General features: G+C 40.9%; 127 protein-coding genes and 1 pseudogene. 69 read left to right on the top strand and 59 right to left on the bottom strand.

Annotated elements, in window-relative coordinates:
• The first annotated feature begins 22 nt into the window (after nt 1-22).
• Nucleotides 23-877 carry a DMT family transporter gene (locus tag FTV18_RS04795; protein ID WP_180017687.1) on the top strand — a complete coding sequence of 285 codons (855 nt, stop codon included), beginning with the start codon at nt 23-25 and terminating at the stop codon, nt 875-877.
• On the opposite strand, the gene FTV18_RS04790 is transcribed toward FTV18_RS04795, so the two are convergent.
• Together FTV18_RS04790 and nfsB are read right to left on the bottom strand one after the other, a co-directional pair.
• The gene (locus FTV18_RS04790; protein WP_004786112.1) at nt 840-1,067 is read right to left on the bottom strand and encodes a hypothetical protein; all 228 of its coding nucleotides are present in this window, start codon (nt 1,065-1,067) and stop codon (nt 840-842) included. The genes FTV18_RS04795 and FTV18_RS04790 overlap by 38 nt on opposite strands.
• Before the next feature lie 107 nt (nt 1,068-1,174).
• Entirely contained in the window at nt 1,175-1,828 is a 654-nt protein-coding gene (gene nfsB, locus FTV18_RS04785; RefSeq protein WP_180017689.1) for an oxygen-insensitive NAD(P)H nitroreductase, read from the bottom strand.
• A gap of 245 nt (nt 1,829-2,073) precedes the next feature.
• Between nfsB and hpaI the strand changes: the two genes are divergently transcribed.
• Nucleotides 2,074-2,868 (top strand): 4-hydroxy-2-oxoheptanedioate aldolase, encoded by a 795-nt coding sequence (hpaI, locus tag FTV18_RS04780; protein ID WP_180017691.1) that lies wholly within the window; start codon nt 2,074-2,076, stop codon nt 2,866-2,868.
• A gap of 652 nt (nt 2,869-3,520) precedes the next feature.
• Entirely contained in the window at nt 3,521-3,739 is a 219-nt protein-coding gene (locus FTV18_RS04775; RefSeq protein WP_004786100.1) for a hypothetical protein, read from the top strand.
• A 37-nt stretch (nt 3,740-3,776) separates the two neighbouring features.
• Here the strand turns inward: FTV18_RS04775 and FTV18_RS04770 are convergent, their stop codons facing one another.
• Both FTV18_RS04770 and FTV18_RS04765 read right to left on the bottom strand, forming a co-directional pair.
• Complete coding sequence (locus tag FTV18_RS04770; protein ID WP_180017693.1) at nt 3,777-4,502, bottom strand: UDP-2,3-diacylglucosamine diphosphatase; 726 nt, start codon at nt 4,500-4,502, stop codon at nt 3,777-3,779.
• 180 nt (nt 4,503-4,682) lie between these two features.
• Entirely contained in the window at nt 4,683-5,192 is a 510-nt protein-coding gene (locus tag FTV18_RS04765) for a peptidylprolyl isomerase (RefSeq protein ID WP_004786097.1), read from the bottom strand.
• Between the two features lie 429 nt (nt 5,193-5,621).
• Here FTV18_RS04765 and FTV18_RS04760 point away from each other — a divergent pair, with 429 nt between their 5' ends.
• Both FTV18_RS04760 and FTV18_RS04755 read left to right on the top strand, forming a co-directional pair.
• Complete coding sequence (locus FTV18_RS04760; protein ID WP_180017695.1) at nt 5,622-7,349, top strand: glutamine--tRNA ligase/YqeY domain fusion protein; 1,728 nt, start codon at nt 5,622-5,624, stop codon at nt 7,347-7,349.
• A gap of 66 nt (nt 7,350-7,415) precedes the next feature.
• Nucleotides 7,416-8,327, top strand: a complete 912-nt coding sequence (locus FTV18_RS04755) for a bestrophin family protein (RefSeq protein ID WP_180017697.1) — start codon at nt 7,416-7,418, stop codon at nt 8,325-8,327.
• Nucleotides 8,328-8,444: 117 nt separating this feature from the next.
• On the opposite strand, the gene FTV18_RS04750 is transcribed toward FTV18_RS04755, so the two are convergent.
• From FTV18_RS04750 to putA, 4 genes are all read right to left on the bottom strand, one after another.
• Nucleotides 8,445-9,008 (bottom strand): lecithin retinol acyltransferase family protein, encoded by a 564-nt coding sequence (locus FTV18_RS04750; protein WP_125278319.1) that lies wholly within the window; start codon nt 9,006-9,008, stop codon nt 8,445-8,447.
• A gap of 382 nt (nt 9,009-9,390) precedes the next feature.
• A complete protein-coding gene (locus FTV18_RS04745; RefSeq protein WP_004786091.1) occupies nt 9,391-9,615 on the bottom strand; it encodes a hypothetical protein in 225 nt (74 codons plus the stop codon).
• Nucleotides 9,616-9,856: 241 nt separating this feature from the next.
• A complete protein-coding gene (trmA, locus tag FTV18_RS04740; protein ID WP_180017699.1) occupies nt 9,857-10,939 on the bottom strand; it encodes a tRNA (uridine(54)-C5)-methyltransferase TrmA in 1,083 nt (360 codons plus the stop codon).
• 178 nt (nt 10,940-11,117) lie between these two features.
• On the bottom strand, nt 11,118-14,873 hold the full coding sequence (putA, locus tag FTV18_RS04735; protein ID WP_180017702.1) for a trifunctional transcriptional regulator/proline dehydrogenase/L-glutamate gamma-semialdehyde dehydrogenase: 3,756 nt from the start codon (nt 14,871-14,873) through the stop codon (nt 11,118-11,120).
• A gap of 118 nt (nt 14,874-14,991) precedes the next feature.
• Here putA and FTV18_RS04730 point away from each other — a divergent pair, with 118 nt between their 5' ends.
• Entirely contained in the window at nt 14,992-15,489 is a 498-nt protein-coding gene (locus FTV18_RS04730) for an Lrp/AsnC ligand binding domain-containing protein (protein WP_004786082.1), read from the top strand.
• Nucleotides 15,490-15,543: 54 nt separating this feature from the next.
• Here the strand turns inward: FTV18_RS04730 and putP are convergent, their stop codons facing one another.
• Nucleotides 15,544-17,058, bottom strand: a complete 1,515-nt coding sequence (putP, locus tag FTV18_RS04725; RefSeq protein WP_180017704.1) for a sodium/proline symporter PutP — start codon at nt 17,056-17,058, stop codon at nt 15,544-15,546.
• Between the two features lie 413 nt (nt 17,059-17,471).
• On the opposite strand from putP, the gene aspA reads away from it, so the two are divergent.
• From aspA to FTV18_RS04700, 5 genes are all read left to right on the top strand, one after another.
• On the top strand, nt 17,472-18,920 hold the full coding sequence (gene aspA, locus FTV18_RS04720) for an aspartate ammonia-lyase (protein WP_180017706.1): 1,449 nt from the start codon (nt 17,472-17,474) through the stop codon (nt 18,918-18,920).
• Between the two features lie 124 nt (nt 18,921-19,044).
• Nucleotides 19,045-19,404, top strand: coding sequence for a hypothetical protein (locus FTV18_RS04715; RefSeq protein WP_180017708.1), 360 nt, complete (start codon nt 19,045-19,047; stop codon nt 19,402-19,404).
• A gap of 124 nt (nt 19,405-19,528) precedes the next feature.
• On the top strand, nt 19,529-22,990 hold the full coding sequence (mfd, locus tag FTV18_RS04710; RefSeq protein WP_180017710.1) for a transcription-repair coupling factor: 3,462 nt from the start codon (nt 19,529-19,531) through the stop codon (nt 22,988-22,990).
• A gap of 226 nt (nt 22,991-23,216) precedes the next feature.
• Nucleotides 23,217-23,651 carry an HIT domain-containing protein gene (locus FTV18_RS04705; protein WP_004786072.1) on the top strand — a complete coding sequence of 145 codons (435 nt, stop codon included), beginning with the start codon at nt 23,217-23,219 and terminating at the stop codon, nt 23,649-23,651.
• A gap of 57 nt (nt 23,652-23,708) precedes the next feature.
• Nucleotides 23,709-25,199 carry an adenylate/guanylate cyclase domain-containing protein gene (locus FTV18_RS04700; RefSeq protein WP_180017713.1) on the top strand — a complete coding sequence of 497 codons (1,491 nt, stop codon included), beginning with the start codon at nt 23,709-23,711 and terminating at the stop codon, nt 25,197-25,199.
• A 74-nt stretch (nt 25,200-25,273) separates the two neighbouring features.
• Here FTV18_RS04700 and fdx read toward each other — a convergent pair whose 3' ends face one another.
• The 8 genes from fdx to FTV18_RS04660 form a co-directional block, all read right to left on the bottom strand.
• Nucleotides 25,274-25,612: an ISC system 2Fe-2S type ferredoxin gene (gene fdx, locus FTV18_RS04695; RefSeq protein WP_004786069.1), complete on the bottom strand. Its 339-nt coding sequence runs from the start codon at nt 25,610-25,612 to the stop codon at nt 25,274-25,276.
• Between the two features lie 15 nt (nt 25,613-25,627).
• Nucleotides 25,628-27,487, bottom strand: coding sequence for a Fe-S protein assembly chaperone HscA (gene hscA, locus FTV18_RS04690; protein ID WP_005235361.1), 1,860 nt, complete (start codon nt 27,485-27,487; stop codon nt 25,628-25,630).
• Between the two features lie 39 nt (nt 27,488-27,526).
• Entirely contained in the window at nt 27,527-28,042 is a 516-nt protein-coding gene (gene hscB / locus FTV18_RS04685; RefSeq protein ID WP_104426170.1) for a Fe-S protein assembly co-chaperone HscB, read from the bottom strand.
• Nucleotides 28,043-28,173: 131 nt separating this feature from the next.
• Entirely contained in the window at nt 28,174-28,494 is a 321-nt protein-coding gene (gene iscA / locus FTV18_RS04680) for an iron-sulfur cluster assembly protein IscA (RefSeq protein ID WP_004786063.1), read from the bottom strand.
• A gap of 36 nt (nt 28,495-28,530) precedes the next feature.
• On the bottom strand, nt 28,531-28,917 hold the full coding sequence (gene iscU / locus FTV18_RS04675) for a Fe-S cluster assembly scaffold IscU (RefSeq protein WP_004786061.1): 387 nt from the start codon (nt 28,915-28,917) through the stop codon (nt 28,531-28,533).
• 104 nt (nt 28,918-29,021) lie between these two features.
• On the bottom strand, nt 29,022-30,239 hold the full coding sequence (locus tag FTV18_RS04670; RefSeq protein ID WP_166136649.1) for an IscS subfamily cysteine desulfurase: 1,218 nt from the start codon (nt 30,237-30,239) through the stop codon (nt 29,022-29,024).
• Between the two features lies 1 nt (nt 30,240).
• Complete coding sequence (locus FTV18_RS04665) at nt 30,241-30,714, bottom strand: Rrf2 family transcriptional regulator (RefSeq protein ID WP_004786058.1); 474 nt, start codon at nt 30,712-30,714, stop codon at nt 30,241-30,243.
• A gap of 111 nt (nt 30,715-30,825) precedes the next feature.
• The gene (locus FTV18_RS04660; protein WP_104426168.1) at nt 30,826-31,476 is read right to left on the bottom strand and encodes a hypothetical protein; all 651 of its coding nucleotides are present in this window, start codon (nt 31,474-31,476) and stop codon (nt 30,826-30,828) included.
• A 205-nt stretch (nt 31,477-31,681) separates the two neighbouring features.
• On the opposite strand from FTV18_RS04660, the gene FTV18_RS04655 reads away from it, so the two are divergent.
• From FTV18_RS04655 to FTV18_RS04645, 3 genes are all read left to right on the top strand, one after another.
• Nucleotides 31,682-32,161, top strand: a complete 480-nt coding sequence (locus FTV18_RS04655) for a phasin family protein (protein ID WP_034170344.1) — start codon at nt 31,682-31,684, stop codon at nt 32,159-32,161.
• Between the two features lie 157 nt (nt 32,162-32,318).
• Complete coding sequence (locus FTV18_RS04650; protein WP_004786051.1) at nt 32,319-32,591, top strand: HU family DNA-binding protein; 273 nt, start codon at nt 32,319-32,321, stop codon at nt 32,589-32,591.
• 130 nt (nt 32,592-32,721) lie between these two features.
• Nucleotides 32,722-34,587: a SurA N-terminal domain-containing protein gene (locus tag FTV18_RS04645; protein ID WP_180017715.1), complete on the top strand. Its 1,866-nt coding sequence runs from the start codon at nt 32,722-32,724 to the stop codon at nt 34,585-34,587.
• Between the two features lie 110 nt (nt 34,588-34,697).
• Here FTV18_RS04645 and FTV18_RS04640 read toward each other — a convergent pair whose 3' ends face one another.
• Nucleotides 34,698-35,570, bottom strand: a complete 873-nt coding sequence (locus tag FTV18_RS04640; RefSeq protein WP_180017717.1) for a DUF2797 domain-containing protein — start codon at nt 35,568-35,570, stop codon at nt 34,698-34,700.
• 35 nt (nt 35,571-35,605) lie between these two features.
• Between FTV18_RS04640 and FTV18_RS04635 the strand changes: the two genes are divergently transcribed.
• Both FTV18_RS04635 and FTV18_RS04630 read left to right on the top strand, forming a co-directional pair.
• Nucleotides 35,606-36,076, top strand: coding sequence for a DUF6231 family protein (locus FTV18_RS04635; RefSeq protein ID WP_004786043.1), 471 nt, complete (start codon nt 35,606-35,608; stop codon nt 36,074-36,076).
• 113 nt (nt 36,077-36,189) lie between these two features.
• Nucleotides 36,190-36,864: a YidB family protein gene (locus FTV18_RS04630; RefSeq protein WP_180017720.1), complete on the top strand. Its 675-nt coding sequence runs from the start codon at nt 36,190-36,192 to the stop codon at nt 36,862-36,864.
• 63 nt (nt 36,865-36,927) lie between these two features.
• On the opposite strand, the gene FTV18_RS04625 is transcribed toward FTV18_RS04630, so the two are convergent.
• The 3 genes from FTV18_RS04625 to FTV18_RS04615 are packed head-to-tail and all read right to left on the bottom strand — an operon-like array spanning nt 36,928 to nt 38,896.
• A complete protein-coding gene (locus FTV18_RS04625) occupies nt 36,928-37,548 on the bottom strand; it encodes an OB-fold-containig protein (protein ID WP_005235372.1) in 621 nt (206 codons plus the stop codon).
• A 20-nt stretch (nt 37,549-37,568) separates the two neighbouring features.
• Complete coding sequence (locus tag FTV18_RS04620; protein ID WP_373684488.1) at nt 37,569-37,877, bottom strand: Rieske (2Fe-2S) protein; 309 nt, start codon at nt 37,875-37,877, stop codon at nt 37,569-37,571.
• Between the two features lie 14 nt (nt 37,878-37,891).
• Nucleotides 37,892-38,896, bottom strand: a complete 1,005-nt coding sequence (locus FTV18_RS04615) for an adenosine kinase (RefSeq protein WP_180017722.1) — start codon at nt 38,894-38,896, stop codon at nt 37,892-37,894.
• Nucleotides 38,897-39,157: 261 nt separating this feature from the next.
• Between FTV18_RS04615 and FTV18_RS04610 the strand changes: the two genes are divergently transcribed.
• The 3 genes from FTV18_RS04610 to FTV18_RS04600 all read left to right on the top strand — a co-directional run bounded on the left by FTV18_RS04610 (nt 39,158) and on the right by FTV18_RS04600 (nt 43,859).
• A complete protein-coding gene (locus FTV18_RS04610; protein ID WP_034170350.1) occupies nt 39,158-39,607 on the top strand; it encodes a GNAT family N-acetyltransferase in 450 nt (149 codons plus the stop codon).
• Between the two features lie 147 nt (nt 39,608-39,754).
• Nucleotides 39,755-42,694, top strand: a complete 2,940-nt coding sequence (locus tag FTV18_RS04605) for an insulinase family protein (protein ID WP_180017724.1) — start codon at nt 39,755-39,757, stop codon at nt 42,692-42,694.
• A 22-nt stretch (nt 42,695-42,716) separates the two neighbouring features.
• Complete coding sequence (locus FTV18_RS04600; RefSeq protein WP_180017727.1) at nt 42,717-43,859, top strand: phospholipase A; 1,143 nt, start codon at nt 42,717-42,719, stop codon at nt 43,857-43,859.
• A 64-nt stretch (nt 43,860-43,923) separates the two neighbouring features.
• Here the strand turns inward: FTV18_RS04600 and FTV18_RS04595 are convergent, their stop codons facing one another.
• The 3 genes from FTV18_RS04595 to ilvA all read right to left on the bottom strand — a co-directional run bounded on the left by FTV18_RS04595 (nt 43,924) and on the right by ilvA (nt 47,619).
• Nucleotides 43,924-45,264, bottom strand: coding sequence for a TrkH family potassium uptake protein (locus tag FTV18_RS04595; protein ID WP_004786026.1), 1,341 nt, complete (start codon nt 45,262-45,264; stop codon nt 43,924-43,926).
• A complete protein-coding gene (locus tag FTV18_RS04590) occupies nt 45,261-45,917 on the bottom strand; it encodes a TrkA family potassium uptake protein (protein ID WP_180017729.1) in 657 nt (218 codons plus the stop codon). Before FTV18_RS04590 ends, FTV18_RS04595 begins: the two co-directional genes overlap by 4 nt.
• A gap of 163 nt (nt 45,918-46,080) precedes the next feature.
• Nucleotides 46,081-47,619: a threonine ammonia-lyase, biosynthetic gene (gene ilvA, locus FTV18_RS04585; protein ID WP_180017731.1), complete on the bottom strand. Its 1,539-nt coding sequence runs from the start codon at nt 47,617-47,619 to the stop codon at nt 46,081-46,083.
• A gap of 104 nt (nt 47,620-47,723) precedes the next feature.
• On the opposite strand from ilvA, the gene rpiA reads away from it, so the two are divergent.
• The 7 genes from rpiA to FTV18_RS04550 all read left to right on the top strand — a co-directional run bounded on the left by rpiA (nt 47,724) and on the right by FTV18_RS04550 (nt 54,476).
• Complete coding sequence (rpiA, locus tag FTV18_RS04580; RefSeq protein ID WP_159122734.1) at nt 47,724-48,395, top strand: ribose-5-phosphate isomerase RpiA; 672 nt, start codon at nt 47,724-47,726, stop codon at nt 48,393-48,395.
• A gap of 144 nt (nt 48,396-48,539) precedes the next feature.
• On the top strand, nt 48,540-49,220 hold the full coding sequence (locus tag FTV18_RS04575; RefSeq protein ID WP_180017733.1) for a M48 family metallopeptidase: 681 nt from the start codon (nt 48,540-48,542) through the stop codon (nt 49,218-49,220).
• 198 nt (nt 49,221-49,418) lie between these two features.
• On the top strand, nt 49,419-50,474 hold the full coding sequence (gene argC / locus FTV18_RS04570; RefSeq protein ID WP_180017741.1) for an N-acetyl-gamma-glutamyl-phosphate reductase: 1,056 nt from the start codon (nt 49,419-49,421) through the stop codon (nt 50,472-50,474).
• Nucleotides 50,475-50,550: 76 nt separating this feature from the next.
• Nucleotides 50,551-51,297, top strand: a complete 747-nt coding sequence (locus FTV18_RS04565) for a DUF6776 family protein (RefSeq protein ID WP_179992340.1) — start codon at nt 50,551-50,553, stop codon at nt 51,295-51,297.
• Nucleotides 51,298-51,315: 18 nt separating this feature from the next.
• Nucleotides 51,316-51,729 carry an ATP-dependent Clp protease adapter ClpS gene (clpS, locus tag FTV18_RS04560; protein WP_034170359.1) on the top strand — a complete coding sequence of 138 codons (414 nt, stop codon included), beginning with the start codon at nt 51,316-51,318 and terminating at the stop codon, nt 51,727-51,729.
• Between the two features lie 9 nt (nt 51,730-51,738).
• Nucleotides 51,739-54,015 carry an ATP-dependent Clp protease ATP-binding subunit ClpA gene (clpA, locus tag FTV18_RS04555; protein ID WP_034702512.1) on the top strand — a complete coding sequence of 759 codons (2,277 nt, stop codon included), beginning with the start codon at nt 51,739-51,741 and terminating at the stop codon, nt 54,013-54,015.
• A 107-nt stretch (nt 54,016-54,122) separates the two neighbouring features.
• On the top strand, nt 54,123-54,476 hold the full coding sequence (locus tag FTV18_RS04550) for a YnfA family protein (RefSeq protein WP_180015523.1): 354 nt from the start codon (nt 54,123-54,125) through the stop codon (nt 54,474-54,476).
• 66 nt (nt 54,477-54,542) lie between these two features.
• Here FTV18_RS04550 and FTV18_RS04545 read toward each other — a convergent pair whose 3' ends face one another.
• From FTV18_RS04545 to FTV18_RS04535, 3 genes are all read right to left on the bottom strand, one after another.
• Nucleotides 54,543-55,016: a hypothetical protein gene (locus tag FTV18_RS04545; RefSeq protein WP_179992341.1), complete on the bottom strand. Its 474-nt coding sequence runs from the start codon at nt 55,014-55,016 to the stop codon at nt 54,543-54,545.
• A gap of 103 nt (nt 55,017-55,119) precedes the next feature.
• Nucleotides 55,120-56,040 (bottom strand): ornithine carbamoyltransferase, encoded by a 921-nt coding sequence (gene argF, locus FTV18_RS04540; RefSeq protein ID WP_004786004.1) that lies wholly within the window; start codon nt 56,038-56,040, stop codon nt 55,120-55,122.
• A gap of 114 nt (nt 56,041-56,154) precedes the next feature.
• On the bottom strand, nt 56,155-56,802 hold the full coding sequence (locus FTV18_RS04535; RefSeq protein ID WP_004646788.1) for a TetR/AcrR family transcriptional regulator: 648 nt from the start codon (nt 56,800-56,802) through the stop codon (nt 56,155-56,157).
• Nucleotides 56,803-57,033: 231 nt separating this feature from the next.
• Here FTV18_RS04535 and prpB point away from each other — a divergent pair, with 231 nt between their 5' ends.
• Both prpB and prpC read left to right on the top strand, forming a co-directional pair.
• The gene (gene prpB, locus FTV18_RS04530) at nt 57,034-57,918 is read left to right on the top strand and encodes a methylisocitrate lyase (RefSeq protein ID WP_180017735.1); all 885 of its coding nucleotides are present in this window, start codon (nt 57,034-57,036) and stop codon (nt 57,916-57,918) included.
• A 4-nt stretch (nt 57,919-57,922) separates the two neighbouring features.
• Nucleotides 57,923-59,062, top strand: coding sequence for a 2-methylcitrate synthase (gene prpC, locus FTV18_RS04525; protein ID WP_005235399.1), 1,140 nt, complete (start codon nt 57,923-57,925; stop codon nt 59,060-59,062).
• Between the two features lie 77 nt (nt 59,063-59,139).
• On the opposite strand, the gene FTV18_RS04520 is transcribed toward prpC, so the two are convergent.
• Nucleotides 59,140-59,754, bottom strand: a complete 615-nt coding sequence (locus FTV18_RS04520; protein WP_180017743.1) for an aminotransferase — start codon at nt 59,752-59,754, stop codon at nt 59,140-59,142.
• A gap of 108 nt (nt 59,755-59,862) precedes the next feature.
• A complete protein-coding gene (locus tag FTV18_RS04515) occupies nt 59,863-60,336 on the bottom strand; it encodes a CinA family protein (protein WP_034702490.1) in 474 nt (157 codons plus the stop codon).
• 254 nt (nt 60,337-60,590) lie between these two features.
• Between FTV18_RS04515 and FTV18_RS04510 the strand changes: the two genes are divergently transcribed.
• Together FTV18_RS04510 and FTV18_RS04505 are read left to right on the top strand one after the other, a co-directional pair.
• A complete protein-coding gene (locus FTV18_RS04510; RefSeq protein ID WP_180017737.1) occupies nt 60,591-60,821 on the top strand; it encodes a hypothetical protein in 231 nt (76 codons plus the stop codon).
• 625 nt (nt 60,822-61,446) lie between these two features.
• Nucleotides 61,447-61,689 (top strand): hypothetical protein, encoded by a 243-nt coding sequence (locus FTV18_RS04505; protein ID WP_034705379.1) that lies wholly within the window; start codon nt 61,447-61,449, stop codon nt 61,687-61,689.
• Nucleotides 61,690-61,782: 93 nt separating this feature from the next.
• Here FTV18_RS04505 and FTV18_RS04500 read toward each other — a convergent pair whose 3' ends face one another.
• Nucleotides 61,783-62,124 carry a hypothetical protein gene (locus FTV18_RS04500; RefSeq protein ID WP_175967532.1) on the bottom strand — a complete coding sequence of 114 codons (342 nt, stop codon included), beginning with the start codon at nt 62,122-62,124 and terminating at the stop codon, nt 61,783-61,785.
• Nucleotides 62,125-62,706: 582 nt separating this feature from the next.
• Here FTV18_RS04500 and FTV18_RS04495 point away from each other — a divergent pair.
• From FTV18_RS04495 to FTV18_RS04480, 4 genes are all read left to right on the top strand, one after another.
• A complete protein-coding gene (locus FTV18_RS04495; protein ID WP_179992345.1) occupies nt 62,707-62,853 on the top strand; it encodes a hypothetical protein in 147 nt (48 codons plus the stop codon).
• A 440-nt stretch (nt 62,854-63,293) separates the two neighbouring features.
• Complete coding sequence (locus FTV18_RS04490; protein ID WP_180017974.1) at nt 63,294-63,584, top strand: type II toxin-antitoxin system HigB family toxin; 291 nt, start codon at nt 63,294-63,296, stop codon at nt 63,582-63,584.
• Between the two features lies 1 nt (nt 63,585).
• Nucleotides 63,586-63,987: a type II toxin-antitoxin system HigA family antitoxin gene (locus FTV18_RS04485; RefSeq protein WP_004785978.1), complete on the top strand. Its 402-nt coding sequence runs from the start codon at nt 63,586-63,588 to the stop codon at nt 63,985-63,987.
• Nucleotides 63,988-64,201: 214 nt separating this feature from the next.
• The gene (locus tag FTV18_RS04480; protein ID WP_175967534.1) at nt 64,202-64,354 is read left to right on the top strand and encodes a hypothetical protein; all 153 of its coding nucleotides are present in this window, start codon (nt 64,202-64,204) and stop codon (nt 64,352-64,354) included.
• 97 nt (nt 64,355-64,451) lie between these two features.
• Here FTV18_RS04480 and FTV18_RS04475 read toward each other — a convergent pair whose 3' ends face one another.
• The 3 genes from FTV18_RS04475 to FTV18_RS04465 form a co-directional block, all read right to left on the bottom strand.
• Nucleotides 64,452-65,750, bottom strand: a complete 1,299-nt coding sequence (locus FTV18_RS04475; RefSeq protein ID WP_180017976.1) for a Y-family DNA polymerase — start codon at nt 65,748-65,750, stop codon at nt 64,452-64,454.
• Entirely contained in the window at nt 65,747-66,304 is a 558-nt protein-coding gene (locus tag FTV18_RS04470) for a LexA family transcriptional regulator (RefSeq protein ID WP_180017978.1), read from the bottom strand. The genes FTV18_RS04475 and FTV18_RS04470 overlap by 4 nt, the downstream gene beginning before the upstream one ends.
• Before the next feature lie 119 nt (nt 66,305-66,423).
• Nucleotides 66,424-67,059, bottom strand: coding sequence for an SOS response-associated peptidase (locus tag FTV18_RS04465; protein ID WP_180017981.1), 636 nt, complete (start codon nt 67,057-67,059; stop codon nt 66,424-66,426).
• 1,480 nt (nt 67,060-68,539) lie between these two features.
• Between FTV18_RS04465 and FTV18_RS04460 the strand changes: the two genes are divergently transcribed.
• Nucleotides 68,540-69,706, top strand: a complete 1,167-nt coding sequence (locus FTV18_RS04460; RefSeq protein ID WP_180018070.1) for an MFS transporter — start codon at nt 68,540-68,542, stop codon at nt 69,704-69,706.
• A 15-nt stretch (nt 69,707-69,721) separates the two neighbouring features.
• On the opposite strand, the gene FTV18_RS04455 is transcribed toward FTV18_RS04460, so the two are convergent.
• Nucleotides 69,722-71,212, bottom strand: coding sequence for an amidase (locus FTV18_RS04455; RefSeq protein ID WP_180017983.1), 1,491 nt, complete (start codon nt 71,210-71,212; stop codon nt 69,722-69,724).
• A gap of 49 nt (nt 71,213-71,261) precedes the next feature.
• Nucleotides 71,262-72,692, bottom strand: a complete 1,431-nt coding sequence (locus FTV18_RS04450; protein ID WP_180017985.1) for a diguanylate cyclase — start codon at nt 72,690-72,692, stop codon at nt 71,262-71,264.
• Nucleotides 72,693-73,017: 325 nt separating this feature from the next.
• On the opposite strand from FTV18_RS04450, the gene FTV18_RS04445 reads away from it, so the two are divergent.
• On the top strand, nt 73,018-73,464 hold the full coding sequence (locus FTV18_RS04445; protein WP_180018071.1) for a hypothetical protein: 447 nt from the start codon (nt 73,018-73,020) through the stop codon (nt 73,462-73,464).
• Nucleotides 73,465-73,525: 61 nt separating this feature from the next.
• Here FTV18_RS04445 and accC read toward each other — a convergent pair whose 3' ends face one another.
• The 3 genes from accC to aroQ are packed head-to-tail and all read right to left on the bottom strand — an operon-like array spanning nt 73,526 to nt 75,803.
• Nucleotides 73,526-74,896: an acetyl-CoA carboxylase biotin carboxylase subunit gene (accC, locus tag FTV18_RS04440; protein ID WP_175967543.1), complete on the bottom strand. Its 1,371-nt coding sequence runs from the start codon at nt 74,894-74,896 to the stop codon at nt 73,526-73,528.
• An 18-nt stretch (nt 74,897-74,914) separates the two neighbouring features.
• Nucleotides 74,915-75,331, bottom strand: a complete 417-nt coding sequence (gene accB / locus FTV18_RS04435) for an acetyl-CoA carboxylase biotin carboxyl carrier protein (RefSeq protein WP_004785952.1) — start codon at nt 75,329-75,331, stop codon at nt 74,915-74,917.
• Between the two features lie 16 nt (nt 75,332-75,347).
• Entirely contained in the window at nt 75,348-75,803 is a 456-nt protein-coding gene (gene aroQ, locus FTV18_RS04430) for a type II 3-dehydroquinate dehydratase (RefSeq protein ID WP_004785950.1), read from the bottom strand.
• Between the two features lie 1,033 nt (nt 75,804-76,836).
• On the opposite strand from aroQ, the gene ybaK reads away from it, so the two are divergent.
• From ybaK to FTV18_RS04415, 3 genes are all read left to right on the top strand, one after another.
• Complete coding sequence (gene ybaK, locus FTV18_RS04425; protein ID WP_180017987.1) at nt 76,837-77,304, top strand: Cys-tRNA(Pro) deacylase; 468 nt, start codon at nt 76,837-76,839, stop codon at nt 77,302-77,304.
• Nucleotides 77,305-77,513: 209 nt separating this feature from the next.
• Entirely contained in the window at nt 77,514-78,767 is a 1,254-nt protein-coding gene (locus FTV18_RS04420) for a YncE family protein (RefSeq protein ID WP_034705621.1), read from the top strand.
• Between the two features lie 64 nt (nt 78,768-78,831).
• Nucleotides 78,832-79,314: a hypothetical protein gene (locus FTV18_RS04415; protein WP_180017989.1), complete on the top strand. Its 483-nt coding sequence runs from the start codon at nt 78,832-78,834 to the stop codon at nt 79,312-79,314.
• Nucleotides 79,315-79,423: 109 nt separating this feature from the next.
• Here the strand turns inward: FTV18_RS04415 and FTV18_RS04410 are convergent, their stop codons facing one another.
• Genes FTV18_RS04410 through tusD form a run of 4 tightly spaced genes read right to left on the bottom strand, consistent with a single transcriptional unit; the run spans nt 79,424 to nt 80,815 of the window.
• Nucleotides 79,424-79,735, bottom strand: a complete 312-nt coding sequence (locus FTV18_RS04410) for a TusE/DsrC/DsvC family sulfur relay protein (RefSeq protein WP_005235445.1) — start codon at nt 79,733-79,735, stop codon at nt 79,424-79,426.
• A gap of 14 nt (nt 79,736-79,749) precedes the next feature.
• Nucleotides 79,750-80,034, bottom strand: coding sequence for a hypothetical protein (locus FTV18_RS04405; RefSeq protein WP_180017991.1), 285 nt, complete (start codon nt 80,032-80,034; stop codon nt 79,750-79,752).
• Between the two features lie 17 nt (nt 80,035-80,051).
• On the bottom strand, nt 80,052-80,402 hold the full coding sequence (locus FTV18_RS04400) for a hypothetical protein (protein ID WP_005235449.1): 351 nt from the start codon (nt 80,400-80,402) through the stop codon (nt 80,052-80,054).
• Between the two features lie 44 nt (nt 80,403-80,446).
• Nucleotides 80,447-80,815, bottom strand: a complete 369-nt coding sequence (gene tusD / locus FTV18_RS04395) for a sulfurtransferase complex subunit TusD (protein ID WP_004785936.1) — start codon at nt 80,813-80,815, stop codon at nt 80,447-80,449.
• Between the two features lie 280 nt (nt 80,816-81,095).
• Between tusD and FTV18_RS04390 the strand changes: the two genes are divergently transcribed.
• Nucleotides 81,096-82,115 carry a site-specific integrase gene (locus tag FTV18_RS04390; protein ID WP_180017993.1) on the top strand — a complete coding sequence of 340 codons (1,020 nt, stop codon included), beginning with the start codon at nt 81,096-81,098 and terminating at the stop codon, nt 82,113-82,115.
• Here FTV18_RS04390 and FTV18_RS04385 read toward each other — a convergent pair.
• The 12 genes from FTV18_RS04385 to FTV18_RS04330 all read right to left on the bottom strand — a co-directional run bounded on the left by FTV18_RS04385 (nt 82,112) and on the right by FTV18_RS04330 (nt 88,451).
• Complete coding sequence (locus FTV18_RS04385; RefSeq protein WP_034171181.1) at nt 82,112-82,390, bottom strand: hypothetical protein; 279 nt, start codon at nt 82,388-82,390, stop codon at nt 82,112-82,114. The two genes, FTV18_RS04390 and FTV18_RS04385, sit on opposite strands and share 4 nt — an antisense overlap.
• A complete protein-coding gene (locus FTV18_RS04380) occupies nt 82,390-82,542 on the bottom strand; it encodes a hypothetical protein (RefSeq protein ID WP_179992479.1) in 153 nt (50 codons plus the stop codon). Before FTV18_RS04380 ends, FTV18_RS04385 begins: the two co-directional genes overlap by 1 nt.
• Nucleotides 82,535-82,699, bottom strand: coding sequence for a hypothetical protein (locus FTV18_RS04375; protein ID WP_180003601.1), 165 nt, complete (start codon nt 82,697-82,699; stop codon nt 82,535-82,537). The genes FTV18_RS04380 and FTV18_RS04375 overlap by 8 nt, the downstream gene beginning before the upstream one ends.
• Nucleotides 82,699-82,983: a hypothetical protein gene (locus FTV18_RS04370; RefSeq protein ID WP_257218572.1), complete on the bottom strand. Its 285-nt coding sequence runs from the start codon at nt 82,981-82,983 to the stop codon at nt 82,699-82,701. Before FTV18_RS04370 ends, FTV18_RS04375 begins: the two co-directional genes overlap by 1 nt.
• Nucleotides 82,980-83,660, bottom strand: a complete 681-nt coding sequence (locus FTV18_RS04365; RefSeq protein WP_180017995.1) for a putative quorum-sensing-regulated virulence factor — start codon at nt 83,658-83,660, stop codon at nt 82,980-82,982. Before FTV18_RS04365 ends, FTV18_RS04370 begins: the two co-directional genes overlap by 4 nt.
• Nucleotides 83,657-84,778, bottom strand: coding sequence for an ATP-binding protein (locus tag FTV18_RS04360; protein ID WP_180017997.1), 1,122 nt, complete (start codon nt 84,776-84,778; stop codon nt 83,657-83,659). Before FTV18_RS04360 ends, FTV18_RS04365 begins: the two co-directional genes overlap by 4 nt.
• Before the next feature lies 1 nt (nt 84,779).
• Entirely contained in the window at nt 84,780-85,316 is a 537-nt protein-coding gene (locus FTV18_RS04355) for a hypothetical protein (protein ID WP_180018000.1), read from the bottom strand.
• Nucleotides 85,313-85,780 carry a hypothetical protein gene (locus FTV18_RS04350; RefSeq protein ID WP_257229520.1) on the bottom strand — a complete coding sequence of 156 codons (468 nt, stop codon included), beginning with the start codon at nt 85,778-85,780 and terminating at the stop codon, nt 85,313-85,315. The genes FTV18_RS04355 and FTV18_RS04350 overlap by 4 nt, the downstream gene beginning before the upstream one ends.
• A gap of 314 nt (nt 85,781-86,094) precedes the next feature.
• Nucleotides 86,095-86,334: a hypothetical protein gene (locus FTV18_RS04345; protein ID WP_180018002.1), complete on the bottom strand. Its 240-nt coding sequence runs from the start codon at nt 86,332-86,334 to the stop codon at nt 86,095-86,097.
• Between the two features lie 46 nt (nt 86,335-86,380).
• Nucleotides 86,381-87,328, bottom strand: a complete 948-nt coding sequence (locus FTV18_RS04340; protein ID WP_180018003.1) for a sensor domain-containing diguanylate cyclase — start codon at nt 87,326-87,328, stop codon at nt 86,381-86,383.
• 225 nt (nt 87,329-87,553) lie between these two features.
• Complete coding sequence (locus FTV18_RS04335; RefSeq protein WP_005262268.1) at nt 87,554-87,907, bottom strand: hypothetical protein; 354 nt, start codon at nt 87,905-87,907, stop codon at nt 87,554-87,556.
• A gap of 208 nt (nt 87,908-88,115) precedes the next feature.
• Nucleotides 88,116-88,451: a hypothetical protein gene (locus tag FTV18_RS04330; protein WP_180018005.1), complete on the bottom strand. Its 336-nt coding sequence runs from the start codon at nt 88,449-88,451 to the stop codon at nt 88,116-88,118.
• 233 nt (nt 88,452-88,684) lie between these two features.
• Here FTV18_RS04330 and FTV18_RS04325 point away from each other — a divergent pair, with 233 nt between their 5' ends.
• Nucleotides 88,685-89,545: a sce7726 family protein gene (locus FTV18_RS04325; protein WP_180018007.1), complete on the top strand. Its 861-nt coding sequence runs from the start codon at nt 88,685-88,687 to the stop codon at nt 89,543-89,545.
• On the opposite strand, the gene FTV18_RS04320 is transcribed toward FTV18_RS04325, so the two are convergent.
• The 4 genes from FTV18_RS04320 to FTV18_RS04305 form a co-directional block, all read right to left on the bottom strand.
• Nucleotides 89,510-90,454 carry a sce7725 family protein gene (locus tag FTV18_RS04320; RefSeq protein ID WP_180018009.1) on the bottom strand — a complete coding sequence of 315 codons (945 nt, stop codon included), beginning with the start codon at nt 90,452-90,454 and terminating at the stop codon, nt 89,510-89,512. The two genes, FTV18_RS04325 and FTV18_RS04320, sit on opposite strands and share 36 nt — an antisense overlap.
• A 199-nt stretch (nt 90,455-90,653) precedes the next feature.
• A complete protein-coding gene (locus tag FTV18_RS04315; RefSeq protein WP_180018011.1) occupies nt 90,654-91,094 on the bottom strand; it encodes a hypothetical protein in 441 nt (146 codons plus the stop codon).
• Complete coding sequence (locus FTV18_RS04310) at nt 91,066-91,947, bottom strand: DUF6731 family protein (RefSeq protein ID WP_180018013.1); 882 nt, start codon at nt 91,945-91,947, stop codon at nt 91,066-91,068. The genes FTV18_RS04315 and FTV18_RS04310 overlap by 29 nt, the downstream gene beginning before the upstream one ends.
• 143 nt (nt 91,948-92,090) lie before the next feature.
• Nucleotides 92,091-92,792, bottom strand: coding sequence for a LexA family transcriptional regulator (locus FTV18_RS04305; RefSeq protein WP_180018015.1), 702 nt, complete (start codon nt 92,790-92,792; stop codon nt 92,091-92,093).
• A gap of 92 nt (nt 92,793-92,884) precedes the next feature.
• Between FTV18_RS04305 and FTV18_RS04300 the strand changes: the two genes are divergently transcribed.
• The 26 genes from FTV18_RS04300 (at nt 92,885) to FTV18_RS04175 (ending at nt 112,095) form a co-directional block, all read left to right on the top strand.
• The gene (locus FTV18_RS04300) at nt 92,885-93,073 is read left to right on the top strand and encodes a hypothetical protein (RefSeq protein WP_180018017.1); all 189 of its coding nucleotides are present in this window, start codon (nt 92,885-92,887) and stop codon (nt 93,071-93,073) included.
• A gap of 57 nt (nt 93,074-93,130) precedes the next feature.
• Nucleotides 93,131-93,622, top strand: coding sequence for a phage regulatory CII family protein (locus FTV18_RS04295; protein ID WP_180018018.1), 492 nt, complete (start codon nt 93,131-93,133; stop codon nt 93,620-93,622).
• 49 nt (nt 93,623-93,671) lie between these two features.
• A complete protein-coding gene (locus tag FTV18_RS04290) occupies nt 93,672-94,571 on the top strand; it encodes a replication protein (RefSeq protein ID WP_180018020.1) in 900 nt (299 codons plus the stop codon).
• Nucleotides 94,568-95,311, top strand: coding sequence for an ATP-binding protein (locus FTV18_RS04285; protein ID WP_180018023.1), 744 nt, complete (start codon nt 94,568-94,570; stop codon nt 95,309-95,311). The genes FTV18_RS04290 and FTV18_RS04285 overlap by 4 nt, the downstream gene beginning before the upstream one ends.
• Nucleotides 95,312-95,561: 250 nt before the next feature.
• Nucleotides 95,562-95,972, top strand: coding sequence for a DUF559 domain-containing protein (locus FTV18_RS04280; protein ID WP_180018025.1), 411 nt, complete (start codon nt 95,562-95,564; stop codon nt 95,970-95,972).
• Nucleotides 95,969-96,409, top strand: coding sequence for a hypothetical protein (locus FTV18_RS04275; protein WP_180018027.1), 441 nt, complete (start codon nt 95,969-95,971; stop codon nt 96,407-96,409). The genes FTV18_RS04280 and FTV18_RS04275 overlap by 4 nt, the downstream gene beginning before the upstream one ends.
• A gap of 165 nt (nt 96,410-96,574) precedes the next feature.
• The gene (locus tag FTV18_RS04270; protein ID WP_180018029.1) at nt 96,575-96,811 is read left to right on the top strand and encodes a hypothetical protein; all 237 of its coding nucleotides are present in this window, start codon (nt 96,575-96,577) and stop codon (nt 96,809-96,811) included.
• A gap of 1,518 nt (nt 96,812-98,329) precedes the next feature.
• Nucleotides 98,330-98,758: a hypothetical protein gene (locus FTV18_RS04265; protein WP_180018031.1), complete on the top strand. Its 429-nt coding sequence runs from the start codon at nt 98,330-98,332 to the stop codon at nt 98,756-98,758.
• Nucleotides 98,758-99,213 carry a hypothetical protein gene (locus tag FTV18_RS04260; RefSeq protein WP_180018033.1) on the top strand — a complete coding sequence of 152 codons (456 nt, stop codon included), beginning with the start codon at nt 98,758-98,760 and terminating at the stop codon, nt 99,211-99,213. Before FTV18_RS04265 ends, FTV18_RS04260 begins: the two co-directional genes overlap by 1 nt.
• Before the next feature lie 246 nt (nt 99,214-99,459).
• The gene (locus tag FTV18_RS04255; protein WP_180018035.1) at nt 99,460-99,897 is read left to right on the top strand and encodes a hypothetical protein; all 438 of its coding nucleotides are present in this window, start codon (nt 99,460-99,462) and stop codon (nt 99,895-99,897) included.
• Nucleotides 99,857-100,498, top strand: a complete 642-nt coding sequence (locus FTV18_RS04250) for a putative metallopeptidase (protein ID WP_180018037.1) — start codon at nt 99,857-99,859, stop codon at nt 100,496-100,498. The genes FTV18_RS04255 and FTV18_RS04250 overlap by 41 nt, the downstream gene beginning before the upstream one ends.
• Nucleotides 100,499-100,544: 46 nt before the next feature.
• Nucleotides 100,545-101,009 carry a DUF2280 domain-containing protein gene (locus FTV18_RS04245; protein ID WP_180018039.1) on the top strand — a complete coding sequence of 155 codons (465 nt, stop codon included), beginning with the start codon at nt 100,545-100,547 and terminating at the stop codon, nt 101,007-101,009.
• Complete coding sequence (gene terL, locus FTV18_RS04240) at nt 101,010-102,545, top strand: phage terminase large subunit (protein WP_180018041.1); 1,536 nt, start codon at nt 101,010-101,012, stop codon at nt 102,543-102,545.
• A 9-nt stretch (nt 102,546-102,554) separates the two neighbouring features.
• A complete protein-coding gene (locus FTV18_RS04235) occupies nt 102,555-104,039 on the top strand; it encodes a DUF935 family protein (RefSeq protein ID WP_180018043.1) in 1,485 nt (494 codons plus the stop codon).
• A gap of 3 nt (nt 104,040-104,042) precedes the next feature.
• Nucleotides 104,043-105,248, top strand: coding sequence for a phage minor head protein (locus FTV18_RS04230; RefSeq protein WP_180018045.1), 1,206 nt, complete (start codon nt 104,043-104,045; stop codon nt 105,246-105,248).
• Nucleotides 105,249-105,750: 502 nt separating this feature from the next.
• On the top strand, nt 105,751-106,725 hold the full coding sequence (locus FTV18_RS04225) for a hypothetical protein (RefSeq protein WP_180018046.1): 975 nt from the start codon (nt 105,751-105,753) through the stop codon (nt 106,723-106,725).
• Complete coding sequence (locus FTV18_RS04220) at nt 106,722-107,108, top strand: hypothetical protein (protein WP_180018049.1); 387 nt, start codon at nt 106,722-106,724, stop codon at nt 107,106-107,108. Before FTV18_RS04225 ends, FTV18_RS04220 begins: the two co-directional genes overlap by 4 nt.
• Before the next feature lie 3 nt (nt 107,109-107,111).
• The gene (locus FTV18_RS04215; protein ID WP_180018051.1) at nt 107,112-108,185 is read left to right on the top strand and encodes a major capsid protein; all 1,074 of its coding nucleotides are present in this window, start codon (nt 107,112-107,114) and stop codon (nt 108,183-108,185) included.
• A 10-nt stretch (nt 108,186-108,195) separates the two neighbouring features.
• The gene (locus tag FTV18_RS04210) at nt 108,196-108,555 is read left to right on the top strand and encodes a hypothetical protein (protein ID WP_180018053.1); all 360 of its coding nucleotides are present in this window, start codon (nt 108,196-108,198) and stop codon (nt 108,553-108,555) included.
• A gap of 7 nt (nt 108,556-108,562) precedes the next feature.
• Complete coding sequence (locus FTV18_RS04205) at nt 108,563-109,003, top strand: gp436 family protein (RefSeq protein WP_086044620.1); 441 nt, start codon at nt 108,563-108,565, stop codon at nt 109,001-109,003.
• Between the two features lie 7 nt (nt 109,004-109,010).
• On the top strand, nt 109,011-109,526 hold the full coding sequence (locus tag FTV18_RS04200; RefSeq protein WP_180018056.1) for a phage virion morphogenesis protein: 516 nt from the start codon (nt 109,011-109,013) through the stop codon (nt 109,524-109,526).
• Entirely contained in the window at nt 109,501-109,923 is a 423-nt protein-coding gene (locus FTV18_RS04195; RefSeq protein WP_180018059.1) for a hypothetical protein, read from the top strand. The genes FTV18_RS04200 and FTV18_RS04195 overlap by 26 nt, the downstream gene beginning before the upstream one ends.
• A gap of 9 nt (nt 109,924-109,932) precedes the next feature.
• On the top strand, nt 109,933-110,103 hold the full coding sequence (locus FTV18_RS04190) for a hypothetical protein (RefSeq protein ID WP_180018061.1): 171 nt from the start codon (nt 109,933-109,935) through the stop codon (nt 110,101-110,103).
• Nucleotides 110,103-110,846 (top strand): hypothetical protein, encoded by a 744-nt coding sequence (locus FTV18_RS04185; protein WP_180018063.1) that lies wholly within the window; start codon nt 110,103-110,105, stop codon nt 110,844-110,846. Before FTV18_RS04190 ends, FTV18_RS04185 begins: the two co-directional genes overlap by 1 nt.
• Before the next feature lie 410 nt (nt 110,847-111,256).
• Complete coding sequence (locus FTV18_RS04180; RefSeq protein ID WP_180018064.1) at nt 111,257-111,373, top strand: YHYH domain-containing protein; 117 nt, start codon at nt 111,257-111,259, stop codon at nt 111,371-111,373.
• Between the two features lie 383 nt (nt 111,374-111,756).
• Entirely contained in the window at nt 111,757-112,095 is a 339-nt protein-coding gene (locus FTV18_RS04175; protein ID WP_180018066.1) for a hypothetical protein, read from the top strand.
• A 30-nt stretch (nt 112,096-112,125) separates the two neighbouring features.
• On the opposite strand, the gene FTV18_RS04170 is transcribed toward FTV18_RS04175, so the two are convergent.
• Nucleotides 112,126-112,296, bottom strand: coding sequence for a hypothetical protein (locus FTV18_RS04170; protein WP_005262212.1), 171 nt, complete (start codon nt 112,294-112,296; stop codon nt 112,126-112,128).
• A 499-nt stretch (nt 112,297-112,795) separates the two neighbouring features.
• Here FTV18_RS04170 and FTV18_RS04165 point away from each other — a divergent pair, with 499 nt between their 5' ends.
• Nucleotides 112,796-113,356 carry a hypothetical protein gene (locus FTV18_RS04165; RefSeq protein WP_180018068.1) on the top strand — a complete coding sequence of 187 codons (561 nt, stop codon included), beginning with the start codon at nt 112,796-112,798 and terminating at the stop codon, nt 113,354-113,356.
• 77 nt (nt 113,357-113,433) lie between these two features.
• Nucleotides 113,434-113,596 (top strand): annotated as a pseudogene (locus FTV18_RS04160) (IS1595 family transposase); the annotation flags it as partial.

The raw sequence follows: 113,596 nt of genomic DNA, 5'->3' as shown, positions 1-113,596 counted from the left end.
AGATGAAGAATAAGAGCAGCATATGGAACTGATTTTTATTGCCGCATTATGTAGTGTTGCAGTCTCGATACTCTTAAAAATTGCTAAAAATAGAGGCTTGAGCCCCATCCACATGATTAGCTGGAATTATGTTACAGCCAGCGTATTGTGTTTTTTCTGGTTCAAGCCAGACATCCAGCATATTTCCATGAGTCAGACTCCATGGCTACTGATTCTGGCGCTTGGCGTTTTATTGCCGAGCGTATTTCTATTTCTGGCCAAGTCATTACAGACAGCAGGAATCTTAAAAACTGAAATTGCCCAGCGATTATCAGTCGTATTATCACTGGCCGCTGCTTATTTCATTTTTCAGGAACAATTTAACCAGCTCAAGATGCTGGGTATTGTCTTAGGCATAAGTTCCGTGCTGTGCATTCTATTCTCACACCGTCAGGCATCAGAAAGCTCCAAGCAGGGGATGTTTTTTCTGGGCCTGGTGTGGTTTGGTTATGCACTGATTGATGTCTTGTTGAAATATACCACCAGCCTTGGTCTACAATTTGCTGTGGCACTGAACTTGATGTTTATCTGCGCCATGATTCTGTCGATGATCTATCTGCTGCTGCAATATCGTCATCTGGGTTCTGGCAAAGATATTGGTTTCGGTCTGTTATTGGGTGCATTGAACTTTGCCAATATCGCTTTTTACGTCAAAGCCCACATGATGCTCAAAGATACGCCAGCGATTGTATTTGCGGGCATGAATATTCTGGTGGTGATTTTTGGTGTGATTGCAGGTTTGCTCATCTTTAAAGAACGACTCAAACCTGCAAGTACGATCGGGCTGATTCTAGGCGTGATTAGTGTTGTTTGCCTAGCATATGCAATGTCTGTTTAACATAGGAAGATGCAAATTCAAGTGGATAACGTAACAGGTCTTCTTTTTCAGCCCGTCCAAGCAATAAGCCTGCCTGTTTGCAGTCCGGACAATGCGGATAACGATGCTGGGCATTAGCATAGTGATGTAAATAGATCTTATCGCAGTGTTTGCATTCAAATTTTAAAGAGCTGGATGGTAAAACAGACATGGGTACCTCTAATTGTTATTCTAGTTGGATGTTTGGATAATAAAGCAAAAATTAGGCCCGAATTGACAAGAAAAGGGGCACTAGACCCCTTTTATAACATAAAATGCTTACAGTTTGGTGAAAATATCTTCAGCTTGCAGACGAGATTTAGGCAATTTGGCATTGAAATCATTTTCACTGCGATAACCTAAAGTAAGCAATACAGAAGGAATCAGGCCCTGTTCAGCTAACTGTAATTCCTCACTCAGAATGTCTTCATCAAAACCACCAATCGGTGTGGCATCAATACCTTCACTTCCTGCAGCCAGTAAGATCTGTCCTAGTGCAATAAAGGTTTGGTTTTCTGCCCAGCGCTGAATATCACCTTTTTCATTACGATAATAATGTACATAACCGGTACGGGTATTCTTTTGACCTTCTTTGGCGCTTTCATCTTTAAAACGACCACTCAGATCATCACGATTTAACAGGTTGTCCAGATGTAATTCGTCAATATCGGCTTTGGTACAAAATAAAATGGTATGTGAAGAGTCTAGCACTTTGGGTGCATTGTAGGCATAAGTTCCAATTAGTGCTTTGGCAATACGCTGTTTAGCGGCATCATTGTCAGCAATAAAAAAATGCCAGGGCTGAATGTTAATCGAAGATGGCGTCAGGCGTAAGATTTCTAATAAACGTTCAAATTGTTCTGCTGGAACCTTCTTGTTAGGGTCATAAGCTTTAGTGGTATAACGGGTTTGAGCGATCTTAAGTAAATCCATTGATGGACTCCAATCTTTTGATAAGGCGTTTAGAAATATGCTTTAGGCATCTAGATTTTTCTGATCAAAAGATTATTACAATAAAAACATCATCGGCAAAGTCTATATTTATATAATCTTGAGTGAAATTTTATGAAAAACTAAGAGTTAAATCAGATAAAAAGCGAGCTTTTGTATATTGGCAGTTTCTGGTAACAGGAGTTTAATAAGAACTTCAGGCAATAGCATGCAAGATAGGTGGGCCGATGCAATATACCAATTACTTTAAACGTAAATTAAAGACGCAGCAGCAAATTGGCTTATGGGTCGGACTAGCTGATGCGTATGGGACAGAAATTGCGGCAAATGCAGGCTATGACTGGCTCTTGATTGATGGCGAGCATGCCCCAAGCGACTTGAGAACGACGCTCTCTCAATTACAGAGTATCGCTGCTTATCCATCTCAAGCTGTAGTACGCCCACCAATTGGCAGTGTACAATTGATCAAGCAGTTACTCGATATTGGCGCACAGACCTTATTGATTCCTATGGTAGAAACTGTGGAGCAGGCCGAATTAATGGTCAAAGCAGTCCGCTATCCCCCAGAAGGAATTCGTGGCGTGGGCGCTGCACTGGCACGTGCGACTCGCTGGAACAGTATCCCGAATTATTACCAGACTGCTCATGAAAATATCTGTTTGTTAATTCAGATTGAATCGGTGACAGGTCTGGAAAATCTGGATGAAATCCTCAAGATTGAGGGGATTGATGGTGTATTTATTGGAGCGGTAGATCTTTCAGCGACTATGGGCTATCAGGGGAATCCGAACCAACCTGAAGTACAAAAAGCAGTAGTAGACGCTATTCAGCGGATTCGTGCATCAGGTAAGGCTGCTGGAATTTTATCGACTCAGCATGAAGCTACTCAGAAATATCTGGCGCTTGGAACTGAGTTCGTTGCAGTAGGTGTTGATACCAGTGTTCTGATGAATTCGCTTCGTGAACTTTTGGTAAAATATAAACCTGATGCTGAAGTCATCAAGTCAGAAGGCGGTTATTGATTATAAAAATATCAGAGAGTCGTAAATTGTGGTTTCTCAATATTGATTACTTATATAGAAGATATTTTATAAAAGCTCTGATTTGTCAGAGCTTTTTTATTTACTTTAGCTATAGTAGTTTAAAAAATAAGATGGGTGGGATTGTAAAATGAAACCAGAAGAAATTGATGTATTTTTTGAGCAGCAAAAACAGATCCATGAGCAAAAAAACAACAACGTTATCATTTAGGGCAACGTATCTTATTCGTCTTTAATGCTGACTTATACATTGCTTAGTGGATATCTGGCAGTTTTAAACTTTCTTGATTCAGGTGATTTGATCTCTGGCTTTAGTATCATGATGTTGATCGGTTTGTTTTATATGTTGAAATACTTCTTTACTGGACATTCAGATAGGCGAAAAAGCATCTGAAAAATACTACTCTTGACATATGTCATTACAATGTAATTTTGCTATTTGGTCAAAAAAGAGTTATAAGATAATTACTTTAAAGCGAATACTGTTTTCGCTGGTTTATTTTTAGCTGATTGTGATACACGAAAGACAGGTTTTCCTGTTAAAAAAACTCTAGCAAACCCAGAAATAAGATTTATTTTTAGTCTATAGCTCTCCTTGTTTAATCACAAAAAGCTCATATTATGAGTGAATATTTTGAAAAATTTAAATACATGGTCTATTGCGACCGCCATTAATGGTTGTGAAATTCAAGTCAAAGTTGTACCAATGCAACGTCAGCAAAATACCATCAATGGTATGATTATGGTCAATGTGGGCAAGATGATTGAACTTGAAAATGGTGAACAATATCCATTTAATCTGGATGGTAAAAGTTTCTATACTGGTTTTAACCAGTTATACCGTTTAAGTTAAATAAAATATAAAAAGCAACTGCTCGCAGTTGCTTTTTTTATGGGTAATACCAGATTTTTAGCTGAATGTTATGAATATCAATATCCGAGCTGCCCAGCTCTAAAATCTCAGCATAATCAGCTTTCCAATCTCCTAAAACAATTCTTTTTTTACCATTTACATCATGTATTGCAGCGCGATGAGTATGTCCATGAATCAGCACATCTGCTTCTTTGAGTGCTGCTTCTACCGCAGATGGGTTTACATCCATAACTTCATAGCTTTTCAATTGCTGTGCTTCATGGCTTTTCTTGCGGAAACCATTAGCGATTCTGGCACGGAAACTTAAAGGCATTTTTCTTAAAAAGCCTAAAATCCAGGCATGACGGATGACTTTTCTGAAACGTTGATAGGACACATCATCGGTACAGAGTGCATCGCCATGTTCAATCCGGTATCGTGTAGAACCAATATTTAAACTGGTCATTTCAGGTAAAAGCTGTCCGGAAAATTGATCCAGAAAATCTTGGCCTAAGGCAAAGTCACGGTTACCGATGAGAAAATAGATCTGATTGCCGGCTTGATTAAACTGTTTTAAAGCACTGATAATTTCATCCAGCCAGGGTGCAGTGTAGTCATCTCCAATCCAGGCATTGAACCAGTCGCCCAAAATATATAGTTGGGTATTTTTATGCTGATAAGCTGCCAATAAATCTAAAAACCCCCGAACGAGTCGAGGGTGATCAGGTGACAAATGTAAATCTGAGATAAACAGATAGGTCACGAATCTTTTCCTTATTTTTGAATCTCCCTAAATCCCTCTTTGATAAAGAGGGAGTTTTCCTCCCTTTCTTGCGCTTCGTTTTAAAAGCAGTGCTTTAAAACTTACTCAGGGAAGAGAAAAACCATCTTTAAAAATGGTGGTTCCCTCCTTTATTAAAGGAGGGTTAGGGAGGATTTAAAATTACTCAGAAATGATTTTTGCAGATTCGATCACAACGTTCTCTAGAGGAACGTCGGCGTGGTAACCACGGTTGCCAGTGCGAACGCCTTTAATTGCATCAACAACGTCCATGCCTTCAACCACTTTACCAAATACAGCATAACCCCAACCTTGTGCAGTTTTGCCAGTATGGTTAAGGAAAGAGTTGTTTTTCACGTTAATGAAGAACTGAGCAGAAGCAGAGTGAGGTGCTTGAGTACGTGCCATTGCAATGGTACCTACATCGTTGCTTAAACCGTTGTCAGCTTCGTTTTCAATCGCATCACGCGTTGCTTTTTCTTTGAAGTTTTCATCCATGCCGCCGCCTTGGATCATGAAACCATCAATAACGCGGTGGAAAATTACGCCGTCATAAAAACCGTCACGTACATATTGCAAGAAGTTAGCTACTGTTTTAGGTGCTTTTTCAGCGTTTAATTCAAGAACAATACGACCTTTATTGGTGTTTAATTCGACTTGAGGAAAACTCATTGTGTAATCTCCTAATCATGGACTAATGCCATGGTTTTTTCTGAATGAAGGAAGCATAAGCAAACTACAATCGACAAGGCAAGCAAAAACATAATTTTCTTGTTAAAAACATAAAAATCGTATCTTATTTATGCATTGATTTACAAAGTCATTTCTTCTAGATCATGCGTCTTCATAAAGCTTGTCTGACCCTAAGAGCATGCACTGATCTGCTGGCTCAGTCAAAAGCGGATATTTTACGATTTGGTAAGCTATTGTATTTTCCAATTTGAAAATGAACGAATTGAAATCAAATACCTAAGTTAACGGTTGAGAGATCATTCACCTATAGTTAAACTAAAGAACCTTTATTTAGTGAATACAGTTAGACCGCGTGAGCTACTGCATATTCATTAATCCCTTTTTAACTTTAGAAGTGAATGATTAATCATGAAGCCAAATGATGTTGTGACGTCTCTGCCCGACAACCCGACCCAAAATAAGAATGCAGTCGATTCAGCGCAGCAGCAGGAACAACAACCAGGCTTAGACTTTGTACGTCAGGTGATTACTGACGATCTAGCAGCTGGTCGTACCCAGCAAGTGGTCACCCGTTTCCCGCCTGAACCAAATGGTTATTTGCATATTGGTCATGTTAAAGCGATCTGCCTGAACTTCGGTATTGCTGAAGAATTTGGTGGCCTGTGCAATCTGCGTTTTGATGATACCAACCCGGATGCAGAAGAGCAGGAATATGTGGATGGTATTGCCAATGATGTGAAATGGCTGGGCTTCCAGTGGAATGGTGAACCCCGCTATGCATCAAGCTATTTTGATCAGTTATATGCATGGGCAATTCAACTGATTGAACAGGGCGATGCCTATGTGGATCTGCAAACTCCGGAAGAGATCAAGCTGAACCGTGGTAACTTCGTAGAGCCAGGTAAAAACTCGCCACAACGCGATGCGACTGTGGAAGAAAACCTTGAGCGTTTCGAGAAAATGCGCACTGGTGAATATGCTGAAGGCGAAGCGGTATTGCGTGCCAAGATAGATATGAACTCGCCAAATGTGCATATGCGTGATCCAATCCTGTATCGTATTCTGCATTCTGCACATCACCAGACTGGCGATAAATGGAAAATTTATCCAATGTACGACTATGCGCATCCATTATCGGATGCGATTGAAGGCATTACGCATTCACTATGTACACTGGAATTCCAAGATCACCGTCCATTCTATGACTGGGTGGTGGAAAAAGTTAAATCGCCATCAGTTCCACGTCAGTATGAATCTAGCCGTCTGAATGTTGATTACACCATCACTTCTAAACGTAAGCTGCGCAAGCTGGTTGAAGGCGGTTATGTTAACGGGTGGGATGATCCACGTATGCCGACTGTTGTAGGCATGCGCCGTCGCGGTTTCACGCCTGAAGGTCTGCGTGATTTCTGTAAGCGTGTAGGTGTATCTAAAGTCGATGGCAGTATCGTTGATGTAGCAATGCTTGAATATTGCATCCGTCAATCTTTAGAAAATACCGCAGCTCGCGGTATGGCAGTATTGAATCCACTGAAAGTGACTTTAACCAATCTGCCAGCGGATATGGATCTGACTCATTCACGTCATCCAAACGTGGATATGGGCGAACGTATTATTCCGCTCACTTCAGAAATCTATATCGACCGTAAAGACTTTGAAGAAGAGCCACCTAAAGGCTTCAAACGTCTGATTCCAGGCGGTGAAGTGCGTCTGCGTCATGCTTATGTCATCAAATGTGATGAAGTAATTAAAGATGCGAACGGTGAAGTGGTTGAACTGAAATGCTCAATCGATCCTGAAACTTTAGGTAAAAATCCTGAAGGCCGTAAAGTAAAAGGTGTGGTTCACTGGGTATCTGCAACCAAGGGTGTTCCTGCCGAAGTTCGCATTTACGATCGTCTGTTCACTGAATCAGATCCTGAAACTGGGGATGACTTCCTGGCGAATCTGAACCCTGAATCATTGAGAGTGGTAGAAGCGGTTATTGAGCCTGCATTGGCTCAGGCAAAACCGGAAGATCGTTTCCAGTTTGAACGTGAAGGTTATTTCGTAGCGGATCAATATGATCATACCAGTGACAAACCAGTATTCAACCGTATCCTGGATTTGAAAGACAGCTTTAAACCTGGCAAATAATTTAAGCTAAATCCCTAAAAAGCCCGACTCCGGTTGGGCTTTTTCAATCGTGGCAGGAAAGAATGAATGATTGTTCGTGATAAAAGTAATAGCTTTAGTCTGCTGTTTGCATGGCATGGCACAATTTTGCCTAAAGTTCTGCCTGCCTTGGGGCTGGTAATTTTTCTTTCAGGCTTCCTGGTCTATCTGCGTCAGGCGCATTTTTTTAGCTTTCCTGCAGTGCCGGCCATAGGCTTTACCATCTTCGGGGTGATTCTGTCGATTTTTCTCAGCTTTCGTAACACCGCCTGTTATGACCGTTGGTGGGAAGGGCGCAAGCTGTGGGGAGCGCTGATTGCTACGACACGTCATTTATGTCGTGATACTTACGTCCTTGATGATCAGTCACGTGAAATCTTGCTGTATCGTATGATGCTGTTTACTCACTTATTACGTGACCGTTTAAGACAGCAACAGCAAAGTATTCAGCATTACCAGGCGCACACTGGTTTTGATGCTGCTGCATTTGAACAATTGTCCACGCATATCAATGCATCACAATGGGTACTGGAACAAATCCAGAAAGATTTGGTTCTGCTCTATAAACAAGGCAAGATTACAGACATTATTTATAACAATCTGAATCAGCATACAGTGGCTTTAGGCGATATACAGGCGGGTTGTGACCGGATCCTGTCGACGCCGTTACCATTTTCCTATTCGGTGCTGTTGCATCGTGCTGTTTATTCTTTCTGTTTTATCCTGCCATTTAGTCTGGAAGCCAGTCTTGGTTTATGGACTCCGATTCTAGTCGGCCTGATTGCCTATATGCTGTTAGGGTTAGATGAACTGAGTGCGGAACTGGAAGAGCCTTTTGGATTTCAGGATAATGATCTGCCTTTAGACTCTATTGTAAGATTGATCGAACGTGAAACCCTGAGTTCTTTAGGACAAGAATTACCTGAAGCGATTAAAGCTAAAAAAGCTTATTTAACTTAGGTTTAAACTGATTTTATTGAAAAGCTAATCATTAAATAAATTAAATGAAAATCATCTTATTTTTAAATTATTTTTGAGTGGCTGGCTTAAAAATTTTAAAAGCAAGAAACTATGACCCTAGCGATGTTTTAAATGATTGCCAAGATCTGGGCTATTGTTTTTAACCTGCTCATGTAGCTCACGATATTGCTCTAAACGTTGTTTGGCCTTGTCACGTAGCTTTTTCTTGATATAGAGAGCTAGAGCGAAACAGGTGGTCGTCAAGGTCAGGAAAAGGCTATTCATAAAGCTCATCATGGAGCTGATATAACCGATCGTCGTCAGGCGATTCATCATCTGAATAACTTGCGGGCTGCTTTCTACGCCAGTGATTGCCCAGGTACAGAGATGCTCACAATTATTAATAATCAGGTGATAGTTATTTTCATGCATTCTGGAACGCATACGGCGAACCACTTTACGGCCTTTATATTTTGCTGAAGCATAATACTGGATCTGAATCGGTTTGCCATTGCTGAATTTCTCAATTGAGGTGATTTCAATTGGATGCTTCTTAAATAAATGTGCAAAACCAGAATAGTGGATGACACGACCACGCCCGGCATAAATCCCGTGATGAGTATAACCGAAATGTTTAACCATAAGATGCGCACCTATGGGAAACCGTTTAGTTCGCTGCATGTAAAGATTAAGCCATTTAATAACAAGTGTATTTTAAACAGCAAGTGTACTGTTTTTTTGTGAATTAATCGATGTTTTAGGGTTCAATTCTATCCAGAATTCGTTGTCTAGACAGTCATCTTTAAATTTTTCGAACTTTATAAATGCTGTATGTGAACTGATTGAGGCAGATCTTAAACTATAATGTCTAAATAGCCTAAGCAAATATGAAAAGTCATTTATCTGCATATTTGAAAAGAAATAAAGATATAGACACTTAGGTTTAGATAGAAGGAGTAGGTTCCACCTGATTAAAAGCAAAGAAGGGTAGGCAAAAATCCAAATGATAGATATAAAAAAAGCATTTGCGTATGCAAATGCTTTTTATCAAGACCTAAGCTGCTTATTGCAGCGGCAGGTGCTGAAGTTCATTGAGTTCTTTACGGCTATAACCGCGAGAAGCTAGAACTTTTTTGATTCCGATAATGATATCTTCATCAGTTGCTTTAGACAGTGCTTCAAGGAGCTGTTCATTTGTCTTGCAAGAGCAATCATTTTCAACACAAGCAATCTGGTTCTTGTGTTCATTTTGTTGTTCATCTGAAAACAACTTCTGCCAGAAACTCATAGAGCCTTCATACACAACCTAACATAGGGTGAAATATATCCAATTTAATAAATAAAGCAATAGGACCTATGTGATAAAAGCAGCAGTCAGTATTTCAAATTTTCGATTGCAGAAGACATTTTGAACGATATTATTTGATTGAAACAAGATAATTCATGCATAAGTTACTAATTTTATGTATAAAAATGGAGCTAACAAAAGCTCCATTTATGTAACAAAAAAATAAATTGAAACAATATTTTTAGCGTTTTTCCAGCAGTACGCCTGACTCTACATGGTGGGTATAAGGGAACTGGTCGAACAGGGCAAACTTGGTAATTTTATGGGTTTGGGACAATTGTTTCAGATTGTCGTGTAATGTGTCCGGATTGCAAGAAATGTAGATGATTCGTTCAAAGCGCTGTAGCAGTTTCAGTGTTTCATCATCGATCCCTGCACGTGGGGGATCGACGAATACCGTATCGAAGTCATAAGTTGACAGGTCAATATTGGCTTCTTGCAGACGGCGGAAAGTACGTTCACCATTAAAAGCTTGCGTAAATTCTTCAGCAGATAGACGTGCTACCTGAATATTGTCGATACCGTTCTGTTCGATATTCCATTCAGCTGCATAGACAGATGACTTGGCCAATTCAGTCGCCAATGCACGACGGAAGCGGGTGGAGAGTGGCAGGGTAAAGTTACCATTGCCACAATACAGCTCTAAGAGATCTTTATCAGATTGCTGCGCGGCATTACATGCCCATTCCAGCATTTTCTGGCAGACTTGCGCATTCGGCTGGGTGAAGCTGCTTTCGATCTGTTTGTACTGATATTTACGGTCAAATACACTGAGTTCTTCTACGACAAACTCATCGCTCAAGACAAATTTCTGGCCACGGCTACGACCAATCAGCTTGATCTTCAATTTTTCAGCCAGTGCTTTAGCTGCAGGTTCCCAGCTTTCATCCAGCTTGCGGTGATAGATCAGGGAAACCAGTACTTCACCTTTTAGTGTTGCCAGGAAATGCACTTCAAATAGGCGGTGGCCCAGAGTTGCATCGGCTTTGAAGGCTTCTAGCAATTGCGGCATTAAGTCATTAATACTGCGGTCAGCCACAGGGAACTCATCAATACGGATCACTTTCTTGTTATTGTTCTGATCACGTTCAAACATGGCATAGAACAGGTCATCTTCAGTATGCCAGATCCGGAATTCAGCACGCATGCGATAGTACTGTTCAGGCGACTCAAATACTTCAAGGGCAGGTGGTTGATATTCGGCAAATTGCGCGCTAATGCGTTCAACTTTGGCATCCAGTTGTTGCTGATAAGATGAGGTCATATGCAGTAAAAAATCGCAAATATTTTGAAAGCCAAGATGGTAGCAAAAATTTGCTGTTCTGCCTAAGGCTATTCAGGGAAACAGGCTTGAAAAGCTGTTAAAAAAGGCCAAATCTTCAAAGGGGAGAGATTTGGCCATAAGAGGAAAGGGATTAAAATAATTTAAGTACTAAAGCTGTTTATAGGCCTGACATGGTCATGAGACTGGCATTGCCACCTGCAGCTGCGGTATTGATACTGATTGCACGTTCAATCACGAAACGCTCCACTGGAATCTCATAATTTCCAGAGCTTAAATGCGTGATACCTACAATAGCTCCTTGTCGTCTTGCAATACGTTGCTGCAAATCCATCAATGCAGTGGTCTCGCCATGATGCAGTACAGCCTCAAAATCACCTGATTCAATATCCTTGATGACTTTAATGGCTTTCACCACACTCGCGGGCATACTTTGCAGATACTTGAGTATAAAAGTATTGTCTGCCAGTACAGCTGGGCGGCTACCCACCGATAAAATTGCCAAGATTTGCTGAATCTGATCTACATCATTGTCTGCTAGAGAGAGCACACTCTCACGCGGCAAGATCATGTACTGATTCTCTTCACCCGTTGGACCTTGCAGGCTAAAGCTATGTCCCGTTGCAATCTGAGCTGGAGCATTCAACGAAATGCTTGAGAAAGTCTTGTTTACCCAAGTCTTAAAGTCCTGTATTACTGGATTTCCAAATGGTGCCTGAGCAGACTGCATTGCATAAGGCTGAGCCAGTTTCTTCTCAGACACCTGATGCATTAAACGGTAGATATAAAGTGGACCACCGGCTTTCGGACCAGTCCCAGACAGGCCTTCTCCGCCAAAGGGCTGTACACCCACCACAGCACCGACAATATTGCGGTTGATATACAGGTTGCCGACGTGCGCTTTTGAAATCACGGTCTGCATGGTTTCATCGATCCTGGTATGTAGTCCCATGGTCAGGCCATAACCTTTGCTGTTGATCTGATCCAATAACTGTGACAGTTCACCAGCTTTATAGCTAATCAGATGCAACACTGGACCAAAGACTTCACGTTCTAGATCATTCAAATTCGGCAGTTCAATCAAGGTCGGTGGAATAAAAGTCCCTTGAGCCAGATCAGAAGCATCTTGATTAAACATCAGCTGATGAACTTGATGACCTTTACTGCGCATCTGATCAATATGTTTCTGGATATTCTGCTGTGCTTCGGCATCAATCACTGGACCAATATCGGTTTTGAGTAGAACCGGATTGCCGACACGTAGCTGTTGCATGGCTCCTTGTAGCATCTTACGCACAGTATCTAGATTGTCTTCCTGCACACAGAGTACACGCAGGGCAGAACAGCGTTGACCGGCACTATCAAAGGCTGAGTTAACTACATCCAGTACAACCTGTTCGGTGAGTGCTGATGAATCTACGATCATGGCATTTTGACCGCCAGTTTCGGCAATTAAAGTGACGCTTTCGCCAAACTGATTCAGGCGTGCTGCGACAGTTTTTTGCAGAATCTTCGCTACTTCGGTTGAACCGGTAAACATGATGCCCTGGATGCGTGAATCTTGGCTGAGTTGAGCACCAATAGTTTCACCACGGCCCGGTAAGAGTTGCAACACATCTTGTGGTATGCCTGCTTCCCAGAGTATCTGCACAGCTTGAGCGGCAATCAAAGGAGTCTGTTCAGCCGACTTGGCAATCACGGTATTACCAGCAACCAATGCCGCCGAAATCTGTCCGGTAAAGATCGCTAACGGGAAGTTCCAAGGACTAATGCAGAGTACAGTTCCTAAAGGCTGAATATGTACATCATTAGACAGGTCCAGCATCTGGCCAGCATAGTAGCGTAGGAAGTCAATTGCTTCACGGACTTCCGCAATCGCATTTGCATAAGTTTTACCGGCTTCACGAGACAGTAGAACCATCAGTGGCAGCAAACGTTGCTGCATCAGGTCAGCGGCCTTATTGAGACAGGCTGCACGTTCATCCTTCGGCAAGTTGCTCCAGAAATGTTGAGCATTCACTGCCTGAGTCAGGGCAATTTCTGTCTGTTCAGTGGTGGCTTCATATACGGTGCCGACCACATCTTGATGCTGGGCAGGATTGATAACCTGTATAGCGTTGCTAGTATTTAGTTCTGAAAATGCAGTACCCATTGCAGCAGCCTGGAATTGGCTATTCGCCAAGTCAGTTGCAACTTCATTTAAGGCTTGCAGGTCTGCGTCATTGGCCAGATCCAAACCAGACGAATTTGATCGTAAAGTACCATATAAATCTTTTGGATAAGGGATTTGCGGATGTTTAGCACCTAAGGCATTTTCCTGTTGAGCTGCTTTTAAAATGGTTTGACGCGGATTCTCAATCAGGTCTTCGACTTTTAAATTCTTGTCGGCAATGCGATTCACGAAAGAGGTATTCGCGCCATTTTCCAGTAGTCGACGCACCAGATAGGCCAATAGGGTTTCATGGTTGCCGACTGGGGCATAGATCCGGCATGGAACACCGAGTTTTCCAGCAGCTTTGTCACCCACCACATTTTCGTATAGTGGTTCACCCATGCCATGCAGACACTGGAATTCATATTGACCAGCATAATAACGTTCTGGATTAGCGAGCTGATAGATAGTGGCAACGGTCTGCGCATTATGCGTCGCAAATTGTGGGTAAATATAGTCCGGCTCTGCCAGTAGTTTACGTGCGCAGGCAATATAGGATAGGTCAGTATGCACTTTACGGGTAAATACCGGATAATCAGACATACCTTCGATCTGGGCTTTCTTGATCTCGCTATCCCAATACGCACCTTTCACCAGACGAATCATCAGGCGTTTCTGGCTGCGTTTAGCCAGATCAATGATGTAATCCACGACATAGAAGCAGCGTTTCTGGTAGGCCTGAATCACAAAACCAATGCCTTTCCAGTTATTGAGTTCAGGTTCAAAACACAGGCGCTCTAAAAGCTCTAGGGAAATTTCCAGACGCTCAGTTTCTTCGGCATCAATATTCAGGCCGATATTATAGTTTTTCGCCAGAACTGCCAGATTCAGGACTTTGCTATACAGTTCATCATTGACGCGATCCATTTGCGAGCGCTGATAACGTGGATGCAGTGCAGACAGTTTGATGGAAATACCGGGACCGTTATAAACATCCTTATCTGTTGATGCCTTGCCGATAGCATGAATGGCGTCTTGATAGTCCTGATAATAACGCTCCGCATCTGGATCGGTCAGCGCTGCTTCACCAAGCATGTCATAAGAATATTGGAAACCTTTATCTTCTAGTCGTTCTGCATTTTTCAGGGCTTCATCAATGGTTTCGCCAGTGACAAACTGCTCACCCATCATGCGCATTGCGACGTCCACCGCTTTACGGATGATGCCACGGCCACTACGTGCTAAAAGACCGGTTAATAAACTCGACAGGCTTTTCTGCTGTGGTGTTTCCATCAGTTTGCCGGTCAGCATCAAACCCCAGGCTGCAGCATTCACGAACATCAGCTGGCTTTGGCCGAGATGTTCTTTCCAGTTGCCCTGATTGATCTTGTCGCGGATCAGCAGGTCACGGGTTGCTGTATCTGGAATACGCAGTAAGGCTTCTGCCAGACACATCAAGGCAATCCCTTCCTGAGAAGAGAGCGAAAATTCCTGAAGCAGTCCTTGTACGATACCGGCTTTACCGCCTGAGCCTTTACGCTCGCGCAGGGAATGTGCCAGATCAAACGCCAGGCGCTGAATTTTATCTGTCAGTTCTGAAGAAATTTCACTATGTTCCAGCAACGTTTCCACGCATTCGGATTCGGCGCGTCGCCATGCGGTATTGATGCGCTGTTCGTATTGGTTTTTATCCTTAAATTCAGCAATGTAATTTGATTGCTTCACTGCATTCGAGTGCGAATTCGGGCGTAATGTGGTGGACATAGTGACTTCCTGTACTGCGTCAATCGGTTCTTTGAGTTGAATGAGTTTTAATCTATAATCCCAAAATAATTGACGAATATCTCACTATAGTTTGTATCATTTTTAGAGAATAATTCTAATGAATAGCCCTTATTTAAGCCTTGACCGAATAGATATTCGCATCCTTGATTTGCTGCAGTCTGAATCGAAAATTTCCAATATTAAACTGGCGGAAATGGTGAATCTATCACCAACTGCGGTGCTGGCTCGTGTACAAAAACTAACCAAGGAGGGGTTTATTCTCGGTTATGAAGCGCGGCTCAATCCAATTATGCTGAATAACGGTTTTGTGGTCTTTGTCGAAATTCTGCTGGATAAAACCACACCGAATGTGTTGGAAGAATTTTCCGAGGCGGTACAGCATATTCCCGATATCGTGGAATGTCATATGATTAGTGGCGGTTTTGATTTTGTGGTGAAAATCCGCTGTGCCAATATGGATGAATTCCGAAAAATCTCCGGTGATATTTTGTGGCAATTACCGGGGGTAAAAGAAACCCGTAGTTATCCAGTAATGGAAGTGATCAAGGAAACCCAGCAGATCAAGCTGAAAATGCCGGCTAAAGCTAAGGTATAAATTCAGACAAAACAAAAGGGACACGAAGTCCCTTTTTAATTTGAAATAGAAAGATTATTTATTCATTTCAGCCATTTCTTTCTGATATTCGGCTTTTGCCAGTTCAAAACGATTAACGACATCGTGACTTGGCGCTTTATCCAATAGGCTCACAATCACGATACTTAGCGCTGCCAGAATAAAGCCCGGGATGATCTCGTACAGACTAGTATCACCCATATAATTTTTCCAGGCAATTACAGTCACGGCGCCCATCACCATTCCGACAATCGCGCCGTTGAGGGTCATACGTTTCCAGAACAGTGAGAAAATGATCAAAGGACCAAAGGCAGCGCCAAAGCCAGCCCAGGCATAAGCCACCAGACCCAGAACTTTACTGTTTGGATTGATGGCCAATGAAATTGCAATCAAGGCAATCACAATCACCATGCCACGACCGACCCAGATCAGTTCTTTTTGCGAAGCATTTTTACGTAGGAAACCCTTATATAAATCTTCAGTCAGGGTAGTCGAGCAAACCAGTAACTGACAGCTCAATGTACTCATAATCGCAGCCAGAATTGCCGCTAATATGATGCCTGCAATCCAAGGGTTAAACAGGATTTTGGTCAATTCCATAAACACGGTTTCAGGATTCTGGTTGACGATTGCAGCAGCAGGAAGGTCAGGATTTGCGGCAAAATAAGCAATCCCGATATAGCCCGCCGACATTGCACCCACCAGACACAGAATCATCCAGGTCATCCCGATTCGGCGTGCAGCTGGAATGGTTTTGACCGAATCTGCCGCCATAAAACGTACAAGAATATGCGGTTGACCAAAATAGCCTAAGCCCCAAGCTAAGCTAGAAATAATTGCCACAAAACTCAGCCCTTCCAGCATATTGGAGGCATGTGGACGGGCAGTTTCTAATAGAGTACCTACTTGTTGAGCATTATCACCCAATGCCAGATAGGTAATGATGGGTGTAATGAGCAGGGCAAAAATCATTAAGCCTGCCTGGAAAGTATCGGTCCAACTGATCGCCAGGAAGCCGCCAATACACACATACAGAATCGTGGCCACTGCACCGAGCCAAAGTGCTGTCGTGTAATCCCAGCCAAACAAACTCTCGAATAAACGTGCACCTGCGACCATGCCGGAAGCACAGTAAATTGCAAAGAACACCAAAATTACAATCGCAGAGAGTAAGCGTAGAATCCGCTTCTTATCCGAAAAACGACTGGTGAAATAATCGGGCAAAGTTAGGGCATTGTTCTGGTACTCGGTATGCGCCCGTAGACGGCCAGCCACCAGTAGCCAGTTGAACCAAGCGCCAATAATCAGACCAATCGCAATCCAGACTTCTGACAGACCGGAAAAATAGATGGCTCCGGGTAAGCCCATCAGCAGCCAGCCACTCATATCAGAGGCACCTGCGGAAAGCGCAGTCACTACACTGCCCAGACTTCGCCCACCCAGAATATATTCATCAAAATTGGACGTCGCACGATAGGCATATAAACCGATCCCAATCATGGCGACGATATAAAACATAAAAGTAATCAGTGTTGGGTTAAGCGAGCTCATAGGCAGAGTATCCTTAAATTTTGAACATCATCATCCGGGATGATTTTTGAACTGCATTCACAGGGCAGTGATTCAAACATAGTTTAAAAATTACACTCTGTAACAATTGAGCAGCTTTTGTGTATATTTTGTGTAAATTAAGAATTTTCTAATAAAAATGAAGAATTAGTAGAGGGTTATAAAATACAAAGTTACACATGGTTTTGAAGAAAAATAAATAATTTTAATAAACAGTTAAATCCATTGAACTTTTGTATTCTAATTACACATTTTTACAAAAATAACAACAATCTCGAATTAGACATATTTTGTTTCAAATCCTGCTTAAATCACTTCTATTTGTTTTTAGGGCCTCTCTTCATAGTGAATGAATGCCATTCTGAATGGTGCATCATTGCTAAGAGTAATATGACATGGACAATATGTTGCAAATAGAATCAAGTCGAATTGAACAGGATTTATTGGGGAAAAAACAAATTCCCCAGCACAGCTATTATGGTATTCATACTTTGCGTGCGATTGAGAATTTTCAGATCTCAGGTCTGGCAGTAGGTCAGCAAGCACACTTTATTCGCGCATTGGCGCAAGTTAAAAAAGCAGCAGCACAAACGAATTTACATTTTCAGAAAATATCAGAACAACAAAGTATTGCTATTCAACAAGCCTGTGATGAATTGATTCATCAACCTCAGGACTGGCAGGAAGCATTTCCGCTTGATCCTTATCAGGGGGGAGCCGGTACTTCTATCAATATGAATGCAAACGAGGTCATTGCAAATCGGGCACTAGAATTGCTCGGGCATCGTAAAGGCGATTACCATATCCTGCATCCAAATGATCATGTGAATACTTCACAATCAACCAATGATGTCTATCCCACGGCATTACGTCTAGCGACTTATACACGTCTGGATGAACTGCTTCATGTACAAAAATCGTTGATTGATACTTTATATAGCAAGGCATCAGAGTTTCAGTATGTGATCAAGATGGGGCGTACCCAGTTACAGGATGCGGTTCCAATGACCCTGGAACAGGAATTCCGTGCTTTCGCAACCTTATTAAAAGAAGACCTGAAGCTGATTGAGCAAATGCGTCAGTTATTGCTGGAAGTAAATTTGGGTGCAACCGCCATTGGAACCGGCGTGAATACTCCAGATGGTTATGCCAAACATGCAGTACAAACTTTAACGAAAATTACTGGCCTACCTTTAAAAGGCGCGGAAGATTATGTCGAAGCGACCAGCGATTGTGGCGTGTTTATTATTCTGTCCAGTAGTCTGAAACGTCTGGCTGTTAAATTATCCAAGATCTGTAATGACTTGCGTCTTTTAAGTTCTGGTCCACGTACCGGTCTGGCGGAAATCCGTTTGCCAGAATTGCAGGCAGGTTCTTCTATCATGCCAGCCAAGGTCAATCCGGTCATTCCAGAAGTAGTCAATCAGATTGCATTTCGTGTGATTGGTAATGACCTGACTGTGACAATGGCAGCAGAAGCAGGGCAATTACAGCTTAATGTCATGGAGCCGGTCATTGCAGTATCTCTGAATGAATCCATCCAATTATTAACTCAAGGTATGCAGACCCTACAGCAAAAATGTATTGCTGGAATTCAGGCCAATGAACAGAACTGTTTAAATGCAGTGATGCGCAGTATCGGGATTATCACCTTACTGGAACCACTTTTAGGTCATGCCACTTGTGATGAAATTGGCAAGCAATGTATTCGTGAAAATAAAACTGTACCCGAAGTGGTGCTGGAACTGGGTTTGTTAAGTGAAATTCAGCTGGATGAAATTTTTGCCTTTGAAAATCTGGTTTCAGAAGTCCCAATGATGAATCAATGGGAACAGGTATCCTGAAAGTTTAAGGATGAGTTCAATATAGACCCGTACTGATTTTAACCATTTGCCTCAAATTCCGACTGTGGGTTTGAGGCATTTTCATCTAGACTATATCGATGACACAATGAATTGAGTGCATAGCATGTTTGATAAAATCAGCAACTTATTTAAATCAAATAAACCTGATCCGGCTCAGATTTTTCTGGAAGAGAATCATATCCAATATGTAGAAGGGATCGGCTATATTGTGGATGGGATTAATTTAAATGAGGAGCTGGGCGAGCGGCTGGAATATTTGTCTAACCGACGCATGAAAACTTTTGATGATTTAAAAGCGCTATATTCAACTGCAATGATCATTAATGAAAAAATTGATCTGGAAATTGCCAATCAGCGTTTTAATGCAAGATTAGGAAATACTGAAGAAAACCTGCTGCAATTCAAAGCAATTGTGAAAAAGTTGAATGACTATTATCGTAACTTTTTACGTAATAAAAAATAACGGAATCATAGGCTGATTTTATCCTATGCAGTCAATCTGTAACGACTGCATAAAAATAACGAAATAGCACCAGATCATCGTGATAGTATAAGCTTCATGTTGTTTAGACTTTAAAGCTATATACATGTTCCAACAAGAAATTTCCCAACTTAATTTAACAAAGCTCAAGGCAGGCGAGAAACGCTGGTTAGGCAATCTGCAAGGCTCGTCTACTGCATTATTGCTGAAAGAAATTATCAAGCAGCAACGATCGCGTCTATTTGTTATTGTTGCGCGTAATAACCAGCATTTGGGTCAACTGGAAAGTGAACTGGAATTTTATGGGATTAAACCGACCATATTTCCAGACTGGGAAATTTTGCCTTATGACCGTCTGTCACCGCATCAGGATATCGTCTCTGAACGTCTGGCAATTTTATCTAATATGCCCCAAGGTGGCGTATTGTTGCTGGCAGCTTCTACATTGGCACAGCGTGTTGCACCTACTTCATGGGTGCTGGGTGAACACTTCGATATTCGAGTCGGGCAAAAGCTGGATCTGGAACAGCAAAAGAAAAAACTGATTCAGGCTGGTTATCATCTGGTCGACACCGTTTATGACCATGGTGAATTTGCAGTTCGCGGTAGCATTATCGATATATATGCTTCAGGTCAGGATGCACCAATCCGGATTGACCTGTTCGATGATGAAATTGAAACCCTGAAATTTTTTGATCCGGAAACGCAACGTACTACGCAAACTCTAGAACAATTTACCGTATTACCTGCACAAGAATTTCCACTGAAGGAGGGTCGTGCTACTTTCCGTGACCGTTATGCAGAATTTTTCCCCACAGCTAATCCAAAGAAAAATCCAATTTATCAGGATGTAATGGATGGCATTGCTTCACCGGGAATTGAGTTCTACTTGCCTTTATTCTTTAGTCATGAAGCGATGCAAGGGCAAAGTACCTTAATTTCATACTTACCAAAGAATGGCATTGTCATTACAGATAAGGCGTTGGAGCAGAGTTTAGAACAGTTCTGGCAGGACGTAACTCGCCGTTATGAAGATCGCCGCCATAATATTGATCAGCCGATTCTGCCGCCTGAAGCACTGTTCTGTCCGACCAATCAGCTTTTAGAACAGCTAAATCAGTTTAGTCGCATCATTGCGGCACAAGAAGCTTTTGATGAGAAAGCCGGCGTGATTAATCTGGATACCCAGTTACCACCACGCTTGCCTGTTGATCCAAAACGTGAAAAGCCCTTTACCGAAGTCAAAAAATATATTGATGCGGCCGATCATCCGGTTTTACTGGTTGCTGAAAGTGCCGGTCGTCGTGAAACCTTAAAAGATGCGCTGCGCCCAAGTCTGGGCGATATTCCGACTGTAGAAAACTTTGATTCTTTTGTCGAATCTTTGCATGCGATTGCGATTACCAGTGCGCCATTGGAACGTGGTCTGGTTCTGACAAATCGGATCAGTGTGATCTCGGAAAATCAGCTTTACGAACATCGTGTAGTCCAGCGTCGTCGCAAGCGTCAGCAGGAAGTGTCAGAAGAATTCCTGATCCGCAGTCTGACCGAGCTAAGCATTGGTGCACCAGTGGTACACATTGATTATGGTGTAGGACGTTATGCAGGCTTAATTACTTTAAGTATCGATGATCAGGACCATGAATTTCTGCAACTGGACTATGCTGAAGGCGCTAAAGTCTATGTGCCGGTGACTAACCTGCATCTGATCAGCCGCTATAGTGGTGGCGATCCAGATCTAGCACCTTTACATAAACTGGGTACAGATGCCTGGAATAAAGCCAAGCGTAAAGCTTTGGAACAGATTCATGATGTCGCAGCCGAGTTATTACATATTCAGGCACGTCGTTCATCTAAGCCGGGGATCAGTTTTGAGGTTGATCAAAGTCTGTATATGCAGTTTGCTAGCGGCTTTGCTTATGAAGAAACACCGGATCAGGCCAATGCGATTGAAGCCACACTATATGATATGCAACTGGCAAAACCAATGGACCGTCTGGTCTGTGGTGATGTCGGTTTTGGTAAAACTGAAGTCGCCATGCGGGCAGCCTTTGTCGCAGTTCAAAATAACCGTCAGGTTGCGGTATTAGTGCCTACCACTTTGCTGGCACAACAGCATTATGAATCTTTTAAAGACCGTTTTGCGGACTGGCCAGTTCGGATTGAGGTGCTTTCCCGTTTCGGTTCATCTAAAGCGCATACCAAAACGATTGAGGATTTAGCGGATGGCAAAGTCGATATTGTCATCGGCACCCATAAGCTTTTACAGGAAAATGTCCAGTTCCATAATCTGGGACTGATGATTGTCGATGAAGAACATCGTTTCGGGGTGCGTGATAAAGAACGTATTAAAGCCTTGCGTGCCGATGTGGATATGCTGACCCTAACAGCAACGCCAATTCCACGTACCCTGAATATGGCCTTTAGTGGTATGCGTGATCTGTCCATTATTGCAACACCACCAGCACGCCGTCTGGCTGTAAAAACTTTTGTGCAGGAACATACCAGCGACACCATTCGAGAGGCGATTCTGCGTGAATTACTGCGTGGTGGTCAGGTCTATTTCCTGCATAATGAAGTCGATACCATTGACCGTGCTGCAGAAAATATCCGGAATCTGGTGCCTGAAGCGCGTGTCATTGTGGCACATGGTCAGATGCGAGAACGTGAGCTTGAGCAGGTGATGCAGCAGTTCTATCACAAGGAATACAATGTTTTGGTGTGCTCGACTATTATCGAGACCGGGATTGATGTGCCGAATGCCAATACCATTATTATTGAGCGTGCAGACAAGCTCGGTCTTGCACAGTTACACCAGTTGCGTGGTCGGGTTGGGCGTTCGCATCACCAGGCCTATGCCTATCTGTTAGTGCCATCCCTAAAAGCCTTAAAAGGTGATGCAGAAAAACGTCTTGAAGCGATTCAGCGTGCCTCTACGCTGGGTGCAGGCTTTATGCTGGCTACCGAAGATCTGGAAATTCGCGGTGCAGGTGAACTTCTAGGTGAGCAGCAAAGTGGTTCGATGCAGGCGATTGGTTATAGCCTGTATATGGAAATGCTGGAAAAGGCGACTAAAGCGATTCAAAAAGGTAAAACGCCGAATTTTGATGCGCCATTGTCTTTAACTGCGGAAATCAACCTGCATATGCCAGCCCTGATTCCGGATGATTATCTGGGTGATGTACATCAGCGGCTGCTGTTCTATAAACGCATCAGTAATACCGATACTCAGGAAAAACTCGATAATATCCGTATGGAACTGATTGACCGTTTTGGCATTCCTCCGCAACCGGTTAAACAATTATTTGCTGTGCATCAGCTGCGTCTTAAAGCCGAGCAGCTGGGCATCACTAAAATTGACATTGGTGGGCAGGGCGGCCATATCGAATTTGCACCAGATACGCCAGTTCAGGCCATGAGTATTATCCAGATGATGCAGAAACATCCGACCTATTTCAGGATGGAAGGCGGCCAGCGATTAAAAGTGATGGTGATGCTGGAAGATTATCAAAAACGAATCCAGTTCATCAGTGATTTACTGGATAGCCTATTAAAAGAGCTAAATTAATAGTTTTAGATTTCATGGAATATGAAAATTCACGCTATATTTCATTTTTATAAATATAGTGTGGATATCAGCTTGTTTTCATATGAAATTATTTAAGTTAATAGTTTGCCGTTTTGCCCTTCACAATTCATACAAAATTGCCCTAAAGCGCCCGCTTACAATACTCAGCCGCAATTGTATATGGTAGTATTAGCCATCATTCTAATTTTGCATCATTTATAAAGATATGTTTAGTTTGCATCCACAACTTGCTCAAGATACGTTTTTTGTAGGCGACTTTCCTTTATCAACATGTCGTTTGATGAATGATATGCAATTTCCGTGGTTGATTCTGGTTCCGCGTGTACCAGGCATTACCGAATTATATGAATTGAGCCAAGCTGACCAAGAGCAGTTCTTACGTGAGTCAAGCTGGTTATCTAGCCAGTTAGCGCGTGTATTCCGTGCCGACAAAATGAATGTCGCAGCTTTGGGCAATATGGTGCCACAACTGCATTTTCATCATGTGGTGCGTTATCAAAACGATGTGGCATGGCCTAAGCCGGTATGGGGCACTCCAGCAGTTCCTTATAGCAGTGAAGTATTGGCACATATGCGTCAAACCTTGATGCTGGCTTTACGCGGTCAAGGGGATATGCCATTTGACTGGCGGATGGACTAAGCGTTGACATACATTTTATGGTCCATTCAGGATTCTGGACTTTAAGAGAGTAATTGAGTGCAATTAGACGACTGGATTCATCAGGAACCGAAACAGTTTGAATATTTCCATCGGATGATGGGATATATCATGCTGTCTCTGGTTCTGATCGTCTATCACTACACGGAACCAGACACTAATTACCAGATTTTTGTTCCGTTGTTTCTGGCACTGGTCTTGGTGGTCACACCAAAATTATCCCGATGGATAATTTATAAATATGACTATAATTTAAAACGTAATTTCTTCTTTGTTCTAGATGTGATTATCGTATCAGTTGTACTTGCAGCTGTGCATCTGGATCTGGTGTTGTCTCTACTGGCAGTGGTCACATTGCTATATACCGCCATTAATAACAAGATTTCGTTCATGATGGTGTCACTGGCTGGCCTGATTGGCACCATGATCTTTTATCTGTCTACCATTGGCATTTTTGGGTTTACCAGCTATTTCAGTCCCACCAGTACCGAACTCACCGTACTAGGTTTCATCTGTTTGATTACTTATTTTGGTGTCGGAAATTTCTATCAAAGCGGTCGTATGCAATATATGACCCAAAAGAAAAATCATTATTTTGACCAGATGAACCGTTATATGGAATTTGCTAACCAGCTCAGCCGTTATGCGCCAGTGCAGTTATGGCAATCCATCATGAAAGGCGAGTCTGAAGCTAAGATCGAATACAAACGTAAAAAACTCACGATTTTCTTTTCGGATATTCAGGGATTTACAGAGCTTTCTGAAACTCTGATTCCGGATGATTTGGCTTTCCTGTTGAATGACTACTTAAGCCATATGACTGAAATCGCCAAGAAATATGAAGCAACGGTCGATAAGTTCATGGGGGATGCCATCCTGATCTTCTTTGGCGATCCGCACTCTGATGGTGTAGAGCAGGATGCTAAAAATTGTCTGGAAATGGCGATTTCAATGCGTCAGCAAATGAAATTACTACGCGAACGCTGGATTAAAATGGGTTATCCGCCATTACATATCCGTATGGGGATTTCGACCGGTTATTGTCACGTGGGGAACTATGGCGCCAATCACCGTATGGCCTATACCATTGTTGGTCGTGATGCTAATTTGGCTGCACGCTTACAAAGTGCTGCGGAAGTTGATGAAATCCTGATTTCTGAAGATACCCATAACCTGATCAAAAATGATTATCTATGTGCACCTAAAAAGCCAATTTTCCTGAAAGGGATTAAGGCGCCGGTACGCACCTGGCAAGTGATGGAAAAATATGCCTTCCAGAAAGTTGAATATCAGCGCTGGTTTGATTATGAATATAAAGGTTTCCATTTACTGTTAAATCTGGATGAAGTGCAAAACTATGATTATCCAGAGTTGCTGCATGTGCTGGAGAAAATGATTAAACGCATTCAAACCCAACAGCAACTGACCAACTCTCAAGGAATTGTGAAATTAAAACTTGAAGATGAAGTCATTGAACCTTTGTCTGCTGAAGAAGCATTTCGAGCAGCTGAACGATCAAAAGTCATCTAATTTTTATGATTTAAATAAATGATAAAGACCATAAAAAAAACCACGCCTAAGCGTGGTTTTTTGATTGCAGAATCTTAGTGATTTTCTGAAGCATGGTTGATGGTATATTTTGGAATTTCAACTTCCAGATCTTCATCCACAATCTTCACTTGGCAAGACAGACGAGAGTCGGGTTCTAAACCCCAAGCACGATCGAGCAAGTCAGCTTCGACATCATTCATGTCTTCAAGGCTGTCGAAACCGCGACGGACAATTACGTGGCAAGTAGTACATGCACATGACATATCACATGCATGTTCAATCTTGATTCCGTTTTTCAGCATGCTTTCACATAGATTGGCATCTTGTTCAACTTCAAACTCAGCGCCTTCAGGGCAAATTTGCGCATGTGGAAGAACTTTAATACGTGGCATAGTCTTTACCTTAAATTAGTTTGAGTTTGACCAATCGTCGAGTTTAGTGCCTTTAAGGGCAGCATCAATATGTTGATTCATGCGCAGAGCAGCAAATGCATCACTATGTATTTTAAGCTGTTCTACTGCAGATTCAATGGCTTTGATATCTGTGCCTTGTAGCTCGGACTCAAGTCGTGCTTGCGCAGCAGTCAGTTCTGCCAATTGCTGTTCATTCATCAATTGAGCATCTACTTTCAGTGCCTGAACCAGTGCTTCAAGTTCACGTTGTGCTTCCACCTTGGTTTCCTGTAGATGACGAAGATTTTTGTCTTCTTCAGCAAACTGATAACCTTCTAACAGCAGACGTTCAGTATCTTCACTCGACAGACCGTAAGATGGTTTGATATCAATTTGTGCAGTCACACCTGAAGTCATTTCTTTGGCAGAAACGGTTAATAAGCCATCCGCATCCACTTGGAAAGTCACTTCAATGCGTGCCTGACCTGCGGTCATTGGAGGAATGCCATGCAGGACAAAACGGCCCAAGCTGCGGCAATGTTCTACCAGATCACGTTCACCTTGTACCACATGAATCAGCATAGCAGTTTGGCCATCCTGATACGTCGTAAATTCCTGGCGACGTGCGACTGGAATCGCGGTATTACGTGAAATCAGACGCTCAACCAGACCGCCCATGGTTTCCAGACCAAGAGAAAGTGGAGTCACATCTAATAATAATGATCCATCTTTGCTGTTACCAATGAGCTGATTCGCTGTAATTGAAGCACCAATCGCAACCACTTCATCCGGGTTAATGGTGCATAGAGGCTCTTGGTTAAACACATCACGTACTGCTTTTTGCACGGCGTACGAGCGGGTAGAACCACCTACAAGCACCACATTCTGAATATCATCAAGTTCCAGCTTGGCATCACGCATGACACGCTTACAAACGCTGATGGTTTTATCCAAAGCAACCTTGATGATTTCTTCAAAAGTCGGGCGATCTAAAGTCAGGCTTTGATCAAGCAGCTTTAATTCAACTGAGTCTGCATCAGATAATGCTTCTTTAGCTTTACGCGCAGCAGTAATGAAATGCGCATATTCAGCATCATCTAGGGTTTCGATATTAAGCTGTTTTTTAGCCCATTTTAAAATCAGACGATCCAGATCGTCACCACCTAGAGCAGTATGGCCACCAGTCGCTAATACTTCGAACACACCTTGAGAGAAACGCAGAATGGATACGTCAAAGGTACCGCCGCCCAAGTCATAAATCACATAGTTGCGATCTGTGCTCAAGTTGGTTTCCTGATCCAATCCATAAGCCACCGCAGCAGCTGTTGGTTCATTCAATAAACGCAGAACGTTTAAACCGGCCAGTTGCGCGGCATCACGTGTTGCCTGGCGTTGTGCTTCATCAAAGTATGCAGGAACCGTAATCACGGCACCATTAATCTCATTTTTTAAGCTGGCTTCAGCACGTTCTTTAAGCTGCTTTAAAATTTCCGCAGAAATTTCAACTGGCGTTTTACGACCTTGTGCAGTTTCAAATGCCGGCATTTCATTCGCTTCGCCCACCAAGGCATAAGGATGCTGGAATTTAATATCTGCTTGGGAGCGACCCATAAAACGTTTTACGGATACAATCGTATTTTTAGGATCGGTGGTAATAAAAGGTTTGGCATCATCGCCATATTCAGTGCTTTGTGCTGCATAATGAACGATAGAAGGAAGTAACACACGACCTTGTTCATCTTTGAGTACTTTGGCTTGACCTGAAAGAACCGTGGCAACCAAAGAGTGGGTGGTGCCTAAATCGATACCAATCGCAATGCGGTGTTCATGTGGTGCACTTGATTGACCTGGTTCTGCAATCTGCAAGAGAGCCATAGTGTTACATCCTTTGCACGTTAAAATTAAATAGAAAAATTAAAATTCATCATCAAGATCAAAGCTGTCATCATCTAGGAAACGGTCTTCCGCTTTGTCGATGTCCGCCATGACTTTAACAAAGAAACGCAGTTTACGCACAGTATCGCGAGCTTCACTCCAGTCTTCATCTTCATAGTCGATTTTGAACTCACGAACCAGACCATCAATCCATTGCTGAACTTCAACTTTCAGAGAGGAAAGATCTTCAGCCGATGAGGCTTCATCTAATTGTTCACGAATTTCCAGTGCATCCTGAAGAAATTCAAAATCGCTAATAGACTGATCCAGATGATAGTCCTGTTTTTTTAAAGACAGTAAATAAGCTGCACGGCTATCAACCGCTGATAAAGCCTTGAATGCCTGGTTGATCTCGCTTGATTTAATCAAAGCCTGATCTTTATCTTCAGCTTTATCGGGGTGATATTGTTGCTGCAACTTTAAAAACTCTGCTTTTAAAGTGGCTAAATCAATATCGAGTGCTACAGGAAGATTGAACAACTCAAAATGATTCATGGGAGATAGAGTCCGCGATTAATATGCAAAAATGATTAAGCTTGATGACAATTAAAATAACTGCCTAAATGCAATTAAAACAGTGTATTTCACACTGTTTTAATGCTGAAAAAAGAGAATTATTGCTGCAATCAGACAGTGAATGACTCACCACAACCACATTCGCCTTTTTTATTTGGATTGTTAAATTCGAAGCCTTCGTTCAAGCCGTTTTTTACGTAGTCCATTTCTAGACCTTCGAGATAAACCAGACTTTTTGGATCTACGAAAACTTTAACACCAAACTGTTCAAAGACCTGGTCATGAGTATCGACTTCGTCGACAAACTCAAGAACATAAGCAAGACCAGAACAGCCTGAAGTTTTCACACCAACACGAATGCCTTCACCCTTACCGCGACTTTTGAGGTAATTGCTGATATGAGTTGCTGCATTTTCAGTTAAGTGGATCATGAAAACTCCGTGAATCTTTCTTTAAAAAACGAATGATTAAGCTTTAGACTTCTTGTTACGGTAGTCTTCAACAGCCGCTTTAATTGCATCTTCAGCCAGTACAGAGCAGTGCACTTTTACTGGTGGAAGAGCCAATTCATTAGCGATATCAATGTTTTTGATCGCTTGTGCTTGGTCTAAGGTTTTACCTTTTAACCATTCAGTCACTAATGAACTTGATGCAATTGCAGAACCGCAACCATAAGTTTTAAAACGTGCTTCTTCAATCACGCCTTCATCATTTACCTGGATCTGTAAACGCATTACGTCACCACAAGCAGGTGCACCGACCATACCAGTACCAACGTTTTCTGCATTTTTGTCTAAAACACCAACGTTACGTGGGTTTTCGTAATGATCAATTACTTTTTCGCTATAAGCCATGTTGCTTCTCCAAAACTCGGGGTCAGCCTTAATATAAATATGGGGATTAAAAATTTTTTATCAATGAGATAGCAGCGTAAATACAGCTATCTCAGAATCAAAAATTAGTGCTCAGCCCATTCAACTGTAGAAAGGTCGATACCTTCTTTGTACATATCCCAAAGCGGAGAAAGTTCACGTAATTTCTCAACAGCAGCTTTAGTGATATTTAAAACGTGATCGATATCTTCTTCAGTGGTGTACTTACCAAAGCTGAAGCGGATCGAACTGTGTGCAAGCTCATCAGAAAGACCTAATGCACGAAGTACATAAGATGGTTCAAGTGTTGCAGATGTACATGCTGAACCTGAAGATACCGCTGCATCTTTCAGTGCCATCATCAATGATTCACCTTCAACAAAATTGAAACTTACGTTTAAGTAGTTTGCAACGTTTTGAGTTGGGTGACCGTTCAGGAATACCTGTTCAAGACCTTGTAAGCCATTCCAAAGCTTGTCACGAAGGACACGTAAACGAGCTTGTTCAGACTGTAAATTTTTGCCTGCAAGTTCAAATGCTTCACCCATACCAACGATCTGGTGAGTTGCAAGAGTACCAGAACGCATACCACGTTCATGACCGCCACCATGCATTTGTGCTTTTAGACGTACACGTGGTGAACGACGTACGAACAGGGCACCAATACCTTTAGGACCATAGATTTTATGTGCAGAGAAGCTCATCAAATCGACTTTCAATTGAGAAAGATCGATTTCAACTTTACCCGCAGCCTGTGCAGCATCAACGTGGAAGAAAATCTTTTTCGCACGGGTGATTTCACCAATCGCAGCAACATCAGTTGTCGTACCGATTTCGTTGTTTACCATCATCAGGGAAACAAGAATGGTATCCGGACGAATCGCTGCTTCAACCATTTCTGGGGTAATTAAGCCAGTTTTTGGTTGCGGCTCAAGATAAGTAATCTCAAAACCTTCAGACTCTAGCTCACGACAAGTATCCAAAATTGCTTTATGTTCAATTTTAGAAGTGATGATGTGTTTGCCTTTAGATGCATAGAACTGAGCCACACCTTTCAATGCAAGGTTGTCAGATTCAGTTGCACCTGAAGTCCATACGATTTCACGCGGATCAGCTTTTACTAAATTCGCCACTTGTTCACGGGCGTATTCAACTTTTTCTTCCGCTTGCCAGCCATAAGCATGTGAACGAGATGCTGCATTACCGAAGGTGCCTTCGAAAGTTAAGCATTCCATCATACGTTCTGCAACTTGAGGATCTACCGGAGTTGTTGCTGCATAGTCAAGATAAATCGGACGTTTCATGTCAAATACCTGTAACCGATAAAAGGGCTGAATCAATGTTTGCTGAATTTTGGCGTAATGACACGGTTTGTACGTTGTCACGGGCTACAAGGTCAGCAAGGGTGATTTTTGCAAGATAATCGGCAATGTGGTGGGAGAGTTCTTGCCATAAATCATGAGTCAAGCACATCGCGCCATTTTGGCAGTTGCCTTTATGGTCACAGCGAGTCGCATCGACTGTTTCGTTTACAGCTTCAATAATTGCTAACACAGTAATTTCATCTGCGCTGCGTGCTAAATGGTATCCACCATTGGCGCCGCGAACACTCGAAACTAGACCATGACGTTTTAGTTTCGCAAATAACTGCTCGAGATAGGCAACAGAAATAGTTTGACGTGCTGCAATTTCAGCAAGCGTGATCGTTTGTTCAGATGGCTGCAAAGCTAAATCAAGTAGAGCAGTCACTGCGTAGCGACCGCGAGTGGTTAGGCGCATGATTCGATACACATGGTTAGACTAGATGTGTAGATTTTATGAATCCCGACTAAATTAGTCAAGTTATTTTTGTGAATGGCGAGCGTATTTAATTTTCTGAAAATGAAAGAATTACGCGCTGATCCAATTATACACTAATAACGCAATCAAAAGTACTGTGATTATACTAAAGACCATATTGATCCGCTTTTGACGGCGTTCCATACGTTTAATGCGGTTGCGATACTGTTTAACTTCAACTTGCAGGCTATTAATTTTAGAACGCTGATCTTCAATTTTCTTTAATAAAGGCGCAATACGTTTTCTTGATGAAACAATATCGGTCTCATCTGCCGGTGGTTCAGATAACCAGTGTTTCCAGTCGGACAATACTTTAGGTAAGGCAAATAAAGTCAGTAAATCACGGAACTCGTCTTTTAAAACCTGATTCCCATCAATACGCATCGCACGAATGCTTCTGCGATTGCCAAAGATAAAGATCTTAATCAGATCCATTAAAGTAGTGCGAACATCCAGATCAATAACTCTGCCTGGTGCTTTATAGTCAAATAACAGCCCGTCTTTGGTAAACTGAACATAGAAATCAAAATATGGAATATAACTATTGATTTTTATTGTAATATTCTCATCTACAAACTTCTTCGCCTGAAGAGCAACAACACGGTCATGTTTGAGAATGAACGTGAATATTGTTTCTAAAACGATTAAAGTCATCGTAAGCAACAAATGTGGTTGATTTTGACTTTGTTGCGATTCACTCATATATAAAACCAATCCTTACCTGAAAATTAAAATGAAAAAGCATCCTGCTGAGTAAAAGATTTCAGGGTTAAATCAAATTAGACTTGAAATAAAGTGCTTTGTAGAACAGTTTAGCAAATCTATCAAGCCCTTAATTTGCTATTATGCGGTGATTTTGTAGATAATTTTATGATATTTGCATAGAAAATAAGCAGGAGTCGTGTACATGGATAAAACAAAAACGACACAAGATACAGATCAGGAATTGATTGAAAAACCAGTGAAGAGTAAGTCAAAGTCTGCTTCAGAGCGACGTTCAATGCTGGACTTTCGTAAATATACCAAGCAGATCTGGTTGGCTGGCCTTGGGGCATTTTCCCGGGCAGAGGAAGAAGGCAATAAACTGTTTGACTCGCTGGTCAAGGTCGGAGAAGAGCTAGAATCCAAAACAGTCGATATTGCAGATCAAACTGTGGAAAAAGTCTCCGAAAAAGCACGCGAATCTGTGACAGATACCAAAGATAAGGTTGAAAAACTGATCGACAACTCTGTTCATCATTCCTTGAATCGTATAGGATTAGTCACACTGAAGGATGTACAACATCTGGAGCGTTTAATTCTTCAGTTGCATGCCAAGGTTGATGAATTGACCTTGCAGCAAGAAAAAATACAGAAAGAATTATCGGAAAAAATACACACAAAATGATTTTCTTCATAATTCAATGTTTTTTTCGCATATATTTTGAAAAAAAAGAGGTTTATAAGTATTGCGTTTATACCTAAAGCATTGCTATAAAGGCGTTATGGTAGTTTAAACAAATTCTTGGACCTTAAATAAACGATATTAAGAGGACGTAGTTTTCATGAATAAATCAGAATTAATTGATGCAATTGCAGAGAAAGGGGGATTATCTAAGGCTGACGCAGGTAAAGCTTTAGATGCTACAATTGCTTCTGTTACTGAAGCTTTAAAAGCGGGTGATACAGTAACTCTAGTTGGTTTCGGTACTTTCGGCGTTAAAGAGCGTGCTGCACGTACTGGCCGTAATCCACAAACTGGTGCTACTCTTGAAATTAAAGCAAGCAAAGTACCTAGCTTCAAAGCAGGTAAAGGCTTAAAAGACGCTGTTGCTTAAGCTGCTTCAATCCTAAAACGCGCCTTCTTTGGCGCGTTTTTTATTGATAGATTTAATTGTTTTGATTAACACATTCATTCAATGGGTTTTTTCGGTTAAAATCCTCTGCAAATAAAATATTGGAATACTTATGGAATCTTTTCGTAAAGTTATTAAGGGTTGGTTGGGCAAGGTCTTGCTCGTTCTGTTTTTAACCCCTTTAGCGCTTGTAGGTATTGAAGGATATTTTAGCGGCGGGAATTCTGATGCAGCAAAATCAGTCAATGGAACTGATATCTCTAAACAAGAATTAGAGTCACTGACAAAATCATTCAAACAACAATACTTAAGTTATGCCAATGGTGATGAAACCTTATTAAATCAAAGCTTCATCGATCAAAAAGCGATGGATACCCTGGTTGCGCGTACCTTGCTTTTGCAACAGGCTGAAAAACTGGGGATTAGCCTGAGTGACCAGCAAATTGCACAAATGATTTCTCAGCAGCCTTCTTTCCAGGAGAATGGCAAATTTTCTAATGCTTTATATGAAAATTACCTGAAATCAATCGGCATGACTAACAATGCTTTAGTAGAAAGTTTACGTAAAGACCATGCACTGAAAATGCTGTCTTCTACTTTTATGGATTATCCATTGGTCAGTCCGGTTGAAATGCAGCAAATTGCAGATCTGCAAACTGAACAGCGTCATATTCATATCGCTAGCGTGAATCTGGACAGCTATAAAAAAGCAGTAAAAGTATCAGAAGCTGATATTGCAGCATATTATGAAAAGCACAAATCCCAGTTCAAGCAACCGACTAGCGTTGATGTGGATTATGTGGTGATCAAGCCGAGCAATATTGATACTGCCAATGTAGCGGTCACTGATGCAGAATTGCAGGAAGCTTATAATAAATTTGTGGCTGACCAGAAGCAGAATGTGAAACCAGAGGTTAAACATATTCTGGTGACTGCAGATAGTCGTAGCGATGCTGAAGCCAAAAAATTGGCAAGCGAAATTGCAGCTAAAATCAAAGCTGGTAGTACTTTTGCACAAGTAGCAGCTCAATATTCTGAGGATCCTGAATCTAAGTCTAAAGGCGGTGCTATTGCTGTCTATGAAAAAGGCGTGTTCGGTACTACCTTTGATCAGACTGTTGCATCCTTAAAATCTGGTCAAGTTTCAGCGCCTGTTAAAACAGATTATGGCTACCATATTATTTCAGTCCAATTGCCTGATGTAGCAGTTCCATCTTTTGAATCTCAAAAAGCACGTTTATCTGAAGAAGTATTGGCAGCGAAAAAATCTAATGCATTCTCTGATACGGTAAACAGTCTGAATGACATGGTCGTAAGTGCGGACTCGCTAGATGTTGTTGCTCAGGAAGTGAAGGGTGTTCAGGTTCAGAAAGCAAATAGTGTGACACTTGCGACACGTGATCCATTGCTAAGTGATGCGGCTGTCAAAGTTAAACTGTTTAATGATGACGTGAAAAATGGCGACCGTAATGCATCTTCAAGCATTCAGTTAGCCAATGGTGATGTGGCTTGGGTAAAAGTTCGCAATTATCATGCAGCGGGTGAGCAGACACTGGCAGAAGCTAAACCAGCAGTAAAAGCAAAACTGATTCAAGATAAAGCATTTGTTGCGGCTAAAGCTGAAGTTCAAACTGCATTGAATGAATTTAAAACCAAGCCTGCAGCATCAGTTGCGAAAGGTAAACTGGTATTCGAAGATGCAGGCATTTATACACGCGCAGAAGGTCTGCTTAAGCGTGATGTACAACGTGCAGCATTTAGCGTACCAGCGCCTAAAGCAGGTCACTGGTCAGTAACGACAGCAAATATGCCAAATGAATTGGTGGTTGTGGCAGTTTCTGAAGTGAAGAAAAATCCGATCGATGTTTTAAGTGCAGAGCAACGTAGTGAGCTGGTGAAATTGTATCAACAGCTTCGTGGTCAACAAGAATTTGATGATTATACGCGTTACTTAAAATCTCACGCAAAAATCAAATAAGATTCGCTTTTAAAAAACCAGCCTACGGGCTGGTTTTTTATTTTCTTAAGTAAGAAATAATATCCAAAATAAGAAGAGAGCATATAACTCTCTTCTGAAATCCGGTCATTTTATTCCGCTCTAAAAATTAGCTCATAACCTGTATATTTACGGATATTAATCACACCAGTATCCAGAATCAGATATTGGCCTTTAATCCCTTGTAGTTTGCCTCGGATCACTGGAGTTTTATCTAAATTGTGAGATTTGATTTTTTCTGGATATTGCTCTACCGGATAGATGAACTCACGTGGTAATTCCTTATCCAAAACTTCAATATTCTCATTAAACTGCAAATTCTGATTAAACTCTTCACGGATAGTTTGGATTTTCGGTGCAAATTCTTCAATCAGCTGATCGCGAACCTCAATCAGATTTAAAGGTTCCGCTTCACCTTTGAGTAATTTACGCCAGTCGGTTTTATCTGCGACCTGAGTACCAAACATCACTTCCAGTTTACCGGAAAGACGGCGAGAACCCACTTTCATGATAGGAAGGGCTTGAGTTGCACCTTGATCCAGCCAACGAGTCGGCATTTGATTGATACGGGTGATTCCGACTTTCAATGCACTAGAATTGGCCAGATAAACAATATGTGGCTGGAAGCAGACATTCTGTGCAAACTCATCTTCCCGGCAAGTACCTAAATGATAATGGCAGGTTTCTGGTTTCATGATGCACATATCACATGACGCTTTAGTTTTAAAACATTTAAAACAGTGGCCTTGTGAGAATGATTTAGAAGTTTTTTTGCCGCAAGAAACACAATAGATATTTCCTGTCCATTCAATCTCGATTTCCTGACCTAACTGGAATGGAAGGTTAATTTCTGATCCATTTAATATTAATTTATATTCAACATTTGCCCGCTGGGTATTTTGATCAGTTACACTAAGGTCTGTAAGACCGACGTGCATTTTATGGCAAATGCCCTGAAGTTCCATAAAAAATTACTCAATTAAATCATAAGGATGTAGTCATGGCTGAACAGAATGTCATCACTTCAATGCTAGACGATTTCGCCAAGGAACAGCCAATTCATACTGCTATTTGTATCGGGCAGGATTTGACCCAATCTCAGTTTCAGCAATCTATTCAATGGCACTATTTTAACGTATCTGAGGTTTTAAATCTGCCTTTTCAACAGCGTTATGACCTGGCAGTAGTGATGCTGGACACTCCTGAAACCTTAGCATTGTCAGAACAGCAGAAGAGTCAAATTCTGGTTAAAATGCGTGATTTATTTGCAAAACGTCTGGTGGTGGTGAGTCGCTTGCAGGATGAAAAACTGCTCAGGTCTTTAGGTCTGACCCAGTTGATTGACAAGACGGTTCATGGGGCAGATTTTGCACTCTGGCAATTCAATATTTTGACCTATAAACATGTGCCAGACTGGTTTAACTCTAAATTCTGGGCTAACCCTGAAAACTGGGATAAATATCGCTGGTAAAATTGGAAAGCTAGGAAGGACTTATATCAGTATTGCAAATATTAACAAAATCCTGCATGGAAAATATGAGCCCAGACTCTATTCTGTAGAGAAGGTGTATACAGGAATGAGTTATGACCAATCTTAGTAGTATTGTGGAAATGCTGGCCAAGCAAGCTTTAGGAAATAACCAAGCCCAATCCCAGCAGCGTTCATCCCAGCAAGGGGGATTGGCAGATATTCTTGGATCAGTATTGGGTCATATCAATAATGCCAATCAGCAAAACCAGAACCCAAATCAGCAGCATCAAAACTCACAACAGCAAAACAAGCAAAATGGCCTAGGTGCAATTTTAGGTTCTGTACTCAGCCAGCTCGGAGGTGGGAGCCAATCTTCCGCTCGACCAAGTTCTGGACTGGGTGGCAGTTCAACAACAAAGACTTTATTGATTGCTGTCTTGCCACTGGTCTTGGCCTGGATTCAGAAACAGGGCGGTTTGCAAGGAGCATTGGATAAGCTCAAAGGACAAGGTCTAAATAGCCAGGTTGATGACTGGGTATCTACTGGTCCAGGTGAAAATGCCAATGTCGATCCGCAGCAGGTGCAAAACCTGTTTGATGATCAGGAAGTGGAACAGGTCGCACAAGAGACACATGTGCCTAAGCAGGATGTCTATAGCGCCATTTCTCAGGTCTTGCCGCAGATTATTGATTCACTGACACCACAAGGTGAGCAGACCAGTAAACAGGAAGCCAATAACGATATTCAGAATGTATTGAATATGGTCTCAGGCGTGTTTAAAAAATAAATCTATCTATCCAATAAAAATCCCGGGTTTAGCCGGGATTTTTTCTATTGAACTGCATGAACTTTAAGCTTCTTCCAGATTCAGGCTAAAGAGTCGGTTAGATTTACAGATCTTCTTGGCCACATAGTGTGATTTTCTAAGACGGATTAAAATAATCTGAGACTGAAATTCCAGTTCGCCAAATTCAGGTTCGACCTGAACATAGTGTAACTGACCATACTCATCCCGAACTCGCGCTTGGGCAGAAAACCCGGGACGGGCATTACCGCTCGAAATCGTGGCTAAACGGCCTAACAGGTTTACATCATTCTTTTTATATTTAGGTGGAATGACCTGATCCAGACAATGAATCATAAATACGGTAAAGAAAATCGCAATGATCAATGCCGGTAGAATGATGTAATAGGCAGGTAAGAAATGATATTCCTGTGAATAGATCAGAAATTGAAGCAAATAGCCGGCAAAGCTAAAATTCATCAGGAAGAAAAAAACAATCAGGGTTTTGGAAAATTTGACATTTAGCCATTCAACATTCTGAAAGTCATACGGAGAAATGCGTTTCAGGAGTTGACTGGGTTTAAGCTTAAAATAGAAGGCAACTGTTTTTGCCATGCCAAGCAGAATGATGAACAATAAACTGAGATGAAATGGCATCAGGTTATAGTCAAGTAAAAACTCAGGCATGGCAAAATCCGTTTTAGCTATTATTCTGAAAGATAAATTCCGCCATCAGAATGCACGGTAATATCAACTTTTTCAAGTGATTGACCTTGGCAAGGTCCAGAAATACATTCACCGCTTTCGACTACGAACAGCGCGCCATGAGTAGAGCATTCAATAAACTCCTGATCACGGTCTAGAAATTGGTTTTCCAGAAATTCCAGTTCTACCTGTAAATGTGGACAAATATTCTGGTAAGCATAAAACGAACCATCACGCTGGGTGATAAAAATTGTATCCCCATTCGGAAGTTCAAAAGAGCGCGCTTCACGCTCTGGAATATCGTCAGTCATGCAAATTTTTAACATTAAGCACATTCCTTAAGAACATCTTTCAATAATGCTGCGTATTCTGAAACAGCCAGACGTGGACCAAATTGCGCTACTACTTGACTAGACACTAAAATTGCCAGTTCTGCTGCTGTTTTTAAACCAAGACCCGCATTAAGTGCATATAAAAAAGCACCCGCGAACGCATCGCCAGCACCATTGGCATCCACTGCAGTTACAGCACGACCCGGTACAGTGAAGGTTTCACCATTATTGGAAATAAGCGCACCCTCAGCTGACATTGTAATGACAACGTATTGGCTTAATTCTTTAAGTTTAGCCAAAGCTGCTTCGATGGTATCTGTTTCAGTATACATCAATGCTTCTTGCTGGTTGCAGAACAAGAGATCTACGCCATCTGCAATCATTTCATCCAGACCGGCACGAGCATATTGCACCATCGCAGGGTCAGAAAGAGTGAATGCGATTTTAACCCCATTGGCTTTGGCAATTTCACGTGCTTGTTTTACGGCCTGACGCGCTGTTTCGGAAGTGGATAGATAACCTTCGATATAGAGCCATTTAGCAGTTGTTAAAGGCTGGAAGTCAATCTGTTCATCTGTGAGTTCAGCAGTAATACCTAAATAGGTATGCATGGTACGTTCAGAATCTGGGCTGACCAGAACCATACAGGTACCTGTTACGCCTTCACTAATCGATTGGGTTGTAGTTTTAATGCCAGCTTCATTTAAGCCATGCAGATAGATATGACCCAAATCATCATTACCGACACGGCAGGCATAGAATGCAGAGCCGCCCAAAGCTGCAAATGCAACTGTAGTATTGGCTGCTGAACCGCCTGAAGCCTGACCTTTATAAGTTTGAGTTGCTTTTAAGTTTTGATACAGAGTAGCCTGAGCTTCACCATCCGCAAGTTGCATGGTGCCTTTTTGCAAGTGATGTGCAGTTAAAAACTCATCAGAAACTTTAAATTCCTGGTCAATCAGCGCATTGCCAATCGCAAAAAGGTCAACAGTAGACATATCCAAATATCACATTAAAAATGAAAGTGCTAAGTTTACACGATTGCTCGGGTTTGCTGTAGTTCACTGAAACATTTTCAGAATACTTTAAAAAATACTGTAACTTATTCAGCTTGAATCTTTGGTCTAAGAATTGGTTTATTTTTAAACGGTAGCGAGTGCAGCCATTGATTTAAAGGTTGGATTTTATTTATAAGATTAAAGTACCAAGCAGTTATACTGGTGCGACATTTGAACAATCATCTAAAACAGTGTGGGTATATGGATATTAAGATTGTAACAGCCGAGCAGCTCCCTGATCAGATTGACACTTTAGCGACACTGGCGCGTAAAGAAGGTTATGACCTGATTGATAAGTTAATTGAAGAATACCGCACTGGAAAAAACTGTTTCAGTCAAAATAATGAATTTCTGGCCTGTGCCTATGATGGCAATAAACTGATTGCCTGTGGCGGCTTAAACCAGCAATGGGGCGATAACGGCATTGAAGAAAGAATTGGCCGGGTACGTCGCTTCTATGTGCATCCAAAATATCGTCAACATGGTGTAGGTAAGCAGCTTCTAGCTTATCTGGAGCAGTTGGCACGACCATTTTATTCAGCACTTTGTTTACAGACCGATACCAAACTGGCCGCCAGTTTCTATCAAAAACAGAACTATGTCTTTGTTGAAAACCACCCGAGTTATAACTATTTCAAGTATATGATCTAGAGATCATTGCCAAACCTGATCATTTAAAAATCAGATGATCAGGTTTACTTAATTCGATCAAAATCCTCGGTTTTCTGCGTGAATAATTCAAACAACTACAGCTATAATGCGAATAATAATTTTTTAATTTAAGCATTAGGAGATCGCATGACTGTAGATGTCACTGAAACCATTTCTCAAACTGTACATCCTGCGTTTCAGTTGGTACGTCAACAACATGTTGAAGCTTTAGACATTTTAGTGTCTGAATATAAGCATAAAGTGACTGGCGCCACCCATTATCATCTGGCGACCAATCATGATGAAAATGTTTTTCTTGTTGCGTTTCGCACTCAGCCAATGGATTCGAAAGGTGAAGCGCACATTCTGGAACATACTGCACTGTGCGGCTCAGAAAAATTCCCGGTACGTGATCCGTTCTTCTTGATGATTCGCCGTTCGCTTAATACTTTTATGAATGCCTTTACAGCGGCAGACTGGACGGCTTATCCATTCGCAACTCAAAATGATAAAGACTTCCAGAATTTATTAGAAGTGTATATGGATGCGGCTTTCGCTGCGAACCTGAATCCGCTGGATTTTGCTCAGGAAGGTATCCGTATTGAGCTGGAAAATGGCGAGCCAGTGTATAAAGGCGTGGTATTTAATGAAATGAAAGGGGCAATGAGTTCACCTTCAGATCAACTTTATCATACTTTGGCGCATCACTTATTCCCGGACACTACCTATCACTACAACTCAGGCGGCGATCCTAAAGATATTCCAAACCTGACTTATGAAGAGTTGGTGAATTTCTATAAAACGCATTATCACCCAAGTAATGCAGTATTTATGACCTTTGGTAATAAATCTGCTGCTGAGTTACAGGAACAGTTTGAAAATCTGGCACTGTCTAAATTTGGAAAAGGTGAAACACTTTATTCAACGCCAGAAACCCGTTTAACTGCGCCACTCAATGTAACAGAAACCTATGCAGTTGATGGGGAAGATCTGAAGGACAAGACTTATCACGTATTGTCATGGTTATTGCCAGAAGCGAGTGATATCAAGTTACGTTTAGGCTTGCGTCTCGTAGAAGGGATTTTGCTGGAAGATTCAGCATCTCCCTTACGTCATTACTTGGAAACCTGTGGTTATGCACAGTCAACTGGCCCATTCATGGGCGTAGATGATTCCAACTTTGAAATGACCTTCTACTGCGCGGTTCAAGGTTCAAACCCTGAACATGCTGAAGAATTCAAAAACGGAGTTTTCAAAGTTCTGGAAGAAGTTGCCTCTAAACCTGTTGATCAACAGGCAGTAGATGCGATCCTACATCAGATCGAATTGCATCAGCGTGAAATCAATGGTGATGGTACACCGTATGGTCTAAGCCTGATTTTAAGCGGCTTAAGCAGTGCAATTCACCATCGTGATCCAGTTGAAGTCTGGGATGTGGACTCTGCAATTGCTTCAGTAAAAGAAGAGTTGCAAGATCCAATGTGGCTGTCGAATCTGATTAAAGATCATCTTTTAGATAACCCGCACCGTGTTCAACTGACTCTGGTTCCGGATGCAAGCAAATCTACCAAAGAAGCGGAAGAAGAAAAAGCACGTCTGGCTGAAATTGGTAAAGCTTTAACTGAAGAGCAAAAAGCAGAGATCAATGCTCAAACTGAAGCGTTAAATATCCGCCAAGATACTCCAGATGATTTGAATCTGTTACCTAAGGTGGGTCTGGAAGATGTGCCTGCGGAATTGCAGATTGTTCAAGGCCAGTTGCGTGAGATTATCTGTAACCGCGTAGATACGCCGTTGAATCTTTATCATGCAGGTACCAATGGGATTTATTACCAACAGGTGTTGGTGAAAATTCCAGATGAAGTGGTGCAATCACCGTATTTCAACCTGTTGTCTATTTTAATGGGTGAAGTTGGTGCGGGTGAATATGATTACCTGCAATTCCAGCAACTGCAAACAGCAGTCAGTGGTGGTCTGGGCATGGGCGCTTCATTGCGTTCTAAAGTGGATGACAAAAACAAGATCAGTGCGTGGCTAACTTTAACGACTAAATCTTTGGCTAGCCATCTGGATGCGATCCGTCTGTTAAAAATCGGTTTCGAGCAGCTACGCTTTGATGAAAAAGGCCGTATTATTGAGTTATTACAACAGCGTAAAACTCGCTGGCAGTCGCGTATTTCCGGTTCTGGTCATAGCTATGCGATGCAAGTAGCATCACGTCAGCATAGTGCTCTAGCCTTGCGTGATTATCATAATACCGGTCTGGGTGCCTTGAACTGGCTGATTAACTTGGTCAATCACGCTGAAAAAGATCCAGCAGCTTATGACGCCATGATTGAGGAATTAAAACGCATTCATGCAGTCTTGCTACAAGCGCCAAAACAATTCCTGTTGGTGTGTGAAGAACAGCAGTCTGAGCGTCTGATTGAAGAAATTCAAAACGTGTGGGACAAACTGGAAGTGAATACTGCACCTGCAGAATTGACTCAGGTTGAAAAAGTTAATCATAGCAATGATGAAGCCTGGTTGATTCAGACTAATGTGCAGTTCTGTGCAGCAGCTTATCCTGCGGTAGAAGTTTCACATCCTGATGCTGCTGCCTTGATGGTATTGGCAGGCTACTTGCGTAATGGTTATCTGCATAGCGCAATCCGTGAAAAAGGCGGTGCTTATGGTGGTGGCGCAAGCTATGACGGAAATGCATGTTCTTTCCGCTTCTATAGTTATCGCGATCCACGCTTAGCAGAGACTTTCCAGGACTTTGATGCAAGTATCCAATGGTTGCTTAACGCACCTCAACAACCGTATCAGCTGGAAGAAGCCATCTTGGGTTTAATTGCCAGTATGGACAAACCGGGGTCACCAGCAGGTGAAGCGATTACTGCCTGTTATGCCTACCTGCATCAACGTACGCCAGCATTCCGTAAACAGCTTCGGGAACGTTTGTTGCATGTCACTTTAGATGATTTGAAACGTGTCGCACAGACTTATCTGGTTGAACAGCAAGCTTCAAAAGCGGTGGTTGCGCCATTTACCAAACGAGAAACTTTAGAACAACTCGGCTTTACAATTCAGCAAGTTCAATAAATAAAAACAATGAGGATAGAGGATGGCGCTTAATTCTATTAAGCGCTCAACTTTGCAGCTGGGCGTTTTGCTTGGCTGTGCAGTTGGGACGCAAGTTAATGCGGAAGATAAAACTGTAGCGAGTAGTCCGATGCCGGCAACGGCGGAGGCTTGCTCTGCGGTTGAAACCAATTCAGAACGCTTGGCCTGTTATGATGCGGTATTTAAAATACCGGCCGATAGTAAGCCAGATATTGTTTCTGAACGGCGTGCAGCCATAGAAATTGCGCCCGAACCTGATAACCTCAAAGCAAAAATTGAACAAACCGTTTCCAATATCTATGCTTCAGAAGGATCAAAGCTGACTCCGACTTTATCCTTGCTGGATAGCCGTTGGGAATTGTCGCCGGAAAGTAAACTGGGTACCTGGAATATCCGTTCCTATCAGCCGATTTATCTGATGCCAGGATTCTGGACTTCCAAGAAAAACGAGTTTCCGCAAAGTGAAAACCCAAATAACACGGTTGAAGAAGACCAGAATTTGACCTCGATTGAGGGGAAATTCCAGTTATCTTTAAAAACCAAGGCGGTTGAAAATATTCTGGGTGATAACGGGGATCTCTGGCTGGGTTATACCCAGTCTTCACGCTGGCAGGTATATAACTCGGAAGAGTCCAGACCATTTCGTGAAACCAATTATGAGCCTGAAGCAAGCCTGATCTTCCGCACCAATTATGATCTGTTTGGTTTGAACTGGCGTATGCTGGGATTGACGCTTAATCACCAGTCTAATGGCCGTTCGGATCCATTATCTCGTAGCTGGAACCGGGTAATGCTGAATCTCGGTTTTGAAAAAGACAACTTCGCCATGATGCTGCGCCCTTGGTATCGTATTGAAGAAGACCGGGCTGATGACAATAATCCCGAGATTAAAAACTATATCGGGCGTGGGGATTTAACTGCATTTTATCGTCATAATGCCCACGATTTTTCCCTGATGTTGCGTCATACGCTAAAAGGTGGAGATGATAACCGTGGTGCGGTACAGTTTGACTGGTCATTTCCGATCAGTGGGCGTCTACGCGGCCAATTCCAGCTCTTTGATGGTTATGGTGAAAGTCTGATTGATTATAATCACCGTGCGACCTATGTGGGCTTGGGTGTATCCTTAATGAATTGGTACTAATCTGTTTCATGTAAAAAACCACGCTTAGGCGTGGTTTTTTTGCTTATACCTATTCATTTAAATCTTAACCAATCTGAATTTCTGAAGGCGGATGTTTAAGACGGCTTTTCTTCGGTGTTGCAATTAAATAGGCAAGGGTCAAAGGTCCTAGACGACCCGCATACATCATCAGCATCAGAATGATTAAACTCGCTGGTTGTAATTCTCCAGTGACACCACGTGTTAATCCAACTGTACAGGCGGCAGAAACTGCTTCAAACAGCAAATCTAAAAAATCATGATCGGGTTCTAGAATGAGTAAACTCATAAAACCGGTCATGACCAGACCTGCAGTAATACACACAACCGCTAAGGCTTTAAAAGTAGTTTTCTCAGAAATAGAATGGTTGAACAAGCGAATTTCATCTTCACGGCGTAAAAAACTGATTACGCTAATGACCACAATAATAAACGTGCCAACTTTAATTCCACCCGCCGTACTTAAGGAACCGCCACCAATAAACATTAAAAAAATGGTGACTAGACTTGAGGCATCGCTCATCTGGTCCATGGGCAGACTATAAAAACCCGAAGAGCGGGGAACAGTGGCATGGAACCAGGCATTGAGTGCCTGATCACCCACGCTCATCAGCGCTAAAGTCTGTGGATTAGACGCTTCGAGTAACCAGAGCACAATAAAAGCACTCAGGTTCAGGCCCATAATCGTCGTTAGAATCAGCTTGCTATTCGGACTGAGCTTGCGCCAGCTTTTATTCTGTTTTACATCCATCAGAACCAGAAATCCGATCCCGCCAATGATATATAGCATGCTGATCGTGAAGGTCACGAAATACTGGCCGGAAAAGCTCATCAAGCTATTCGGGAAAAGAGAAAACCCGCCATTATTAAACGCAGAAACACTATAGAAAGCCGCATAAAACAGCGCTTCACCAAAAGGATAATCTTCCAGCCACGCCAAGGTTAAAATCAGGGTGCCAATTGCTTCAAAAAACAGGGAATATAGGAATACCGCTTTAATGGTAAAACTGACTTTCTTCAAACTGGTCTGGCCAATAGATTCCTGTGCCATCACTTGCTGTCTTAAACCAAGTTTAGGTGACAGGCTCATGAAGGCGAGTATGGCAAAGGTCATAAAGCCGAGGCCACCACATTGCAGCAGGAACATAATCACGACCTGCCCAAAGGGTGTATAAGCTTCACCAACATTGACCACAGATAGCCCGGTAATCGTCACTGCAGAAGTAGCTGTAAAAATCGCCTCTAACCAGCTAATTTCAGTTTGATGGGCAAAGGGCAGCATCAGTAATAAAGAACCAATAAAAATCAGCCCGAGAAAACCTAAGGCCAGCAGACTCGGTGGACTGAGATTGACAATCCTGTTCTGGTTTAAATTTGAGCTTTTCATATGGCCTTAAAATGCTTGGACAAACGGCGTAGAGGGTCCAGCAATCCTTCGACCACCAGAATGTCACCTTCCTTAAGTAATAGTTCAAGATCTACGATATGTTGTATTTCAGTGCCACGTTTATGCAAAAGAACTTTAATTTCGGGAACCTGACTCATTAACTGGTGTAAAGGAGTATCATGATGATCGGCATGAATCTCGATTTTGACAATATAATGATCATCTTCAAGTGACATATAACGGCTAACCATCGGGTAGCTGAGTGATTGTGCCACACGGACGCCCATATCTTCTTCAGGGTGAATAATTTTTTCGACGTTCAGATGAGTCAAAATCATATGGTGGGCTTTAGATTTGGCTTTGGCCCAGATTTTCTTTACACCCATATTTTTTAGATGCAGTACACACAGAATGCTGGCTTCAATATCTTCACCAATCGCGACTACGACTGCTTCACAGCGCTGGATATCCAGTTCATCCAGGACATGCTCATCGGTTGCATCGGCAATCACCGCATGGGTAAGCTGATCGGAAATATTTTCCACATATTTTTTGTCGAGATCGATTCCAATCACATCATGTTTCAGGCTGATCAGTTGAGTCGCCACTGTTGCACCGAAGCTGCCCAGCCCAATGACTGCAAATAATGCCATGCATATTTCCTTAAATCTTTTTTATTTCAAATCAGTTCATGTCTAAGTACGTATCTTAAAGATTTTTATAGTTTTCAGCTATCTGGCCTTACATAAATACTTCATACATTTTTTTAGCTGGACATAAAAAAACCGCCTCGAAAGGCGGTTTATATCAAACTGATTATTTCAAGAAACGCTGATAACCTAGGTTGTTGGTGATTTCTTCATATGGATAAGTAATGCTTTCCAATGTCTCAATCAAACCATCTGGATTTTGCTGGGCATCTTCTGCTTCCAGGCCGACCAGTACGCGACCTTCTGCAGCACCGTGGTTACGGTAATGGAACAGGGTGATGTTATGCGTTGGGCCAAGACGTTCTAGGAACATTAGCAGGGCACCTGGACGTTCCGGGAATTCCACGCGGAACAGGCGTTCATTTTCAATATCGGCATGACCGCCAATCAGGTAACGGATATGTAGTTTTGCGACTTCGTCATCAGACAGATCATCAACATCGTAGTCGAATTTCAGGTTTTCATAGATTTCCTGACGTTCTTTTTCACCATTTTTCAGGCTGATACCGACAAAGACCTGAGCTGCAGAAGCATCACTTGAACGGTAGTTAAACTCTGTGATATTACGGCCTTGTAGTGCACGGCAGAATTTCAGGAATGAACCTTTTTCTTCTGGAATAGTTACGGCAAAGATAGCTTCTTTGCGTTCGCCGAGTTCTGTACGTTCGGCAATATAGCGCAGACGGTCGAAGTTCATGTTCGCACCGCAAACAATCGATACGATGTTTTTGCCTTCAATGCCGTGTTCTGCTACATATTTTTTGATACCAGCCAATGCCATTGCACCAGATGGTTCTACGATGCTACGGCATTCATCATAAGTATCTTTAATTGCTGCACAGACTTCATCGGTATTGACCAGTACCACATCAGGTTCAACAATTGGGCCAGAATTATCTGATTTTTGCAGACGGATCACATCAAATGGTTTTTCACCAATTTGTGCCACCGCAGTACCATCGGCAAATAAACCGACAGATGGAAGAATCACACGTTCATTGGCTTCTAAGGCCGCTTTTAAGCACGCGGATTCATCATATTCCACAGGAATAACTTTGACATGCGGAGCAACATCTCCCAAGTACGCTGCAACACCGGCAATCAGGCCACCACCACCAACAGCAACGAAGACATATTCTACATCGCGCCATTGACGCAGGATTTCATTGGCAATCGTACCTTGACCTGCCATCACCAGTTCGTCGTCATAAGGCGGAATGAAAGTCATGCCATCTTCTTGGGCACGCTGAATGGCATATTTGTTGGCAACGTCAAATGAATCACCATGTAATACTACTTCACCCCCTAAACGTTTTACTGCTTGGACTTTAATGTCGGGCGTGGTCTTTGGCATCACAATAATCGCGCGAATACCCAGCTTTTTCCCTGACAGTGCCACGCCTTGTGCATGGTTGCCTGCTGAAGCTGTGATAACGCCACGTTCGAGTTGTGATTTCGGTAATTGACTAATACGGTTATAGGCACCGCGTAGTTTAAATGAAAAGACCGGTTGTAAATCTTCACGTTTAAAGCGAATGTTATTATTTAAGCGTTCGCTAATTCGTGGCGCTGCTTCGAGTGGGGTTTCGATTGCAACATCGTAGACCGTTGCTTGTAAAATTTGTCGAACCAAACGAGACAGCATGTTAATTTTCCATCTAACAGTTTAAAATAAGACTCTATTGTAACAAACCACACGGCTTTGCGGTTTAAAATTACTGCAAAAGTCCAAATTAGTTGAGTGATGTCATGAGTCTATATGCAACCCAAGATGAGAAAAAACAAGCTGCAGCCAAAGCGGCTTTAAAACACTTACCAAAAGGGGGCATTTTAGGCGTAGGTACAGGTAGTACCGTTAACTTTTTAATTGACCTTTTACCAGAACTGCAATTGGAAGCTGCTGTTGCAAGTTCTGAAGCGACTGCACAGCGTCTGAAAAAATTAGGCATTGAAGTGGTTGATATGAATAGCGTGGGCGGTTTAGATGCCTATGTCGATGGTGCTGATGAAATTGACCGTCATATGCACATGATCAAAGGTGGTGGTGCTGCACTGACACGTGAAAAAATCGTGGCGTCGATTGCGAAAAAATTCGTATGTATCGTCGATGATTCGAAATGGGTAGAGCAGTTGGGTCGTGATTTCCCATTACCTGTTGAAGTGATTCCAATGGCACGTTCAGCAGTCGCACGTAAGTTGGTGGCGTTAGGTGGTGATCCTGCTTACCGTGAAGGTGTAGTGACTGATAATGGAAATGTTATTTTGGATGTGCATAACCTGAATATTCTGAATGCGCTTGAGCTGGAAAAAACGATTAATGACATTCCAGGCGTCGTATGTAACGGTATTTTCGCGATCAATAAAGCTGATATTGCGATTGTTGCGACCAATAATGGTATTGAAGAGCGTACAGCGATTTAAGAAATCCTCCCTGACCCTCCTTTTTCAAAGGAGGGAAAAGTCTTTAATTTGATAAAGCTCCTCAAAACTTCTATAAGTTTGAACTTCCCCCTTTATTAAAGGGGGATCGAGGGGGATTAGTAAAATAACGATTAAATATAAAAAATGACCCTAAACGACCTGCCCGAAATCCAAATCACCCGAAATGTTCGCTCAACACGTCTCAGACTGCGTGTAGAGGGTGATCAAATCCGTTTAACCGCACCTGTATTTTGTAGCAAAAAACAGATTCAGAATTTTATTGACCAAGCGGAAAGCTGGCTACTCAAAACCTGGAAATTGCAGCAGGAAAAAAATCAAAGTATTGATAGATCCTTACCAGCAGAATTGCAGCTTTTCAATCAGGCTCAGCCAATCCAGATCGTGTATCAAAGTCAGAAGCAGAACTTCCTTTTTGATGCTGAAATATTACAGTTGTCGATTAGTGATCGAAATCCTGAAGGATATTTAAAAGCTTTTATTATTTCTTATGCCAAAGAGCAGCTGTCTGTTTATCTGAACAAAGTAAGTCAAGAAACAAGATTATCATTTAACATTTGTAATGTTCGCCAGCCGAAAACACGATGGGGCAGTTGTTCGGCCAAACATGACATTATGCTAAATAGCGGCATCATTTTATTTTCTGAAAAAATCGTGCGTTATTTATGTGTGCATGAACTGGCCCATACCCGGCATTTTGACCATAGTCCTCGTTTTTGGGCGGAAGTGGCCAAGCATGATCCAAATTATTTAATTCACCGTAAAATTCTGAAAAATACTGTGATGCCATATTGGTGGGCAGCTTAAGAATATCTTTAAAGGAACGAGGATAGTATTTATTTACTTCCAAATAGCCTAAGCAATAGGTATCATCCTCTCAAATTTTTTAAAAACACTCAAAATAAAAGGGTAAATAAAAAACCATCAATCCCTAGTGAAACAGTTTAGAAAACCTCAAGTTCCTGTCATACTACAGCCCATAAAGGAAACATCTAGTTTGAGGTAATCATCGTGATTTCAGTGGGTATTGTGGGTGGTACAGGTTATACAGGCGTTGAACTTTTACGTCTATTACTGCGACATCCGAATGTAGAGGTTAAAGCACTGACATCACGTACTGAAGCAGGCCGTCGCGTTGACGATATGTTCCCGAGTCTGCGTGGACATACGGATCTTCAGTTTTCTGACCTCAGCCTTGATCTTTTAAAAGCATGTGATGTGGTATTTTTCGCGACACCACATGGGGTTGCCATGAAACATGCTGAAGAACTTGTCGCAGCCAATACCAAGGTAATTGACCTTGCAGCGGATTTCCGTTTGCAAACTTTGGCACAGTTCGAAAAATGGTATGGCATGGAACATGCTTGCCCAGAAGTGTTAAGAGATTCTGTTTATGGTCTATCTGAGCTTAACCGTGACAAGATCAAACAGGCAAGTGTGATTGGTAATCCGGGCTGTTATCCAACGACGGTTCAGCTTGGTTTGGCACCAGTTTTAAAGGCGGCAGAAGCTTTGGTAAAACCAGAAAGCATTATTATCGATGCAAAATCTGGGGTATCAGGTGCGGGCCGTAAAGCCAGCCTGGGCATGATCTATTCTGAAAATGCTGATAACTTTAAGGCTTATGGCGTTGCAGGTCACCGTCACCATCCTGAAATCGTAGAAGCATTAGAAAACATTTCAGGTCAAAAAGGCGTGTTTGACCATATCCTGTTTGTGCCACATCTGGTGCCGATGATTCGTGGGATGTTATCAACGATTTATATCGATTTGACTGAAGCAGGTCAGGCAGCTGACTTGCAGTCACTGTACGAGCAGTTCTATGCCAATGAACAGTTTGTTGATGTAATGCCAGCAGGCAGTTCACCAGAAACCCGTTCGGTGCGTGGTGCTAACCAGTTGCGTATTGCACTATACAAACCACAACCAGCCAAACTGGTGATTCTGGTGGCTCAGGACAATCTGGTCAAAGGTGCAGCTGGTCAGGCAGTACAGAACATGAACCTGATGTTTGGCTTTGCAGAAAATGCAGGCTTGAATAATATTGGTTTATTACCATAAAAAACGTATTAGAACTTCACACACATTTAGATTTGGATTTAAATGTTTGTCTTGAACAAAGTATACAGAGATCAAAATGCCGAATAATGAGTCAAACATGACGATCCAGGAACCCTCTACAAAGAAACCATTGATGAAAGGCAATACACCTTTGGTAATCGGTGCTGCTGTGTTGATTCTGGGTAGTGGCTTGCTGGGCTATACGGTCGGGCATCGGCAAGGTTTGACTGCGGTAGGTTTTGAGGCGGATGCGGAACAACTGGTTGAAGTGGTACAAAAACAGAAAACTAGTCTGGAAACACTGAATAAATCTCTGAATACAGCGGTTCAGGAACGTGATTTGGCCGTTAGTAATGCCAATGATCTTTATCTGGCTGCAAATAAGGCGCGTGATGCCCAGGAGCAGGCTGAAAGCGTTGGTACGATCTACCGCGAGATCTTGCGTCAACGCGGTGGTTTAGCATTGACAGTTCAACATCTGGGGATTAAGGCATTGCCTGATAATGCCTTCGAATACCAGATTGATCTGGTTCAGGTCAGCCCGGGCAAAAATCGTGCTTCTGGTACAGTGGAACTGCGCTTGATTAAGGGTACTGAAATTCTGGTCGTGCCGCTTGAAGATAAAAACTTTAATTTTGACAATTACGAACGTTTGACTGGTCGCTGGACCATGCCTAAAGGTTTTAAACCAGAATTTATTGAAGTGCGCCTCTCAGGGACTAAGCCTGTGATTCGCCGTTTTAGCTGGGATCAGGGGAAAGCTGTTGAAAGCCAGTCAACAGTCCTGTCAGAGATTCCAAAAACTGAAGCAAATGCAAATTAAGTGTGAAATAGAAATCGTATGCCAAGCAATAAACGTCCAAAATGTTTAAGTGAGATCAAAAATTCTTTTTACGAGTCCGGCATGGTTGATTGGCATATTAGCCCGCGTTTAACAGACGAGCCTTTTCACGATGATGACGCTGACCTTGCAGTCCAGACTGCACCTCCTGAACTGAAGCGTCCACCGATGTATGCAGTGGTATTATTGAATGACGACTACACTCCCATGGAGTTTGTAATTGAAATTTTACAACAATACTTTGCAATGAATCTTGACCAAGCTACACAAGTAATGCTAACTGTACATTATGAAGGAAAAGGTGTAGCTGGGGTCTATCCTCGAGACATTGCGGAAACCAAAGCGAACCAAGTCAATAATTACGCTCGATCTCAAGGTCATCCTTTACTTTGCCAGATTGAGCCGAAAGATTAAGGGGGTTGCATGCTCAGTCGTCAATTAGAAGTATCACTACGTTTGGCTGTCAGCATGGCTCGTCAAAAGAGACATGAGTTCCTGACCGTAGAACATTTATTATTAGCTTTACTCGACAATGATTCTGCCGTGAATGCCTTAAAAGCATGTGGTGCAGATATTATCGTTTTGCGTAAAGAATTAGAAGAGTACGTAGAACAACATACCCCTAAACTCGGTGAAAATAGTGATCAGGCACCTCATCCTACAGAAAGTTTTGACCGGATTTTGCAACGTGCAATTTTCCATGTTCAATCCAGTGGCGGTGATCGTACTGTAGAAGGCGCCGATATTCTGGTTGCGATGTATTCTGAGCGTGATTCTTTTGCGGTTTATCTGCTTAAACGTCATCAGATTAACCGTCTGACTTTAACCCAGTACCTTTCTCATGGTACACGTAAAGACGAAGTACAGTCTGAAGAAGAAATTGAAGAACTGGACGGTGAATCGGCTTCTTCCAATAATTCTGGTCCGCTAGAGTTATATACGACAAACCTGAATCAGGAAGCTCAACGCGGCAAGACAGATCCATTGATTGGCCGTGAAAAAGAAATTGAGCGTGCAGCACAAATTCTTTGCCGCCGTCGTAAAAATAATCCCTTACTTGTCGGTGATCCAGGTGTAGGTAAAACTTCAATTGCTGAAGGCCTAGCTTGGTTAATTGTCAATGGCAAGGCACCTAAGCCACTGGAAAATGCTGAAATCTATAGCCTAGACATCGGCGCACTGGTGGCGGGAACTAAATACCGTGGTGATTTCGAAAAGCGTTTAAAACAACTATTAAATGCCTTGAAGAAAAAACCGGATGCAGTACTGTTCATTGATGAAATTCATATGATCATCGGTGCAGGTTCAAGCATGGGCAGCACCATGGATGCATCGAATCTAATCAAGCCTGCATTGGCAAATGGTTCATTGCGTTGCATCGGTTCAACCACATTCCAGGAATACCGTCAGGTCTTTGAAAAAGATCATGCCTTGTCACGTCGGTTCCAAAAAATAGATGTGAATGAGCCTTCGATTACAGAAACAATTGATATCTTGCGTGGCCTGAAATCTAAATTTGAAGATTTCCACCATGTACAGTATGACGATCAGGCACTGGTTTCTGCGGTTGAGCTGTCAGCGAAATTTATTAATGACCGTTTCTTGCCAGATAAAGCGATTGACGTGATTGATGAAGCCGGTGCACAACGCCGTTTGAAAGCTGAGCAAGACGACAGCCTGATTACGGTTGAAAATATCGAAGACATTGTGTCCAAGATTGCTCGTATTCCACCGAAAACGGTTTCTAAAGATGACAAGTCTGTACTGGAGAACCTTGAGCGTGATCTGAAACGTGTAGTCTTCGGCCAGGATGAAGCAATTGAAGCTTTGGCTTCTGCGATCAAACTGTCACGTGCGGGTCTGAAATCGCCTGATAAGCCAGTGGGTAGCTTTGTATTCGCAGGTCCAACGGGTGTAGGTAAAACTGAAGTCACCAAGCAATTGGCGAAAATTCTGGGTGTAGAGCTGGTACGTTTTGACATGTCCGAATACATGGAACGTCACGCAGTCTCTCGTCTGATCGGTGCGCCTCCAGGTTATGTCGGTTTTGACCAAGGCGGTTTACTGACCGATGCGATTCACAAAAATCCGCATTGTGTATTACTTCTAGATGAGATCGAAAAAGCGCATCCGGATGTATTTAATCTGTTATTACAAATCATGGATCATGGTTCATTAACGGATAATAATGGTCGCAAATCCGATTTCCGTAATGTGGTGCTGGTTCTAACGACTAATATTGGTGCGGAAAGTATTTCCCGTGTCAGCATTGGTTTCATGGAACAGGATAACAGTAATGACAACCAGGAAGCGATGAAGAAAGCGTTCTCGCCAGAATTCCGTAACCGTCTGGACGGCGTGATTCAATTCAAGGCATTGCCGAATACCATTATTGAAAATGTCGTGGATAAATTCCTGACTGAACTTCAGGCACAACTGGATGAGAAGAAAGTGGTGCTGGAGGTGGATCAAAGCGCACGTGAGTGGATGGCTGAAAATGGCTATGATCGCTTGATGGGTGCTCGACCAATGCAGCGTCTGATTCAGGAACATCTGAAAAAACCACTGGCTGAAATGATCCTGTTTGGTGAACTGGCTGAAAATGGTGGTAACGTTTCAGTTTCTGTGAAGAAAGAAAATGGTAAGTCTGTCGGTCTGAAACTTGAAGTCTTCGAAGATCAGACTGCTGAACCAGCTTAATCATTGAATAGATCATCATCAGACCCGTGTTCGCACGGGTTTTGTTGTTTTATTTGCCCTTAATTTATGTGCTCTTGGTTTAAAGAGTTTCTGATTTAGCGAAATATATGGATATCCAGATTAGCAAGCTTTTAACCACGTTTTTTCTGTTTTTATTAACGGCATTGATGGAAATCTTGGGCTGTTATTTTCCCTACCTGATTCTAAATCAGGCGAAGAGCAAGTGGTTATGGGTTCCGACGGCATTAGCCTTAGCTGCGTTCGTCTGGCTTTTGACTTTGCATCCGGCGGCTTCTGGACGTATTTATGCTGCCTATGGGGGCATCTATATTTTCTCAGCATTGATGTGGCTGAGATTCGTTGATCAGGTCAGCCTTTCACGTTGGGACCTGCTTGGGGGAATCGTGGTCATTCTAGGTGCATTAATTATTATTTTACAGCCGCAAGGTTTGATCCGTTGACCGTCTGTTTATATTTATCAAAATATAAAAGGCAGCTAAAGCTGCCTTTATTGATTCTAGACAAGATTATTTTACATTACAGTCTTTCTGGGAGAGGTCAACATTATAAGTGTGTGTTTGGGAGCTGAGACTAAGTTCGATTTTATAAGGATTGACGATCTGATAGCGATGTTCAAAAAAGATCTGACAGTTATTTAGAAGATTATTACGAATCACTTTAAGAACTTCTTTACGGCCTAAGTCTTTCTCAAACTGGCTAAAGTCGGGTGTCGTGATCATGCCTTTAAGCGTGGTTTTATTGGCTGTAAGTTGTAACTGCTCTATGATTGTATTCTGATCGATCTGTAGCGGTAAAGTCTTGGAATCTTCCGCACTTAGCACGGTAAGCAGCTCGTTCAGCTCAGCTTTTTTCTCAATTTTAAACTTGCTGTCCAGAATGCCTTTTCCTTGGAGATACTGGTCGAATTCAGAAGCATACACCGGTAAAGCAGCACTACTAAAACCTGCCAGGAGTGCCAAAGTCCAATATTTTTTTTGCATTGTATCGCATCACTTTTTATGTCATTTCAATTCTGATTATAAGAGCTGAAACAAAAAAAGCACCAGAGATTGGTGCTTAATTTGTGAAGATTTTTTGAAGGAATCAGTCTTTTTTCAGGTTTTCATTCAACAGGAATTCAACCAGTGCTTTTTGTGCATGAAGGCGGTTTTCTGCTTCATCCCAAACCACAGCATTTTTGTGGTCCAGCATGTTTTCAGAAATTTCTTCACCACGATGCGCAGGTAAGCAATGCATGAACAGGCAGTCTGGGTGTGCAAGATCCATTAGGCGTTCATTCACCTGATAATCTGCAAAAGCTTTTTCACGGATTTTCTGTTCTTCTTCCTGGCCCATACTTGCCCAAACGTCAGTGACAATCAGGTCAGCATTGACTGCTGCATCTTCAGCAGTATCGACCAGTTCTACACAGTGTGCGAATTCAGACAGGAACTGTTCTTGAGGCTCATAGCCTTTCGGTGCTGCAACTTTTAGCTTGAAGCCCCACATGTGCGCTGCTTCGATATAAGAGTTACACATATTATTGCCATCGCCGATCCAGGCAACAGTTTTACCTTCGATCGAACCGCGATGTTCCAGATAAGTCTGCATGTCAGCAAGTAACTGGCAAGGGTGATGATCATCAGTCAAAGCGTTGATCACTGGAACTTTTGAATAAGAAGCAAAACGTTCTACGATATCGTGACCGAAAGTGCGGATCATCACAATATCCAGCATGCTGGAAATCACACGTGCAGAATCTTCAATTGGCTCACCGCGACCCAGTTGGGTATCGCGTGAAGACAGGAAAATTGCGCTACCACCAAATTGGCTCATGCCAGCTTCAAACGAAACACGCGTACGGGTACTCGATTTTTCAAAAATCATGCCCATCACTTTACCAACAAATGGTTGGAACACTTCATTGTTATGCTGTTTGCGCTTAAGCTCAATTGCGCGTTGCAAAATCTGGTTAAGTTCTAAAGTTGATAAATCGCGTAAGGTGAGAAAGTGACGGAGAGCCATTCGTTACTCCACAATAATTGCCGAAAAACTCGATCAACAATCAGTTGTTGGTTAGTTTAAGAAAAAATACGGAATCGGCTAATATACTATAAGCAATGAAAAATGCAAAAAAAACTAGACTTTTTGATGACCGTCTAAAAATCGATCCACACAATAACTGATGTATTTGTCGATTTCCTGATCATCTTCCTGTACCGGAATTCCCATCAGAATCCGCCATTCCAGATTACGCAAGATGCCAAAATATAACTGGGCCGAATATTGCGGATTCTCGCAATGCAATAAACCTTGCGCATCTGCTTGTTCTAAAGCCGTGGCAATCGCACTTTGTACATGTACTGGGCCTCGTTCATGAATATGCTGCGCGAGTTCCGGATTACGCTGACTCTGTTCCAGCACCAGACGCATAAAGGCTGAATTTTCCGGTTGCATGATCTGATGATAAAAATTAAGCAGCGTATGTACCAGATAACTACGAAAATCCAGAGCCATCAGCTCGATCGGAATACTGATATCTTCAAAAAACTTGATACGACGATAATCGCAAATGGCCTTAAACAAGCCTTCTTTGTTGCCAAAGTACTTGTAAATAGAAGCCTTGGAACCGCCTGCATGCTGGACGATATCATCCAGAGAGACAGCATCATAACCGCGTTCCAGAAACAGCTCGGTTGCACTGATCAGCAGTGCAATACAGCGCTCATGACCACGTTTGGTCTGCGGCAGATCTTTGGCGAGCGGTTCTAGGGCGAGGTCTTGCATAGGAGATAATACATCTACAAGTCAATAATGATTGAAATCGCATCATAGCAAATATATGCGCATATTTCATAATCGCACCGAAAAAGTGCAGTATTTGCCCCATTAGCTAAAGCAAAACTTAAAAATTTGACTAAAGTTTTAGAGTATTTGTTCTATCGGGTTATGGAATGAGCAAGCCAAATGAGTATACTCGAATTTCAATAATTATAGCCAAGACTGTGGAAAAGGAAGATGACAGAACAAATGTCTGCAGGTTTAAGATTTAGACAAGCGCTTGAAGTCGAGAAACCATTGCAAATTATGGGCACGGTAAATGCCTATGCTGCCATGATGGCCAAACAAGTCGGTTATAAAGCCATTTATTTATCAGGTGCGGGTGTCGCGAATTATTCTTACGGTTTGCCTGATCTGGGCATGACCAGTCTGGATAATGTTCTGGAAGATGTACGCCGCATTACTGAACGTGTAGATACACCCTTACTGGTTGATATTGATACAGGCTGGGGCGGTGCATTTAACATCGCACGTAGCATCAAGCAGATGATTGCTGCTGGCGCTGCAGCTGTGCATATCGAAGACCAGGTTGCGCAAAAGCGTTGTGGTCATCGTCCGAATAAGGAAATTGTGACCCAACAGGAAATGGTTGACCGGATCAAGGCGGCAGTCGATGCTAAAACCGATTCAAACTTTGTGGTGATGGCACGTACCGATGCATTACAGAAAGAAGGTCTGCAGGCAGTGATTGACCGTGCTTGTGCCTGTGTCGAAGCAGGTGCAGATGCCATTTTTGCTGAGGCAATGACGGATATTACGATGTATCGCACCGTATGTGATGCAGTTGGTGTCCCAGTATTGGCCAATATTACCGAATTTGGTGATACCCCATATTACACCACTGAAGAACTGGCTGAGCAGGGTATTCGCATGGTACTTTACCCGCTATCAGCCACCCGTGCGATGCAAAAAGCGGCACTGGAAGTGATGCGCTCAGTGCGTGAAAATGGTACACAGGTGCATGTTCTGGATAAAATGCAACCGCGTAAAGAATTATACGAATTTTTAGATTATCACAGCTTCGAAAACACATTAGATAAACTGTTCAAGCAGGAGAATTAAAACAATGGCTGAAGGAAAAGTACTCACTGGCGCAGGATTGCGCGGACAAGTCGCAGGCAAAACTGCACTTTCAACAGTAGGCAAAAGTGGTGCAGGCCTGACCTATCGCGGCTATGACGTACAGGATCTGGCAGAAAACTGTCAGTTTGAAGAAGTCGCTTACCTGATTTTCTTTGGTGAATTACCAACTTCAGAACAGTTGGCAGCCTATAAAGCAAAACTGAAATCTTTGCGTGTACTGCCACAAGCATTGAAAGAAGTACTTGAGCGCATTCCAGCGGACTCACATCCAATGGATGTGATGCGTACTGGCGTATCGATGCTGGGCAACCTTGAAACTGAACAGTCTTTTGATCAGCAACAGGATGTTGCAGACCGTATTCTGGCGACGCTACCAGCAATTATCTGCTATTGGTATCGCTATAGCCATGACGGCGTACGCATTGATGAAAATACCGATGATGATTCAATCGGTGCTCAGTTCCTTCATTTGCTACATGGCAAGAAGCCAAATCAGCTGCATGAACAGGTGATGAATGTATCCCTGATTCTGTATGCAGAGCATGAATTTAATGCTTCAACCTTCACAGCGCGTGTTTGTGCATCAACTTTGTCTGACCTGCATTCATGTATTACCGGCGCAATTGGTTCACTACGGGGTCCATTACACGGCGGTGCCAACGAAGCGGCAATGGACATGATTGAAAACTGGAAATCTCCAGAAGAAGCCGAGCGCGAAATGCTGGGCATGCTGGAGCGTAAAGAAAAAATCATGGGCTTTGGTCATGCGATCTATAAAGACAATGATCCGCGTAATGGCATTATCAAGCAGTGGTCTGAAAAACTGGCAAAAGATGTGGGTGATACTGTGCTCTATCCAGTATCAGTACGTTGTGAAGAAGTGATGTGGCGCGAGAAAAAACTGTTCTGTAACGCAGACTTTTTCCATGCTTCTGCTTATCACTTTATGGGTATTCCAACCAAACTGTTTACGCCAATCTTTGTGATGTCACGCGTCACAGGTTGGGCGGCGCATGTGATGGAACAACGTGCAGATAACCGGATTATCCGTCCGAGCGCGGATTATACCGGTCCAGAATTACGTAAAGTGGTTCCAATTGCTGAACGCACTTCTGCTGCGTAAGCCAGAGATATTCTAAATATAAAAAATAAGGTCTCCACGAGACCTTATTTTTTTTCTGATTATTTATTGACGTTGGTTTAACGACTTAATAATGCTGGATCTTCAATATGATAACCGGTTTCGAATGGGAGGCCTAAGTATTTTACCGTCACCAGTATTTTATTCTGTTTCGGTACTTTATAAGTCTGGTTTAATCTTAAATCTGCTTTATAGCTGAATGCTTGTTGAACAGGACTTTTATACTGGCCAGATTGCACTCGATATTGATAAGTCCATTTTGGGACTTTCTGTTTAGGGTCATGCCATGCAGGGGCGGTACCTTTGCTGGTCTTTAATAGCTTAAGCTGGATGGCTTGCTTTCTCAGTGGTACCAGCGGAATTAGTCGCTTTTTAATTTTGGCAATTTCCTGGTTAAACTTACGGCTGTCCTGATCGTAGTCAATCTGCTTGGTTTTTGGATTGATATACAGGGAGTTCACCTGAATTAACTGATTCGGTGTTTTAGATTTAAAATTATAATAATACAGTTGAGGCAAGCGTCCGCGACCATCGAGATAATGCCGCAACAGATAAAGTTTCTGGTCTTTGACTTCATAACCCAAAACTTCAATATTCTGTGGGCCACCAACAGTGGCGAAAGCGGATACAGGAATACCAAGGGCGAGCAAAAGGGCTGCAATTCTTATTTTCATCACTGATCAGGCCTCATTAAAAAAACGTGCTTTTATAGAAATAATTTAACTATAAATACAGTAGAAATAATGAAGTTTGATCAGCACTCAATATAAACAGTTTTAGCTTTAGGTGTTGAGTAGATTAATCATGTCATGTGCGATGACGGCTGCCAGTTTATTGAGACGTTCCTGTGGAGTACCTTTAATATAATACTGGAACTGGTGAGTCTGAAGACCATCATAAACAGCGGCAAAGAAAGTACCTTCCGGCTTATCTGGGGTCGCGCTACCGCCTGGTTTAAGCAAGCCTGTACAAGCAATAATCCAGTCAGCTTCCTGAAACATTTTTTTGCCTGCCTCAGCCAGAGCAACCGTTACAGGCATGGATTCAGCTGAATGGGTACTAATCAGATTCGGAGAAATTCCCAAGACATTAATCTTCACAGACGGATCGTAGCACACTAGACCACCCAGCAAGATTTCAGCACCTTCATTTTTGCAAATTGAAAACTGACTGGTTAAATAGCCAGAACTTGCACTTTCAATAAAAGCAATCTTGATGTTTCTTTGTTCCAGCAGGCCACAACATGTTTTAATCATAATGTCTATTTTGTCTTAGAAGGTAATCTTTATTCCAATGTAGTCCCATTTTGCTTTTGTATCAACTGTGAGATTATTTCTTTATTATGATGAAAGGTAAAATATTTTTGTAATTTTAGTATTCCAAACGTAAGTTTGGCAGTTATTGAATTGATTGCTTAATGCTTGGACAATATTTGAAATTAATGGTTTTAACTTGCTCTAATCAGTGGTAAAAATAAAAATAAAGTGCGTAAGGAAAGTAGGTTGTAAGAATGAAAACCACAGTAAAGTATTCCGTATTAAAAAGTCTAGATTATCAACTGGGTACTCCTTTATTTCAGGAAGAAATTGAGGCAGATAGTCAATATTTTGATCAAATCCCAAGCATCATTCACTACCAGAATTTAAAGTTTAAAGTTAAAAGCAAAGAATTAAAGCGTTTATATCTAGCCGAAGAGCAAGAAGAAAGCCAAACCATTATTGTAAAAGTGGTCGCAATCTAAAAATAACTTATTAAAAATAAGCCTCTTAAAATAAGAGGCTTATTTATTGGATAAAGGTCGTTAAAATAAAATTTGATTAGATTTAATAAAAAAATCTAATAATAATTTTAAAAATATAAAGTCAAGGTAAATTGGCAACTGAAAAGGCCTTATTTGTGATTCTATGTAATATATTCTGCTATTTAAAAATGGTTTTTTTCGTTTTTATATTTAATGATCTAATTTTTAGAAAATTAGGTTAAACATGTATAAGAAATTATAATTTTAAATAATCAATAAAATTCAATATTTTATAAATATAATCATATTTTATATAAGTAGCAAAATGTATTTCTAAATTTTATTTTAAATTTAAGTTTATATACAATTTTTTGATTAAGTTATGACTTTAATTGAAAAATAAAATTTATAAAAGATAGAAAGCTTTCAATATGTGTTCATTCTATTATTAAAAGTAATTTATGTTTCTTATAAATCCAGACTTCAATTACTTAACTTACCTTTTTTTACATTGAATTAATATGTAACAGGTAATAACTTGGCGAATTTTTAAAAATAGGTAGAGTAAATATTAAGTCGAAACCTAATCATCGGCGATTTAAAGCAAATAGTAAGGAGTTACATCATGGCTAATAATCAACAGCAAAATCAGCAAGACCAACAGAACCAACAACAACAGCAACAGCAAGACCAACAACGTCAGCAAAACCAGAATCAAAATCAGCAACAGCCGAACCAGCAGCAACAACAGCCGCAGGGACAGCAAAACCAACAGCGTCAGCAGGGCCAACAGGACCAGCAACGCAATCAGCAACAACAGCAACAGCCACAACAAGATAACCAGCAGCAAAATTTGCGTAATCAATAAGATTAGTCAAAGCTGCAGCGTTCATATCTAAGCTGTGTAATCTCTACAAAAAACCGCCTTCTTTAAGGCGGTTTTTTTATTGTTCAGAATAAATCAGCATTGAATATTGGATTTTACTTTATAAAAGTCGAGCGCATTTTTCAGATCTTTCAGTAATTCCTGCTCCTCATATTCTTGTGGCATTAGTTTTATTAGGGCCGGCATATAATGAGTTTTATATTCTTTAGGATAATCCTCACATAAAATATGTGTTCTTTCCTCAAGGCTAATAGTAGAAGAATCTAATTTATCTAAATAAGCACTCAATCGGGCATCTGATTGTTCAAACTGAGCTTTCACTGCTGGATCAGGTTCAGCTGATACATCTGCCTGTTGTTTCTGGCAGCCTGTGATCGCCAATGCCAATAGGGTAATTATGAATAGTGATATTTTCATGGCAACAATATATTGTTATCAGTCGTTGGAAAAATTATAAAGAGAAATGAGTGAAAGAGCACCTGCCTTTAAACTCATTGACAGCTGAGAAAATAAAAAATGAAAAGGACTTTGATAAAATAAGTAAAATATCTACCAATATATATAAGTTGTATATCTGCTTTTATGACTCACTTGATTGAATGAAAACTGAATGAATCAAAGTTTTTTGTATTTAATTGCATCTAAGTTGATGAAAAATAGCCAATAAAATATAAAACATAACCTATATTCAACATTTAGTAAAAAAGCCTCTATATTTCATATACATATTAGAAGCATGACAAGTGGTACTTTATCACCACTACAACAACTCAGATAAAATAATTTAAAATCAGCAAGTTAAAAAGCCCTGTTTAATCCAGACAGTTAAGCAGGGCCCATTTTTTTAGATCATAAATATGTCAAAAATAGATGATTCTCCGATATTTATCCTTCACATAAGTTTTCATATACAACATAAAACCTGAAAATACGTTCAAGTGTGAAACATGAATAGATGTTATTTATATATCTCTTTTCATGAAAAGACAGGGTAGAGCTATGATGAGATGTATCTGTGCATTTGGTATGGGTGTCATGGTGGGATGTTGCTTTAAATCTTGCAAAGAAAAAATGTGCCGGATGATGAGCAAGGATCAGGGTACCAAAGACCAAGCGCCAAAACATGAAGAGAGTGTGCAAATTTAGAGGCTATAGCTTGCCTGTGCGATCGCAGTACAGGTGAGTGATTCAATAGTTTCAAGGTAAATAAATCGTGGAGCTGTAAGCCATTATCTTTAAAGCAACTAAGCTCGATCCATGGTCGAGCTGTTCACAGTCAGGAGAAACACATGTTCCAATTTATATGTTGTTTATTTGGTCTTCATGGTGCGACTGAAATTGATTACACAGTCGATGATTTCGAAGTCAAAAAGTGTCGTGATTGCTTGAAAGATTTAAATTAACTCTCTAGACCTTCGCTGTATAGATGGATGTTGAACCCCCGTTTGATTTTAGATCAACGGGGTTTTCATTTTTTAAGTTAAGCATACAAATACTTAGCCTACCTAAATTCATGCTTTAAGTGTTATTGCAATATGCGATATTTAGGTTATACTTTTTAATATAGCAAAATGCGATAAATAATTATGCATGTGATCACTCACGCTCGGATTCTAGAAGCAATGCAAAAGTGGCCACACGCTGAAACTGCATTGGATGGTTGGTATCGAATTATCAAGGCCAATGATCTTAAGGATTTTGCCGACATGAAGAGATTATTTCCCGCAGTAGATAAAGTCGGGAAATTTCATGTTTTTGATATTGGTGGCAACAAGATCAGGTTGATTGCAGTTGTGATGTATCAGGCAAAACGTGTCTATATTCGCCATGTCTTATCCCATCAGGAATATGACAAAGGTCATTGGAAGGAGGCTTAATATGAATGCAATGATTAAACAGGCCGTTGATCACTGGCGTTATGTTGCACCATTGCTTAGCAAGCCAGAAACTGAAGAAGACTTTAATACGCTCACTGAAGCTTTAGATGAACTTCTGGATATTGTAGGTGATGATGAGTCGCATCCCTTAATGGGGCTGATTCTTCAACTGGGTGACTTAGTCTCAGCTTATGAACATGAGCATTTGCCGATGCCAGAAGGCGATGGACGTACTGCGCTGGCTTTCCTGATGGAACAGCATGGTCTCAGCCAATCAGATCTATCTGACATAGCTACCCAGTCGGTCATTTCAGAAATCCTGAACGGTAAACGTCAGCTCAATATCCGTCATATTAAAGCTTTGTCTGAACGTTTTAATGTTTCTGCAGATACTTTCTTTTAAGTAATAAGAAATTAAATTATAAATTGATCTATGAGCTGTGTTTTCTGGAAGCAGATTGCACAGCCAGGCAGATTTAGATTAAACAAGAAGTCTATATAAGCTCTGATTAGAAGAATATATGTTTATTAAAATGTATGGAAAACATAAATATTATTGATGTTTAACCTTATATGTCCTAATAATTTTCTAAGCATCTAGAGGAAAGGGAATATATATGACAACTCATGCAGACCAGCAAACAGAGCAAGAAGATAATCCGCAAAAAGAATCTAATGATGATAAAGGCAATCAAGCAACCTATAAGGGTGTAAAACCTGAGAAAAAGCCTAATGCCGAGCCAGAGCATCCACTGAGGGAGCAAAAGTAAGATATTAATATCAGAAAGCCCTAATTAAATTTAGGGCTTTTTAGATTTTGATTTAAGTTTCGGAAAATTTCTGCTTTACCTTACTGGGAAGATGAAATTAACGATCAATCTTTAACAGTCCATCCCAACTAAAATAATTCTGACTTAGGTGCTGTTGAGACATGGTCCAAGTCCGGTTAGGAATTTTAGCTGCTCCAATCGCCAGCTTTTGATCGCCAAATCTTTCCTTTACTTTTTCTAAGGCTTCCTGAAGCTTCTCATTTTTCTCGATCTGAGCATGATCAGAGAGCAAGTCATAGACATAGGCCGATTTAGGTTCAAGCGCCGTTAAAATAACCCCACATTTTTTAAACTCTACACCTTCTGAAAACAGCTCATGCATATGTTGCATCAATGCCCGGTTCATTACAACAGCGGAATCAGTGGGTTCAGGAAAAGCGATATTGACAGATTTATTATAAAAGGATCTGTTCTTGTCAAAAGGATTGGATTGAGCGAAAGCAATGATGCAGCCACATAAGGATTGATCCTCTCTTAAACGTTTGATGGCATTTTGCAGGTAATCACTCATAGCTTCAATTAAAGCTTCAAGATCTGTTACTCGGCAACCAAATGAGCGTGAAGAAATAATCTGCTTCTTGGGCTGGCACGCCTGTTCCAGTTCAATACAGGAAATTCCCTGTAATTCTATCACAGTTCTTTGCATAACAATTGAAAATAATTTTCCGATTCGATGACAATTGGTCTGAGCTAAATCAAGAACAGTATGTATACCTAAGTTCTTTAACTTTTTACTCTGCTGGCGCCCAACCCCCCAGACTTCAGCAACATCAATCAAGCTCCATAAGTAATCTCTATGTTGTGGATGCATAGAAGAAAGATCGCAAACCCCATTAAAGCGTTTGGCTTTCTTGGCCATATAGTTGGCTAATTTAGCTTCGGTTTTGGAACGGCCAATGCCTACACAAACGGGTAGGCCAATCCATTGCAAAATACGCCGTCGCATATCCTGACCATATTCTGTTAAATCATGATTTTTTGCATAAGCTGTAATTTTCAGAAAGCATTCATCTATGGAATAAACCTCCTGTTCACCAGGTGCTACATATTCAGACAGAATGGAATGAAAGCGTTTGGACATTTCTGCATAGAGGGCATAGTTGCTGGATAGCACCTGAACTTGATGCTGCTCGACGATATCGCGGATCTGGAAGAGCGGAACAGCCATTTTAATGCCGAGATCTTTTGCTTCCTGCGAACGTGAGACTACACAACCATCGTTATTTGACAGCACAATCACAGGTACATGATTCAGTTTCGGATTGAATAGGCGCTCGCAACTGACATAGCAGTTATTGACATCAATCAGCGCATAGATTTCCTGCTGATATTTCATCTGAATTTTTTAATGACGTTGGTGACCACACCCCAGATTTCAAATTGCTGACCTTCTACAGGATGAATATCGGGATAGTCGTCATTCTCAGCTTTTAGCCAGCAACCCTTTACATCGATAATCAGCCGTTTGACAGTAAATTCGTTATCTACACAGGCAATCACAATATCTCGATGTTGCGCTTCAATGCTACGATCTACAATCAGAGCATCATTGATATCAATACCTGCATTCAGCATCGACAGCGAATTGGCACGAACAATAAAAGTAGCATTAGCGTTATTGATCAGAAATTCATTCAGGTCGAGTTTTTTATCAATATAGTCTTGTGCGGGTGAGGGAAAACCAGCCTGAACGCGTTCAGTAACTAAAGGAATTTCCATTTGGGTAACAGGATCAAACTGGCGAATATCACTGATTTCATTTTCTTTTTTAAGTGATTTTAAGTATGCTTTGATATCCAGGACTTTGGATTCAGGTACACGAATTACTTTGGTTTCTTCGACCTTTTTTCTGCCTGCACCAATTCTAAAGCCCCCATGCGAATTTGTCATAAACCTGCTACTTCTTGATTGTTGTTACATTAATCAAGATTGTAATGATTGCTTTATTTTTATACAAATAAATTAAATGCTTTAAAATCAGATACTAATAATTAAATTGCTTTTATATTTCAGTTTTCCGACAAACGGGAATCTCGTAGCTTTACAATAAATTCATCCCGCATTTCGAAGAAAAACTCACTTGCTTCCTCATGATTGCAGTACAGCCAGTCCTGTCTTGACTCTTTCGGTATCACAATAATCGAGCGTTTTTCATCATTCGGATTATGAAACTGTTTCATAAAAGGATGCTGATTTGCATTAATCGTGAGCATTGAAAAAGATCGAACTTTTTCACCTTCAATGATTGCATCATCATAAATGGCTGCAACAGTAACAGGGTCACCGTCTTCGCGAGAAATAGCATACCAATGAGATTTGCCATCAATGTATTTGGGTTCATAGAACGTATCTACAGGCACCAAGGCAAACTGATTATTTTTCCAGGCATGCCGAAAACTTGCTTTTGAGGCGACTGTTTCAGTTCGGGCATTATAAGTATGCCGGCCAAATTTTAATTCTTTGGCCCAGGAAGGGATAAGTCCGAAACGTGCGATATCCAGTTCAAACTCGTCAGCACCGCGCATAATGATGGGAGCAGGAGCTAAAGGATATACATGTGTTTTCATATCCAGTTCAAGCTGTTCTTCATGAATATCTAATAAAGAGAGACGGCTTTTTGAGGGGAATTCATAGTTTGAACACATGGGCGAACGCTCTCATGATGATCTATCATGAGAATTAAAATATAAGAGAGATAAGTGCAAAACAATTTGAATATCGTAAGTTGGATTTTGACCAGCAAGCAGGATTTTTATTTTATAAGTATATATTTAGAGCCTAAAAATATTTAACTCAATAATATTTTAAGTAAATTTAATATTATGAAAAGATTAAACTTTACATCTCGGTGAAGATGCGTCAGTGACAACTAAGGTACCAGCAGTAAGATTTAAATATAGATCACAAACTAAAACTTTATGGGTATTTGACGTACCCGATATTAATGACAGGTTCACATTCATTAAATATTTATTCGATTTCTTTGCGAGTTTTTAAAGTCCATAGAAATAAGAGCTTTTTTGTTGCCTGATAAACTTTATACGGCGACCAGAACACAAAAATAATTAAATAGTGTAATTCCTGTCTAACAAATAACCAAATTTAACCCAAAGTCAACCAGCACCCACCATTCAGTAATGCTTCTTATACTATTGCTGCACTATATAAGTGCTACTTTAAAGGTGCTCCATGAATAATGATGAACTAGCTAAAAACTATAACGACGTGTTAAAGAAGCCTACCCGCTTAACTTCCCCAGGTTAAGCGGGTTATTTTTTGTCTGGAAAAAAGTATGCTCCGATTACTATTCTGCTCATTCTGCCTACATGGTGCGACTGAGATTAGCGACGGCAAGAAAGAATGCCGGGATTGTTTAAAAAAAGTTTAATTTAGAATGACAAATTTTCTTTATTATCAATGAGTTAAGTATTCTGTACTATTTGATTTTTCAATAATAATAGGCTAATAATTGGTTTGAATTTTGACTTAACGGGCTGGTTATGAGCACACATACAATGTATTCACACAACTGATTACTTAATATCAGTTATCAATTCTAATGTTATTAATTTTAATAACCCATATTTTGAATTCAAAGAGGCTCGAAAGGAGATGAGCGCTAAAACTCTTGTTGAGGTGGAGCGCTACTATCAATACTCAGCTATCGACCTAACTATCACCCAAGTCAATGGATGGGTTGAGTTTAAAGCAAAGTTAAAATCATAGCCGAACGTATTACGGCAAACTAAACCTCTTATATTCTAAATGTTGAGGGGTTTTTCTTTTCTTATTGGTGAGCCCCATGATAGACAAAGTACAAGCTAAATAAGGCTCAGATTTTGTAACGTTAAGCTGTCTAAATGTCAGAACCTCAGTCATTTTAATTCTTAGAACCATCAAATGATTACGATTGATAAGCTCATGATTGAACTAAAAGAATAAATTAAGAATTTAGGTAATGTATTAAGTTAAAATCTAACTTTTCTCAAATTAGTTAAAGAGCTTTGAAGAATCTATAGATGATTAGCTTATAGATTAACTAGACTCAACCGAGACCCATTCAATGCAACTAAGCGCAACTTATATTTATTTTAAGTTATCAGAAATGAAAGAGTATCTAGTTTGATGCAATCTCTAGCTATTCATTACAGATTCAGTTTTTTCTACTTTTTTTATTATGCGATTGTGGGCGCATTCATGCCTTTCTGGAGTCTGTATCTAAAGGATCAAGGCTTTAATTATCAGGAAATTGGGATTTTATCTTCGATTGCGATTGTCACCCGATTTTTTGCGCCATTTATTTGGGGATGGATTGCAGACAAATCCGGGAAACGCATGTTGCTGGTGCGTATAGCTACTTGGATGGAAGCCTGTATCTGGTTCATGATATTTATCATTCCAAATAGTTTTCAGTCAGTCGCTTTGCTCATGCTGATTTTCAGTTTCTTTCAAAATGCAATTTTGGCTCAGTTTGAAGGTGTGACTTTATTCTGGTTGGGTGAGAAAAGGGCAGAGCTCTATGGCAAAGTCCGTAAGTGGGGATCTATTGGATTTATTATTGGCGTATTTGGTTTAGGTGCTATTTTTGAGATTCTCAGCATTAGTATGCTACCAGTCTTATTGCTCTGTATCTCATTCCTGGCTTTTCTCTGGTCTTTCACGATTAAAGAACCAACAGCAGCACCGACAGCACAGAAAAAACTCGAAGCTTTATGGCCGATCTTCAAGCGTCCGGTGGTATACAGTTTTTTCCTGATTGAACTGATCATGCTGTTTTCACATGCGCCATTTTATAGTTTTTATAGTAACTATCTCAGCCAGAATGGATTCAGTACCAGTCAGATCGGATTACTCTGGTCGGTTGGGGTTATTGCTGAAATCATTATGTTTGCCTACGCTACATTTTTTCTAACACGCTGGTCATGGCGTCATCTGGTGATGCTATGCCTGTTAATGACCGGTTTAAGATGGCTGACTGTAGGCCTATTTCCATCGTTATTTCTGGCACAGTTTTTTGCCCAGACCATTCATGCCCTGAGTTTTGGCTTATTTCATATGATTGCCATGCGGGTTAATTTCCAGAACTTCTCGGCTGGACAGCAAGGCCGTGGACAGGCACTGTATAGCACCATGTGGGGCTTAGGCGTGGCGAGTGGGAGTATTCTTGCCGGTCGTTATTGGGATCAGGTCGGTGGAACATCAATCTTTATTGCTGCTGCGCTGTCGACCTTGCTGGGCCTGTTGCTGGTATTTGGCTTACCCAACAAGGTCGAATTACAAAAGCAGATTTAAAATACCATCGAACAATTAAACGCGGATTTTGGAATATTGATTAAACCAGGGCTGAGCCTGTTCTAATTGAGCGGCCAGTTGCAACAGTAAATCTTCACGGGCAAATGGTGCAATAAATTGTGAACCCAAAGGTAAGTTATCTTCATTCCAGTAAAGCGGTACGGACATTGCTGGAAGGCCGGTAATATTGGCTAACTGAGTGAATGGCACCCATTTTAGGTTTTCTTTCACAATCTGGTCGACCAGCTTACCTTGTGCCAATAAATGTGCCTTATTCATTTTTAATAGAGCTTTAAGAATCGGCTTCTGCCAGTTTGGTGTTTTGACTTCGCCATTTTTGGGTGCAACAGTGGCTGTGGCTGGTGTCAGGTAGAGATCATAATCATCAAAGAAATGATTCATCTGGGTTACATATTGTCCCCAATTAGTCAGATTCTGGATATATTCAATCGCCGTTGTTTTGGCACCAAAAGCAGCCAGAGCCAGAGAATCCAGTTCAAAATCGCCTGATCTGGATGGATAGCCTTTCTGGATTTCGTCCAGCATATAAGAAAACTGGCTAAACCACGTCGTAATAAAATCTTTAGCCAGTTGCATGCCATCAATCTGCGGTTGATCCTCAACGACTTCATGACCTAAAGATTCCAGTAAACGGGCAGTTTGTTCTACCGCTTTAATAGCATCTTGAGAAACAGGCGTATCGATGCTGGAACGGGTATTAAATGCGATTTTTAATTTTTTTGGTGGTTGCTGAATCACTTCCAGATAATGTGTATGCGGACGTTGAATGGTAAACAGTGAACTGCGATCTTCACCATGGGTGGCATCCAGCATTGCTGCACTATCCCGAACAGTCTTGGTAAGTACATGTTGAATGGCAGCACCATGCATTGCTTCACTCATTTGCGGTCCCCACGGCGTACGTCCACGGCTTGGTTTTAAACCAAACAGACCACAGTAGGAAGCCGGAATACGAATTGAGCCACCACCATCACCTGCACCAGCAATTGGCACAATGCCGGCTGCCACAGCAGAAGCAGAACCGCCTGACGAGCCACCACTGTTATGTCTTAAATTCCATGGGTTTTTACAGCTCCCCCAGGCATCAGGCTCGGTAATGCCTTTAATTCCAAATTCAGGCGTATTGGTACGGCCAAAGGTCACAATACCTGCCTGTTCCCAACGATTAACAATTTCAGCATTAGTCTCGGCGATATAACCGATGCGCTTTAAACCCTGACATCCATAAGACGTCGGATAACCTGCATATTCCTGAAACAGGTCTTTGACCAGAAATGGAACTCCAGCAAAGGGGCCAGACAGATCTTGCTGGGTACGCTGCAAGGCATGCTCATGCATGGGAATAATAATGGCATTGATTTCAGGATTAATATTTGCACTGCGTTCTAAGGCAACTGATAAAAGTTCACTTGAATGCACCTGTTTATTTTTAACCAGTTCAGCCAGTCCTAATCCATCGTATTGTAAGTATTCTTCAAATTTCATCTGCATTCCCTAGCGTTGATATTGTTATAAGGTTGTAGAGGGTTTCAGTTCAGGATGCAAGCACCACCTGATTACGTCCCAAGTGTTTGGCTTGATATAAGGCCTGATCCGCGGTATTGATCAGTTGCTGTAAATCCTGAGAAAGCGGGGCATGTTGATGCGTAATCCCGAGACTCACAGTAATCGATAACGGTGATCCATCAGGTTGATACATTGGCGTTTTAGCTACCAGTTCACGAATACGCTCGGCAATAAACTGGGCCTTAGATGGTTTGGTATCCCAAAGCAAAATCACAAATTCCTCACCACCAATACGCGCAAACAGATCCTGAGAACGTAAATTAGAACGGATGATTTCAGCAAAGTGTTGCAGTACTTTATCGCCCACATGATGGCCAAAATGATCGTTTAAACGTTTGAAATGATCAATATCCAGCATAATCAGGGAAAACTGCACACTCTTGGAATGTTGTAGTAAATATTCACCTTTCTGAAAGAAAAAATGCCGGTTCATGGTACGCGTCAGACTGTCATGATTGGCCAAATACAATACCCGTTTAAACAGATCATTGCGGTTCTGACTGATGATACACAGGATCAGCGGTGATAATGCCAGCATAAATAGTCCGATCCTTAATGAGATATAAATGGTCGAGTCTGCCAACGTATCATGTGTAGTGGCATAGAACTGGGTCAGGCTGTAATACATCAAAATGATTACAAAGGCATTAATAATTGCAATTGTGAAGATGCGATAGGTCAGTGCTGCCCAGATTAAAGCTGCCAACGGATAAAGCAGGGCACCTGGACCGACAAAAATATTACTCAGGATAATACACAGGATTACCGTACCTGCTGGCAGCAGATAGCTAAAAGAGTTCTGCTTCTTTCTGCGGTTTTTAAATAAATACTTGAGATCTTTGGTTCTAGGAAAGGCTAGAAAAAGCGGCAGGACAATAATGTAATTTACCATTTCACCTGTCCACCACAGCCCAAAATCTATCCATAAATTTTCCTTGGTCATAAAGGAATGAGGAAGATTGGGTAAGGTAGCCACGGCAAAAGCTGCACTGGCCAAGCATCCTGCGAATGCGCAGATGCCAAACATATGCACGAAAGTGAAACCAGTATTGTAGTACTTATAATTGATCTGGAAATATCGGATAAAAAATAGCGATACAATCGTACTAATCAGGTTAGCAAGTGTTAGAAACAGGCTTTGTAATAGATTATTGCTTGTTGCTAGATCAGCAAACATAAATGCACAGAAAGCACCTAGCCACCCGCCCATATTGTTTAAATGCGGGAAGCGTAAGAACATGGCCAGCAAGGCAGCGTTAGCAGGCCAGAGTATGGCTAAGTAATCCTGTGTTCTGGTCATAATGCCAATCAAACAAGTCACTAAAATAATGAAAAGAATGACCAAGTAGGCATATGTTTCAGGATTCAAGTTCTGGTCTGTGATTCGAGGTATTCGCAAATCTAAGTCCTGTATCTAATTTTTATATGTGAAATATCACTTTGTTTGGGAAATGCTTTTTACCCAAAAGTACAACTTTATTCTTGGAATAATCTGTTTTTACTTACGTTATCAATATACGTTTGTATACGAAATATATACAAAAAAATTAAAAAAGGAAATCCATGTTTTTAAACTATAATGATAAAAATTTGTTTTATTTCGGTATTTAAACTGATGCAGAGCAGAATATGATCCCGAAAAATATGATAAGTTAAAATTAATTATTAGGATTGAAACGAAGCCTGTGAATATGAAAAAAACCTGTCTTAGCCTTGTCTTGCTCATGAACTCATCTTGGCTAATGGCAACAGAAAACAATAATCAAGCTGCAAGTAGTATTACGAAACCTATCGAAGTTCCGAATACCTTTACTATTAATACCCGTCCTGAAATTGTTGGGCTATGGGGAATGGAAATTCCAGATAGTAAGAAATGTGTTGAATACTATAATTTTAAAGGCAATAACAACGTCGTGATTAAAAGCGGTTCAGAATGGACCACAGGGCTGTATGACTATCAGCCTTCACAAGATCCGGCTGCACAGATTCCAGCGCTGATTATGCAGGTGAAATACGACAATAATGAAAAAGACTGTTCCGGCAATCAGGTGGATCAGTCAGGCGAGATTTCGCAGTATTTTGTGAAGTGGCAGAACTCAAATACCATTAATTTCTGTGCCAATGAAAAAGCAGAGCAATGTTTTGCTGTACTTCGACGCATTTTGCCTTGATTGAAGGCTAGATATAAAAACCGCTGAATTCAGCGGTTTTTTTATTAGATCAAGTCTCGGATCAAGCTTTTTCTTTGTCTTCAGCACCTTCAAGCTGCTTCAACAAATGTTTTTCCAGATAGTGAATATCCATTGCCTGTTCACAGAAATTTTCATCCTGAAGAATCAGATCTTTGTGTAATGGGATATTGGTCTTCACACCTGTCAGAATCATTTCATCCAAGGCCTGCTTCATGCGTGCTATTGCAGTTTTACGGTCTTTACCATGGGCAATTAGCTTGGCAATCATAGAATCATAATATGGCGGGATGCTGTAACCTGGATAGATATGAGAGTCTAAACGGATACCTGCACCACCTGGCGCATAGAAGGTCTCGATTTTGCCTGGAGATGGCATAAAGTTCGATGGATCTTCTGCGTTGATACGACATTCGATCGCATGACCTTGTACGCGTACATCTTCTTGCTGGATATCCAGACCTAAGCCAGCCGCAATACGTAACTGCTGCTCAATGATGTCGATACCGGTGACCATTTCAGTCACAGGATGTTCTACCTGAACACGGGTATTCATTTCAATAAAGAAGAATTCACCTTCTTCAAACAGAAACTCGAATGTACCGGCACCACGATATTGCATCAATTTACAAGCATTGACACAGGCTTCAAGAATGTCAGCACGAGCCTGTTCTGGCAGGTTAGGCGCTGGCGCTTCTTCAAGCACTTTCTGGTGACGACGCTGTAAAGAACAGTCACGGTCATATAAATGGATCGCATGACCATTACCGTCGCCTAGAACCTGTACTTCGACGTGACGCGGTTTTTGCAGGAAACGTTCCATATAAACCGTGTCATCGCCAAACCACATTTCTGCATCACGCTGTGCGGCTTGTACTGATTCAAGCAGGGTATCTACACGTTCTACAATACGCATACCACGACCACCACCACCGGAAGCCGCTTTCACGATGAGCGGGAAACCAATTTCTTTGGCTTCAGCAAGCGCATTGTGAATCGTCACGGCATGATCGCAGCCAGGTACAGTGGGTACACCCGCTTTTTTCATGGCAATAATCGCAGAAACCTTATTCCCCATTAGGCGAATATGTTCCGGACGTGGACCAATGAAGATAAAACCAGAACTTTCTACGATTTCAGCAAATTCAGCATTTTCAGATAAAAAGCCATAACCAGGGTGGATGGCATCTGCACTGGTGATTTCAGCGGCTGTAATCAGGGCTGGAATATTCAGGTAACTGTCGCTGCTCGCGCCAGGACCAATACACACGGCTTCGTCACAGAAGCGTAAGTGCATCAGGTCTTTGTCAGCGTCTGAATAGACACCGACTGTTTTAATTCCTAAAGTTTTGCAAGCTCGGGCGATGCGCAGGGCAATCTCACCTCGGTTTGCAATTAAAACTTTTTGCAACATTATGAATCCCCGAAGTGATTAGGCGCGGTAACGGAAAAGTGGCTGACCAAACTGAATCACTTCACCATTTTTCACCAGAATTTCTTCAATCACGCCGCTTTGAGTTGCTTCAATCGGGTTCATGATTTTCATTGCTTCAATGATACCCAGTGTTTCGCCAGCAGAAACAGTTTGACCAATTTTTACAAAAGGTGCTTCGCCTGGACTTGGAGCTGCATAGAACACGCCAACCATTGGAGATTTTTCAACTGCACCACGAGGAGATTTAGCTGCAGGGACGTCAGCTGCAGGTGCAGGCATTGCAGGAACAGCTGCTGCAACTACTGGATTACGACGAGTCAGAGCGATCGACTGATCACCTTCCTTAACTTCAATCGCCTGTAAGTCAGATTCAATCATCAAATCGATGAGCTTCTTGATTTTACGGATATCCATGAGACAGTATTCCTAATTAAGATTGTTTAGAAGATTGTATTTTTTCAATGACATAGTCGAGTGCGGCAGCATAGCCTTTTGCACCTAGACCACAGATCACGCCAATAGCTTTATCGGATAGATATGAATGATGTCGGAATGCCTCACGTGCATGGACGTTAGACAGGTGGACTTCAATAAACGGGATTGCCACGCCAAGAAGTGCATCACGAACTGCAACTGAGGTATGTGTCAGGGCAGCAGGATTAATAATGATATATTGCACGCCGTCTTGTTGGGCTTGATGAATTCGGTCAACAATTGCGCCTTCCCAGTTGCTCTGGAAAGTGTCAAGTTGTAAAGTAGCTTTTTCAGCCTGAGCAGTGAGCTGCTGATTAATATCTTCTAGAGTTAAATAACCATAAACTTCGGGTTCGCGCTTTCCTAGCAAATTTAAATTCGGTCCATGAATAACCAAAATGGTCGAAGTCATCTATGGTGCTCCAGTTAAAAAGTTTCAGGATAGGTTTGCAAGATGTCTACAAACTTCGCCTATTATGGCATGAATTCCTACATTATTTTTATAATTTCTTTGAATTGACATAGAAAAGCATGTACCACGCAGTGGCCATATAATGAAAACTTTGCAAGCATTTAGCAATGTTCAAAACTACCAAATCTTCGTCTTTTACATCATTTTTATATTTTAGATGAATTGGCTGAATTGTTACATTTATGCTGTGTAAGTTAGACCTCAATGTTTATTCATAATTCTTTTAAATTGAGTGTTTATTCGGCAATGGCTGGTCAAAAATAAAAATTATTACTCGAAGTCTCTGCTCATATCAAAAATTGTGGTGATCGGTAAAAGACCGGATTTTCATTAGATTTTTGAATGAATCAGAATTTTATTCTATTCATTATTCTGTAAACTAAAATATCAAACTTGGAATAAAAATCAAAAAGTTATTTGATAAATGGTATGAAGTGAAGTTTAGTATTAAATGGGTTTTATGTCGCTAGTAAAGCAAGTCACACATTATTTTTCTGCAAAAAGAGATAGGCTCATTGCTACTGAACATTGGCTAAATGATACTGGCCGTAAAAGTAAAATTAAAAACTTATGATTCTTCATTAATCTTTTACTGGCCTCATCTAATATTGACGAATGTGCTCAATTTTCTAAAGCTTACCTTTATTTGTAATTCTTTATGTTCGCTCAATAACATTGGCAAAATGGCACTTCATGTATAAGCGTTGTTATTCATCTGAATGTTGCCTATGTTTTTAAATGATGAATTTTTAAGCTTAAGAACAAGATGGTATGCGGAATTACAATGATAAATGGGATAGTTAAGTTCAGTTAAAGTGCAATATGAATAGATATTCTGGATTAAAAGCTAATGGTATCTGATTGTATTTTGAACACATATTGATTATATAAGCTATTCAGAATCACAGAATAAAACCCAAGCAGACTTGATAAGCTATAATGAAGATCCCGTCAAAATACTATCGAAGCTGTTATGACACCTGCATGCAAATTATTAAAATCTCAAAAAATTGAATATAGCATTCACGAATATGAACATGATGCCAATGCCAAAAGCTTTGGTTTGGAAGCAGCAGAAAAGTTAGGGCTGGCAGTAGAAGAAGTATTTAAAACCTTATTGGTCACAGATGAAAAGCAATATTTTGTGGCAGTATTACCTGTTCATCATCAGCTTAATCTTAAAAAAGTAGCTGCTGCATTCGGTTGTAAGAAATTGCAGATGGCAGATCCTAAACAGGCAGAACGATTAACCGGATATCTTGTCGGTGGGATTAGTCCGGTTGGGCAGAAAAAACGCCTGAAAACTGTCATTGATGCATCTGCAGAACAGCTGAATAAAATCTATGTCAGTGGGGGTAAACGCGGTCTGGATATTGGTTTAAAACCTGCGGACCTAGCTAAGGTTCTAGATGCTCAATTCGTTGATGTATTGGATGTCTAAAGTTCAAAGCATTTTTCAATAAAACTATCTTACTGAGAAGCGTTCATATCAATGGACGCTTCAACTTTTCTGGATTCTTATCTTTCTATTCTGTCGGAAAATTCAGCATGGTTTTTTCTTCATTGTATAGTGGATGATTGAGATCCGCGGCCTGACTGTGGATTGAACAAAGATAAAAACAATAAAATAGAAAATATGGAGAATACCGCATGGAAATCCAGAAAAAACGATTATCACGGTTCTGTATGAGCTTGTCCGCGATGGCCATGCTCTCAGTCTTTTCAACTGCACAGGCAGATTCGTCTACCTTGCCTCAACCGCCCAATTCCCAGCAAGTTTTCTTTGTGGGTAATAACTGGGATGGAACAGTTACAGTGATTCGATCTTCAGGTGACTTTGGCAAGGTTGGTGTGATCAACATGATTCCTGATCGTAAGGAGCGTCTGAAAGAGATTCACCTCAATCCCATTAAACTGATTGCCTATACCTATATTCAAGCTACTGCGGGTGAAGGTAATGATCAGCTGGTCGACGATATGTATTCCACGCCAGATGGACAGTCAGTGGTCGCATCCCGTCCAAGTTTTGCCGATGTGGTCTCTATCAACATCAAGACAGGCAAAATTAACTGGCGTACTCCAGTTGAAGGCTTCCGCGCGGATCATATGGCAGTTTCACCAGATGGCCAGCGTGTCGCGGTTTCCGCATCTTCCGGAAATGTGGTGCATGTACTGGATATTCATACTGGTAAGGAACTTGGTCGATTTGCGACGGGTGATAAACCGCATGAAAATATCTACTTTGATAATGGCAGAAAAATTCTGAACTCGGCCATTGGTAATGTAGAAACCTCTCTTGATGCGCAGTGGCAGGATTTCACCAAGGGTAAACGCTATATCACCATTGCAGATGCCAATACCCATCAGGTGCTTAAGAAAATTGACTTTAGACCGGCATTGGATGCGTTTGGTCGAAAAGATTTATCTAATTCAGTGCGGCCGATGGTCTTTAGCAAGGATGAAAGTAAACTCTATGCTCAGGTATCATTTTTTAATGGTTTGATTGAGTATGACTTAAACCAGAATAAAGTAACCCGTATTGGGCAGTTGCCAGGTAGCGATAGCATTCCTAAAGACCGGACTAAATGGGTGAATGATTCCCGCCATCATGGCCTGTCGATCAGTGCAGATGGTGAGAAGCTCTGTGTTGCGGGCACGATGGATAATTACGCCACTATTGTTGATCGTCAGAGTCTGACTGCCGGAAAATTGATTCCTGCAGGTAAACCATACTGGGCTACCCGAAGTCCGGATGGCCGTAGCTGTATCATTTCAGAAAGTGAAACGGATGTGGTGACCGTAATTGATTTCGCGACAGGCAATAAAGTGACCAGTGTACCTGTAGGCAATCATCCACAGCGTGTCCGGATCGGTTATGCTCCAGCAGACTGGTCTACGCCGTAGCAAATAATGGCTTAAAAAGAGCAATGTGTTATGAACGTTGCTCTAAGCATTGTAGGTGGCATATATGAGGAACAAAACACTTACTTTATATCTGCTGGCGGGAATGTTATTAACCGGTATTCTGGTTGGGATTGCTTATCAGGTTCATAAGGATATCTATAAGGCAGAGTTCAATATACTGAAACCTGATGATCAGATGACTTTTCCAGCAAAGTCACTGATTACTTCCAGTTTAATTTCTAAACCACCTGTACCGGCAAGAACGGCTGGACACCCGGAAGTGGATTCTGAACAGCAGGTCTTATTACAACAGAGAGAGCAGCTTTATCTGGATTTTACCCAAATGATGAATGGTTTAAGTCAAGGCGAGAAGCCAGATGAACGCCAGCTGGATCGTTTGCTGGTACAGCAGCAGAATCTGGTGAATGCCCGGGTCGTTGCTCCGGAAGAGGCGAGAGCTCAAATAGAATTTTTGCAGAAAGTTCTGCCTGAAATCTCTCCACAGCTTGATCAAGCCTTAAATGCATTGGATCAGAAAAGTTTTTAATCTTCCGGTTTAAAGCTTTATTTAGTTGTGAATACAGATCATAGATAAGCTTAATAAGAAAAAGCCCGTAGAAACGGACTTCTTCTTCATTCATTTTTTAGATTAAAACTTATAAGCAGTTCGCGGGTTTCGGGATACCAGCCAGTCGGCTTAAATGACGTGCCACTAAACCCGTATTAAACTTTTCCTGCAATAAGGCATTGTTAATTTCCGGGCTGACTGTCTTCATCAAAAACTTAATTAGCGGGCGGGTTGCAGGAGAATGCCCAAACTGCTGATAAAATTGACGGACTGCCTGTAGCACTTCAAAATGCCAAGGAGTAAGTTGAAGTTCTAGTGTATCTGCCAGTACTTGGGCAACGTCTTCATTCCAGATGGTGTAATCGACTAAATGACCATCTTGGTCCAGTTCTAGATTCATATGTGACTCATGGATTATTTCATTGAGATGCAACGACTAAATTTCAGACATAGATCTGCAAATTCGGAGTAGTCGAGTAAAGCAACATTTTCCGATAAAGGTGAGATCAGAATTTCTGCATCATTTTTTAGGATATAAACTTGCGGTAGTTGCTGTACGAAGGCATGGTCCAGATACAGCACAGATTCTCCCATCAGGACCACCTGATTATCTAAAGCATGGAGCTGTGCTAATTGATCAAGGACTGACGCCGTCGCTGCATAATCTGACTGGATCAGGTAAAGGGTTTGATCTGACATTTATTTATCCTTTGTCCTTACCAATACAATACGTGATCAAATTTTTGAACGAATTCTGAATTGAGTTCAATCAACTCAATCTCCTGCTCGCTTTGCTTTACAAAAGGAGAGTCCTGATTTTTCTGTTCAACCAGAATAGGTGTCAGGTCATAAAATTCGAAACTATCCACCAGATTTGAAGCCAGTTTAAAGGCATGTTTCAGCTGGTCAAACTGAAGCTCAGAACGTAAAAGACTCAAGGCTGCGCCTTGGAGTAATACTTTAACTTCAGCGCCGAAGGTCGCCAGTACCATCGTGGCAGACAGGCTTTCATGCACCTGTAAGCTGTTTAGGTTGGCTTGGGTTAATATAACAAGTACAGATTTCACACAAGATTCCTTTTAAAAGCAACACATCCTGAAAAATGAAGCATCTAGAATTGAATTAGACGTTGTGAGGACTGAACAGCATCAGCAAGCTCGCCTAGACCGACCAATTCAAAACCATCAGCAAGATTATGTTGCTGAATATTGTGACGTTGAGCATTTTCCTGATCTGTAATCCCACGCGCTAAGGCTGCACTGACACAAACAGGTAAGCGGATATTCAGATCCTGCCAGGAACGTGTGAGATGACGCTGGTCGTCGGGCACCCATTGCAATGCATTTGCGACCGACACGCCATCTTGATAGAAAAATACACGGAAAGCTTCCTGTTTATGTTGTAAAGCTTGGGCGAGTCCAAGCGCATGCCAGGCATAAATAGAAGTCGGTGCGGAGGTAACAAGAATTAAGGTGCTCATCGAAATTCACTACAGGCTTGATCAACGCGGGATGATGATCTTGGCTACAAAGAAAGTAGGTAGTATACAATGATTTTAGATGATCTTTTCTGATAAAAAAACAAAAAATAAAATATAATAAGATTTAATTATAATAAAAACAATAATTTAAAATAGTCTATTAATCCTATCCCGTCACTAAACCATACCCAAAACTGCACAAAATCCCTTCTATATCCTTTCATTTTTTTACTTTACCGATAAAATGCAAAGTAATCTGCACCAAATCTGCACCAATAAAATGAAAATACCCAAACCCATCCAGCGAGGGTTCAGCTGGCGCATCATTGTCACTTTTGACAAGAAAAGATATTCAGCCACCCGAGACACAGCGAAGGAATGTGAACAGTGGGCCTATAATAAATTGCTTGAACTTCGGTCTGGTAAAAAGGCAATAGAACAAGGCGAAAAGCCGGATTATCCATTTAGGGAACTTTGTGCCAGATACTATCAAGAGCATGGCCGGCACATGCGATCTGCAAGAACGATCAATTTTAAAATTAAAAACCTTGACCGGATTGCACCAAATTTAGCTGATAAGTCTATTTATGATTTCAAGCCTGCTGACATTGCAGAATGGCGAAATAACCGCAAAAAAGAAGTGAAGATTGCAACACTCAGGAATGAACACGCCATTTATTCAGCCGTGTTTACCTATGCCATGAAAGAACTGTTTTTGATTGATTCTAACGTCTGGCATGCGGTCACCATGCCGAGCAAGGAAAAATCCAGAAGCCAGCGTATTACAGAAGAAGATCAAGAATTGTTGCTAAAGGCGTTAAGTTGGGATGGATCTACAACACCAGAAACGTCACGTCACTATGTAGCATGGGCATTTCGATTTGCTCTGGAAACTGCTATGCGTCAGGGTGAAATACTGGCAATGCGTAGGAAGGATATTAAAGAAGGCTTTGTGCATTTACCGATGACAAAAAATGGTGAGTCCAGAAACGTGCCTTTATCTGGTGAAGCCAAAAGACTGCTTTCTTTATTACCTAAAGGAACAGATAAACTTCTGCCCATTGATAAACAGATATGTTGTGCTACATGGATGAGAGCAAAGAAAAGAGCAGGGCTTACACATATCAACTTCCATGATTCACGACATGAAGCCATCACAAGAATGGTGAAGGTGAGAAAATTACCGGTTGAAGTGCTAGCCAAAATTACTGGCCACAAAACTATCTCAATGCTGGTGAATACTTATTACAATCCAGATGCTCAGGATTTGGTAGAAATGTTTAACGACAGTGAGAGCTAATTAGCTCTCGGTCTGCCTACTTTAACTTTGGTTGTCAGCAGGTCATGGGCCAACTTTGGATTGTATAGCGCCTTGCCTTGTGTGCCTTGATTAATCGAAACTAATTTTTCTCGAATCGTGGTCACTGACAGATTGTATTTTTGAGCCAGATAAGAAGCTGAAACCAGTTCAACTTCAACCTCTTTAAGCTCCTTCACCGTTGCACCACCGATAGTCTGACCCAGCATAATTTGAGGCGGTCTTTCGGCTTCAACGGTGATGGTGTATCGAGCCATTAAGTTACCTCTTTTAAACTTTGTTGTACTGATTCCGGTAAACCAAACACATCCTTAAAAGCCTGATCAAAACCACCGTCAGCAATAAATCTATCAATAACGTTTTCTTCCTGACCTTTGGATACAGCAATGTTTTCTTGAACTTCAGTCACTGTTTTTCTCCTGCAGTTTTAAATATTCAAATTTCGCATCAGCCCAGTTTTTAGCATCGTATGGGCTTAAACCTTTTTCTTCACACCATTTGGTGCACCAGAGAAACTGAGCATCGTCATAGGGAGTTGGCTTAACTACTTGATTAGTACTATCCATCACGCCACCTTCATAATCTGATTAGCCACAATCTTTGCTAAGTTTTCGCTGGTTTCATTCGAAACATTCGGGCAGTGCAGGTGCATTTCATATTCATCGAATAACATCTGGCATGCAGCATTACCTGTTAAATCATTCTTTAAAAACACATAGCTCAGGGTTTTACGTGTACCTTTTCCGGAAAATGTAGAGCTACCATCTGTCAGTTCTTTCTTCGTATAACCCAGCTTTTCTAGCCAAAGCTTGAAACCGACTTCATGTTTCTTTTTGATTTTGAAAATCATGCCGCTGCCTCCAATGCTTTACGCAGATAAGGATCAATATCAGTGGTCAGCATCCATTTCACATAGTCCTTTGGAACCTCTTTTAATGGAGTACCTTTATGTTTGCCATAAGGCATTACATTTGGAGTGCGTACCTGTTCAGATAGGACATGCAATGAATTCATGTCTTTGATACCCAGTTTTAAACAGATGTTTTTCAGGATGATGTATGTGAACCAGATGTCATACTTCGCACTGTGAGCATTACGCAGGTAATTGCGTGCTTTTTCCTTGTCTGAACTTACGTAGTAGAACAAAGCGCTCAGCGTATGAGTTTCTAGTTCAGGCCATGTGAAGCGAGCTAGAGCTAAAGTACAGATAGACTTTTCAGGAACATCCGTACCACATTTACGGATCGCTTCAATGTCGTAATTGATGTTATGGCCAATCAAGCAATCCACATCTTTAGGCAAGCGGAAAGTATCAAAGCTTGGCTTGCCTTCGATGTCAGCTTCCAGGATGTGGTGAGTTGCCATTGCACCGTATGCGATCTGCTCAGGACATGAGTAGAACTCATCAAATATCTGGCTTTGATCAAACCCCAAGTTACCTTGCTCAAAAGAGCAAGGTGCGTATGCGATTTCAATAGGGAAACCATTAATCGTATGAGTTTCCGTGTCCAAAATTATTGCTTTCATGCGTTAATAGTTTCCTTTGCCAATTTTTCAATTTCTTGTTGTACAGTCGCCAGTTTGCTGGCTTCGATTTGGTTAAGTGCATCAATACCGAGATGCTCACATACAGTTTTGGCATCAAGGCCGCGCTCATCGACGAAGTCCTGAAGCTCAGCCAGTTGTTGGTCATTGATGCCAAAGAACTCAGCAGGATCTACCCATGCATTACGCTGCATATCGAAGGTGCATTTCATTTCGTCAGCTCTGGTCTTAAGAGCAACACGCATATTTTTGTAATACGTATGATTCTTATCGATAGACTCAGTAAGTTGGTTTAGGTCGCTGGCATACTGAGCTTCAGCACAACTCTGGATCCAGTTATCTAAATCTTCCTGTGCCTTCATTGATGCAAGCTGTTCAGGTGTCATGGTGTTGATGTGGTCTTTGGCCTGCTTGATGAGATCAGCCAGGAAAGAGGGATTCGCTTTTAAGTCTGGAACCCACACTTCACCAGTTTCACCGCCTAAACCACCTGCATTTTTGGCATGGTGAGTAGGGCAAGGTCTAAAGCTGATCACACGTTCATGTTTGCCTTCACCTGTTTGCACAGTGGTGAGATAACCCATTACATCTGCAATGCGGTACAGCTCATTACGGTTCTTACCACCCAGATCTGGTCGGTAAATTACCTGGTCACCGTTCTGATCTTCTGATGCATGGGCAATGAAAACGACGTCTTTACCTGAAGCAATTAGCGTATTCACGTATTGCTTGAAGATGTTATTGGCCAAACCTTGGGCTTTAAGTTTTAAAGAGCCATCTTTCTGCTTATTTGTGCTGTTTAGCAATAGGTGAGTCTTAATGCTTTCAAGCATTGCACCGACGGTATCAATCACAATCGTTTTGAATGGTTCAAGGTCTTGCATAGTCAGGTTAGCCACATCAGCCCATTGATTGACCTGAACCACAGCACCGCGTCGCAGTTCACCAGTACGGTGAGAACCTTTATCGAAGTCGAATGAAATTGCTTTTTCACCAGTGAAGCCAATTGATGTTTTACCCAAGCCCGGATCTGCGTACAGATAAACGATAATGGCTTGTACCAATAGCGGTTGATCCGCTGGAATAATATTAATCGCCATCTCAACGCACTCCTAGCTGACGGTTTTTGCGTTTAAAGTTCTTATAGTCCTCAGACCCAAAGAAGCCGGTACTTTCTAAAACTTGATGTCGTTTATTTTTGCGCATGGCGACTCGCGCATTTTCCAAACCATCTAGAATCCACTGTGGAGCTGTAGACTTATCCATTTTCTTCAGAGAGCCGTCAGGTTGGATGGAGTAAATCAACGTATTGCAGAAATAGTCAGCAATAGTTCCTGAGCTTTTGACACGTAAAGCGAAGTAGCTCACCCGATTTTTACCAACCCTGTAAATCTCAAGTCCTTCAAACGTCTTGATGTATTCAGAGAAGTAACGATGAGTTGAGCCAAACTCTACTGACATTGGAATGACAGGTAGTTCATCTGCTTTGAATTGCAGGAAACCAGTGTAAAGATCAGCAAAATTAACTTGTGCTTGGTCATTAAGCGGGGACCAATCATCAGAGCCATATTCACACCAGTAAACCAGCTGGCCATTCAAAAGTGCTTCAAAGATTTGATCGGCAGATTTAAGAATCATGACTGCACCTCCACCAGACGGTGTTTTATGATATAGCCAGCGATCATTGCGTTGATTTCGCGGTGATCCTGATAATCAGTGAAGTCGTTGTATGGATTGCCATTTGCATCGAATACCTTGATTTCACCAAGTTCTACTACTTCTACATTGGTGAATTCAGAACCTGGTACACCGTAGTCGTCTGGATGGGCTTCAACTTCAAATGAAGTGATTTCCAAACGAAAGCCATCAAGGTTAAGGATCGCTTCACCGCGTACGCCATCAAGCATTTTTAAAGATACGATGCCGTATTCAGACTGAATGTTTTGAGCTGGTGCTGCTTGGCTAGTGCCAAAGTCAGCATGCCAACCAAACGCTAATGCGCTTACAGTTAAGGCAGTAGCAACAAGAGTTACCTTGAAGCTATTGTGTGGAGTCAATTTTGCATTCATAATTTCTTTACTCACTGAGAGAGAGTGGGTCACGCTCCAGGTAGTTGTCGTAGGCTACGCTGGGGCTTTTTGTTGTCTACGGAATTTAGTTTACCAAAGGAAACTTTATAGTCAAGAGAAAAGTTTATTAAAAGAAACTTTTTATTCTTTATGGAAACTTTTATGTTTTAATAGACAAAAGAAAACCCATCACAGGGATGGGTTGTTTGGAGTTTTTGAGATGATTGGTATTACAAAAAAAGGAAAGCTAATAACAATTAATGAGAACTCATCAATTACAGGACATCAATTTATAGGTGTCGTTATTACTGATCCACGTAAACTTGATGAGAGTTGTGCGAATATTGCTAATCATTTTTACAGCAAAGATCACCAACAACTTGATAAGTTGGTCCTAAAAGCTTTACATACAAATCAGAATCGCCACCATTTGTTGAATGAGCAATCTTAATTACTTCAAACATATTGCTTTCACCATCTATTTCTATGTCAATCCATTCGCCAATGCGGGGATGGGTTTTAAACTCCCTTGCATAGAGGGGCTTAGATTTGCTTCCTGAAATGTCAATAACAGATAACTCAAACATCTATTTCTCCACCCGATCCAAGAGCCGCTCGGGTTCGCGTTTTTTATTAATTAGTCTCAGGTGATTTGCCCAGGGCTTTATCCTGATACATTTTTTCATCTGCCTCTATGATAGCTGCTGATAGACCGTATGTGGGATTTCGCATTGCAAAACCAATTGCAGCACTAATGCCGGCTTTTGCAATAGCAGTTTGAATTCTGGTTGCAAGTTTATCCGCATTTTCTCGGTTGGTTTCAATACTGAGTACAGCAAACTCATCACCACCTAGACGAGCGACAATATCATTATTGCGTACAGTGTTTTTGAGGGTTAAAGCCATTTTTTGAATGAGTTCATCACCTGCAGCATGCCCCAAAGTATCATTGGTGATTTTGAGGTCATTAAGATCAATCATGAGAATAGCAACAGGGTGACCATATCGCTTGCAGCGCTTTTCTTCTAATACAATTAACTGGTCCCAAGCACGACGGTTAAAAAGGCCAGTCATGGGATCGGACAATGCCTCCATTTCAAACCGTTCAGCTTTACGTATGTACTCAGCGGCTTTTAATTCAGCTTGAATATTATAGCTAAGCACTTGTGCTAGCAGCTCAAATAATGGAGCTTCCTCGACCAGATTTTTAGATTGAGGTTCAGGATCGATTGCACAGAGAGTGCCAAAAAGGGACCCATCTTCTTTATACAGAGGTTGGCCGATATAGGCTTTAATTGGGACTAAGTGATTTATAGGTGCGTCTACGTAAACTTGAACATCGGGCGAGTAAGGGGCAATGCGGGGCGCATTATTTTGTACCATGTGTGAGCAGAACGAATCTGCCCATCGAAATACTTGTCCTGGCTTAACGTTATAGCCATTATCTTCACTTAGTAACACAATCCAGTCATCACCTTCAGTACGGGTAATCATCCATAGCTTAAATCCAAATCGTTGAGATAAGAATTTTAAAATGGCTTGGCCAGCTTCTTCGAAATTCTTAAAGTTAATATTATTCATTAAGTTAGCCCGTTATTTGTACTAAGAGAGATGTGGAAAAAAACAATTTTTAGACTACAGCGTCATATATTATAATTTTAAACTGATTAGCTCACTAATTATTCAAAAATTTAATTCACTTTACTTAAAATTTCTAGAAATTCCATCGGTTAATAAATAGGAATATTACTTCATATAATAAAAAGACAACCCACCAATGGGGTGGGTTGTCCTAGAGCAATAATCTTATTTTTTGTATTCAGTAATACTGATAGGTTTGTCTTTCATAAACTCTACAATACCTTCACCAGCTTTGAAGTGAATTGAAACACCATCATTATTGGCTAAACGCATACCACTTCCTGAAATAGCTCGCTTAAGGTGATAAACCTTGCCAGAATTATCTGTCATTTCTGCAGTTTCAAAATTATCCGAAGATTTCAATTCGACTGTAAGATCCATTGGACCAGTAAAATTAATTACCTGAGTTTCAGCTGGAGTATTGCTCACAACTTTTTCTTGCACCACTTCGTTTTTTGGATTTGAAGTACAGCCAGTAATTGCTAATCCTAACAATGCTGCGCCTAACAGATATTTCATTGAGACTTACCTTTCTATTTATGAATCATAGGTATCTTTATACTAATTGTTATAATGTAGCGTTTAAAGACAAGGTTACACTTACCTTACATAAAGAAAAAACCACCGCTGGGGTGGGTTAGTAGTGCTTTACTTTGTTATTACAGGCCTGGTCATGACAGGTCTTAAGTCCAATATAAAGATTTAATATTTCAGAAGTAAGAAAGCTTTAGCACTGAATAGCATCTTTCTCTTTGTAGTGATCCAAAACCAAATCCATATCAGCCAAAAGTGCAGCTTCAGAGTATTCACCGAGTGATAGCTTCAACAAGTTAGGCATATAGTTTTTTTCATACTCGCGCGGGTAGTCTCTACATAAAATTTTAATCCGCACGTCTTGTGTGGTGAACTCTGAGTCTAACTTTTCTATGTATTTACTAAGAATATTATCTGAGTTCTCAAGAGCTGTTGCAGTTGTGATTGGATCTATATCTTCATTAAGTTGCTTCTCACAACCAGTGAAAGCTAAAGACAAGAGCAGGGTGATAAACGTGATGTATTTCATGGTTATAGTTTTATTGTTATTGGACTTTGAATTATAAAGGGTGTTTTATAAAATAAAATCTATTTAAAGATAATTTTTTCTCGTAAATCAAGTGTGTGAAAAATTTAAGACGACTTAGTCTCTCATTTAAATAAGATGCCTATAGCAATCAAGATCAAGTTCCGCTTACAATTGCAAGGTAATTTTCTTACTTAAGGTAGGAGTAAGATGAGAATTGATTTAAGGTGTATTTGATGTCTTTAGAGCTAGCAAACGCAAAAATTATGTCTAATGCTTTTTCTAAATCTATTCTTAATGATTTGTTAAAAACAGGCAAATCGAAAAAATTTGATTTAATTATAAGTTCGATTTCTAATTTAGAAATTAAAGATAAAACTCATGGTGAATTATTCGATTTACTACATTTAAATATGATTAAAAATTACCGTAACGAATATATTTATAAAAATGCAATTGCAAATAAAATTGTTTTGGGTAGGCATAAATTTAAAAATATTTCGTTTTTTACTGAGTTATTTGTATGGGGGGTAATTGCCGATGTAGTGGTTGCAAATGGTACAACTACTGCATATGAGATCAAGACAGCCTATGATTCCTTCTCCCGCTTAAATAATCAAATTGGTATATATAAGCAAGCATTTGAATACGTTAATATTGTTATACCTGAATCCAAACTATCGAGTTTAATTAAGATTGCACCGGATAATGTAGGTATTATTATTTTGAGTGAAAATTTTACTTTTCAAGAATATAGAAAACCTATAAGTAATGAAGAAACATTATCTACAGAAATAATGCTTTCATTATTGCATGCTAGTGATAAGAAATATGTATTAAAAAAATACTTCAATAAAGAATTAGAGTATAAATCAATAAATGATTTCTATAATGAAGAAAAATATTTATTAGAATTAGATAGTGCAACCATGCATAAAGAACTACTTAGTAGTATGCATAAAAGACAATATGATCAGCAGCGTAAAGATTTGGTTTTAAAGTCCCCAGAATCTCTACGCTCAATTTTAATTTCAGCTAACTATTCCAGACCAAAAATGAGATCAATCTCTAATTTTCTCGAAAAAATATATAATTAATTCAATGTGATGTGAGATAGAATGTCGCTTTAATGTGCCCAAATTGGTAGCACCCTTCTTCATCAATTCTATGCAACTTGTGGAAAAATCTAAAATATTAGGATTATCTTCAATGAATTCTTTTAGTTCGTTAATAGATTCTAAAACCATAGCGGATGGTTTAGGGTCGAGTGGATAATGCTGTGATAAGAAATGTCTTACCCATATTTCATTCTCATTTTTGGGATAGGTGATATGTAAAGCAACCGTTAATGGGAGACGACCTCCTTCTTTGTATTCCTCCCCGATAATTAAATAATCTCCAAAACCATTATACCCCAACTCTTGATATGTGATATGTAGATCAGAGAAGAACTCATTTTGATTAATTCTATAATCTTCATTTCTTTGTTGCTTGTTAAATGGATCATCAATTCCAATAAGATTGTGTGTTCGAGAAAGCTTTTTATGATAATCCTTAGGAACTGATGATAGGTTAACTAAGTGACCATTAAAATTTTCTATGCTCTCAATCTTATGTAAATCTTCTATTTTTTGATATGGTGAGTGATGAAAAAGAATGAAATCTTTGTCACCAACAAGACTTAAAAAATATTTAATTTTAGCTAATGTTGATGTACTTCTTACTATAATTCCAAATTTTACATATTTTAAAGTTTTTGAAATATTTTCTATTAGGCTCTCTGTTGCATTATCATCCCCAACTAATTCTCCCTGTGTTGGGTTGATTATAACGATAGTTGGTACCTGCTTTGTATCTAGATCATTAAGACAACTCAGTAACGCTTTAATATCTGCTTTAACAGGTTCGATAACTGGTGTTATTTGTTGGCTTAAAGATATTTTATCAATTATATCTCTAAGTGCTAAAAACTCATTCTGCTTTCCACGTAAAATTGGATAGTACATTCTATTTTCCTCACCCGATCTATTTGAAAGAGCTGTGCCGGGCTCACAGCATTGAAATTTATTGTATGAAATTTATACTAATAAATAGTGACTATAATTCATTTTATGGAAATAGTTTAGGATTTTAAGTAACTATAAAATAGAAACTTATTGGTAATAAAAAAAACCCACCGCGGGGGTGGGTTGAATTCAAGATTAATTATATTTTAGTAAAGATTAAAATGAACCGTCTTCCTTGCTCTATTAACATAAGAATTGCAGCGCAGATAAAAAAAAGAATACCGTATAGAATATAGCTCAAATAAGGATTGACGAGAAAGAGACAAATAATCCCTAAGCTGATAACAACAAGAAATAAAAAAATATTTATAAAGCAATCAATAATGAAGACTCTATAATGTCCAGTTTTTCTCATGTTTTCAACAAGCTTCCTATCCATAACAGCTGTAAGCATCGCTACTGCTGTTAATAAGAAGCCTAAAATAGTGCCGCTAATACCTGTAATCAGTTTTGCAATTTCATACGGTGAGTTTTGAGCACCATCTTCAAACTTTATGATTAGACCAAAATTTCTATATAGTAGAAAACAAACGATAAAAGAAGCAGCAAAACTAATCAAGAGTGGCGTGTGGCGTTCCAAGAATTTCATCCAACACCTCTCGTTTTTCATCATATGCTGATTTTATCATATCAATCATTGTTATAAATGGTATAGATTTTTTGTCAGCCTCAACTTGTCGCGATGTTTTAACTCTATCAGTTATCAAATCAAGCCATTCTCTTTTACCTTCATCTAATACTAAAACCTTGGCTGTCCTTGCCGCGCCAGACGATACTAATGTTTCCAAGCCGCGTTTTATAATCCCGCTATTAAGATAACCTGCATCCTTGGATCTCAAGTCAACTCCGCCAATCAAATTAAATAAATCAGCTCCAGAATTATTCATTAGAGAAAACAAGCTCTCTGTAAATTTATTCTCGTTATACATACTAGGTGCGGTAGGGCGAGCTACTGAAATCTGAAACTTCAAAGCCTCAGTCTGGCTAGCCATTAATCGTAATAGAGCTGATTTTGTTAAAATCGGAGCTGCTTCAACTTTATCGCCACTAGTGGTACTAAGAAAATCTGCAAATCTTTCAGGATGGTTGGCATGTGAATCATGCTGCCATACCAAAATGTTTCTATCTGGGAAGAAAATGAAACAATTCCTTTCAATTATCCCTTGATCTTCATCCAGTGTAATTTCAGTTTCATCCTCTCCAAATCTTGCGTAGGCGGGTAACTGGTCAATTCGATATTTACGAAACTGCCCAAACCAAAAACCATCTTTACTTTTATCAAGTCGATATAATTCTCTGGTATATCCTCTGACTTCAACAAAACTATTTGTTAAGCCATTTTTTATAGCTTCAAAGAAGTCTTGTAAAGTATTGTTATTATTAGAAGAAATAACAAGTTGATAGAAGTCAAAGTTAATTTCTTTTTTTGCCATTTTTACCCCTCAAGCCCGATTCACAGCAAAAAAAGCTGCACTGGGTTTTCAATTCTATAGATACCTAAACTAGTACCAACTAACTTTTTAGATATTTCGATACAACCTAATGATTTTGTTTAAGCCGCATATAGCGGCTTTTATTATTTTCTAAATTCCCTGTGATGCTGAACAACTACACCAATAATTGAAATAGGATGCTTCTGTGAGTTATGAATAGGGAAATCTGGATTTAGCGGAACCAATTCAAATACTTCACGGCCGTGCTCATCAAAACCTACAACTCTGTACTTCTTAAAGGTAACCTCGTAATCACCATTCTGAGCTACCACATAATCACCAGGCTGAGGAGTAATTGAGGCATCAATAACAATATCATCACCAGGTTGAAACTCGGGGTACATGCTCATACCTTCGACAGTCACACTAAAAATAGTGCTTGGATCTTTATTTTCATAAGTAGTAAGGGTATATCCTTTTGGCTCACTACCATCGTACGCGACCTCTCGCCACATACCAGCTTGTACAAAATCTAACACTGGAATCCTTGTAAGTTTCTTTCCATTAAAACGAACGTTATTAAATCCTTTATCGTCCTCTTTTTTTACAGGGCCGCCAAGATTTTTAAGGCCCTCACCATCTAAAATCCATTCAGGTGATGTTTTTAAGGCTTTTGCAAGAGATGTGATGCTTTTTCCACTAGGGACATTCACACCCGAGATCCATTTGGAGACCGTGCCTTTACTAAGGCCTGTGGCTTCAATCAGATCAACTTGCTGAAGGTTAAGTTCCTTCATTCTCATCAAGATACGCTCAGAAACGCTGCTCATTGCAAAAATACCCATAACAATTGTTTCCAATGGTAAACACTATTATTGACCTAAAAAGAAACTTATGGTTTACTTAGGGAAACTAAAAGTTTATCAAGGTAAACATTATGACTGTCGATGACGTAAAGGAGCATTACAGAGCTGAAACTGATGCTGACCTAGCGCGAATCTTAAAAAAGACACGCGGAGCTATTAGCAAATGGCGCTCATATGGAATTCCAGCTTCAACCCAGGCAATTCTCCAAATTCAAAGTAAAGGCAAGTTAAAGGCAAATTTAGAAACCTTAATTGCTTAAATCAATTATCAACAACTTAGCGTTTTTAATAAACGTGAAAGTAAACAAGGTGTTCACATGGATATATCGAAAGAGTCTAAAACCGCGCTACACAAGATGATTCACCAATCAAACGGGATTACACCTAAAGAGATTGCTGATGTTGTTGGTGTGTCTCACAACACGATTTTGAACTATGCCAATCCAAACATGGAAAACCATTTGCCGAGCCTAAAGGCATTTGAAGCAATGCTGACCTATACACAAAACCCAGCTTCTTTAAAAGTATGGGCGCATAAATTGGGTTTTGCATTAGTTCCAGTGGATCAAGCGGAAGGAAAGGATCATCAGCTAGGTGTTCTTGAATCATTGCTGGGTATGAATGTTGGGAATGGCGCAGCGAATAAGCAGGTTTTGTCTGCTTTGGAAGATGGTGTGGTGACACCTGCTGAAATGGATGAGACAGATCACATCCTGGAAGGAATTGAACACAAAATTCAGTCTTTGCGTAAAGCCATGAAAGGTGAGTGTGCAAAGTATTTATCAGCTCTACAAACAGAAAAAGCCTGATGTGCGAGGTCAGGCTTATTCAATTCATTAATGATTGGAACCAATGAATATGAAATCAAATCTAGCACATGAACCACCAATACCTCAAGGGCAAGTAGTTCATTTTCCAAAAAATGAGCGCAAAGCTATGTCGAATAAAGAAGAGCGCTACACCAAAATGCCTAACACGTTAATTGACGGCCAGATCATGGCCCAGTTAAACGACAAGGCATTCAAGTGTTTAATGTTTGTCATGCGCCAGACTATAGGATTTGACCGCGCATCACACCCAATTGCTATTACTCAATTTCAAAAATATTGCGGTATCAAAAAACGCGATACAGTTATGGCATGTATTCGTGATCTGGAAGAGCTGGGTTTAATCAAAGTTGAGAGAACAACAGGTTGCCTAAACGAATATCAATTTACTCCTGACCAGTACCGCGAAAAGGGACTAGTACCAAATGAGGGTAGTACCCTTAAAGGTGACGGGACTAGTACCACCAAACGGGACGGGACTAGTACCGCGAAAGGTGACGGGACCAGTACCGTTGAACGGGGCACTATTAAAGAAACACTTAAAGAAACATTTAAAGAAAACTTTAAAGAGAAAAATGCGCAAGAAAATTCAGTTGATCAGGTATTGAATCTCTGGACACCAGATTTACATTCTCTGAATTCCTGGTTGCAACGATCAGGTGAAACTCCGATGACTCAAGAGCTGGTGAATCAGATTTTGCTTGAAGTTAATGCCCATTACGAACCACGTTTGAACGCAGGCTTGATTACAGACACCCAGATGTATTCAAACTTTGTGAAGTGGATCAAATGTAAATACACTCAAAAAACATATCAATCCCCTGAAAAACAAAATTCTAATCTGGATGTGAACACTGCCTGGAACAATCAACCGGTAAAGCAACATGCACCAGTGAATTCACCAGTACATATCCCGGAGGACTTCGTATGAACGCAATGTCGATGCTGAATCAGGGATTGAAACAAACACAAGAGATCTGCTCGAAACACAAAACCCCTATGGTACAAGCTGGGCCATTCCAGAAGTGCCCACAATGCGCCGTAGAGTTCCTGGAAGAACAAAAGCGAAATGCACAGGCCGAAATTGATCGTACCGTACGTGAAAAACACTTTGCTGGTGCAATGCTTCCAGAACGTCATGCTGAGTCAGGTTTTAAGAATTATATCGTTCAGCATACTGGTCAACAGAATGCATTGAATCTGGTTGTTTCCTTTGCCAAAAACATGATCAGTGGCCACAAAAATAACTTTGTGATGGTAGGACCTACTGGTACAGGAAAAACTCATCTCAGCTGCGCAACAGCTCGGACATTGCTCAACAAGGGCAAATATGCACGTTACATCACCAGTGAGGACATGGCACAGAGAATCATGAATGCCTGGGAGCAGCCGGACGCTACAGAGAAGTCTGTGATTTATGACTTCACTCAGTATGACCTGTTAATCCTGGATGAATATGGGCTGCATGACCGTGATAAGCGTAGAGAGCTGGTGCACAAGGTTTTGTATGCACGCTATGACCGCATGAAGCCGACCATGCTGATTTCGAACCTGACATTGGCTGAGCTTCAAAAGGATTTAGGTGATCGTCTTTGGTCTCGATTTCAGCAAGGTGGTTTAACCGTAATGGAGTGCAATTGGGCGGATCAGCGTGTAGGAGGTGAGGTGTGAACATACCAAGCATCCAACGATTCGAAGAAATCAAAGACATTCTGGTGTATGTGGCTTTCTCTAAACATGAGGTCACGTCAGCTGAGCTTGAAGAGCATGTATGTGACAAAACTAGATCTTCTTTAAATCAAAAATTGCGCGGTCTGGTTCAAGCGGGATACCTGGCTTTTAGATGTAATCACTGCACCAGGTTGTATGTGGCTACAGAAAAGACCAAACAGCTATTTGGAGTGCGTGCTGTGGGGGATACATGACCAGCTACTCAATCGCTGAATACAAAAAAATGGTGAAAGCCACCAGATCGAAAGGGCGCTCCACACGCCCTAAGGTGAAGGGCGAAAAAGTACCGAATGAGTTTGAAGCGAAGCTTGCTAGAGAATTAAAGACACTAAAAATTAAGTTTGAGCAGGAATTTTATTTTCATCCTGATCGCAAGTGGAGAGCTGATTTTCACTTAATTGATAAAAAGATTTTGGTAGAGGTTGAAGGTGGGATCTGGAGTGGAGGAAGGCATACCAGAGGCAAGGGGTACTTAAGAGATTTAGAAAAATACAACGCAGCAACAATGATGGGTTTTCAGGTAATACGGTTTAGTACTGATCAAGTGAAGTCAGGTCACGCGATCCAGCAGATAGAGATGATGGTAGGGGAAATACGATGAATGCAGCAGTGAAAGCGGAAATAATGGATTGGGGTAAGTTCACTATTGAGGAATGGCTTAAACAATACGGCGCTTATGTACAGGTCAGCCGAATGAAGTCAGGTCATGAACCGGATGGATTGCATGTGAATCAGATCTACTGGTTAATCTGTGAAAATAACAAAGGGGTGCAGTCTCGTAAGGATCAGGTGATTTGCTATATTAGTGACTACGAGGCTGATCAGGTACGTAAACTGATCGTTGATTTCAATAAGACTTCGACTGTTTGTGAGTCTGGTAAGCGTGCGGTTCAATTATTTGTAGAGCGTAATGTACGTGGGCTATCAGATCGTAAGATGGAAGAAGAATTCAAATTGGGTCGAAATGTTCTGCGAAATATGATCTATGCAGGTAAGTTTTATCTAGCTGGGCACGATAAACGATTGAGAATCGAATAGTATTTGACTGGCATGCCAAGATATGGCATATTTCTGTTATAGTGATCGAAGTGTACGTTAAAGCACTAGATTGATTTAAAAGCTCGCCAAATGGTGGGCTTTTTTGACATTATTTATTCATAAAATTAAGTGATAATGTCTTTTTGTTTTTGAGCTCTAATTGAAATGGCGATTTTAACTGTTAAAAAACTAGAAGATACTCTCGGTAAATTAGTGGCTGAAGGTAAAAAGCCTGAAAAGATTTTATTAGGCTATAAAGCGTATGGCGAGCTAATGAATAATCGTAGCTTTTTTGAGGAAGTGGCTGGCTCGGCAATGGATCCAAACAAACGAAAATATAAAAATATTAAAATTAAGGTCACTCAAGACGAATACCAGTTTAACGTGAAATGTCAAAAATAGGTTTAAGCATCAAGGAAAGCTCGCCAAATGGTGGGCTTTTTTGTTAGCTTATTAAACAAATAGTTGGCATACTAAGACTCATCTATAAATCAAGGTGAATCTCTGTAAAAAACAATTGGTTACTGATTTTAGGCTTAATATTATTAATACTTGCGGTATCTTCGTGTTTTCATGTTAATCAGCTATCTAACAAAAAGAGATTAGAAGATTTGGAGAAATTGTATAAAGAATTAGCAACCTAATTAGATTAAATTATTTTAAAAGTTAAAAAAAGCTCATCGTAAAGTGGGCTTTTTTAATGCTTAGAATTTATGGCCTAAAACGAAAATCAACCAAAATTAGACAATGAATAACAGTTTCTTAATATTCTCTATACTTTCTGATCGAAGCCTTGGTGTTATATTTTCTTTGCGATAAGAAGAAGACGTAATACGAAGAAAGTGACTACAGCACTGGCCCACTTATTTTGACGAGTAAGTGGGCTTTTTATTGTCTGTAAAAAGGCGACCTAAGCCTACTGGAGTGCTGACCAGTGGAACATGCCATCGAGTAAACTTCCTTCGGGAATCTAGACTAGGGAGTAGCGCCCCGACCTAAAGAGGATTGAAAGCAAGTAAAGTAGACCGTGCATGTTAGGTGCGTGTGATTATGAGTAGCGGTAGATCAGTTGCCGAGCTGGTTAATATTGAAATCTAAGGCAGGGTGTGGCAAATCGCCACATCCTTTTATTGCCCTGAGAAATATTAGTGTAATCATACCAAATTAAAATGCTTGATTAACCAGGAAGGAATCTTGCTTAGTTCGACAAAGTTAATGACATTATTTCAGCAATGAATATTATAAATTTATGTTTTATAAGTGAAAATAACTGACATTTCTTGCGACATGATTGCTTGATTGTCCAGGAGTAAAATTATGCTTAGATTACTGATGTGTTTATTCGGCTTCCACGGTGCGACTAAGGTTGACTACACAATTGATGATGAAGAAATCAAGGTGTGTCGTGATTGTTTGAAAGAAGTTGAACAGTAAAAACCCCATTAAGAAATGGGGTTTGGATAAGAATATATTGCCTATGTTTTATTAAAAATTAAAAGGATCATATTTAGTATCCTTGATTTCTAGGCTCACTAAAACCGCTGACAAAGCTAGAAGCCCTAAAATTTCTAAAAAGAACTTGTCATGTGAAGTTGTAGCCAACGCCAAACAAGCCAAAGACATACATATAAAAGCGCCTTGTACGGAATATAGAAAAGGGAGTTTCATGATGAGATATATATTCAAAAAATAAAGCGTGATCAAATTAACATAAAATTTAAGTTATTATTAACGAAAATTATACACAAACAATACGCTTTAATCGAAACCTTAAATAGCCGAACGTATTACGGCAATCAAAGCCCCTCGCATTCTAGATGTTGAGGGGTTTTTCTTTTCTTATTGGTGGTGAATTTTGCTACTAAGTACAGACGTTACTTGATAGAATAATCAACAATTAAAAATACTAAATCAAACATAATGTCTACTGAAAAAAGAGAAGACATCATCCATCAAAAAATCACTAATACGGTTAATGTGGATGATGCATTAAACAGGGCGGTATTTAGTGCAACCTTTAAACCTGATTACCATTTACCCTTGTCAGAATTTAAGGATCTGAAAGGCTCAACAAGAAGTATTGATAATCTTGTAACAAATGCATTTTGGTTATCTGTTGGGCTGGGTATTAACTGCGGGGGGAAATATCTATCAACTAAATTAGGATTCGAGGCAAGGATTGAAACCTTTGAGTTTGTCATATTTGGTATAACGACATTTATCACCATCATATTTTTTGTTATTGCCAAAATTACCCCAGATGAAAAAAAGATGACTTTAGCGAAGATTGAAAAACATTTTAAGGAATCTCCAGAGCAGAAGATGTTTTTTCACGGAGATCATAACTAATGATTACCTTTGAAAATGTTCCTAAAAACTTGAAAAAATTAGATGAATTGGTTCTATGTAGTAACTTGGTGAAAGGTGGTGGATTTCCTTTTGCAGTTAAAAATATTTTGCCATTAATTATTGGGGGTGGTGAAAGACCCCAAGTATGGCTACAAGCTGTTATTGACCCCTCTAAGAATCTATTTCTACCTATCGTTGATAATAGTATATCGAAAGACTCAAATATTAAGGTCTTTGAAGATCAAAAAACTGGCGTAATGCAAATCTATCTTCAAAATATTCCAATTTTACAAGTTAAGCTTGAAGGTGAGAAACGCGCTGTTATTTCCTTATTGGATTTGAGACCTTTAGGTTTGAATATATGGGGAAACTCTAATGAGCTTAATATTGTAGGTTCAAGATTTTCAAAGAATACTGTTGAGGGTGTCGGAGTCTTTATCAATTTAGGTTTATAGTTTATACCCAATTAATGCAAATTACGTAAATGTAAAACCCTGTGGGAAAAATTCACAGGGTTTTTTAATGTGAGATTTTTATGACAGATAAAGTACAAGCGAAACAAGACTTAGAATTTTGCAGTGCTGAGCTGTCTAAGTATCAGAATCTAAGTCGGTCCGGGCTGACTCGAAATGAGTTACTGGCAATTGACGGCATCATGATTAAGCTGAAAGAGCGTATTAAGAATTTGCGGTTCGCTTTATATGGATCCTAAGCACTATAAAAAATTAACTGATAAAGACCCAATCAAAAATAAACCTCGCAACAGACCATTACCTAAAACCAGTGAGAAATACTTAGAAGCATTCGATCGGCTCAAAGAAATTCTTGATCGGATGGAAATCAAGTACGAAGAATATTTTCATTTTAAAAGCACTAAGCATTGGCGCTTTGATCTTCACCTCGTGGGCTACCTTACATTAATTGAAATTGCCGGTGGTCCTTGGTCTGGTGGGCGTAGAGGTAAGCTGGCAAATAAGGCGTGGAGTGTCGACAAATACGATCATGCTGAAGAAATGGGGTATCGGTTTATACGTTTTGAGATTAGCGATATTCATTCTGCAATCGCCACAAGATGGCTGCGAGATTTAAAGGCATCACATGGAACAGTTCAGACCATTCCCACCGACGGATCTGATTGATCAGGCCGAAGAAGAGGAAGCCATTCGCTTGGCACCTGCACCAGAGCTTAAAGAATGGGTTGTGAATAACTGGCTGACTCTCGGTGGTGAACTGCATAACCCGGATCATGACCATATTGCTGAATTACTCCATGACAATGAAGAGTTTCTTGCATTCGCCTGGGCTTCATCTGCCGCTGTAGCGAAAAAACGTATGGTGCTAGGTCAATGTGAAAAGGTCATGTTTAACCAGGGTGGATGGAAAAAAGCACGCCAGGAACAGCAGATGCGTGACTGGTTTGGTTTTGTACCTCAATACCTCATCACCATTGATGCCACTTATTGTGAACAAGCTTCAGATCGTGACTTCTGTCGATTGATTGAACATGAGCTTTATCACATCGGTGTAGAGCGAGATGAAGATGGCGAAATCATTTATAGCGATATGACTGGGCTGCCTAAGCATTACTTGGCTGGCCATGACGTGGAAGTGTTCTTTGGTGAGACTAAACGATGGGGAGTTGATGATTCAGTGAAACGTCTCGTTGAAATTGCCAAGAATGCGCCGTTTGTATCTGAAACAAGTATTGCTGCGTGTTGTGGGAACTGTGTCATCGGTTAAATTTTTTGCCTACTTTGCATGACGTAGCATGACAAAAGGGGGATTTATGGCAGCACTTAAAGAGCCTGTAAAAATATTTATTGTTCAAGCTCTTGCATGCCGTGATACCCCTCAGGAAGTTGCGGAGTTGGTCAAGCAAGAGTTCAACATCGAAATCGATCGTCGTCAGTGTGAAAACTATGATCCGACTAAATACGCGGGTCGCAATCTCGGAAAAAAGCTTGCAGATCTATTCAACCAGACTCGTAAGAAATTTGATGAAGGTTTGATAGATATCCCAATAGCCAGTAAATATTACCGGTTAAAGCAATATCAGAAGCAACTTGAAAAAACCAAGAATGCAAAATTAGCACTCAAGATTCTTGAACAGGCTGCTAAAGATGTAGGTGGTCAATTCACTAACCGACAAGAAATTACTGGTAAAGATGGTGAAGCATTACAGACAACAATTGTTCATGCCACTCAAGAACAAGTTGAAGCTGCTGTAAAGAAGGCCCAAGAGGAATATTAAATGGATCTGCAAACACAGGTTGAAAAAAAGCTGTGTGAAGATGAGCATTTATATTTCACCCGGCGATTCTTTAAGCCCCGGATGGGCTTTAAATTTACGGTGAATTGGCACCATGTTTATATCTCATGGATTATTGATCAGGTAATTGCGGGTGAGATAGCAAACGTCGTCATTAATGTTCCACCAGGTGCTGGTAAGACTGAATTGACAACCAATTTAATCCCGCGAGGCTTGGCTCTAAATGCTCGATCACGGTTTTTGTATCTATCCTTTTCTCAATCACTAGTTGAAGGTGTATCAGATACGGCGCGTGACATTGTGAAGTCGAAAGACTATCGATTGATGTGGGATTTAACGGTTTCTAATAGTACTGACTCCAAAAAGGAATGGAAGATTACAGTTGAGGACTACGATGTAGGTCATGTCTATGTGGCCTCTATGGGTGGACAGGTAACAGGACGGCGCGCAGGAACACTGGCTGATGATGGCTTTACAGGTTGTATCATCATCGATGACCCGTTAAAGCCTGAAGATGCTTTCAGTAAGATCAAACGAGATGCTGCCAATCGTAAGTTACTTAATACGGTGAACTCACGTAAAGCCAAGTCTGATACACCCATCATCATGATCATGCAGCGCCTGCATACTGAGGATCCAACCAATTTCGTCATGACAGGCAATTTACCTGGTGAGTGGACTCAGATATCCATTCCGGCTTTGATTGATGATAAGTACATTGAAACACTGCCAGAGCATATTCAAAAACTGATACCGCGAGATGCAGAGCGTGATGAGCAGGGTCGCCAAAGTTACTGGCCAAAGAAAGAATCACTTCAATCCTTATTACAGCTTGAAAAGGGTGGTAAGGATAAAGAAGGTGCCACGGTATCCCGTTATACATTCTCTAGTCAGTACATGCAGCAGCCTAAGAAATTAGGCGGTGACTTAATCAAGTCTGAATGGTTCGGATTCTATAAAGACATTCCAGAACTTCAGTGGCGTGCTGTCTTAGTCGATACCGCTCAAAAGACTAAAGAGCACAATGACTATTCCGTATTCCTGCTGGTAGGCATGGGCATAGATGGAAAGTTGTACTTGCTAGATCTCTTGCGCGGTAAATGGGAAGCACCAGAACTGAATCGTCAGGCTAAAGCCTTTCTGGATAAGCATAAAGAGTACACCTGGCATACCAAACCAATCCGCTACATGAAAGTAGAAGATAAGGCATCTGGTACTCAGTTGATCCAAACACTCGGCACTTACTCCGGTGTTGCTGTGATTCCAGTCCAGCGTAATACAGACAAGCTATCCCGTTTCATGGATGTGCAGGTCCATCTTGAAGCGAACTATAAGGACAAACCGGAAGATCGTTTTGTGATGGTTCCTAAAGATGCACATTGGGTTGGCGAATTCTTTGAAGAATGTGAAGCATTCAATGCGGCATTTACTCATGATCATGATGATCAGGTAGATACGCTGATTGATGCGATTGAAGATGCAGTAATTGCGATTAATTACAGCCCTCCGGCTGCATAAGGTTGAGTTATGTCTAAGAAAAGGAAAAAGCCTGAGAATGCAAAACCTGAAGCTGGTGCACTGTATTCTCATGAGGCTGAACAGGCTTTAATCAGTTATCTGACCAAAATGCCAGACGGCGATGAAGTGCTAAGAAAAGCAGGGGTCACCCGTCCACGTTTAAAAGTCATGATGTATGACGATGAGATTTATCAGGCCATTGAAAAACGCCAGGATAAACTTGAGAGTGCATCATGGCGTGTAGAGCCGATGGACCGACCGGAATCTAAAATCATTATGGAGCATTTACGTGAGTGGTGGTCTGAGATTCTCTTGGGTGCGCAGAATGCTCGCTGGTACGGATATTCTGTATTAGAAGCCATCTATACCAAGCCTGAGGAACCGAGCCTGCATATTGACGGCGATACTATTACACCGTTTATTGGTTTTAAGTGGATTGGTGAAAAGCCAATGCAATGGTATGAGCCTAAGAATGATGGTCGTCTGATGTTGCTGGCCAACTACAACACAACTCGACAGGATCAGGAAGTAGACCAGCGCTTCAAGCACTTTTTGACACGTTGTAAATCTACTTATGAGAATCCATTAGGTGAGGCTCTTTTAAGTCGACTGTACTGGGTCTGGTTCTTCAAAACGTCTGGCTTTAAGTTCTGGGCCAAGTTTGTTGAAAAGTTTGGCTTACCAATGCTGGTTGGTAAAACTGCCGGCAAGACGACAGATATGCGTGATGCGCTACTTAGAGCGCATGCCAGTTCGGTGATTGCTTTAAGTGGAACAGATTCGGTAGAAATCCAAACAGCCAATACCAATGGCAACGCATCACAGACTTTCGAAACCTTCGACAAGAACCTTGAGCGCCGTATTCAGAAAGTCATCCTTGGCCAGACTCTCACATCTGGTACCGATGGTTCTGGATCTCGTGCCTTAGGTGATGTTCATCTTGAGGTTCAAAACTCAAAGTACAAGGCCGATGTGCGAATGATCATGCCGACGATCCAAGCCATTATTAATGCGCTATGCGATATCAATGGCTGGGAACGACACCGGGTCATCATTGGTGAAGAGAAGTCACTGGAAGAACCTAAAGCGGATCGTGATGTGAAGTTAAAGAATGCCGGTGCAGTCTTAACGCCACAATACTTTAAGCGTGAATATGGTCTGGAAGATGGTGATGTGATTGAACAGCCTCAAACTGGCTTCAATCAATTCACTGCACTACCTCGCCAGGCATTCAACTTTAAGGCAACAGCAAACAAGCTCTCACCTGAACAACAGGAAGTTGAAGAGCTGACTGATGGCCAGGATGAATTGCAGCTACTGAAACCAGATCAGGTCAAGGAATTGATATTCAAGTCTGATAGCCCTGAAAGTCTGGCTTACAACCTGATGCAATTAATACCTGGTGCAACTCAGACACAGTTCACAGCTAATCTGGACCAAGCTTTGTATGCTGCAGATGTATTGGGGTATGTGACGGCTCAAAACGGGAAGTAAGCTATGCAACCAGTCACGTTTCTTGAGGCGCTTCGGTACGCTCACAGCAAAAAGATCGTGCTACCTGATGAGTTCTATTCAATGGACCTTAAGACCCGGCAGATGGCAACTACGGTTAGCTTTCTATCGAGTCTTGAGCAGATTGAGACTGTCATCAAGGCAGTGAATAAATCCATTGCCGACGGCGGTACTTTTAAAGATTTTCAGAAGCTTATTGAAGAATCTGAAATCATTCTGCCAAAGCACTACCTGGATAATGTATTTCGTACCAATATTCAAAGTGCTTATGGTCATGGGCGGTGGCAACAACAGCAACGAAATAAGGCTAAGCGACCTTACCTGATGTACTCGGCGATCAATGATAGCCGCGTGCGTCCGAGTCATTTGGCCTTGAACCGGATTGTTCGTCACATTGATGATCCATTCTGGCTGACACATTATCCTCCCACAGGTTTCCGCTGTCGGTGCACATGCATAGCATTAACTGAGAAACAGGCGCTGAAATACGGCATTACACCTGACGATAAGCTACCAGAGATTGCTGAAGCTTTGGATTGGTCATCACATCCATTGCAGTTTGGTGAACTTGAGTCGCTGGTAGATAAAAAGATCAGCACTTCAAGTCTGGATAAAGAATATCTCCTCAAGCAGAAAGAGGTCATTAAGGCTGAATGGACGGCGAGTAAAAAGCTCACCAGTCTGTTTGCTCCAATGGATGATAAGACTCGGGAGCTATTTGATACGGTGGCCAATACCGTTATTCCACTTGATCCGAGCATCCGACCAAGTGCGATTCGGACTTTCCTGGACTATGTGCAGGGAAATGAAGCATCGCTGACCAGCTATTTAAACTCTGCCACAAACTCACTAGCTGATGATGTGCTTAAGCAGTGGCTAAGTGCCGATATGACAGCTATTCAAGCTGTAGCGAGTAATACGACTTCAACTGTGATGGGTGCTGCGACACTTCAGCAGGTAGCAGCGTATCAGGTAGGACAAACTGTCCAGTTTAATGCGCCGTTGCTGATGACTGATACAGCTTCAGATATCGCAATTAAGATTGAGAATGCCAAAGGGCTAGGTATTGATCTGGATATGCTGAATGCTGGGAATGGTGTTCTCATGCCGATGGGATTGTCATTTGAGGTTGTTTCGATTGAAGCGGTTGAAGGGCAGATGGTTTATACGATCAGACCACTAGTTAATTAATCTTTTAATTAACTAATCTGCTATAGGAAAATGTTTAAGCTACATTTTTTATACAACGAATGGAATATTTAAATATTGGATTAGGGGCAAAGTAGACTTATAAAATCTGTACAGCTTAGTCACTTGGTTGGGATATGGTTTGTTTTGCAATTGAGATCGAAATACCTGCAGATAAGTGCCCTAAAATAAGAGGCCGAAAGCGTTTAATAAGAGAAGGAAAGGCAAGGGTTCTTTTGTCAAATAATACTTCTACAAGGAGAGCGCTTACGGGATTTACAAGGTATGGGGTATCTAGCGGAAGGAATGCAATAGTCTTAACTCCATATGAGTTCAAAGATCGTGAGAACCAGATAACAAACTTTCTAAATAAGAGGTTTGATAGTGAATGGAAACTTAAGCTGATACCTATAAAGAATACTTGAACTATTTACCCACCTCGGTGGGTTTATTTGTAGCTATTTTACGCCGTCCGAAAGGGCGGTTTTTTTATGGAGCATGAGAAATGCCAAAAGAAGAGGAACATAAGCCGAATCAGTATTGCTTCCAGATTGGAAATTTAAATGTTGACCAAGCTGAAGAAGGCAAGAAGAAGCGTACTTTCTCCGGTGTTGCATACAGTGGTGAAGTTATTACCGATCATTGGTATTGGGATCGAATCGTCTTTGATCTTGATTCAATGCAAATTAAAGGTCGAATTCCTGCGTTACTGGATCACTCAACTCGGCAACGTGCTGGAGCCATTAATAGCCATAGCATTGATCACCAGAACGGTCTAACAGTTTCAGGTGACCTAATGAGTAATGAGTTCGGTACTCAGGTTGCCCAGGACTCTGACGATGGCTTTCCATGGCAGATGTCAGTGCGCATTGAACCCTCCGCAGTTGAAGAAATTCAAGCAGGTGCATCAGTCACTGTAAATGGGAAATTGCATCAAGGCCCTATCACGGTGTTCCGCGGTGGTCGTATCCGTGAAGTGTCTTTCTGTGCTTTGGGTGCGGATGACAATACAAACGCAGTGGCAGCAAGTCACTCTCCAAAACAATTTAATCAACCAGAGGACACAGACGTGACCGAATTAGAAAAGGCTCAGGCCAAAATTACCGAATTGGAAGGTCAGGTGAATACTCTGACTGAACAAAACAAACAATTCGCTGCTGCAAAACGTGAAGCTGAAATCACTGCATTAGGTAAAGACCTAGGCAAAGAGTTTAGCGATGAAGATGTTGAAGAAATGAAAAAGCTTGATGATTCTGCATTTGCATTCTCGGCTAAGCAACTTCGTCAATTTTCTGCAGGTAGCCAGCAACCACCAGCTACACCACAGACACAACAAACACCAAGTGTGAATCCGGCATTTGCTCACTTGTTCACTCATCAAGCCAATCCGGGGCAGGGTGGTCAAACTCCACAAGGCTCGGCTTTAGATCAGGCATTCAATCAGTTTATGGCAGCGCAGCAACAAGGAGCTAAATCATGAGCCAAGTATTAACAGGCACTATTGAAAATAAACAGCTAGTGGTCGGTGACGGCGTACGTACAGAAAATGCCAAAGTAAAAACTGCTACAGCATATAAGCGCGGCGATTTACTTAACGTAGATGCCAATAACGTTGCTGATCATCCTGTTGTCACTGAAGGTGTAGTAGGTGAATGGAATGCGATTGCTGTGTCAGATTTCAATGCAGAGCAATCTACTTACCATGCGGCTAATAATCTTGAGATGCCGATCTACGTGCAAGGTCCATTTGATATTGCAGTAGTTACAGTGAATGGAACACCTCTGACTACTGCTCAATATGATGCAGTACGTGCACAAGCATTAAAAAACAAAATCGAACTTCGTAAAGTTGTGGGGAACTAAGACATGAGTCAAACTTTTACATTTCAAAATGCACCAGTGGAATTACTGGATGTGCCACAGCTGGTATTACTGACTGATACCACTCAAAAGGTAGATACCTGGCTGATGGACCGCTTTTTCCCTCAGCGTGTTTCCTACACTAAAAAAGAAGTTCCAGTAGGTGAGCTAAATACAGCGACTCCACTTGCGCCGTTTGTTACTCCGACTGCAGCTGGACGTCAGATTAAAGTAGGTGAATCTGGTAACGTGAAATTCGTTAAGCCAGCTTATCTGAAACCAATGATGACAGTCATGCCAAGTGAAGTGCAAAACACTGCTCTGATCGCACGCTTACGTCAGTTTAGTGTGATTGCGACTGGCTCAAATCGTTTATCAGATGCAGATCTGCTGTTAATCGATCAGGCTCAAAAAGCATTGTATCTGCGTCAGTCTATCGAAAACCGAAAGCTATTAATTGCTCGTGATGTGCTTCTCTACGGTAAAACCACTTTTGCTTCTGCAGACTTCCCGATGTATGAAGTAGATTATGAACGTAATGCAGCATGTAACTTTACGCCGTTGATCAAATGGGGCCAAGCGGGTGCTACTCCAGTCAAAGATATTCAAGCGATGATTGATCTTTCTGTTGAGCATGCTGGTACATCACCAATCATGGCCTTAACTACGTCGAAAGTGTATAACACGCTGATTAAAGATCCTGAGTTTAAGGAAAAGTTCATTGCTCCATATGCGGGTGTGAGTGTTCCACTTACTCCAACCTTTGATCAGTCTGAAAAACCTCAGTTCCGCGGTACCATCGATAACCTGGAAATCTGGACTTATGATGCGAAACACAGCATGAATGGAAGTGTTGAGCGTTTCATTCCAGAAGATTTCTTTGGGCTGGTTTCTGATGCTAATGGTTGGATTGCTCACTGTGCATTGCAAAACGTCGAAGCATTTGGTCAAGCTCTAGAATTCTATTTAAGCCAATGGCAGGAAAAGAATCCTTCAAGCATTCAACTACTAGCTGAATCATCTCCACTTGCTGTTCCTAATAACAAGAACGGTTTAGTCGGTGGACGTGGATTTGTATAAGGAGATCAAAATGCCAAAGTACATTGCAAAACAATCGATCGGACACTTCCGTCCAGGTCAGGAAATTGAGGGGCTTGAAGCTAAACAACTTCAGGCCCTTTTAGCATCTGGGGCTATTGAAGAATATCAAGAGCCGGAAGAACCTAAGGCAGATGGTGCCGCTGCACGTTTAGCTGAACTTGAAAAAGCCAATGCTGAACTAACCGCAGCAAATAAAACCTTAACTGAAGCCAATCAGGCAGCAGTTGCGGACAAGGCCAAGGCTGATCAAGAAGTTGCTGAGCTAAAGGCAAAAGTGGCTGAACTTGAAAAGGTGAAACCTGCCGCAAAACCTAAAGCAGACTCAAAACCTGCTGATGAAACCAAATAGGTGATCTATGTATGCGACTGAAGCAGATTTGGTCGCACGATTTGGTGATGAGATTGAAAATCTGAAAGCGATGCTTCCTTCTCAGTCTTCAATAACTGATGCAATTCAGGATGCAACAGAGGAGATTAACGGTCATATCGGTGGTCGTTATCCTTTGCCACTTCCCAATGTGCCTAGTAACTTAAAGCGTATGGCGTGTGACATCGCACGCTATCGTCTTTACTTCCAGCAACCCATCGAAGAGGCCCGGAAGCGTTATGAGGATGCAATTGCATTCTTAAAACGTGTGGCTGATAACAAAGCACATTTGCAGATTCAGTTACCAGAAACAAACCAGATCGTGGATGACCAACCTAAAGGACGACCTTCAACAGCACCAGTCGGTACTTCATATACCGGTGGTGTATTTGGAGATTCTATCCTGGACCAGATGCCCAGCTTGAAGTGAGGTGCTTATGGCTTTTGCAATAACCATTCAAGCTGATAGTTCACCTATTGAAGCAGTGCTTAAGCAATTAGGTAACTTTGAATCATTAAAGAACCAGCTGTTTGATGAGATTGGTGCTGGACTTGTGGATAGTGTGCAGCATCGATTCTTAACGGGTACTGATGTTGATGGTAATCCATGGAAGATTTCATGGCGTGCCAGCATGCAAGGCAGGGATGGTGTCGGGGTCGGTGAAACGCTTCGAAACACTGGCCGCCTGATGAATTCCTACACACACAATGTTCTTTCAAGTGGTGTGGAGGTGGGTACAGATGTTGTGTACGCACCACATTTGCATTACGGCGCAACAATCTTACCTAAGAATGGCCAATACATCACTTTTGCAGTTGGTGGGCAGTATCGCAAAGTGAAGCAATCAGTTCTACCACCACGGACCCAGCTCGGTATTAATGCTGAAGATGAGGTAATGATTTTGGATATTGTCGGGAGTTTTATAGATGAGCACCTTCTTCGCGGTGCGTGATGAGATCGCAAACAAGCTGAAAGAAATTCCAGAACTTCTAAAGATCTATACGCCGTTGAATTCGGTTAAGGTCACCGAGATGTCACAAGTCACGCCATCTGCGCATGTCAATTTTGTCCGTATTGACAAGAAAGCCAGCGCAGGTCGTGGAAGTATCAATCAGATCGGTCAGCAATGGGCGGTTACGGTTGCATGTCGAAATGCTCAATCTCAAATGACTGATGGCCGAGTGGTGAGTGATGAAGCTGGTCTTTTAACTGAGAAGGTAATTCAATTGCTTTCCGGCTGGCAGCCTCAGGCATCGCGGACGGCGCTGGAAATGATTTCGGTTCGGGATGGCTATAGCCCTAGTTTTGCATACATCACGATTATTTTTGAATCACAAAAATTCATTTAGGAGCCAGTCATGGCAAAACAATACAAAGCATTGCAGCCTGTAGGTCGTTTTAATAAAGATGACATTGTTGGTGGGCTGAGCGATGCACAAATCAAAAAGTTACTGGCAGATGGTGTCATTCAGGAGGTGCCTGAACCTAAAGCTGCTCCAGCTAAGAAAACCACAGGGGATGAAAAGTAATGGCTAATTCAAATGTGATTTCACTTCAGGGTGAACTTCATCTAGCGAAAATGGTTAGTGGTGTACCAGCTGCATTACTGCCGGTTGGTAGTACTCCAGAATTACAGATTGCTATTTCAACTGAGTCTACTGACCACTATGAAAGTAAAACTGGTCTACGTTCGAAAGATGCTGTCTTATACAAGCAAACTGGTGTTGCTATCTCAGGGACAATTGAAGAGGTTACTAAGGAAAATTTAGAGTTAATCCTTAGCGGTAAATCAATTGAAATTCCTGAAGCTCAGTTGACTGATATCGATTTAGGTACAGTAAAGATTGGTGCCATGATCGATCTGGGCCATCGCAATTTAAGCGAAGTGGCTTTTAAGGATAGTTCGGACGCTGCTATTGAGGCAGACAAATATTTGCTTGATTCAGTTTATGGCACCGTAATTTTTAACGAAGCTGTAACTGGTCCAGTTAAATTTTCTGCTAAAGCTGGTGCTAAGACACGTACGACAATTGCCAATAACATTGGGAATGAATATCGAATCCTTTTCAAAGGTATTGATACCCTCACTGGTGATAAGGTTGTCATGACATTATGGCGTGTGAAATTCTCACCAGATACTGAATTTGATCTGATCCATGAAGACTTTGGGTCTTATTCAATTGAAGGTGAAGCTCTCGCAGATATCTCAAAAGCCAATGATGCTGAACTAAGTGTCTTTGGCCATATTGAGCGCTTCAGTGTAGCTGCTTAAACCCATACAGGCACAAAGAAATCCACGGCGCATTAGCGTCTTTTTTTGTGCCTGTTTAAATATAGAAATTGACTATTTATAAAAATTATTTTATTCATATTTAAGAATATTTATCCTTATTTAATATCATAATTTATATTTTATATATATGATCGGCGTGTTGGATATTTCGAGAAATTAGCATGCCTACTAAAGTAGAAGCTTTTTTGATTGCATTATTGATTTTTGCTGCGATTGTGGTTGTTTACATAATTGGTCAAAGCTGTAATTGGACTCTCAAATAACTTACACACAAGCCTTTAAAGCAAACTTCCTTAGGGAGGTTTGCTTTAGCTTTAGTTTAAAAACTTTTTAAAGTAAGTTATAAAAACTCTTCTAAACAATAAAAAAGCAGAAACAATTATGAAAAATTGATATTGCTGATCCTGGTAGCTTGCTTTGCAACAATAGCTTTTGCGCATGGTGGAAGAACTGATAAGAATGGTTTTCACAATGAAACTGAAACCGGTACCAGACACTGTCAGTAATAGAAAATACCTTTTAGGTAATTTTTTAATACTTCATCGTTTTGTAATATTTTGTTATTTTAATTAGCGCTCAATAGGGCTATAAAAGATATTCAGTTCACGTTGAGAACAAAACTGCTATGACTAAAATAGAAATATTTGTCTCCATCCTAGCCGTAATAATTATTTCTACTTTTATTTATCTTGTATGTCAGTAAGTTAGTAAGCTAAGAACCGCCTTTAGGGCGGTTTTTTGATAAGTGGAAGTTTCACCTGGCTATATAGGGTCAATTTTAAAAAGACTTAAAATAGTAAAACATAACTTTACAAATCCACTCTCCCTAGGCTTTAGATAAGATTGAAAATTAATGTAAAGTGCTGCCCTTGAAAGAAAAGGGGGAATTATGAAAAATTTAGGTTGGTTATTCTTTGTGATTATATTAACTGGCTGTGAGCAAAGGGAAACCGATGATCAGCCACTTAAATTAGAAATAATAAAAGAAGAACAGCTTAAATTTTCAAGGGAAACAGCAAAAGAATTTATTCCCAACCCTGATTCGGCAAAGTTCCGCAATCAAATAGGAGAGTGTGGAGAGGTAAGATATAAAGAAGCAGATAGTGATTATGTTCCCTTCCAGCGTTTTATTGTGCTTTCAAAGGATATAGTATTTGTAGAAAATCAGACGGATCAAAAGCAATTTGAGTTGGCATGGAAGAGTGCTTGTACGCCAAGATGGAAGTAATTAAAAAGCCCTTTAATTAAGGGCTTTCTTTTATTCACCAGATGATTCAGATTTTTGATCTTTTTCATTTCCATACTCTAAAGCAACCTGTTGTGCTTCAGCTGCGGCAGTGGCTTCTATTGGAATCGAGTCAGCTGCGATAGCTACGGTACCAGTAAATCCCATTAAAGCTAAGATTAGAATTTTCGAATACTTTTTCATTTGAATTTCCTCTACGTTTCTAAGACTTAATTTCAGTGTAGAGAATGATTTAAATCGTGGATGTAGCAGCTATGTCGGGATATGTAAGATATTCAGGTCTAAAGTTATAGGTTTCTAGGTTTGCGTAAGAATGCTTTTCGGTTGAAACTTTTTGTTGAGTTGCTTAACGAAATGTTTGAATGCTTCAGTAGGTAGTTACACTCTAAAGAAACTTCCCTAACTTCTAAATCTTTGTAACATCCAATAATTTTTTTGTAATCTTTATGTTATTAATTGTATGCTTTGCTTATCATATGAATGATGAAAAGTGGAGCTCCGAAAATGCTGACCAAAGCCGAAATCGTTGTTGTCGTTCTAATGATAGTAGCCTTAATTCTCATCGTTTATGAGATGGGGCAAGGTCGTAATTGGGCTTTATAGAATTCAGCCTTTATTAAAGTTAAAAGAAAAGCACCTCCGGGTGCTTTTTTAATGCCTAAAATTATCTCGAGACCCCATCATGAATGATTTTTTCTTAGCAACAAATCGCAGCATCCGGATTAATGATATCGAAGTCCGCCAGATCCAGATAAAAGACTTTGACACCTGGGCAATGCATGCTGAAGTATTGAAGAATTTCATCAAAGACCAAAATCATTCAGATGAGATTTTGACAGGGCTATTTAAGGTCCATGGTGTCCAGGTGATCTCAGCTATTGCCTGTGTGACTAGCCTAAATCAGAAAGCTATCTTTGATCTGGCAGCAGATGAGCAAACTTTTAAGGAATTGCTTAAGGCTGTACTTTTGGTCAATCAGGCTTACTTCAAATACGAAAAGCCAAAACGCGGCATTAAAAAGAAAGATGACTCTACCTGGTTTGATTCATTCCAGTTTCTGGTATCAATGGGCCATCAGCATAGTGAAATCATGGAAATGACCTACGGCGCATTCCAGAACTATGTTAAGGCAGCAAATAAGCTGTATAAGCAGGGAGTCTTCAATAACGCTGTTGCAGCACGTGTAGCTCAATCCGACAAAAAAGGCTTTGAATCATTCAAGAAAGAAATGGTTTCTGATTGATCATGCATTACCCTAAAGTTATGATAGGAAAATAATAAGGCTCTAGACTAGCAAAATGATTATGTTAGTCTAGAATCATGATAGAAAACAGTAAATTAAGTCACTACAAGATTAAAAAAATTATTCAATGCTTTTGTGTTGATATTCCTGCTTCCAAAACAGCCTTATTACTCAATTTAAATCGTAATACGATTAACTATTGGTACATGCTTTTTAGAGAAACTATCTATGATCATCAAA

Origin of the sequence: Acinetobacter sp. YH12241, from assembly GCF_013417535.1 — a bacterium.
Classification (GTDB): domain Bacteria; phylum Pseudomonadota; class Gammaproteobacteria; order Pseudomonadales; family Moraxellaceae; genus Acinetobacter.
Note: the sequence above shows the minus strand (reverse complement) of the source record. Positions and strands in the feature narration are given on the sequence as shown.

Coding starts and splice junctions, on each gene's coding strand:
- FTV18_RS04655 (WP_034170344.1), top strand. CDS start 31,682: ATGGATAAAACAAAAACGACACAAGATACAGATCAGGAATTGATTGAA.
- FTV18_RS04405 (WP_180017991.1), bottom strand. CDS start 80,034: ATGTCAGATCAAACCCTTTACCTGATCCAGTCAGATTATGCAGCGACG.
- FTV18_RS04420 (WP_034705621.1), top strand. CDS start 77,514: ATGGAAATCCAGAAAAAACGATTATCACGGTTCTGTATGAGCTTGTCC.
- FTV18_RS04575 (WP_180017733.1), top strand. CDS start 48,540: ATGACCCTAAACGACCTGCCCGAAATCCAAATCACCCGAAATGTTCGC.
- hscB (WP_104426170.1), bottom strand. CDS start 28,042: ATGAATCATTTTGAGTTGTTCAATCTTCCTGTAGCACTCGATATTGAT.
- FTV18_RS04335 (WP_005262268.1), bottom strand. CDS start 87,907: ATGAAATATCTGTTAGGCGCAGCATTGTTAGGATTAGCAATTACTGGC.
- FTV18_RS04270 (WP_180018029.1), top strand. CDS start 96,575: ATGGCGATTTTAACTGTTAAAAAACTAGAAGATACTCTCGGTAAATTA.
- FTV18_RS04640 (WP_180017717.1), bottom strand. CDS start 35,570: ATGGAACTTCAGGGCATTTGCCATAAAATGCACGTCGGTCTTACAGAC.
- fdx (WP_004786069.1), bottom strand. CDS start 25,612: ATGCCACGTATTAAAGTTCTTCCACATGCGCAAATTTGCCCTGAAGGC.
- FTV18_RS04565 (WP_179992340.1), top strand. CDS start 50,551: ATGCCGAATAATGAGTCAAACATGACGATCCAGGAACCCTCTACAAAG.
- FTV18_RS04300 (WP_180018017.1), top strand. CDS start 92,885: ATGACTGTCGATGACGTAAAGGAGCATTACAGAGCTGAAACTGATGCT.
- aroQ (WP_004785950.1), bottom strand. CDS start 75,803: ATGACTTCGACCATTTTGGTTATTCATGGACCGAATTTAAATTTGCTA.
- argF (WP_004786004.1), bottom strand. CDS start 56,040: ATGGCTCTCCGTCACTTTCTCACCTTACGCGATTTATCAACTTTAGAA.
- FTV18_RS04535 (WP_004646788.1), bottom strand. CDS start 56,802: ATGCAAGACCTCGCCCTAGAACCGCTCGCCAAAGATCTGCCGCAGACC.
- FTV18_RS04595 (WP_004786026.1), bottom strand. CDS start 45,264: ATGAAAAGCTCAAATTTAAACCAGAACAGGATTGTCAATCTCAGTCCA.
- FTV18_RS04280 (WP_180018025.1), top strand. CDS start 95,562: ATGACCAGCTACTCAATCGCTGAATACAAAAAAATGGTGAAAGCCACC.
- accB (WP_004785952.1), bottom strand. CDS start 75,331: ATGGATATCCGTAAAATCAAGAAGCTCATCGATTTGATGATTGAATCT.
- FTV18_RS04310 (WP_180018013.1), bottom strand. CDS start 91,947: ATGGCAAAAAAAGAAATTAACTTTGACTTCTATCAACTTGTTATTTCT.
- FTV18_RS04445 (WP_180018071.1), top strand. CDS start 73,018: ATGAACTCATCTTGGCTAATGGCAACAGAAAACAATAATCAAGCTGCA.
- tusD (WP_004785936.1), bottom strand. CDS start 80,815: ATGAGCACCTTAATTCTTGTTACCTCCGCACCGACTTCTATTTATGCC.
- FTV18_RS04290 (WP_180018020.1), top strand. CDS start 93,672: ATGAAATCAAATCTAGCACATGAACCACCAATACCTCAAGGGCAAGTA.
- FTV18_RS04455 (WP_180017983.1), bottom strand. CDS start 71,212: ATGAAATTTGAAGAATACTTACAATACGATGGATTAGGACTGGCTGAA.
- FTV18_RS04745 (WP_004786091.1), bottom strand. CDS start 9,615: ATGAGTTTCTGGCAGAAGTTGTTTTCAGATGAACAACAAAATGAACAC.
- FTV18_RS04285 (WP_180018023.1), top strand. CDS start 94,568: ATGAACGCAATGTCGATGCTGAATCAGGGATTGAAACAAACACAAGAG.
- FTV18_RS04390 (WP_180017993.1), top strand. CDS start 81,096: ATGAAAATACCCAAACCCATCCAGCGAGGGTTCAGCTGGCGCATCATT.
- iscU (WP_004786061.1), bottom strand. CDS start 28,917: ATGGCTTATAGCGAAAAAGTAATTGATCATTACGAAAACCCACGTAAC.
- FTV18_RS04515 (WP_034702490.1), bottom strand. CDS start 60,336: ATGATTAAAACATGTTGTGGCCTGCTGGAACAAAGAAACATCAAGATT.
- FTV18_RS04360 (WP_180017997.1), bottom strand. CDS start 84,778: ATGGCGATTAATATTATTCCAGCGGATCAACCGCTATTGGTACAAGCC.
- FTV18_RS04605 (WP_180017724.1), top strand. CDS start 39,755: ATGACTGTAGATGTCACTGAAACCATTTCTCAAACTGTACATCCTGCG.
- FTV18_RS04495 (WP_179992345.1), top strand. CDS start 62,707: ATGATGAGATGTATCTGTGCATTTGGTATGGGTGTCATGGTGGGATGT.
- FTV18_RS04510 (WP_180017737.1), top strand. CDS start 60,591: ATGAAAACCACAGTAAAGTATTCCGTATTAAAAAGTCTAGATTATCAA.
- FTV18_RS04760 (WP_180017695.1), top strand. CDS start 5,622: ATGAAGCCAAATGATGTTGTGACGTCTCTGCCCGACAACCCGACCCAA.
- nfsB (WP_180017689.1), bottom strand. CDS start 1,828: ATGGATTTACTTAAGATCGCTCAAACCCGTTATACCACTAAAGCTTAT.
- hpaI (WP_180017691.1), top strand. CDS start 2,074: ATGCAATATACCAATTACTTTAAACGTAAATTAAAGACGCAGCAGCAA.
- putP (WP_180017704.1), bottom strand. CDS start 17,058: ATGAGCTCGCTTAACCCAACACTGATTACTTTTATGTTTTATATCGTC.
- FTV18_RS04480 (WP_175967534.1), top strand. CDS start 64,202: ATGACAACTCATGCAGACCAGCAAACAGAGCAAGAAGATAATCCGCAA.
- FTV18_RS04260 (WP_180018033.1), top strand. CDS start 98,758: ATGATTACCTTTGAAAATGTTCCTAAAAACTTGAAAAAATTAGATGAA.
- ilvA (WP_180017731.1), bottom strand. CDS start 47,619: ATGCTGTCTCGTTTGGTTCGACAAATTTTACAAGCAACGGTCTACGAT.
- iscA (WP_004786063.1), bottom strand. CDS start 28,494: ATGATCCACTTAACTGAAAATGCAGCAACTCATATCAGCAATTACCTC.
- FTV18_RS04625 (WP_005235372.1), bottom strand. CDS start 37,548: ATGCCTGAGTTTTTACTTGACTATAACCTGATGCCATTTCATCTCAGT.
- putA (WP_180017702.1), bottom strand. CDS start 14,873: ATGTCCACCACATTACGCCCGAATTCGCACTCGAATGCAGTGAAGCAA.
- FTV18_RS04505 (WP_034705379.1), top strand. CDS start 61,447: ATGGCTAATAATCAACAGCAAAATCAGCAAGACCAACAGAACCAACAA.
- terL (WP_180018041.1), top strand. CDS start 101,010: ATGGATCTGCAAACACAGGTTGAAAAAAAGCTGTGTGAAGATGAGCAT.
- FTV18_RS04410 (WP_005235445.1), bottom strand. CDS start 79,735: ATGAATCTAGAACTGGACCAAGATGGTCATTTAGTCGATTACACCATC.
- FTV18_RS04475 (WP_180017976.1), bottom strand. CDS start 65,750: ATGAAATATCAGCAGGAAATCTATGCGCTGATTGATGTCAATAACTGC.
- hscA (WP_005235361.1), bottom strand. CDS start 27,487: ATGGCTCTCTTGCAGATTGCAGAACCAGGTCAATCAAGTGCACCACAT.
- FTV18_RS04470 (WP_180017978.1), bottom strand. CDS start 66,304: ATGACAAATTCGCATGGGGGCTTTAGAATTGGTGCAGGCAGAAAAAAG.
- FTV18_RS04355 (WP_180018000.1), bottom strand. CDS start 85,316: ATGATTCTTAAATCTGCCGATCAAATCTTTGAAGCACTTTTGAATGGC.
- FTV18_RS04490 (WP_180017974.1), top strand. CDS start 63,294: ATGCATGTGATCACTCACGCTCGGATTCTAGAAGCAATGCAAAAGTGG.
- FTV18_RS04250 (WP_180018037.1), top strand. CDS start 99,857: ATGGAACAGTTCAGACCATTCCCACCGACGGATCTGATTGATCAGGCC.
- FTV18_RS04185 (WP_180018063.1), top strand. CDS start 110,103: ATGGCTAATTCAAATGTGATTTCACTTCAGGGTGAACTTCATCTAGCG.
- FTV18_RS04545 (WP_179992341.1), bottom strand. CDS start 55,016: ATGCAAAAAAAATATTGGACTTTGGCACTCCTGGCAGGTTTTAGTAGT.
- FTV18_RS04590 (WP_180017729.1), bottom strand. CDS start 45,917: ATGGCATTATTTGCAGTCATTGGGCTGGGCAGCTTCGGTGCAACAGTG.
- FTV18_RS04610 (WP_034170350.1), top strand. CDS start 39,158: ATGGATATTAAGATTGTAACAGCCGAGCAGCTCCCTGATCAGATTGAC.
- FTV18_RS04705 (WP_004786072.1), top strand. CDS start 23,217: ATGTTTAGTTTGCATCCACAACTTGCTCAAGATACGTTTTTTGTAGGC.
- FTV18_RS04485 (WP_004785978.1), top strand. CDS start 63,586: ATGAATGCAATGATTAAACAGGCCGTTGATCACTGGCGTTATGTTGCA.
- FTV18_RS04715 (WP_180017708.1), top strand. CDS start 19,045: ATGTTTGATAAAATCAGCAACTTATTTAAATCAAATAAACCTGATCCG.
- FTV18_RS04320 (WP_180018009.1), bottom strand. CDS start 90,454: ATGTACTATCCAATTTTACGTGGAAAGCAGAATGAGTTTTTAGCACTT.
- FTV18_RS04635 (WP_004786043.1), top strand. CDS start 35,606: ATGGCTGAACAGAATGTCATCACTTCAATGCTAGACGATTTCGCCAAG.
- trmA (WP_180017699.1), bottom strand. CDS start 10,939: ATGACCTCATCTTATCAGCAACAACTGGATGCCAAAGTTGAACGCATT.
- aspA (WP_180017706.1), top strand. CDS start 17,472: ATGGACAATATGTTGCAAATAGAATCAAGTCGAATTGAACAGGATTTA.
- FTV18_RS04295 (WP_180018018.1), top strand. CDS start 93,131: ATGGATATATCGAAAGAGTCTAAAACCGCGCTACACAAGATGATTCAC.
- FTV18_RS04460 (WP_180018070.1), top strand. CDS start 68,540: ATGCAATCTCTAGCTATTCATTACAGATTCAGTTTTTTCTACTTTTTT.
- FTV18_RS04790 (WP_004786112.1), bottom strand. CDS start 1,067: ATGTCTGTTTTACCATCCAGCTCTTTAAAATTTGAATGCAAACACTGC.
- FTV18_RS04345 (WP_180018002.1), bottom strand. CDS start 86,334: ATGTTTGAGTTATCTGTTATTGACATTTCAGGAAGCAAATCTAAGCCC.
- FTV18_RS04220 (WP_180018049.1), top strand. CDS start 106,722: ATGAGCCAAGTATTAACAGGCACTATTGAAAATAAACAGCTAGTGGTC.
- accC (WP_175967543.1), bottom strand. CDS start 74,896: ATGTTGCAAAAAGTTTTAATTGCAAACCGAGGTGAGATTGCCCTGCGC.
- FTV18_RS04165 (WP_180018068.1), top strand. CDS start 112,796: ATGAATGATTTTTTCTTAGCAACAAATCGCAGCATCCGGATTAATGAT.
- FTV18_RS04385 (WP_034171181.1), bottom strand. CDS start 82,390: ATGGCTCGATACACCATCACCGTTGAAGCCGAAAGACCGCCTCAAATT.
- prpC (WP_005235399.1), top strand. CDS start 57,923: ATGGCTGAAGGAAAAGTACTCACTGGCGCAGGATTGCGCGGACAAGTC.
- FTV18_RS04205 (WP_086044620.1), top strand. CDS start 108,563: ATGTATGCGACTGAAGCAGATTTGGTCGCACGATTTGGTGATGAGATT.
- FTV18_RS04630 (WP_180017720.1), top strand. CDS start 36,190: ATGACCAATCTTAGTAGTATTGTGGAAATGCTGGCCAAGCAAGCTTTA.
- FTV18_RS04670 (WP_166136649.1), bottom strand. CDS start 30,239: ATGAAACGTCCGATTTATCTTGACTATGCAGCAACAACTCCGGTAGAT.
- FTV18_RS04175 (WP_180018066.1), top strand. CDS start 111,757: ATGAAAAATTTAGGTTGGTTATTCTTTGTGATTATATTAACTGGCTGT.
- FTV18_RS04600 (WP_180017727.1), top strand. CDS start 42,717: ATGGCGCTTAATTCTATTAAGCGCTCAACTTTGCAGCTGGGCGTTTTG.
- FTV18_RS04645 (WP_180017715.1), top strand. CDS start 32,722: ATGGAATCTTTTCGTAAAGTTATTAAGGGTTGGTTGGGCAAGGTCTTG.
- FTV18_RS04195 (WP_180018059.1), top strand. CDS start 109,501: ATGAGCACCTTCTTCGCGGTGCGTGATGAGATCGCAAACAAGCTGAAA.
- FTV18_RS04305 (WP_180018015.1), bottom strand. CDS start 92,792: ATGGGTATTTTTGCAATGAGCAGCGTTTCTGAGCGTATCTTGATGAGA.
- ybaK (WP_180017987.1), top strand. CDS start 76,837: ATGACACCTGCATGCAAATTATTAAAATCTCAAAAAATTGAATATAGC.
- FTV18_RS04615 (WP_180017722.1), bottom strand. CDS start 38,896: ATGTCTACTGTTGACCTTTTTGCGATTGGCAATGCGCTGATTGACCAG.
- prpB (WP_180017735.1), top strand. CDS start 57,034: ATGACAGAACAAATGTCTGCAGGTTTAAGATTTAGACAAGCGCTTGAA.
- FTV18_RS04340 (WP_180018003.1), bottom strand. CDS start 87,328: ATGAATAATATTAACTTTAAGAATTTCGAAGAAGCTGGCCAAGCCATT.
- FTV18_RS04520 (WP_180017743.1), bottom strand. CDS start 59,754: ATGAAAATAAGAATTGCAGCCCTTTTGCTCGCCCTTGGTATTCCTGTA.
- FTV18_RS04245 (WP_180018039.1), top strand. CDS start 100,545: ATGGCAGCACTTAAAGAGCCTGTAAAAATATTTATTGTTCAAGCTCTT.
- FTV18_RS04215 (WP_180018051.1), top strand. CDS start 107,112: ATGAGTCAAACTTTTACATTTCAAAATGCACCAGTGGAATTACTGGAT.
- FTV18_RS04375 (WP_180003601.1), bottom strand. CDS start 82,699: ATGGATAGTACTAATCAAGTAGTTAAGCCAACTCCCTATGACGATGCT.
- FTV18_RS04210 (WP_180018053.1), top strand. CDS start 108,196: ATGCCAAAGTACATTGCAAAACAATCGATCGGACACTTCCGTCCAGGT.
- mfd (WP_180017710.1), top strand. CDS start 19,529: ATGTTCCAACAAGAAATTTCCCAACTTAATTTAACAAAGCTCAAGGCA.
- clpS (WP_034170359.1), top strand. CDS start 51,316: ATGCCAAGCAATAAACGTCCAAAATGTTTAAGTGAGATCAAAAATTCT.
- FTV18_RS04325 (WP_180018007.1), top strand. CDS start 88,685: ATGTCTTTAGAGCTAGCAAACGCAAAAATTATGTCTAATGCTTTTTCT.
- FTV18_RS04650 (WP_004786051.1), top strand. CDS start 32,319: ATGAATAAATCAGAATTAATTGATGCAATTGCAGAGAAAGGGGGATTA.
- rpiA (WP_159122734.1), top strand. CDS start 47,724: ATGAGTCTATATGCAACCCAAGATGAGAAAAAACAAGCTGCAGCCAAA.
- FTV18_RS04235 (WP_180018043.1), top strand. CDS start 102,555: ATGTCTAAGAAAAGGAAAAAGCCTGAGAATGCAAAACCTGAAGCTGGT.
- FTV18_RS04190 (WP_180018061.1), top strand. CDS start 109,933: ATGGCAAAACAATACAAAGCATTGCAGCCTGTAGGTCGTTTTAATAAA.
- FTV18_RS04275 (WP_180018027.1), top strand. CDS start 95,969: ATGAATGCAGCAGTGAAAGCGGAAATAATGGATTGGGGTAAGTTCACT.
- FTV18_RS04500 (WP_175967532.1), bottom strand. CDS start 62,124: ATGAAAATATCACTATTCATAATTACCCTATTGGCATTGGCGATCACA.
- FTV18_RS04730 (WP_004786082.1), top strand. CDS start 14,992: ATGAATAGCCCTTATTTAAGCCTTGACCGAATAGATATTCGCATCCTT.
- FTV18_RS04755 (WP_180017697.1), top strand. CDS start 7,416: ATGATTGTTCGTGATAAAAGTAATAGCTTTAGTCTGCTGTTTGCATGG.
- FTV18_RS04330 (WP_180018005.1), bottom strand. CDS start 88,451: ATGAAATACATCACGTTTATCACCCTGCTCTTGTCTTTAGCTTTCACT.
- FTV18_RS04230 (WP_180018045.1), top strand. CDS start 104,043: ATGCAACCAGTCACGTTTCTTGAGGCGCTTCGGTACGCTCACAGCAAA.
- FTV18_RS04370 (WP_257218572.1), bottom strand. CDS start 82,983: ATGATTTTCAAAATCAAAAAGAAACATGAAGTCGGTTTCAAGCTTTGG.
- FTV18_RS04765 (WP_004786097.1), bottom strand. CDS start 5,192: ATGAGTTTTCCTCAAGTCGAATTAAACACCAATAAAGGTCGTATTGTT.
- FTV18_RS04200 (WP_180018056.1), top strand. CDS start 109,011: ATGGCTTTTGCAATAACCATTCAAGCTGATAGTTCACCTATTGAAGCA.
- FTV18_RS04750 (WP_125278319.1), bottom strand. CDS start 9,008: ATGCAGCGAACTAAACGGTTTCCCATAGGTGCGCATCTTATGGTTAAA.
- FTV18_RS04465 (WP_180017981.1), bottom strand. CDS start 67,059: ATGTGTTCAAACTATGAATTCCCCTCAAAAAGCCGTCTCTCTTTATTA.
- FTV18_RS04255 (WP_180018035.1), top strand. CDS start 99,460: ATGGATCCTAAGCACTATAAAAAATTAACTGATAAAGACCCAATCAAA.
- FTV18_RS04620 (WP_373684488.1), bottom strand. CDS start 37,877: ATGACTGACGATATTCCAGAGCGTGAAGCGCGCTCTTTTGAACTTCCG.
- FTV18_RS04665 (WP_004786058.1), bottom strand. CDS start 30,714: ATGCGCCTAACCACTCGCGGTCGCTACGCAGTGACTGCTCTACTTGAT.
- FTV18_RS04170 (WP_005262212.1), bottom strand. CDS start 112,296: ATGAAAAAGTATTCGAAAATTCTAATCTTAGCTTTAATGGGATTTACT.
- FTV18_RS04795 (WP_180017687.1), top strand. CDS start 23: ATGGAACTGATTTTTATTGCCGCATTATGTAGTGTTGCAGTCTCGATA.
- FTV18_RS04660 (WP_104426168.1), bottom strand. CDS start 31,476: ATGAGTGAATCGCAACAAAGTCAAAATCAACCACATTTGTTGCTTACG.
- FTV18_RS04550 (WP_180015523.1), top strand. CDS start 54,123: ATGGATATCCAGATTAGCAAGCTTTTAACCACGTTTTTTCTGTTTTTA.
- FTV18_RS04415 (WP_180017989.1), top strand. CDS start 78,832: ATGAGGAACAAAACACTTACTTTATATCTGCTGGCGGGAATGTTATTA.
- FTV18_RS04225 (WP_180018046.1), top strand. CDS start 105,751: ATGCCAAAAGAAGAGGAACATAAGCCGAATCAGTATTGCTTCCAGATT.
- FTV18_RS04265 (WP_180018031.1), top strand. CDS start 98,330: ATGTCTACTGAAAAAAGAGAAGACATCATCCATCAAAAAATCACTAAT.
- FTV18_RS04365 (WP_180017995.1), bottom strand. CDS start 83,660: ATGAAAGCAATAATTTTGGACACGGAAACTCATACGATTAATGGTTTC.
- clpA (WP_034702512.1), top strand. CDS start 51,739: ATGCTCAGTCGTCAATTAGAAGTATCACTACGTTTGGCTGTCAGCATG.